This is a genomic window from Tumebacillus flagellatus, from assembly GCF_000714935.1.
In the GTDB taxonomy this organism is placed as follows: domain Bacteria; phylum Bacillota; class Bacilli; order Tumebacillales; family Tumebacillaceae; genus Tumebacillus; species Tumebacillus flagellatus.
This window is the reverse complement of record NZ_JMIR01000004.1, coordinates 1-113,518: the sequence shown is the minus strand read 5'-3', so window position 1 is coordinate 113,518 and position 113,518 is coordinate 1. Positions and strand designations below refer to the sequence as shown.

Below are 113,518 nucleotides of genomic sequence, written 5' to 3'. Positions count from 1 at the left end.
GCTTTCTCTCCCGCGGATTTTCGGTCGTGAATTTGTACGACTCCCGCACCCCGTCTTCGCACTTGCCGGTCCCCCTGCATGCCGGCGAATACCTGATGATTTTCCAGAAAAAACAGAAAGCGCCGAAGCGCACGCGCTGAAGACATCTCAGGAGGTCTTCGTTTTGGCGGAGCTTCGACGCTTTCGCTGCAGCGTGTAGAGGAAGATTACTTGGAAGCGCTCGTAGACGCTTTTGTTGTTGCTTTTGTTGTTGCTTTTGTTGTTGCTTTCGTGGTGGTTTTCTTCGTACCTTTGGCGGCGGCCTTTGCGTTTTTTTGATACTCGCTGCAAATGTCTTGCAGCGGGCACAGTTCGCACTTCGGGCTGCGCGCGGCACAGACGCGGCGTCCGTGCAGGATCAAAGCATGGTGCGTGAACGTCCAGTGTTCCTTGGGAAGTTTGCGCATCAGGTCTTTTTCCGTATCGAGCACGTTCGTCGCTTTGGTCAAGCCGAGTCGGTGCGAGAGGCGGTCGACATGCGTGTCGACGGCGATCGCCGGCACGCCAAACGCCGTGCTCAACACCACGTTGGCCGTTTTGCGGCCGACGCCTGGCAGACTGACGAGGTAGTCGTAGTCGTTAGGCACTTCCCCTCCCTGCTCCTCCACCAATCTCCTGCATGTCTCCAAGATGTTCTTCGCTTTGTTTCGGAACAATCCAATTCGACGGATCGCCTCTTCCATTTCCTCTTGCGTAAGTCCGGCCATGACTTCCGGGGTCGGGTATTTTTCAAAAAGTCCCGGTGTCACTTCGTTGACGAGCTTATCCGTGCATTGCGCGGAGAGAACGACCGCAATCAAGAGTTCAAACGGATTGCGGTGAATCAGTTCGCACGTGGCATCGGGATAGAGTTGCTGCAAGTGTTCAATCAACATGGGAACTTCTGCTTTTTTCATTCCGTACGTTACTCCTGTCTTCTGACTGTTTCAACATGACGAGCAGAGCGCCGAGCAACACCGCCGTGCCGCCGACGCATTGGGCGGGGGTCAAGCGATCTCCGATCAACAGCGCCGATGCCGTGATCGTGACCAAAGGTTCGATCATGCTGAGGATGGACGCTTTCGTCGAGCCGATGATTCGCAGGCCGTAGAAGAACGCCACCATCGCGATGATCGTCGGGAACAGGATGATCCCGCCGATGGCGAGCCACGCCTGTGTGTGAAAGTGCAGTTGCAATTGATTCGTGCTAAGCGATACCGTTGCAAGCGAGAGCGCGGTGAACAGCGTTACGCTGGCGCTGGTGACGACGCTGGGCACGCTCTTGACGACGCGGTTGCTCAAGACGATATAGATCGAATAGAGAACGGCCGACACGACACCGAGGATCACGCCGATTGGAGAGACGTCGGCAAACGAAGTGCCAAGCACCAACACAAGCCCTGCCATCGCGAGCACCAAGGAGAGCACGATGCGGCGGGTCAGTCGTTCCTTGTCCACAACGGCGGACAGCACGGCAACGAAGACCGGATAGCTGTAGAGCAGGAGAGCCGCCAGCGACGGTGAGATGTACTGCACCGCCGTGAAGAACGTAAACGACATCGCCGCATACAGCACGCCTCCTAGAATGAACATAGCCAACAGTTGCCGAAGCGTGAGGGAAATTTTCGTGCGGCTGACTACGAGGAAGAGCCAGAACAACAGCGCCGCCAATGCAAAGCGGATGGTCAACAGGCCGAGGACGGACGCCCCGTCTCGGTAGGCATACACAGCCAAGATCGACATGATGCCGTAACAGGCGGCCGAGATCAGGACGAGGGCAACGCCCAAGATGGAACGGTTCAAGAGTCTAACCCCTTCGCTTCGGTAGAGTGGATTGTTTTCGGTTGAGTATCTTCATTGTAGTACAACCATTCGAAAAAAGGCAGACCCCATCCGTTGGATGAAGTCTGCCTGGTACTGGCGTTTGTTTGCTCGCGGTTACTCGGTTGCGATGTCTTGGTTGGTTTGCAGAGCGCCGGGCTTCACCATGACGAAGTTTTGTGCGGCATGGATCAACAATTCTTCGATGATCTCCGCTTCCTCGGGTTGACCGGAACGGACGAGTTCCGATTTGTAGGTCGTCAGGAGTTCTTCGATGTCGCGCAATCCGTTGCGATCGAGCGGGAGCAGCGATACTTTCGCGCCCTTGGCGATGCGGCGGCGCAGCGCTTGTTGCGTCAAGCCCATCTCCGGCTGCAAGCGCAGGTACACGGTGCCGCCGGACATCCCCGAGCAGATCCACGGACCCGGATCGCCCAGCACCAGCGCACGGCCGTTGGTCATGTACTCAAACGCAAAGCCCTTGATTTGCGAGCGCGCCCCCAGCATGCCGTACTCGTCTTGCAACGGCTCCGTCAAGCGCTGGCCGAAGATCATGTCGGCTCCGGACAAGCGGATGCCCGCACGGGAGTCTGCCACGCCTTGGACGATGAACAGACCGCGCTGCGCGCCGTAGCCGAGCCCTTTGCCTGCAGAACCGTTGATGCGGACGCCTTTTTGGTTCACGCCCTTGAGCACGATAATCTTGCCGCCGTAAGAGGTTTTGCCGAGGCCGTCTTGCGCCCCGCCCTGTACGCGGAAATGCACGCCCGTCGTGTTGTACGCCGCGAACCCGTTGCCCGCAATCGTGCCGTCATCGAGTCGCACCGATGCTTTTTGGAACTGCTCGCCTTTGAAACGGCGGCGGGTCAAGTTGCCGGAGAGATGGCTGCCGAGCACGCGGTCAGAAGCCACCGCCCCTGTGACGTTCTGCGTTGCGGCTCCACCGCCTGCCGCCATTTCCACGACCGCTTCCATCGACAGTCGTTCCGTCAGCGAGTTGACGCCGACGCTGGAGAGACGCACCGCCGGAACGGCCACAGCCGTTTCCACGACGACCGGCGTCAACAGCGCCCCCAAGTCAATGCGGGTGTTCAGAGAGACTTGCTCCAGCAGGTCTGCGCGGCCGACGAGATCTTGCGTGCGGGTCGCGCCGAGTTTCGCCGTCCATTGGCGAAGTTCTTCGCCCATGCCTGAGAAGAAGCGCTGCAAGCGTTCAATCGACAGGTCCAGTTCGCGGGGAACGAACATCTTGAGACCTTTTTCCTTCGCTTCTTCGATGGAATCCATCTGCGTTGCAATCCCGACGTGGCAGGTGTCTTTGTGACAGCCGCGGCAAGCGGTGCAACCGACTGCGACCATCGCCAGCGTCCCGAAGCCGATGCGGTTGGCGCCGAGCAAGATCATCTTCATGGCGTCGAGTCCGTTTTTGATCCCGCCGTCCGCCCACAGTTCGACGAGGTGGCGGAGACCGGAGTTCACCAGTTCTTCGTGCGCGATTTTGACGCCGATCTCAGTCGGCAGTCCGACGTGGCGCAACGCATGCGCGCGGGCAGCCCCCGTGCCGCCGTCATACCCGGAGACGGTGATGATGTCCGCCCCGGCTTTTGCAACGCCGACTGCAATCGTGCCGATGCCCGGAACGACCGGAATCTTGACGGAGACGCGCGCGTGCGGGTTGGCGATCTTGAACTCGTCGATGACTTGCGCGAGGTCTTCGATGGAGTAGATGTCGTGGTTGTTCGACGGCGAGATCAAGTCGGTGCCCGGCTGCGCGTTCCGGGCTGCCGCGACCTTGGTCGTAACTTTCGTGCCCGGCAAGTGACCGCCCTCTCCCGGTTTTGCCCCCTGCCCGATCTTCAGTTCGATCAAGTTCGCGGAGTTCAACAGTTCGATGTTCACCCCGAAGCGACCCGAGGCGACTTGGATGCCGCGATGGTTCGGATATTTGCCGATCATGTCCTTGATTTCCCCGCCCTCGCCGTTGAGCGAGATCATGTCGAGGCGGTACGCCGCTTCCGCATAAGCCCGGAACGCCGTTTCGTTTTGCGAACCGAACGACATCGAGGAGATCAAGAACGGCAAGGAGTGCTGACCGACGGAGATGTCGACTTTTTCTACAGCCGGACGTTGCGCTTCCTCGACGACTTTCGGAGCCAGCAAGTGACGCAGCGAAATCGGGGTCTTCGCTTCCAGCTCTTGCACTTTCTCCGTGTACTCGTCATACGGCTTGGAGCCGGTCGCCACGTCGTTCACGAGCTTCCAGAGGCGCGGGAAGACGTGATAGCCGCGCGCGATGCGGGCTTTCTCCGGAGATTGGAACAGGGCTTCCCGCTCCGTCGCGTCCTTCTCCAAGTCTTGGAACGATACACCTGCGCGTTGCGAGCCGAAGAAGTTCGGCGTGCCGAACAACTCCGCCAGTTCCGGCTGGAAGCCGATCGAAGAGAACAAGCGGTCATAACCGCGCAGTTCGTGGATGCCAAGCGTCGAGATGACTTTCTCCAACCCTTTTTGCAGAGCTTCGTAGAGGTTTTTGATCATCGCCAGCGGCTCGGTGTGCGACGCCAGTTCCCACATTAGATACGGGTTGACGGTGTCCGCGCCCAACCCGATGGCGATCACGATGTCGTGCAGATTGCGAAGCCCCGCCGAACGGAGCACCAGCGAGACGCGGCGGCGGAGATTCTCTGCTTTCTTCGCGACCGGGTAGCTTTTCAGCGCGAGGTGGACAGCCGACGTGATCAGATGCGGATCGAGATAGCCCGCCCCGTGGCGGAACGTGAAGCGGTCGTCCAAGACGAGCACATGTGCGCCGGCCACGACCGCTTCCACCGCTTCTTGGGTCAGACGAGCAATCGCGTCTTGCACGCTTTCACCGATTTCGCGGTTGATGTTCAGCACTTCGACGGCGTGTTGGACATCTTCAAACTCGCGCAGCAAGTCTTCAAACAGATAGCTGCCCAATTTGTGCGCCAGCGGACGGTACAAGTCGCGGGAAAGCGGTGCCGTGCGGCGGTGTCCGCCCAAAAGCAGCGGTGTTTGCAGCTCCAAACGGCGGTACACGATGCCTTGGTGGCCTTGCAGCGACGGTCGCGGGCCGATGACGACGCGGGTGGAGAAATGTTCAATCTCTCGTTCACGGTCGATCGCCGGGTTGGTTACAACGGCGACACTCTCTTTGAAATAGTCCGACAAATTTTGACGCTCTTGGCTCATCACGGCGAGAGGGCCGTCGTAACCAAGCGATCGAATCGGTTCAGTGCCGGTGCTTGCCTGATGGTCGATCAAGTCGAGGTGCTCCGCTTCCCATCCGAAAGCAGCCAGCAAGCGTTCACGCTCTTCAGGCGTCTCTTGCTTCGCCGCTTCGACGGTCAACTCGCCGTTCATGAATTCCGCGCGCGGAGCCCCGAAGGAAATCGAGCGGCGGAAGTTGGAGAACGAATAGCGCTTGCTTGCGCGCTCCAGCACCACTTGTTGCAATTCATGGTACGGAAGTTCGACCGTGCCGTTCTCGGTGAGTTGGAGGCCGATTTTCTCCCCCGGTGCCAGCGGACGCGGTTCCGCGATCATCTCCGTGAGCGGCACGACGCCCTGCTCCGACGAGAACCAGATCGTCGTCTCCGTCTGCATGCGCCACAGAGGACGCAAGCCGAGAGCATCGACTGCAAACAGGCACTCGCGGCCGTAGCGCGAGACGATACCCGCCGGGCCTTGCGCAAACGGACCCCAAGCGGAACGATAGAACATGTAGAGGTCTTGCAAGTCGCTCTTGAAGTTTTTGATCTCGTTGACGATCGGCGGGAAGATCATCTCCATCGCCTCGTACAGCGAGAACCCGTACTCCGAGATCAGCCCTTCGATGGTGCGGTTCATATCTTGAGAGTCGGAACCGCCCTCGACGAGTTGGATGCCGAGCATCTCCGCTTCTTCGCGCAGACGCTTGATCGTGTTGATCTCGCCGTTGTGGCCGAGCAGGGAGAACGGCTGCACCCGTTCAAACACGGTGGAGGTGTTGGTGGAATAGCGGTTATGTCCAACGGTGGCCGCCGAACGAAGTTCCGGATTCTGCAGATCCGGGTAGTAGTTCAACAGGCATTCTGCCGAACCGCGCACTTTGTAGACGACGCTGTAGCGGCTCAAGGAGCAGACATGCACCGGAGTTTTGGCCTCAATTTCACAGGTCAGCCGGAACAACAGCGCATCATACTCGCTGCCGGACGGCAACTCTTCCGACTCTGCGGTGAACGCAAGCTGCCAAAACAGCGGTTCTTCTTGGCGGCCCTGCGGTCCCAGCGCTTTCGAGTTCACAGCTTCCGCCTGCTCCAGCAAGAGGCTCAGGCCGCTGTCGGCAAACCGGCGGCGGATGTCTTCCATCCAGCCCTTCATTTTATATTCATCGGTCTTCGGGACAAACAGATGCGCCACGCCGAAATGCTCTTGATCCGCCCACGCGCCCGGCAGACCTTGCTTCATCAGTTTCTTGATCCAAAGTTTGCGCGGAACATCGATTAATATCCCCGTACCGTCCCCTTCGCCGTCAATGAATCCTGCACGATGGTTCATTTGGATGAGTGCTTCCAGGATGCGTTGTACGTTGTCATGGGTCGGATGGCCGCTCGTCTCGACTGCAGCAACAATCCCACAAGAATCGTGCTCTTCAACCGTTCGCTTGCGCTGATTGTAGTTGGCCATAGTTTTCTCCACCTCCAGTAGTTTGCTTCTGATATTTCAGATTATAAACAATATCGGATATAAATACAAAGGTCTTCAGGCATCTGACACAACTTTTTCTAAGCCAAAATCATTCATTTTTTCGATGAAAGCCCTTTCATATCGATATTGTGCAAAACGGAACAATTTATTGGACTTTTTTATCATAGTCCATGAAGGAGATAATCAGAACATAATTCACGATATATGTATAAACTCTTCCTCTGGTGACAAAAAAGACCGTGCCGCCCAGGCACGATCTCCTCTTCTCCGCATTCATGGGTATTCCTCATTTACGGAAGAACTGCGGCATGCAGCAGACGTCTTCCAAACCCATGCAAGCATCTATGTAGTATTCCAGATGCGGCGTCGGAATTCGACCGTCCGCTTTCGTGCGAAACTTCGCGACGGTCTCGTCCGCGTTGACTTCCAGCGCCATGAGAAACATCTTCATCCCCGGCTTGTCCGACGTGCGCTCCAAAGCCCCGAGCCACTCCTGCGGCACTTTCGTGCGCAAAGCCATCGTTTCGCTCCACTCTTCGCGCGCCAGTGACGCCCCGACCACGATCTCTTGAGCCAATGTGCCGCGTGCAAACCCCGCTTCCGGAACTTCCAACATCCCGGACGCGCGGCCGAGCGTCAGTCCCAACAGCACTTCCCAACCGTCATCGTCCAGTTCGTACGCATGAGCGACTCCCATCAGCGCGCCCATCAGTTCAGCTTGCGGATGATCGCCGAGACGAAACGCCGTCTCCAGCCCTGCGACCAGAGCTGCCAGCAGTTCCTGTCCGCCCTTGTTCTGCTCTTCAACCGCCGCCAAGACGGTCGGGTACACCAACGGGGCTTGCGGATTCAATACCGCGTTGCCAAACGCCGCCAGCGGAGCAGGCAGCATGCGGGACGATGCAAACAGAGTGGCCTGTTCCTCCCCGCCGTATGCTTCCAGATGTTCCGCGAGCCTCTCCGCTTCCTCCGCTCCGCTGCGGGCGAAACTTTCTCCGAGATAGCGCAAGAACAAAAGTTTCGCTTTGATCGTCTCTTCATAGTCCCAATCTTGCCAGCGGCAAGCTCTTGCTCGTTCGATCCACTGTTGCATAAAAGCCCTCCTTCTACTGTTTCAACACGCCGAGGATCAACGCCATCATCCCGGCTGCGATCAGCGGACCGACCGGCACACCTTTGAACAGGGCGACGCCGATGATGGTGCCGATCATCAGTCCGGTGACGATCAAGGGATTTGCCGCCATCAGCGGTACCCCGCGACCGCCCAAGTAAGATACGAAAATCCCCACGGCGATGGCGAGAATCGCTTTCCAATTCAGGAACACCTTGATCATTTCTTCATATCCGATCTTGCCGCCGGCCACCGGAGCGAGCACTCCGATCGTCAAGATGATGATGCCGACTTGCAATCCATAGTTCTCCAGATAAGGCATCACGCGGTCGAGATGCAACAGACGAACGAGCAACAGCACGGCCACGGCAATTGAGACCGAAGTGTTGTTGCCGATGATCCCGACGGCTAACAACAACAGCAATAACAGATTGGTAATTTCCATGACGTTCAACTTCCCTTCCTTCCTCTTCCTCATGATAAGTCAAGAGCGGAAACAGGGCAAATCTGTGATAGAATAATTCAGGTTACGAAATGTTCAGGAGGGCTCTTACGTGCGCCAGTATCCCAAGATTCTCTGGTTGCTTGCAGCCGGTTGTTTTCTCAACATCGGCGGTCTTTCGTTCCTTTGGCCGCTCAATTCGATCTACATCCACGAACACCTGGGACGACCGCTGGCTGTGGCCGGACTGGTGTTGCTTTTGCACTCGGCGGGCGCCTCGCTCGGGCAGTTGACCGGCGGCATGCTGTTTGACCGCTTCGGTGCGCGTCCGGTCCTCTTGACCGGGTTGTTCTGTTCGGCGGCGTTGATTTCCATCCCTGGATTTGTGGAGATCTGGCCCCTCTACGTCACGGTCATGTTTTTGTTCGGCTTCACCGCTTCGCTCGTCTCGCCCGCCATGTTTGCGCTGGCTGCCCGCGCGTGGCCGGAAGGAGGCCGTCGCGCGTTTAACTTCCTCTACGTCGCCAACAATTTAGGCGTTGCCGCCGGGTCTGCCGTCGGCGGGATCGTCGCGGCTCATTCGTTCAACCTCGCGTTTCTCTCCGCGTCCGGGACGATGCTGATCTTCCTCTGCTTCGTGTTCTTCTTCATCCGCGACCGGAAGCAGCCGTCGGCTCCTGTTGCGGAAACGATGCGGGAACAAGCCGCCGCCGGCGAGATCGTTCGCGCAGAGCCCGCCATCCCTTGGCTGCCGATTCTTGCGCTCTTCACCGGGTGTTTGACACTCTGGATCGTCTACGTCCAGTGGCAAAGCGCCATCGCGGTGTTTATGCAACAGGATTACTCGCTGGCACAATACAGCCGCTTGTGGACGCTGAACGGGCTGGTGATCTTCCTCGGACAGCCGTTGATCGCCTTGCTTGCCCGCAAGTTCAAGTCGTTCACATCTCAGATGTTCCTCGGCGTCTCGCTGTTTGTCCTCTCGTTCCTGTTGGTGCTCACCCACCATGACCACTACAGCGTCTTCGTTGCCGGGATGGTGCTGCTTACGCTTGGTGAGATGTTGCTCTGGCCGGTCATCCCGGCGGCTGTGGCGCAACTTTCTCCACCGTCGCGCACCGGTTTTTTGCAAGGGTTTATCGGCATGGCTTCCACCGCCGGACGCATGCTGGGCCCGCTCTTGGGCGGCTTGTTGTTCGACCACACGTCATTCTCCATCCTCTTGACCGTTATGACCTCGCTTCTCCTCGTTCCCGTCCTCTGCTTCCTGCTCTACAACATGAAAAAAAGGAACGTGCAGCTCTAAGCTGCCCGTTCCTCTCTTCCACACACTCTTACTTCCCGGCAATCGCCAGTGATTTAATCTTGATCGACGGAGCACCGACTGCGCCGCGTCCATAGCCGTCGAATTTCAAGTCGTTGCCGATGGCTTCGACGTTGTTCAGCAGTTCCAAGATGTTGCCCGACACCGTAATCTGGTTCACCGGACGCACGATCTTGCCGTTTTCGATCAAATGCCCGATACAAGCGAGCGAGAAATCGCCGGAAACCGCGTTCGTCCCGGCATGCACGCCTTGCAATTCCACCAGCATCAACCCGCGTTCCGTGCCTGCGATCAACTCATCCAGCGAGCGGTCGCCCGGTTCGAGGACCAGGTTGTTCGGCTGAACCGATACCGATCCCCGGTACGACGCTTTATACGCGTTGCCGGTCGACTCCACGCCAAAGTGCTTGGCGGTCTTGAGGTTGTGCAGGAAGGTGACCAACTCGCCGTTTCGCACCACGTCATGGCGCGCAGTCGCCATGCCTTCCGAGTCAAACGGGGTCGAGCCCGGCGCGTCGGTGCGATGCGGGTCGTCGATGATCGTTACGTTTTCGCCCGCCACTTTTTGTCCGACACGGTCTTGCAGAAGCGTCAGACCCTTGCTCGCCGATTCGCCGCTGAACACCGAGACGAACGCTTTCAACAGCGTCGACGCGGTTTCATTGCGCAAGATGACCGGATATTGGCCCGATTCGATCGTCTGCGCCCCGAGTTTGCCGACCGCTTCGCTGGCGGCGGTTTGAGCCAACTCTGCAGCGTTCACTTCTTCGATGTTGCGGAGGGAGTACTCGCCCTTGGCAGCCGAAGAGACGACGCCGTCCTCTTTGGCAAGCGCGGAAATATAGCCGATGACCAGATTGTCTTTGGTATGGCAGTTCAAGCCTTTGGTGTTCATGATCGTCAATTCCGTCTCGCTGTTGACGGTCATGCAGGAGTTGACCATCTCTACGCGCGGGTCGTGCGCCAAAGCAGCCGCTTCCATCGCCTTCGCCGTGTCAATCAACACGTCCGGCGTCAGTTCACGCAGCTGCTGGGATTGGTCGCGCAATTCGACGTAACGCTCCGAGCCTGCAAAAATCTCTTCCGATTCCGACTGCTCCAGAATCGCGGCGTTCTCCCGCGCTTCTTGCAAGAGCAGGTCGACCGAGTCGGCGTCGATTTTTTCCGTGTAGGAATAACCCATCTTGCCGCCGATGACGCCCCGGAACGACAGACCTGCCTTCTCCGCGATGTTGTACGCGTCGATTTCGCCGCGGAACACGCGCACCGTCGTCTCACGCTCCGCTTGGTAGTAGATCTCCATGTCGGTGAACCCGACTTCACGCCCTTTTTCGAACAACAGTTCTTTGAATTGCACCATTTCCATGCCTGCCACCTCCTAACGACCGCCGACGGTCAGTTCCGACACGCGGATCATCGGTTGACCGACATCGGCCGGGATACTGCCTGAAATCGAACCGCACATGCCTTGACCGAACGCCAAGTTGTTGCCGACCATATCGATCTTCTGCAACACTTCGATGCCCTTGCCGATCAAAGTTGCGCCGCGCACCGGCTTTTCGATTTTGCCGTTGCGCACGATATAGCCTTCGCGCACCGCAAAGTTAAAGTCGCCCGTCGCCGTGTTGACCGAGCCGCCGCCCATGTATTTGGCATACAGCCCGTATTCGGTGTTCGCGATGATCTCTTCCGGCGTGGAGTTCCCGCCGGCGATGAACGTGTTGTTCATGCGCGAAGTGGGCGCGAACTGGTAGTTTTGACGGCGCGCCGAACCGGTCGACGCCATGCCCATCTTGCGACTGCCGAGCTTGTCGATCAGGTAGCCTTTGAGCACGCCGTTTTCAATCAGCACGTTGCGCTGCGTCGGCGACCCTTCGTCGTCGATGTTCAGCGAGCCCCATGCGTTTTTGATCGTGCCGTCGTCAATCGCCGTCACCAGCGGAGACGCAACCAGTTCGCCGAGTTTGCCCGCGAACACAGAGGCGCCCTTGGCAACGGAAGTCGCTTCCAACCCGTGACCGCACGCTTCGTGGAAGATGACACCGCCGAACTCGTTGTCGATGATGACCGGAATCTTGCCGCTCGGAGCGAATTCCGCGTGGATCATCGTCTTGGCGGTGCGTGCCGCTTCCCGCGCGTACCATTCAATGTCTAAGTTATCCAAAAACTCCAAGCCGCTGTGTGCCCCCGGCCCGTATTGCCCGGATTGTTTTTCCGACCCGTTCGAAGCGATCGCTTCGATTTGGAGGCGGTTGTGGGCACGGCGGTCCTCGACGAACAGACCTTCGGAGTTGGCGATCAGGACTTTCTGATCGTCATCGAGGTAGATCACGCGCGTCTGCGAGATCACCGGATCGTACTCGCTCGCGGCGATGTGCGCGCGGCGCATGTACTCGATCTTGCGCGCTTTGCTGACGTCGGACGGCAGCAGTTTGAGCTCATGATGCGGGGTGACCAACGACTTGCGCAGGTCGATGCGGATGTCCTGCTTCTGTCCGCGAATCGCTTGCGCTGCGTTGCGCGCCACCTTGATCAAATTCTCGCGGGAAAAATCGTTGGTGTACGCATACACGGCAAACACGCCGTTTAAGATCCGAATGCCCACGCCGAAGTCTCTTCCGGACATCGCCGTATCGACGGTGCCGCCCAACATCTGAATCGACGAACTCGTCTTATCTTCCACGAAGATTTCTGCAAAATCTCCTCCGGTTTCCAGAGCCGCATACAGGATATCTTCAACTAACGCTTGATTCAGCATGAATTCAACCCCCCCTAAAAAAACCCTTATCACTCTATCTATTCGAGATTCGAACAAAAAGACCTCCTCGTTGAGCAGATCGTTATCCAGAAATAGGAATTTGAATCAAAAAACGCGTGCCGCGGCCTTTTTCACTCTGCACGCGAATCTTGCCGCGCATGACTTCCACATAGCGGTACGCGACCATCAGACCCAGTCCCGTTCCTTTGTCTTTGGTGGTGTAAAACGGATTTCCGAGCCTTGCGACTTCATCAAGCGTCATGCCGACGCCGGTGTCTTCGATTTGAATCTCGGCATACTGCCGCACCTTCGTCACCGACACATGCAGCCGACCGCCCTGCGGCATCGCTTCCATACCGTTTCGGATCACATGCAGCAGCACTTGATCGAGCATGCCTGCATCCACTGTCACCCACAGACCCGCTTGCAACGTATGCACAATCTCGATCTTTTGCAAGTTGGCAAGCGACGACAACCCATTCAGCACATGCCGGGTGCGCTCCGCCGCCTGCACACGCTCCGGTTTCTGAATTTCCGGATTCGCAAACGCGAGGTATTCTGCGATGATCTCTTCGCCGCGTTTCATCTCTTGAAGGGCGATGTCGATGTAGTGACGCTTGTCGGCGGGGTTTTTCTCCTCTCGGAGCAGTTGCAAGAACCCGCCCGCCACCGTCATCGGGTGACGGACTTCATGCGCGATGGCAGCGGCGAGGTCGCCGAGCACACGAAGTTTTTCCATGCGCTGCATCTCCAGACGCATCGCCCGGTTCTCGCGCAACGTTTCAATCAACAATGTGCACATGAAAGCGGTCATGAGATACAGCAGCGCATAGACGGCGAGAAACCACGTCATCTGCGCCGTGAGCATGTCCTGCGCCCAAACGACAGCACACGATCCCAACGCCGCGATTCCGGGCAACGCGCTGGCGACCACCAAGCGATCGAGCTTTTCGAACATCTGGTAGCGGCGTTTACAAGCAAACGCGGTAAGGATTGCGGGAACAGTTGCGTACAACTGCATCACACTGCCGCCTCCCAAATAGAGGCGATACGCCACCATCAACGCCATCAGCACGAGAGACACCCACGCCCGCCCGTACAAGATCGCAACCAAGACCGGGATCATCCCCAAACCGAATCGATATCCGCTTATGTTCGAGACCGGAAACGTCAAACACAGCAACAACGAGGCGCTCGCCAACCCCAAGATCAACAAGGGACGATGCTTTTCGCGAACTCGAACCGAGAAATAGATCGTCACAAAAAACAAATTGACAAACAGGTTCAACAACAAGTTGTTCAACACAATCAAGTTCCATTCACCTCACGCAGTTGTCGAACAGCGTTTGCGAAACCTCTCTTTGAACGTTTCTTTGAGGAGATCTTACCTACAAGATGTTAATTATACAGCAACCTTACCATTCCTTCTGTTCAGAAAAAAAAACGCCCGCCTGCTTCTCAGAGGCGGACGGTTCCTTCGACCGTCGAGGATTCGTCTGGTTCAATGACTTCCACCGTAATTTCGTCCACCCGGCACGTGAAGATGTGGTCGAACTCCTGCGTGGCGGCCAAAGAGCTTTCAAACGTCTCCACGTTGGTGAGATGCCCGACGGTCAAGTGCGGAACGAATGTGACTTTGCGATACAAAAACGGTTGCAACAAGCCGCTGTAGAGGCGGTCATGCAAGGCGATGATCTCGTCATTGCCCCGTTTGACATTGAGGAACAGATGCCAGTCCGGCGTGCCGGTGATCCCGCGCAACGTCAAATCGAACGGTTGGAACCCCTGCAACACGTCTTGGCAATGCGCCTGAACCTGTTCTGCGCTCCAATCGCTTTCAAACGGATAGACCAGCGTGAGATGAGGCGGAATCAAGTTCGCCAACGGATCGAACTTCTGACGCAAACAGTGGATTTCCTCCGCATTGTCAAAGCGGGGAAAGATATGTATCGCGCGTTTTATCACGTCTTCAACTCCTCCCAAGCAATGGCTCTTTGCTACCTCCACTAGTGTACACCAAGAGACCCGCTGTCAATCCAAGGAAACTTCCTTCCAACAGCCTGCCCACACAAAAAAACACCCTGCCAACACAAGCAAGGTGTTTTCTCCCGAGGCAACTTATTGTACTTGTACACCGGCCACAGGGGGCTCCTCCACTGCCTCTGCTCTCTCATCATGGAGATACCATTCCGCTTGCGAACGGAACAACTTGGCGTACTCGCCGTTTTCCCGCAACAGCTCGATGTGGTGCCCCGCTTCCACCAACTCCCCTTGCTGCAGGACGAAAATCCGATCCGCCAACGTCGCCGATCCTAAGCGATGCGAGACCAACAGAGCCGTTTTCCCTTCAGCCAGATCAGAAAACTGACGGTAGACTTCCACTTCCGCCATCGGGTCAAGAGAAGCTGTCGGCTCATCCATCAACAACAGCGCCGCTTGACGCAGATACGCGCGCGCCATGGCGGTTTTTTGCCACTGGCCGCCGGAGAGATCCACTCCGCCGGCAAACGCCGCCCCCAACTGCTGGTCATACCGCCGCGGAAGCCGTTCGATAAAATCTGCGGCGCCGCTCTGCACCGCTGCTTGTTCCAGCAAGTGCGGGAGGTGCAACGCGTGAAGGTCGCCAAACCCGATGTTCTCGCGCACGGTGCGGCAGTACTGGGCAAAGTCTTGGAACGCTACCGTCACAAGCTCCCGGTAGTGCCCCCAGGAACAGTCTTCCAACGGCACTTCGTTCAGGTAGATGCGGCCGGACGTCGGGCGGCTCAACCCGAGCAACAGGCGGATCAGCGTGGATTTGCCGGAGCCGTTTGCGCCGACGAGCGCGATGCGTTCGCCGTGCGTAATCGTAAACGAGACGTTCTGCAAGGCAAAGTTTTCCGCCCCCGGATAGCGGTACGAGACGTTTTCAAAGCGGATGTCGAAGGGAACTGTCACGCGATGCAAATCCGGCGAGGGCTCTTGTTCCGCTGCCGTGTCTTCCAAAAATCCGCGGGTGGTCTCCACCAGCAAAATTTGATGTTGCGCTTGCCCGAAGTTGTAGAGCAGCGAGCCGATCGACCCCACGATGTAGTTCAGCGCAAAGATCGCCGACGTCAGCGCCCCGACCGAGGTCTGCCCGCCCATCACCCACTTCACCATGAAAAACATCGAAGCCGAAATCGCCGTGAGAAAAATCAAATGCCCTGCGCCGAAGTACGACTGCCGCTTGCGGTCAAACGCCAAATCCTTGCGATCATACGCGTCCTTTTGCGAACGCCATTTGCCATAGAGAAACGACTCGGCGGCAGACGTGCGAATTTCCTTGACGTACTCCCGCTTGGTCAACACGTCGGCAAAGTACGAAGCACGGCGTTCCACCGCCGATTGATCGAGGTGGAGCTTGTGTTGCAGTTTTGCAAAGCGCATCCGCATCCACAACTCCGGCAGAACGGACGCAAACACAACCAGCGGAATTCCCCAATAAAACGAAGTCAGCACAGCCGCCACCCCGACCAAGCGCACCAGCGAGATCACAATCTCCTGCACGCACTGCCAGTAGTTGATCATCACGCTGCTGTCCGCTTTGGTCACGGCGGACACCACGTCTTGAAACTGCGCATCTTCCAAGGAATCCATGCCGATGCTTGCCGACATCTGCATCAGCTTGCGGGTCAGAATTTGCTGGGAGCGGCGCAACACCGCTTCTCGAAACAGCTGGTTGAGGATGTTAAACGCGTTCGGCAACACCAGCGCGCACAGCAGGTATCCCACCGAAAGCCACACCAGCGCGAGTCCCGACAGACTTCGTCCGTCCACGAGCTGCTGGAGGAACAACAGCGCCGACGCTGCCAACCCGGCCTGGAGCAACCCGAACAGCGACATCAGCACAAACGGAAGGGAAGACGAAGCAAAAAAGAACTTCAGCACCCACACCATCGTCCTTGCTTTCAACTCATTCACCTTCCTTATACCACTGAGCTTGCAGATCGAAGAGCCGCCGGTACTCGCCCCCGCGCTCGATCAGTTCCTCATGGCGTCCGACCTCCACGATCTTGCCTTGCTGCAAGACGACGATTTTGTCCACGCCCTTGATCGAACCGAGGCGGTGCGAGATGATCACCGTGGTTTTTTGCGCGGACAGTTGCCGGAACAAGTGGAAGATTCGCGACTCGTTCTCCGGATCGAGCGCCGACGTCGGCTCATCGAGGATGTACACATCGGGGTTTTGCAGAACGCAACGGGCGATCGCCATCCGCTGCCACTCTCCGCCCGAGAGGTCGACGTTGCCAAACGAGCGGCCCAGCACCGTCTCGTAGCCTTCGGGCATTTTTTGCAAAAGTTCTTGCATCTGAAACTCTTCCACGACACGCTCGACGACACCCGGCTCCACCGTGGCGGCGAGTTCGAGGTTTTCGCGGAACGACAGCTCATAGCGGATCGGTTTCTGGTGCACGACGCCGATCTGCTTCGTCCGCGCTTCCGGTGTCAGCTCCTGCATCGGCAGGCCGTTCAGCAGCACCTCGCCCTCCGCAGGGGTGAACAGCCCCGCCAACAAGCAAGCCAGCGTGGTTTTTCCCGCGCCGTTCTCGCCGACGATGCCGACCGTCTCGCCGGGGCGAATCTCCAAGTTGATACCGTCCAGCGTCAAGCGGTCTGTGCCGGGGTAGCGAAACGAAACGTTGCGAAGCTGCAAGGAACTTTGCGCGCCCGTTGTCGGGGCCTCAAGTTCTCCGACCGACGCTTCCTCCGCCTGCAAAAACTCCAAGATGTTGCGCACCTTGAGGCGCGTCAAGTTGAAATCGCGGGTTTGTTGCCCGACGTTTGATATCATATAGCCCAGTTGTCCGATGAACGACACGAGACCCGCAAACGCAGCCGTGGACGTCTTTCCCGCTCCCACCGACAGCGCCACGAGGACGAAAAACACCGTGATGACCGCAAACCCGGCGGTGGTCAACAGCAGATTCTGCAGATGATGCCGTTGCTTTACGCGCAACACCTGCCGCGTCAACCGGTCGGACAGCTCTTGCCAGCGGTCGAGCACATAGCCCGCCAGTCCGAAGACGCGAACTTCCTTGCCGTAACTCTTGCGGGTCGCGACCTCCGCCAGATAGTTCAATTCCCGCTCGTGCGCCGTCTGCTCCTCGTACACGCGATGCTCCACTTTGCTCTGGAAGTACATCTGCACAGCGTACAGCACCATGCCGAGCGCAAACACCACCGACAGCCACGAATTCAGCGATTGCACATAAATCAAGAACGAGACCAAGGAGATGAAAATCGACACGATCGCATGAAAGGAGCGAATCTGATCAAACGGAGCCTCGCGGTTGGAGTACGCCCGATGGAGGCGGTCGTGCACTTCATCCACATCGAAGGACACCGCCGCCAAGCGGGACACTTTGCGCAAGATCACGTCGGTGGCTTGCGTGTTCATGCGGTTTTTGGTGTATTGAAACGCGAGGTTGTTACCCAGCGAACAGAGCATCTGCACGACACTGACCACCGTGATCCCGATAAACGCCGGCGGTACGCCGCCCCACGAGTCGGGATGCTCCGCCGTCAGTTGTTCCATCAGCGACGTGAGCATCCACGCTTGGATGCCCGGCATGAAACCGATCAAGATCGTGCAGAGAATCAAGCCCGTCGCCGCCAGCGGTGCCGCTCGGAAGAACACCCCGTAGGAAAAAAACAACGGAGACCGCACGGTTTTCATGAACTCACCTGCTGAATCGAGCTCGATGAATCTGGCTTCTGCGTACGCAACAACCGCATCATCTTGATCCCGATGTGGCCGATGTCGATGCCGATGCTGGCGTCGGGCCGTCCGGTGGAGACGCGAAAGCCCTCTTGCTCCGGCCCGACGAACACGTGGTAGCCGTCTTCTTGCAACTGCTGCACGTTGCGCTGCATCGCCGGTTTGCGCCACATCTGCATGTTCATCGACGGCGCGAACACAACCGGGCAGTTCGCCGCCAGAATCGCGCTGGTCAGCAAGTCATCGGCGATTCCGTGCGCCGCTTTGGAGATCACGTTGCCGGACGCGGGCAAAATCAGAAACAGATCGGCCCACTCCGGAAGCGACACGTGCGCCGCCGGAAAGTTCGGGTCGCCCAGTTCCGACGTTTGCGCGGGATGCCCGGTGAAGGACGAAATGATCTCCGGATTGACGAACTCCGCCGCCGTGTCGGTGAGAATCACCCGAATGTCGTGCACGAGATTTTTTTTCAAATAGGCGATCCACTGATGCAGGTTCAAAACGGAAATCGCGCCGCTGGCTCCGATCAACAACTTGATCTCCCGCTTGGCTTCCGATGATGCGTTCATGCTCGTCCCCTCCCTCTATGAATCAAACCCTACGAATAAAACTCCAACACGCGCTGGTAGAGCGACTCCAACTCTTCCTCGTCGTTCATCACAAACGCCGAAAGCCCCAACTCCGCATGCAGTGTCTCTTTGAACGCGAGCAAGTCGGAGGACTGGCCGGGGTTCATCTTCACCCCCGCCCACGGAATGAACTGCTTGCGAAGCGGAAACACACCGAGCCCGATCACTTTGCCTGTGCCGAGATTCTCCAACACCTGCACCGACCGGCGGATGTAGCCGAGGTCGTCCTCGACGTTCACGCAGAGGATGTACGCATCCGGCTGCGTGCCGAGCAGGAAGTTGATGGCGGGATATGTAAACCGCCGCAGATTGCCGGTGTCATACGGCACCGTGCCCGATTGGGAGCCCACGAGGATGATGTCAGGATCGCCGTCTTCGATGCGCCACATCATTTCGTTGAGCACCGTGACCGCTTGGTACGCCATCACGTCGACGGTGGAGTTGTAGCCCATCGGGTAGACCTCGTCAAATCCATAGAGCAGCGCGGACGGCTCCGTTCCCAACTGCCCCACCGCATACCCGTCGCGCAAGAAGCGGCGGCGCAAGTTCAACTGCAGCGTGAATTTCCCCTGTTGTGAAGACGTGCCGAAGATCCCGAGCACCGGCTTGCCGATTTTTCGCAACTTCCCAAAGCGATTGGGCGGCACTTCCTCCGCGCTCACCTCCGGGTAAAAAACGGACAAGCCCCGTGCCCTTGCTTCCTGCACGAGCTCTTCATACCGCCCGAGCCCGTCGTAGCAGTAGAGGTTTTTGCGGTGCTCGATGCACAGCTGCAACAGCGTTTCGATGTAATCCACGCCGACTTTATCCGAAAGCAGTTCGACGTGTCCAAGAATCAAAGCGTCCCAAGAATCGTGCCAGTTCAGTTGATCAAGGTTCTGAATCACGTGATCGTCAGGCACCGGCTGTCGCAGCACTTTCGAGATGGGTTGCCCCACTTGACCGGAATATTTCGTGTCATACACACCGCGCAACGTAAACCCCAAGAGATCTTGAAAGCGCGCCACGCTGTGCATTTCCTTGTTGAAAGGAAAAATCACCGCTTCCCGCACCGGAAACTTGCCCGAGGTCTCCCGCACCGTGCGTGCGGGGAAGACCTTGACGGCTTCCTGTTGCAACTCCGCGAGAATCTCTTCGCGTTCGGTGAGACCCCCTTGCCGCAGTTTCGCCACGGCGGCCGTTGCGTACGCCGCCGCAAAACTCGCGCCCGCTCGGAAGATATAGGTCGGCTGCACCCACGCCAACCGTTGACTCGTTCCCTTCGCCTTCAAGTTGACCAACGAGCCTTCCACAAACTCGAACTCGTGGTCTCCCTTGCAGGTCTGACTGGCATCCACGCCGATCACTTCAGAAAACGCCGCCGGATACGAGACCGCCCCGTCGTTGTCAAACGCCGACACGATCAACACGCCCTTGGCCGTCAACGACTCGCACAGACTGCGCAGCCGCTTGATTTCGCTGTCTTGAACAACGCCCAAACTCAGATGCAAGATGTGACAGTCGATGTTGTGGAGCACATATTCCATCGCGTACAACAAGCGCTCCAAGGAAGTAGACAACTCCTCGTGAAACACTTTCACCGCGAAAATATCCGCTTCCGGCACCAAACGCTTGAGAATTCCCGTCACGGCCGTCCCGTGCCCCAGTGTATCGGCAAAGCCCTCCGTCACGCGAAACCCGTCCCTGTCTTCCACCACAGAGATCCCCTCAAACGTGTGCGCCGCCAGATCGGGATGCTCAACATTCACCCCGCTGTCCAACACGACGATGGAAATCCCTGCTCCACGATTTTCTTTCCACATGTTCCTCACCCCTAGCTAGGAAAAAGGAGCCGCAAATGGTTGCGGCTCCCCCCTTCCAAAACTCTTAGCACCAGCAGTTGTTGCAGCCTTCGTTGTCATACGCTTGCACGTTTGCGACAACCACAGCTTGCGGTTTTTTCAGCGCTTTTTTCATGAGGTTCACCTCCTGCCGGTATGTATTTCTGCGTGACAGCTCATGGAAGATATATAGATCAGCGAAAGATCGCTGTACGCATACGCGTAAGGGAGATCAAGTCTGCTCCAGGAGCAGTTGGTTGATGATCTCGGCGGTGTGATCAAGAGAAGCGAAGATCTGCATGTTAAGCAGTTCATCCGGGATGCTGATCCCAAACTCCCGCTCCAAATCCAGAACCGCATTGATAAACGTCACAGACTCGAATTGCTCCGCGAGATCCAGTTCGTTCTCCAGATCGGTTTCAATGCCCAAGTCTTGCAGCACCGTCACGATCCTCTCCCGTACGGAAACCGCGACCGACTTCTCGGCTTGTGTCATGAAGGAACACCATCCTCAACCAAATTCAATTCTTCCACACCGTTGCGTGGCGACGCGGCGATCAACTGCATGTAATCTTTGAAGTACACCTTCATCGGCGGACACGGCGCCTGACCGTGCTTGATCTTCATCAACGGGCAGGACGCTCCTTGGCAACTCGGGCGGAAGAAGCATTTCTGACAACCGCTGTCGGTGCTTTCATGCCCGGTCACCCAGAGAGCCAGTTTGTCCTCGTCGATGTGCATCGTGCCTTTTTCCGTGATCATGCCGACATGGTTGATCTCGTCGTCGAACGCGATCGTGCACTTGTAGATGATCCCGTCGGAGCCGATGATGAAGTGGTTGCGCTGCCCGGCATAGCAGACCGACTCTTTGGACGACATCAGCCTGCGGTAGAAGGAGAAATCAATGCCCTTCTCCGCTGCCGCCAGCATATGTCCGATCATGTCGGTGTGCTCGCACAGCTTTTCCGACGAGATCACTTCACCGCCCCAGTTCCCAACCGGTTGCCAGTGCGTCATGAAACGGGAGTCCTGCGAGAACTCTTCGGCGAGGAAGTCGGTGTACGGACCGATGACTTTCAAGACTTCTTGGTTGATGTTGCCGCGCACGATGATTTTGAACGTGCGGTTGGGGATCTGATCCCGAATGTTGCGCAAGTTGGTGACGATGCGCTGGAACGTGCTCGCCCCGTCGAGACGCTTGCGGGTGCAGTTGTGCGTCTCTTCGATGCCGTCGAGGGTGATTTGGAAGTTCAGCACGTTGTAGGAGAGCAGTTTCTTCATGACGTTGAGGGTCAAATTGTACCCGTTCGTCGTCATGCTCGACCAGTACATGACTTTGTGCTTCTTGCACAGTTCCATGATCTTCTCCGACAACCGCTCGATGATCGGCATCGCCGTCAGCGGTTCCCCGCCGAACCACGCGATGTGGAGTGTCTTGTACTTATGTAGATTCTTCTCCAAGTAGCGGATCACGCCGTCTTGCACCCAGTCCTTCATGAAGTTCTTGGCGAACGACTCGTAGCAGTAGGTGCAGCGGAAGTTGCAGTCTTCGTTCGGGAGCAGGATCAGCGAAAGTTCATCAGCGGACGCGATCGTCTCGTGGTGAAGCATTTCGGCGCGCCGGAATTCGTCCACCGATTTCTGGACGAGAAAGCCTCGTGAGACCAGCTCATGAAACGCTTGATGGTCTTGCAACGCTTCGTCCGGTTTGCGCAGCACGTCGGCCACGATGTCTTTTTGATCCTTGGGGACCCGGATGAATTTGTTGGAGTAGGTGTTCAGCAACAGCATGTCGCCGTTTTTGTCACTGGTACGGATGTTGAAGCGCGAAGCTTTGTATCCGCTTTCAACGACGGGATTTTCAAACTTGCTTACGTCTAGTTTCAAAGGTTCCGGCATTGCGTTCCCCTCTTTCTCGTGTCTGTTTCTGTTGGTTTAAGATTCTGAATCGCCGTTTCATTGCGTCGTCTTGTGCCTAATCAGAATATACAACCACGTCATTATCATTGTCAACAGATAGTAAAAACATTTTCCACTTAGGAACATATATCAAATTGATACAGTTATAAATATACAATAAAAAAATCACCCCGATTCGCCATGAACTTCCTCTACGCGAGGAATTTCGATAGCGAAACGCGGCGATTGCTGTACGTTCGGGGACTAACTATGCACGATGCTGCTCCGGCGCATCGAAGCGACCAACTTTGTAAGCAACTCCCGTTCCTTGTCTGCAAATGCATCGAGGCTGTCGTGGACATTGTTCAGCCGGGTCATGTTCTCCACCATCCCGGCTCTCAGCATGGCGTTTCGAAACGACATCGCCTGTTGTTCCAACTCGCGAACGGCCGCCAAATACCCCAACGCCGGGTCGAGATGCCCCTGCTCTTCGAGGTAGCCCACGAGCGCGAGCAGGCATTTTTTATGTTCCCACAGGATGTGCAGGTACTTGATGTCGTACCAGATGTCGCCTGCAATCAGGGTTTGCAAGTAGCGTTTCAGATGCGGGTAGAGGTCCATCCCGTAGGCGCGGTCATACACTTCGCCGAACATGTAGACGCGCTCGGACGTGTTGCGGCCGGTGAGGTATTCCTCCAGATGATCGGCGACCAAGTTCACGTTGAACTCGAACTTGCCGTCGGGGTTGAACTTGTAGAGGACGATCTCTTCGCTCCAATTCTTGATGTGGTCCAAACTGAGATACGCCGCTTCAAACTCCTCGAACGAAACTTGCGAGGGCGCAAACGCCAAGTCGTCGCGGAAGCCCAACACGTCGAACATCCGCGTCTCCTCGTCGTAGCCGTACACGAGGATGTCGTGCGCAAAGTGCGTGTTGCCGTAGTGCTCGCGACGAGGGATGTGATACTGGTCGATGTTCAGGTGGAGGTACCAGCCGCGGTCGATCGACTCCCGGATGAACTCCAAAATCGAAGTCTTGAAGGTCTTCAGCGTCTCCCGTTGAATCCGCTGTACCGACAAGTACGGGTTGACCGCATAGTCATACAGATACGGCGCGATCGGGACGACAAACCCTTCCTCGAAGTCTCGGTAAAAACACAGCTGCAAAAAATTGCTGTGCAGCCAAGGTCTCGCTTCTTCATGTACAGCCAAGATCGACAGCGGATACGCGTAGAACTGGAACCCGTGGATGATCGGTTTGCCGAGCGGCAACTGCTTCGATTTCATTCTGTCATCACCTTTCACATGTTAAATCAAACCCTTCTCTAGAAGAATTCTAACTGCAACGTAAAAAACCTGCCACAGTCAGCGGACAGGTTTTTTTACGAGGAGGTTGCTCTCAAGTTTTCTTGCTTTTTTTGGCTGACCCCATCAGAGCAGCCAGTTGTTTTTTTAACACTTGGGAGGGAATCGCGAACCCGATCCCTTGTGACGATGCGCTGACCGCCGTGTTCATCCCGATCACTTGGCCGCGCATGTTGATCAGCGGGCCGCCGGAGTTGCCGCGGTTAATCGCGGCGTCGGTCTGGATCAGATGCGGGTATTGCCGGTCCCCGATCACCACCGGACGTTCGGTGGCGGAGACGATGCCGACGGTGACCGAGTGGTCGAGCCCCAGCGGACAGCCGATCGCCACCACCCATTCCCCCACACGCAAGTTGTCGGAAGAGCCAAACGGCAGGACGCGAATGTTTTTGGGCGGTTTGACTTTGAGAACCGCCAGATCCATCTCAAAATTGCTTCCGACCACCTGCGCCGGAACCCCTTCGTCGGTGTCGTAGAAACGGACAAAGATCTCGTCGGCTCCGTGAATGACATGTTCATTGGTGAAGATGTACCCCCGTGCGTCAAAGAAGAAGCCTGTTCCGATGTTCATCGTGTTTTTGCTGCTGCTTTCGCGGTCCGAGTCTTGGAAGAAATTCCACGGGTCGCGGCGGCGCGGTGCGGCTTTTTCCCGCTTCACCACTTCGATGTTCACAACAGCGTTCCGGTAGCGTTCGAAGATGTCTGCGATGTTACCGGCGGCGAGATCCGGTGTGCGGCGCGTTTTGGCCGCCGTGTACTTGACGGTCTTCGTCGTCGTTGCGCGTGCTTGCGGTTTGGCTTTTTTCTTCACGGCCCTCACCTCGTACCATCATCCTATGTGTACGCCCTCTCGACCCGTGAGCCTATTGTCAACAGAAAGTGGCAAAAAGGGCGGTCGTCCCGCATAGACATGTCATGACAAGCAGTGTCACTTTTCGGAGGTGAACCCGTTGAACGTACTTCTCAGCATCCCGGCGGCCATCGGTCTTGGCGCGTTGCATTTTCTGGAGCCGGGGCACGGCAAGGGCGTGATGACCGCCTACCTCGTCTCTTCCCGCGCCCGTCCGCGCGATGCCGTTTTGCTTGGCGTCACCAACGCGCTGGCGCATACGGTCTCGATTCTGTTTCTCGCGCTGGTGGCGACCACCGCTTTGCAAGTCCTTCTCCCGCAACAGATTGAAGCGTGGCTGGGGCTGCTTTCCGGCGCGGTGATCACGCTCATCGGCGGGCGGATGGTGCTCAACCTGCTGTTCCCGCCGGTCGTCTCGCTCGGGCGGCTCAACGAGCGCGGGCGGTCGTATGTCTGTTCGCACGGGCATGTGCATTACGTGGATGCACAGGGACGTGATCATTCGCACGGGCATCATCATGATCATCATCACGGAGATTCTCACGTTCCTCACTACGCCGACGAGTTGCACGTGCTCGACAGTTCTTCCGCCGTCGCCGCTCCGGTCCGCAGCAACACGTCCCTGCGGCGTCTGTTCAGCATCGGCGTGTTGACCGGGTTGATCCCTTGCCCCACTTCGCTCGTCATGCTCTTGACGGCGATCTCTGCCGGGCACGTGTCGCTTGGGGTCGGAATGGTGCTGGCGTTTTCGTTCGGCGGGGCGTTGTCGCTGTCTCTGCTCGGGCTGTTGCTGCTCAAAGCGGAAAGCAAAGCCCGCTTGCTGGAACGCCGCGGCATCTCCAACCTCATGGCGCAAGTTTCGTCGCTCGTCATCGTCGTGCTGGGCATCCTCGTCACGTATGAATCGATGTTCAAACTGGGTTTCTTTCAAGATTGACCTCTTCAAGACGTAAAAAAACCCCGGACACGGATGGGTCTCCCATGTGTCCGGGGCTCTTTTTTGCTAAAACATGCAGTTCTTACTGCTCCTGCGATTCTTGGAGGAACGCCAATTCCACCAGCGTGCGCACGCCGAAGCCGGTCGCGCCGCGCGGGTTCAACTCTTGGTTGCCCTCGATGTCGCGCGCCACCCCTGCGATGTCGAGGTGCACCCACGGGGTTTCTTCCACAAATTCGCGGAGGATCATCGCGGCGATGATCGAGCCGCCGTCGCGGCCTGCGGAGTTTTTCATGTCGGCGACGTTGGATTTGTACGCGTTGCTGTAGTCCTCCACGATCGGCAACTCCCACGCGCGCTCGCCGGAGCGGTGGAACGCTTCTTTGACCACGGAAGCAAAGTCGGTGTCGTTTGTGAAGAGACCCGCGACTTGACGACCGAGGGCGACGGAAATCGCGCCCGTGAGCGTCGCGACGTCGACGAGTTTCGTCGCGCCGTTGCGCAGCGCGTAGGTGATCGCGTCAGCCAGCACGACGCGGCCCTCTGCGTCGGTGTTGACGATCTCCATCGATTTGCCGTTCATCGTCACGATCACGTCGCCCGGTTTGATCGCCGTGCCGGAGACCATGTTCTCCGCTGCCGGAATGACCGCCATGATGTTCGCTTTCGGCTTGAGCTGAGCAATCGCCTGCATCGCGCCCAGCACCGCGCCCGCGCCGCCCATGTCGGTTTTCATGTTCTCCATGCCGGCCGCCGGTTTCAGGGTGTAGCCGCCCGTGTCAAACGTGATGCCTTTGCCGACGAGAGCGAGCGTTTCTTCGGAGTCCGGGTTGCCGTGGTAGTTCAACACGATCAGACGGGACTCTTCTGGAGAACCTTGGCCGATGGCGAGGATGGCGTTTGCGCCGATATCTTTGAGCTCTTGGTCGCCGAGGATGTTCAGGCCGAGACCGAAACGATTGGCGACGTCTTGAGCGGCGTCGGCGAGGTTGGTCGGGGTGAGCAGGTTGGCCGGACGGTTGATCAATTCGCGGGCATAGTTCGTCGCGTCTGCGATGACACGGCCGCGCTCGATACCGTCGTGGATCGCTTGGTATTTCTCTGCGTCCGCTTCGACGACGATCAGATCGGTGAGGGTGGACGGAGTTTGGTGTTTTTTGAGCGTGGTCACTTGGTAGAGACCGAGCAGCGTGCCTTCCGTGAGCGCTTGAGCGGCGAGTGCGGTGTCGAGATGGCCCTCTCCCGCCCCGTGGACGACGGTCGCAACGGTGACCGCTTTGTGATCGCGTGCTGCGCGCGCGGCAACCGCTGCCGCTTGGCGGGCGCGGGGATGCGTGAATTCAGCCGCTTCGCCGAGACCGACGAGGAAGATCCGCTTGGCTTTCAGTTTGCCAAACGGGTAGAGCACTTTGAGCTCCTTGAATTTGCCGGTGAAGTCGCCGGTTTCGATCAGGGCGCTGATTTGGCCGCCCAACGCTTGGTCCAGGGCGCCGGTTGCGCCGGTCGGTTGGGTGGTGCCTTCAAACAAGTTGACGATCAAAACGTCGGCTTCTACGTCGGTGATGGATTGGAGTTCGATTCGAATGGTAGCAGTCATGTGATGTAGACCTCCTTAAATGTTAGAAGACATTCCCTGCATGATTCCACAGGGCCCATTTTAACAAAAGACCGACCCGGCAAGGGTCGGTGATGTTTCAAAGTCACACAAAAATCAGTCCAACTTCGGCATTTCATCCGCCTTGGTCTCCGGCGCGGCCTCAGCCTTCGGAGCTTCTTCGGCCTTCGGAGCAGCCTCAGCCTTCGGAGCTTCTTCGGCCTTCGGAGCAGCCTCAGCCTTCGGTGCTGCTTCCGCTTTCGGAGCTGCCTCCGCTTTCGGTGCCGCTTCCGCAGCCGGTTTTGCCGCTGCGGCAGCCGGTTTCGGAGCCGCTTCTTTCGGCGGCGCCGGAGGAGCCGGCGGGATGTCGACGAGCTGCTTGCCGGTCAAGAACTGCATGCCGCTGTCGATCTTGAAGTACAGATCCTTCGCGTCTTTCGCATTCACGATCGCACCGTTGCGCAACACAAACGGAACGTCCGCGCACAGAGAGCAGAGGTCTTTGGACGGGCAGTCTTTGATATCGACTTTTTCTTCCGGATATTTCGACACCAGGGCGTCGTATACTTTTTGCGTATGTAACTCAAGGTTTCGCTTGCAGAATACCCACTTGATAGACGAAGGCACGGTCGTACAACTCCTTTTTGTAATCAATACCACCTATTCTACATCTTCCCGCCCAAAAATTCCATATCATCAGACAATCCTCAGATCGTCTCACTCTGTGCGATCAGATAAGCCTCGTCTCCGCACGCGGCGCAAAACAGCAAATGCGTGCACCGCCCGGCATTCTCCTGCTTGACCTGCGGCGTCCATTCATACGGCGAATAGGGCCCGACATAATCGGAGAGCATTCCCCCGTCCTCCATCGGCCCACCGCAAGACTTGCAGGCAGCCTGCACGCCCCGCAATCCGTTGCACAGCGGACACACCAGTTCCATACGCGCACTCTCCTCCGACAGGATTTTCTCCCTTTAGAATGCCCTGCCGCTGAAGGAAAAAACGCCCGCCCTTCAAAAAAGGCAGACGTTCCCCGCGCGTCTTACGAAACCAAGTCGTACCACGCCATCTGAATTTCTTCCAACACTTTCTCGTTGGAATCTTCCGCAGCGCCCTCAAAGCCTTCCAACGCCAAAATCCACTTGCGCAGCGTCGTAAACTTCATCGACAACACATCGGTATCCGGGTGCGCTTCGTTCAGCGCTTCCGCAATGTCCAGTGCATCTTCCCAAGTCATCGTTCCACCTCCCGCTCTCAGCAATCGTCGCTCGTTGTGCCGAACGCCGTCTTGTAATATGTACACGCCACTTTCCCTGTCTCGCTGCTGCGCCACAGTCCGAACACCCACTCGTCCTTGAAGAACGCGAACGTCCGGGTATATTTCGACCCGCAAGACGAGCAGGCGGCGCTTTGGTTGCCGCGTTCGCCCTCCAGCGGATCGGGATGAACTTCATGGCCGCAAGAGGGGCAGTCAAACGTCTGCAAGGCTTCCTCCATGACGACGGGCACCTCTTTTCCTTGAACTACCCCTCATTCTACCAGAAACGGCGCACTTCATTCATGATCCAGCTCACAGATTTGTTCCCAGAGCAGTTGCCGCACCCGCTCATGTCCGCCGAGCGGCCGACCCATCCGAAATTCCACGCCCGGATGCTCACGGCGAGCCGCTTCGACAAACGCCGGCAGATCGTCCGACACGTGACCGCCCGGCAACAGGAAAAAAGGGATCACCGCCACGCGCTTTGCGCCTTGGCGCACGCAGGCCGCGATCCCCTCCGGAATGCTCGGGCTCGTCCCTTCCAAAAAAGCCGGCTCGACGATCCAGCCGTCTCGCTGCTCCCGCACCCTGCGCACCATCTCGTGCAAATCGCGATTGGCGGCAGGCACGCGGCTTCCATGAGCGATGAGAAGGAGAGCTTCCTTCATGGCTTACCCGCGCAGATGTTTCGCCAGCGCGACGACGTCGGTGCCGATCTTCTCGAAACGCTCTTGCAGTTTCGGGTTCTCGAACGTGCCGTCCGCGTTGAAGTTGTCGGAGTAGGTCACCGAACCGGTTTGCGGGATGACATACCCGTGCAGCGAACGCAGGATCGTCGCCAGTTGCGTGAGCGTGTTGGTGGCAACCGCGCCGCCTGCAGCCGCGACGAGGCCGACCGGCTTGCCGTTGAATTGGTTGTAACCGACGAAATCAAGCGCGTTCTTGAGCGCGCCGGTCGGGCCGTTGTGGTACTCCGGCGAACCGATCAAGAAGCCGTCCGCTTCGTCCATCGCTTTGATGAACGCTGCCACGTTTTCGTTGGGAACTTTGTTTTCCGGATCATAGATCGGGAGCGGACGCTCGCGCAAGTTCCAAACTTCCACTTCCGCGCCTGCTTTGCGTGCCGCTTCTGCCGCGACGTTTTGTGCTTTTGCCGTACGGGAATCAAGACTCAACGAGCCGACCAAGGATACCAATTTCATTTTAATATAGACCTCCTGTTACAAAAACTACCACTCATTATACTACGTAGACTTCCTTTTTTTCCACTCCTTTCTTATTACTTCAACTGGATTCAGGAGTAGGAATCGCTCGGCAAAGCGCGAATATTTTGTACAGGGTTTTACTTCAAAATGAGGTGATCGTTTGAGCAACAACGCCAAAGCTCCAGAGAAAGCTCTGGCCTGGTCTCTTTTATTATTCCCGGCGATCGGTTCGATTTTTTGGACGTTGAACTGGATCGGACTGGACAAGCAAAAACACATCTGGTGGACGTGGGTTTCAGCCCTTGCCGTTGTGATTGGTTTCGTTTTTAGCGGAGAGTGGTTCGGGACTTTCTTCGTCGGCTTCATCCTGTGCATCGGCTGGTCCTTGCTGCACTACATCGTCCAACGGGCGATGGTTTCCCAAAAAGTACGGTCTGTCACAGCCGGAATCATCTCCGTTTTGCTTGTGATTCTGCTGCTCGGAACGGCTTCGATGATTGCTCGTCCCAACGACGGGACGTGGACCCGGCTCGGTGCCAGTGTCATGGTCGGCACTTCGTATGATAAAAATTCGCCGTTCATGCTCCCGGTGAGCGGAGACGATCTGAAGGCGGACAAATCACTGTATGTGCGCGTCTTTTCACCGGCGATGTTTCACTCCGACTATCTGGATCTCGTGATTCAACGTCAAGAGGGGGGCACTTGGAAAAACGTGAGCACGTGGCGCAAACCCATCTCCCCCACGTCGCAAGTTTACGTCACCCCCTACTCCCTGTTCATGACCGGCACGTACAAAATCTCGTGCCAGGTCGGCGAGAAAACGATCGCCGACACCATCGTCCGAGTCCAATGAATCAATACACCCCGGCCTAAGCAGCCGGGGTGTTTTTTTGGACATACTGACCCAGTATACAGGCTCAACGGGAGGTGACACCTCATGCAGAAAAAACGACTTCTCGGCCTCGCCCTGCTCACAGCTTCCACCTTGTTGCTCACCGCTTGCGGAAGCAACCAAGACCCGCAGCGCAATCCGCAAAGCACCGGCTCCGGCGGCGGTGCTTCGGGCGGCGGCGGAACGAACAGCGGCTCCGGCGGCGGACACTAAACGAAACAAAATCCTTGGCAAAGGAATCCAAAGCGCAATGCGCGAATACATCACCTATAAATTCGCGTTTACCAGCAAAGGAGGTTCCTTACCAAGATGTTCACACGAATCAGACAACATTGGCTGCGTCCTATCATGCAAGGCGCATTCGTCGTCCTCGTCGCGTTCCTGTTGAACCTCGTGATCCGCGATCATGTGTTTGCGCTCACGAAGATCGTAGGAACCTCAATGATGCCCACTTTGCATGACAATTCCCGTGTCTATCTCAACCGGCTCGCCTATGAATTCTCCGGCCCGCAGCACGGCGATGTCGTGATCTTCCCCGCTCCGCATGACGATCACGACTATGTGAAGCGCGTGATCGGCCTGCCGGGCGATGTCGTGGAGATTCGCGACGGACGGCTCTACGTCAACGGCTCCGTGCAAACGGAATCGTACGTCGACGCGGCGGCCGCCGACTTCGGCCCGGTCACCGTCTCCCCGAATCACGTGTTCGTGATGGGCGACAACCGTCACCCGCTCGGCTCGCTCGACTCCCGTGACAAACGGGTCGGCATGATCGAAATCTCCACGATCAAGGGACGCGTCGACTACATTCTCTACCAACCTTGAAAACCCGAAAGCCTGAAACCAAACCACGACTAAAAAGCCTACGGGAACGTCCGCAGGCTTTTTTTCATCCACCCCATGCTTTGGGTGAACAGCTCTTGCGACCGGGTCAGCGAAACGCTTGCCCCCTTGTAATCGCCCAACTGCTTCTGGATCGCGGAAAGCAACTGATACGCCGCGACCAACTCCCCCGTGCGTTCGAGACCTGTCAAGACTTGCACCGCTTGCTCGGCGCAGACGCACGCTCTCGTCAGCCGTCCGGCCTTCAGCAGCACAACCGCCAGCCCGCACAAAACCTCGGCGTGGAGCGCGGGGTCTGCCTCCCGTTCGGCGCGGGCGCGGCACTCTTCCAAAATCGAGAGCGCTTCTTGCGACCGGCTCTGTTCGGCCAAGAGCACCCCCCGCTTCATGCGCACGTGAAGCGCTTCCAAGCGAAACCGCCCTGCTTCATACAGCGCTTGCGCCACCGCCAACTGCTCGTCCGCTTCTCGAAACAGATCGAGCCGGACATACGTGGCACCAAGCCCTGCCGCGATCTCCGCTTCCAAGCGTCGCCATTCCACTTGACGGCATGACGAGACGGCGGAGAGCGCCGCCGCCCTCTCGCGCGCTTCCAACCAAAACGACACCGCCCGCTCCAACTGCTCCAGCCCCTCCGCCGCCCGCGCCATCGCCATGCAAAGTTTCGGCTCTTGTTCCGGCGGGGAAAGACCGTGGCCGCGGCGTTCCAATTCCCGGTAGACATACTCCAAGCGGTGCATCGCCACCGACCAGAGTTCGCCTGCAAGCGCCGTTTCGCCGATTTCCACGTGCAACGCCAGCACTTCGTCCTGCCGGTCTTCGGAGATGGCGATCGTCAGCGCGGCTTCCAAGTGCGTCAGCGCGGCTTCATAGGAATTCAACCCTTGGTAACAAGCGGCAATCTGGAGATGCAAGTCGTACGGGGTCCACGCGGGGTTTGAGGCAGGCAGGCAATCCAGAAGCAAGGGGAGCGCTTCTGCATAGTGGTGAAGAGAGAAAAACGTCTGTGCCCGCTTGTAACGGGCCAGACGTTCATGGTCGTCCAGCAAAGCCGGGAGCAATTGATCCGGGTCCGCCCCCAACCGCACGGCGAGTTGGCGCAGCAGCCCGCGGGACGGTTGCGTGCGACCCGATTCAATTTGGGAGATCATGCTCTTGTGCACCAGGCCGTCTGCCAATTCTCGTTGCGAGAGGCCGGCCTGTTGCCGCAGCGCACGCAGTCGGGCTCCCAGTGTCACGATTAGAGGATGATGTGCGGCGTGTGACCCGCGCCGGGCAAATCCATAAATGCAGTCATGATCATGACCGACAGACGCAGCGCGTCTTCACGGCTGGCGAGTTTGAATTTCTCTTGCACCTCTTCTGCCGTCACACCCTGTTGGAACAACGCGGTGCCTTCATACGGCGTGGACAAAACGACGACTTTCGAGCCCATCGCCATGCCGAGCAGATATTGCGGCGGCAACGGCATGACCGCAAACTCGACCGTTCCTTTTTCATCTTGGAACGAAAAATGACTCAATTCCACGTAACCCAATGATTTTTTCTCATGGCTCATCTTCAACAACTCCCTTGATTGCTTGTTCTTCTTCTTGGTACACTAAGGGACAAATCATCCCGAATGGAAGGAGGCAACGAAATGGGCATTGTGATCGTCGAAGTTTGCGACGTCAACCCGGCCTCCGCCCTCGACCTCGAACAGTTGGAAGAGGACAATCCCGGCGTCAGCGCCATCCGCACTCCGTGCCTGAGCAACTGCACGATGTGCGCCTCTACCCCGTATGCGTATGTAAACGGCGAGCTCATCGCCCATGAGGATCGCGAAACCCTCTGGACGATGATCAAAGCCGCTGTCGAGCAGGAATTGCAAGCTTGGAACTCGGAACTCTAAGCGAACCTCTGCGATCGACTCCCTAAGACAAAGCCCGGCTGCGAGAAGCGGCACGGGCTTTTTTGGTGCGCGGTTTTACGCGGTTTGTTCAACCGGCGCCTGCGTGGTGACTTCGATCTTGTAGCCGGTGTGTTTTTTGATGTTCAACACGCCGCAGTCGAAGATCAAATACTGACCCTTGATCCCGATCAGTTTGCCCTCGATGACGGGTTCCTTATCAAACGACATCGACTTGATTTTCTCCAAGTTTTCCAAGATCGGGTACGTGAACTCAAACAGCTGATCCACGTCGAACAGGTATTGTTGGAATTCTTCCGGCACGATCGCTTTGATCTGTTCGCGGACTTCGAAGAGATCGACTTCCTCGTAGACGCCCTTGAGCATTTTGCGCCAGTCGGTTTTGTCGGCGATGTGTTCGGCGATCGCCATCTCCAACTCGCCCGCCAGTTTGCGGGTCGGCAGCTCGGCAATCGGAATCGCGCGCACCGCTCCTTGGTCGACCCAGCGGGTCAGTTCGCGGTTTTTGCGGGTGAGGCCGACTTTGACGTTCGAGGAGAGCGCGAGGTAGACGTAGTGCGGAATCATGCAGTGCGACTTCGCAAACTCTTCGTCGCGGCAGGTGCCTTTGTCAAAGTGACACTCGTGCGGCTTCATGATGCACAGGTCGCACTCGGCTAGCGTCGTCACGCACGGGTAGCAGTAGCCGCCGCCGTAGAGTTTGCCTTTGACTTTGCGCCCGCAGGCGCAGCACGCTTTCTCCTCCAAAAACGAGAGGCGCAGCGTCGTGCCGATCAACTCGTTGAGCCCGACGCTCTCGTCGCCCACCGATAAGAAATATTGTACGGTCGTTTCCGGCCGGTGTTTCAATTCACTCAAGAAACCTTGATAGACAGTCATCCTCAACACCCTTTCTCGCAACCCTTTTCTGCTAGACTGATTGTACCAAAAAGTCAGGGGGAGGTGTACTGTCGCTTCATGTTATATACAGTAAACTTCTCAATAGGCTGGAAGCCGGCTCGCTGGTAGATGCGCTCCGCCGGCGTGTTGCCTTCTGTCACCGTCAGCGAGACCAGCGCGCGCGGCCCCTTGGCTTTGCGGACGCGGCGCAACCCTTCGCGCAAGATGTCGAAGCCGTAGCCGAGCCCGCGCGCGTTCGGCAAAACCGCCATATACAGCAGCACGGTCGTCCGCCCGTAGCGCCCGCCCTCAAAGTGCTGGAACAGCGCAAACCCGACGTCTTGGCCGTCGCGGTCGGTCGCGAGCACCCACAAGTTCGGGTCGAACACGCCGAAGCGTTCGCGAAACATCGCAAAACTCTGCTCGGGATGCGCCGCGTCCCATTCCATCATCGGGTCGAGCGTGCCGGAGAACGACGTGCGAAACGCTGCAAAGAAGCGGTCGTGCGTTTTTTTCGAGTACGGGTGGAACGCAAGGTCGCGGGTCTCCGGCTTCACATCGGCGGTCAACCGCAAACTCATGTCCAAGCGGTCGATCAACTTCCGAAACCCGTGTTGCAAAAAAAGATGACCCAGCGTCCGCCCCTGCTGATCCGGGTAGTCCACGTAGACCGCTTTGCCGTTCTCGTTCTCGATCAACTCCCAGAACGATTGCAAAAAAGCCCCGGTAACTTCCGCTTCATCAAACGCCGGATCGACGTCCGGACGCGTCAAGTGCACGTCTCCTTCGAATTCGCCGTAGCGCATCACGCCGACCATGCGCGCGCCGACGTGCGCGATCAACGCGTCCGATTCGATCAGCTCCACGATGTCGTGATCGTGAAACCGCTTCAGGTCCGCTTCGACCTGCTTGTCCAATTCAGGGCCGTGAAACCCGCGCGCCGCCAACACCGTGCGCGTGATGCCGAATAGATCGCCGGGGCGCACCGGCCGTATCTGTATGTCCATGCTGCAACCTCCATTTGACTTCCTCATCCCTCTATCATACATGATAACAGCCGGTTCTTCCCTCCTGATTTGTGCCGAGTTCTCGTGTGCATCACCCAAAAGAAAAACCATCACCCCTTCTGAATCGAATGGGTGATGGTTCGTTGTGCAGATGTACACTGCAAGGCAGTCGAATTCAGCTTCAGGCTTACGCGCAGTCGTAATGGGTCGGGCAAGACATCGTTTCCAAAATGGTCCAAGAGATCGCAGCCTGGTCGCTGGAGACCTTACTCGACGTCACTTGAACGTCGAGCTGGAACATGTTTTCCATTAGATTCATCCTCCTTCATATTGAATTTAGCAGGATGTAGGTCTAAGGAGCGGTGTGAGCCTCACAGGTAAAATATATCATATTAAATTTAAATGATCAACGTAATTTTTATATTATCGCGTTTTATTAAATTGAATAAAAAGTGATGCTCGAACGGGGATTGCCCGCTGCCGATTCTGTCTGTTCCTTCCGTAACTTCCATTTGACTTCCACAGCCCTCTGTCATACATTAAAGTCGCCGAAAGGAAAGGAGCTGCCTCACATGCCTCTTTTTACATACACGATGACTCCTCAAGCCCCCTATCGATTTGACTACTTCCGTGAGAGAATCGCCACGTCGAGCAACTCGTATCTCTACGACATCGGCGAGCACCATCTCGGACGGGCGCACGACATCGGCGGACGCACCGTGCTCGTGCGCGTGAACTGCCCGGAACCCGCTTCCGACGCGCCGGACATTCAACTGACGGTGGAGCGCGCTCCAGACGAAGCGACAGCGCTCGAAGCGGTGAAGATCTGGCGGCACATGCTGTCCGTCGACCGCCCGCTGCAACCTTTTTATCAAAAAGTACGCACAGACCCCGTGCTTGCCGCCGTCACCGAACGACTGTCCGGTTTGAACTTGCTGCTGGAAAGCGGCCCGTTTGAATCGATGATCCTCTCGATCATCGGCCAGCAAGTCAACTTGACGTTCGCCGAGAACTTGAAGCGGGCGTTGGTGGAACTTTGCGGCGATCAGGTGGAGTTGGGCGGGCGTCCGTTCTACGCGTTCCCCACCGCCGAGCAGATCGCCCGCTTGAACTACGAAGACTTGCGCCCGCTGAAATATTCGCAGCGCAAAGCGGAGTACATCATCGACTTCTCGCGCGGCGTGGCGGGCGGTGAGATCGACTTGCAGGCGCTTGAGACGATGAGCAACGAAGAAGCGATCCAATCTTTGGTCAAACTGCGCGGCATCGGGCGCTGGACGGCAGAGTGCGTCCTCTTGTTCGGCCTCGGCCGACCGGACTTGCTCCCCGCCGCCGACATCGGACTTCGCAACGCCATCCAGCATTTCTACCAACTGGATCACCAGCCGACCGAAGCGGAAGTCCGCGAGATGGCGGGAAATTGGGCGGGTTATGAATCCTATGTCACCTACTACCTGTGGACGGCGCTCGGATTGGCGCGCGCCGAGTCGAAAACCCAAAAACTTTGAACCCTACCCCCACAGAAACTAGCGCTCCTCCCGTACCTGTATGACAAGTGAAAATTGGCAAATAGATACATTCAAAGGAGATGGTTGGGTATGAAAAAACGACTTTCCGCATGGCTCGCTTTGACTTTGCTCTCCTCGCTTGGCGCTTCCTCGGCGTTCGCGACGATGCCGGCGAAAAACGATCAGCCGGACTTCCTGAGCAAAGGTCATTTCCAATACGCGATGAAATTCCAAGACGTCACCAACGACGACTGGGCGATCCGCTTCATCACCGAGATGAACGCCAAGGGCGTCATCAACGGCTACGGCGACGGCCGCTTCCTGCCGAGCCACAACGTCACGCACGAAGAAGCGATCGTCATGACCGTCCGCGCGATGGGCCTTGGCGACCAAGCAGAAGCGCTCGCGATAGACCTCCCCCTCGACTTGACCGATTCGGCGCAAGTGTCCGACTGGGCGAAACCCTACATCTCCCTCGCGCTGCAACACGGCTTCCTCGATGCCAAGACCGCGCTGAATCCGCAAGGTTTTGCAGACCGCGAGTGGACCACCGAACTGGTCGTCCGTGCGATGGGGCTGGGCGTTGAAGCGCAAGCGCATCTGCACGACACCTTGAGCTTCACCGACGCTTCCACGATCGACGCCGACGCTGTCGGCTATGTCTCCGTCGCGTCCGAGAACAAAATCATCACCGGCTACAACGACCGCACCTTCCAACCGAACAAACCGGTGGCGCGCAACGAACTGGCGGTGATTCTCTGCAACGCGGAGCATCTGTTTGATTACGATACACAGCGTCAACAACAAACCCAAGGCCAACTGCAAGGTTCGTTGAAAACCGTCTCCACCGGCAGCCTCACGCTGACCACGCGCACGCACGGCGATGTCACGTACAAAGTCGCGGCGCAATCCTACTTCTTCCTCGACAACAAACTCGCGGCGTGGAGCGACTTCCAACCGGGCATGAACGTCCGCGTGCTGCTCAACGCAAGCGGCGAAATCGTGTTTGCACAAGCGAAGAAACAAACACCGACCTTGGAGGAGATCGAGAACTTCTCCAAGGGCCGAGTCGCCGCGTTCACCGCTCCGACCTCCTCGGCTGACGGTTCGATCACGATCACCAAGAACAGCGGCCGCTCCGACCAATCCCTCACCTTAAGCATAGCGAAGGACGCTGTCGTGCCGACCCTGAAAACCAACCAATACGTCCGTCTCATCATCCTCGACAACACCGTCATCCAGATCGACGTCCTGCAAGCCACCGACGGCGACGACCACTTCTCTCCGGAGAAACCGATTGTCGAGTAGTCCGTTGAACCGCAGTTTGAGAAAAAAATCCCCTTCCCGCCTCTCCTGTGCGGTGATGGGGATTTTTTTCGGGCAAACGGGTTTTGCGAGACGGATTCCTGGAGGCTAGAGGCACACGCCCCGCTCGAAGAGGACGCCGCGGTTTTGTTGGCGGGCTTGGAGCAACAGGCGGGACGCTTTGCGGTAGTTTTCTTCCTCGGCGTAGACGCCCGCGAGATCGGAAACGGCTTCTTCCCACTCGAACAGGCGGCGGTGGTCGTAGAAGTGATCCGCCACCTCTTGGAGCAGGCGCTTGCCCTGACGGAAACGGCGGTTTTTTCCGTCGAGGCGGCCTTGCAGGGCTTGGAGTTGGCGGCGGGCCGGATGAGCCGCGGGAATCCAGCGCTCCGCTTGCGCACGGGCCGCTTCCGCCGCCGGCACGTCGTCCGCCTGCAAGTGCAGCCTCGCCAGTTGCAGCGCCGCCAGCCCGGCTTCTTCGAGATTGCCCAATTTGTGCAACCGCCGCACCGTCTCTTGCAACAGGTTGCGGGCTTCCTCCGACGACGAGCGGTTGCGGGCGAACCACAGGGCTCGTCCCATGCGGCACCGCTCTCCCTCCACGCGTTGGCGGACGACGTCCGACAAGTGGCGGGCGCGTTCTGCAAACAAGATGGCTTGGCGGTGCTGGGCGTGTTCCGAAGCGGACTTCGCGAGTTGGAGGCAGGTGTGCGCCTGATCGGAAATCTTGCGGGCATGTTTAAAGTACGCTGTCGAACGGGCGCTGAGTGCCAACGCTTCCTCCGTGCGGCCCAGTTTTGCTTGCGCCTCTGCCAGTTGGAACAGCAGGCGGGCGTGGACGTGCGGGTCCGGTTTCTCAACATGAGCGAGCGTATCGAGCGCGCGTTGGATTTCAAGAGCGGCTTTGCGAAAGTCGCGGGCTTGTGCGTGCAGAGTGCCTCGATGTTGATGCATCCGCGCAAGCATTGCGTACTCGTCGTTCTGTTTGGCTTCTCGCTCCAGCATCTCGATCAGCCGGACTGCGAGGTCGCGCTTGCCGAGCTCCAGGTAGCAGACGAGGAGGTCGAGGAGCAACGGGACGGCGTCTTGTTGGCTTTTTTGCGAGTTGAGCAAGAGTTGGATCAACTCGGCGGCTTGCGTGTAGTTGCGGCCGGCGACCGCCATCTTGGCGGCGCGGCACGCCGTCGTGTACTCTTGGTTCGGCTTGGAGTCCTCGACGAAGTATTCCATCGAAACCTGCAAGCGGTCTGCGATCTCCGACAGCATCTGATACGACGGCCTCGCTTTGCCTGACTCGATCTGCGAAATCATGCTCGACGTGCACAGCCCCTCTGATAACTCCACTTGCGTCATGTTTCGCGCGATGCGCAACTCCTTGATGCGTTCACCGATGATGGCCATTTCCAATAGGTACGCCTCCTTTTCTATATGAACCAAACCTCATTTGCAAACGAAAAGTGTTTACAATTGTGATTTTATAGGAAAGAGCGTTTCTAAAGTATAGCCGTGGAAAATTTAGAATTTTGAACCCCCATTGGAAAGAATCCGGACAGAAAAAACCTCCCACGACAGCCGTGAGAGGTTTTTTCATACGTATTAGCCTTGCAGTTTGACAGAGAACGGGTCAGCCGGGTCGATGACCGCGACTTGCACCTTGCCAAACGGATCGGCCGGGTCGATGACGGCCGCGCGCACCTTGCCGAACGGGTCGGCGGGGTCGATGACGGCCGCGCGCACGGTGTGTGCGTTGACGGCGACCAGTGCAGCTGCCAGAACAGCAGCGGAGAGCAAACCAGCAACAAACTTTTTCAATGTACGTTCCTCCCTTCTTGCAAACAAACTACCTCTTGTGAACGCTGGAGGGATTCGTTGGCTTTCATCAACATGTTGAAAGCTTTGTTGAGATTTCCTTGCGCGCGGTACGCCAAGACACAAATTTGCAAGGTGTCTGCCGAATCCCTTTGCAATCCCATGCGTTCATACTGTTCAGAGGCTTGCAGAGAATACTCGATGGCTTGCGCATAGTCTTTGGTTTGGTACGAGTACTTTGCAAACACCTGAAACGCGTATACATACCGAGGGTCTGCTTGCATCGAAGTTTCTTCAATGCGGTCAAAAGCCAAAATCAAGTAGTGATTTGCCTCTTTCAACCGATTCAGGTCGATATATAAGGAAGCGATTTTTGCACAGGAGTGAACGACTCGTGCATGATCACCCGCCTGCTCGAATTCCTTCAGACACTCCTGCAGTTCCCGCACAGCCCGCTCCGGGTCTGTCTCCGCGAGAAAAAAGGACGCGTACTGTTGCCGCACTCGATACGCCATCTCGACGACACGCTGCGACCGATAGAGATGCAAGGACTGTTGCAGAAATGCTTCCGCCTGCCCGTACTCTCCCATTTGTTTGTGCAAAAGCCCCATTTGAAACAGAGCGGCTGCCAGACGATGCGGGTCGGACATTTCATCAAAGTACTCATGAGCTTCCGAAATATAAGCCATCGCATCGGAGTAAAAACCCAGCCACATGCAAGCGGTTCCCAAGTTGAATTTGAATTCTGCCTGTCGCATCTCGGTTCCCGGAACCTGCCCGCAGGCTTCCAACGCCTGCATATAATGCGTGTGCGCATAGATCATGTTCGAAGCGTAGTAGTAGGCGTTGCCCAGTTTGTTGTAAAACTCCGCCATGAACAGGTCGTCCATATCCCGCACGGCTTCCAACCTGTGTTTCAACCGGACGAGCATTTCGATCGCCGTCTTGGCTTGCCGCGTGCGCATGAGGCACTCCGCACGCAAGAGCGTCAGTTGGATTTGTTGGCTCTCCGTGACGTCTGCGCGAGCGTCCAGTTCACAGACCAACTGCAGCGCCAGATCGTACTCCCCTTGCTCCACGTAAATTTTCGCAATCTCCGTCTGCAATTTGACATCCAGTTCGCTCTCACGATTGCGTACAATCTCGTGCAAAGGCATGAGCAGTTTCTCCGCTAGTTTGCGCAGAATGTCAGCGGAAGGCGTGTGCTTGTCCGTCTCCAACAAGCTGACCGTCTGATGCGAACAAATCCCCTCCGCCAACTCTGCTTGCGACATTCCCCGCTCGGCCCGCCGCCGCTTCACGCGCTGCCCGATTGTTAACAACGGTTCCGACAATGTTTTACACCTCCTTCATAAGTAAGCACAAATGTATCGTAACAGAAAATTCTCCTATTGTATATATCAATTCTCCATCAGGAGAACAAAAAATTGAAAAAACCGCTTCTGCTTCGTCCGCACTTCCACTATTCTATAAGCATCTGGGTAGCGAGGGTGATTTTTCCAATGCAAGGTTTGATCCAGATCGACACGACAAAGAAAGCATGGCGTGAAGTGTCCAAAGGAGTGGAGCTGTTGGTGTTGCGGGTACAGCCCGGCGAGGTCCGCGCCGTGTTGCGCTTTGCACCCGGTTGCGGCTATGCTCCGCACCGGCACCCGGAAGGCGAAGAAGTGAATGTGTTGGAAGGCATTTTGAGGACGAAGGCGTCGAGTACGGGCCGGGCTCGTGCATCTACTCCCCGCCGGGCTCTTCACACGCGCCGACCAGCAAAACCGGCTGCACCTTCCTCTCGATGTCTCCGGTGGTGCCGGAGAACTTGTAGAAGAACAAAAAACTCCCAGCCGCAACGGGCTTGGGAGTTTTTTCTAGATTCCGAGTTTTTGCAGGGTTGAAGCCATCTCTTTCGGGGCTTCAACCAATACCGTTCCGTCCTTTTGAACCCAAAGCCGAACGAATTCAAGTCGGTCAAGTGATTTGTCGATCTTGGCAACCTGATGTCTGATACGTGGAATATCAGGATTCCCCATAAACAACAGTGTGCCGCTTTGTGCCTGACTATGTTGCATCAGGTCACCCACTTGTTCCACTACGTGCATATAGAGTTGAGAACTGTCAAAGACCTTATCATCCTGATGAGTTGCAGATCGAGTCCCTCTTGATTCCACAGCAATATGATAATTGTGTTTACTTCCTTTCACATCCACGACTCCCGACACGGATGCTACTTTAACATCTTGAAACCCTTTCTCTCTTAAGAATTTCGCAATATGCTCATTCACCTAGTCTTTATTCATCATGAACGGGTCAGGATTGACCATATTGCTTACATATACGGGCATCAAGTACCTCTCCTTTTATTATCCTTTCCAAAACGCCTCGCAGCCTTGAGCTCAGTTCTCCGATCCGCAACCCGATCACCCCTACCCCACCGCCAAGTCCTGACTCATAAAATCTGCCCCACGTGTAACGCCGTGCTGGATAGAGCGCGATGGACGAGTTAGAGTTTTGAATCGCGTCTTTGTAGACGTGCATGCGTTCAAGATCGCCGCGCAGCACTAAATCTCTCTGTGCATATCCGTCTTTGAACTTGGCGTCAAAGTGATGCCATTTACCTCCCCACAGAAGACTGATATCCGGGCGAACCTGCAACGTATAGGAGGAACCCTTTTTGCGAGAAAACGACTTGTTAAAGTAAACGATTAGTTCTTTCTCACCGATCTGATAGGAGACTTCCACACCATTCCCCAAGTGCGCACCCTCATCTTCGCTGTTGGTAAGCTTGACTTTCGGACGACGAACTCCGCTCACTGCTTCGATCGTTTGTAAAACCTGAAAGAAACACCAATACTCAAAAATCTTTGCAACGTCTCTCGTTTCCACCAAAACCTGCATTTCCTCAGGTTCAAACGGATAGCGAATCCCCTGCAACCATTCTTGGTAAAAAGCAAACCATTGCCGATACCCTACCTTGCGTTGCAACACGGTGCTGTTCCCGCAATCGCCTTGGTATCTGCCCACTTCCGCCAGCCATGGTACAGACAGCATTCCTTGAAGCGTGCACTTCATCTGATGATTCTGTTTCATCAACTCGTCGATGCGGTATACGTTTTTCTTGTCCTTCAGGAGAAAGCGCTCTTTCCATTCCACGAGTTGAAGCATCTCGTCCAACATGTATTTCAAAAATCGATTTTCCCGCGTATCAAACATGATACGCTTCTTCGTCTCTTCCATCTTGTTTGGAAAAAAGGATTGGCCCCTCTCGTTGCTCATCAGACGAGCGATGGCCGTTTGACGCAACGGGTGACCTTGTCCCAACACAGTAACATCGGATGATTCAATCGCTCGATACCAAGAACGTTCATCGAACGCTCCCACTTCCCATGAATCACTTTGCAAGCGCTCTACACCGATGATCGTGTGCGGCTCTCTGGCGATCAATTCCCAAGCTGACGTGAGCTCCTTGCGGTGCAGAAGCTGATCCCGCAAGAACACCCATTGCTGGTACTTCCAAATCTCCCGTTCCCTCACGGAACGTTGAGCCGCCTGTTTGACAGGAGATCGATAAGAAAAAAGCAAAGCCGCCGCTTGCTCGCTGACCTCCAGCCACATTTGGTTCACTTGCTCCTTCGTCCACTTGCGCGAGACCACTTCAAACGTCTTGCCAAGGAACGAAACGTGTCCCACCAAGTTTCGAAAGACCAATTTGTAGTTTCTGTAAAAAGGAGTGAGCACACTACTATAATTCTTTTCTAAATGCTCTCGTGCTTTCTTCGTCAAATCCTCTGACTTAAACACCACTTCATATTCGACATTCTCTTGAAGTTCGTTACCCTTATGTTCCTTCCCGCTTGGAAGATGAAGTGTAAAATCAATCTCCACATTTGCCACCTCACCTTACTGTATGAAACTGCAATAACCGGCCCGCTCCAACTGTCGGTACATCGAGTGGAGTTTCTCAGCCGATTTCGGGAAACGGAACCCCGTCAAGAAGTCCCCCTTGAAATCGGCGTGAATGGCATTTTCGGTTGCGCGAGCTTTTTCCTTCTTCTTTTTGTTTTCCCCCTGTGCTTCTTCCTCGTCTTCTTCTACTTCCTCATGCTTCGAATCGAACAGACAGAAGTTAAACAAACTGCTCAACACTTGCTCCATTTGCGCTCGGTTCCCATGAAATTTCGGAAAGACTTTTTGCAACATCATGAGATCAAACGCCGACTCTGGCTTCATCTCCAGTTCCAGCAGATTGTCAATGAACGTCATTCCTTCATCAAAAACCCGATACCCAAACGAATACCCCTCAGCCAACAATTTCTCCTTGAGGGAATCCACCAGTTCAAACACACTCTGCAAACGGATCGGATCGTCGGAACGCAAGAACTCTTTGGCATAGAGTTTTTTATGGAAATTGCCATTGGCTGTGAAGTCTGCCACCAACTCATCATAGTTCCAACTCGGGTTGTAGCCTTGATTCGAACTGCCCATGACGTTCTTGCGGTAAGCTTCAAAATCAACGTCATTGAATTCAATCACATGGGCTCGGTCCAACACTTTCGGACTGAACATATACGTGGTTTCGTCCACATTGACTGTCCCGATGAAATAGAGGTTTTGGGGAATCTCAATTGACGGGGGAATTTGATAGACCGTACCATCATCATCGACAAACGAGAGCCCCTGTGCCGTATCTGCATCTGCTTGGTGCAACTGGATCGCTTCCTGTACCAACTTCCCATCCTTCATCCGACGGCTTTCCAAACAAGAAAGAAAATCGGAGAAGTAATACTCGACTTTCGCCAAATTCATTTCATCCAACACAACAAAAAAAGGATGCTCCGGCGCACTCTGCGCTCGCAACAAAACTTTGAGCATTTCAGTAACTTGATACTTCTCAGTCATCGGATTGTATCCTCCGAGCAACCCGCGGTGATCCAACCAGTCCGGACGCACAGAGAGGAATGCTGTCTGAGGCGGCATAGATGTCTTTAACTCTGCTACATCCCCAAACTCCCAGAGTTTCCCGTCGTTTGAAACTCGAAACCTCAAAATTTTTCCAACATCGAAATGATCATGCAACCATGCCGTTAGCCCCTTTCGAAATCCAAATCTCACACCGTTTCCTTGTTCTTTGATGAACTGATGCTCAATGAATTCCCCGAAAAAGGCAGTCACGGTTTCTCCCCTAGCAAAATCCCGGTCAACCTGCTTAACAACTTCTTCTGATAAAATCATTCTACTGTGGTCGAACATGTATGGCTGTAATACGACTTCGAAGCTTTTACTATTTTTTTCAGATAGCCTCGAAGTTTGGCTCCTCGGCTGTGACATGAACTCCGCAAACAATTGCGCAATCTTGGTTTTCCCTGTGCCTGAAATCCCGGATAAAATCAGAAACGGTTTGCTTCTTAGAGACGTCACAAACCGCTCAATGATGCTCTTCTCAAAATAATAATGGCGGCTTTGCGCGAATTCGAGGAATTCGTCGCAAAAATCAACCCATTGCTCATGGGTACTGCTACTAGAGTTTTGTTCGCCTACACTATTTGTCAAACCTAGAGTCGACCACATCGATTCTGCATTCGGTATTTTTTTCAAAACCCCTTGTTGAATCGCCGCTACCCGATCTTCTGATACTTCAGACAACGTCTTGTTCGGAAACAATTTCTTCGACAACGTAACCTCTTGCTGAAGCGCCCAATCGACTTTGCGAACATTCGGATAGTCCGGGTTCAAATCAGGTCGGTATTCATAGTCTCCCGTGACTTTCCCGATCCCGACGATCGCCCTCCCGCCCTTATTGGCAATAATAACATCGCCCTCCTGAATTAGGTTCGTGAAGGCCCAGAGGGTAAAACTGTTGTTGATCGGATTATAATCCACGTCATACACGTCCTGATACTTTTCTACAAGATCCTCACGTGTCTTGTATTGACGAAGATCGCCCATTTCGTCCCAACCAATAAAGATAATCCCTTTCTCTTTCGCTTCCTTCCAATTCGCAGCATACCGCCCTGGGGCAATCTTCCACACTTTCATTATTGACCCTCCTCGAAAACTCTTACAAACTATTACTTAGTATAGTATATTTTTACAAAAAATAGCGAAAAAACTCCCAGCCGCAACGGGCTTGGGAGTTTTTTTCGCCTCTTTAATTCCTTCCGTTACTTCCCTAACTTCCACCACAGCGTATCCAACACGTCCGCCACTTCGGCGCGGTTCGCTTGTTCCAGCGGTTTGAACGCTTTCTCGCCGAACGAATCAACGATCAGCCCTTGTTGGATCGCGACGTGCACTTGCTTGTCCGCCCAGTCGCTCGGCGGATCGGACAGCCAGCGGTCTGCTTTCGTGGCGGGCACGCCGTACTTGGCGCCCACGCGCGAGAGGATCACGACGACTTCCTGTTGCGTCAGCGGGTCGCCGGAGCCGAAGTCGGTGGAGCTGTAGCCGCTCATGAACCCGGCTTCGCTTACCGCTTGCACATACGGCTCCATCCACGAACCTTGCGCATCTGTGAAATTGGTTTTAGCCGCTCTCGGTTTCAAATCCAACGCCTTCGACAGCAATGTCGCAAACTCCCCGCGGGTGATCGTGTCCTCCGGGTGGAACACTTGCTGCCCGTTGATCACTTCGCCGTTAATCACACCCTTGGCGTGCAAGTTCGTGATCGAGTTGTTCGCCCAGTACGAATTCGCCACATCGACAAATCCACTCGTGGTGTACACCGGCCCGTTGCGAAGCGAGACGACCAGCGCGTTCGGCACGTTGCGTCCAGGCGTGGTCAAGTAGCTTCCGTTCGCGTACAGCCCTGCCGTCGCCCCGGAATCCATGCCGACCGCATGCACCAACCCCAGCTCTTTCACAACATCTGCAAGCTCATAGACCGACACGTTCGGCACCGTCCCGAGCACGAGGCGGTTGTCCGCATTGACCCCTACAAACGTCCGCGTGGAACGAACATTGCCCGTCTGTTTCGGGTCGGTGAATTTCTCGGCGATCGGGTCGACCACGACCGCGCCGTTAAAGACCAACATCGGCCCGCCGCCCATCATATTGAAGACATGCTCCCAATGAACGGGGTTGCCTGCCGCATCTGCGTACGTGATTTTGTACGACGCGCGCTCGCCGACTTTGAACACGTCTGCAGACGAAGCCACGCCCGGCCCGAAGTGGACGATGTAGCCGTCGCTCGGAATGTTCGCGTCGCCGTCGACCACCGCCGTGACGATGTTGTTTTCCACAACCGCCGTGCGGCCGCCGCTCAGCGCCCGCTTCGTCACTTCCGGCGTCAAGATCGTGATCGCGTTCGGATCGTCATAGTAATGGTTGATCCCCCAAGCCGACCAGTTGTTCGGCCACACCCAGGAATCCTTGGTGCTGCCTTGGATCGTCGGGTAGATGCGTCCGAAGTACGTGCGGTTCAACTCGTCAATCCCGAACACCGCGCCAAACGACCCGTTGTGCTCAAACTTGCCGTCCGTCCGCACGACCGTCAACGGCTGGTTGTCGCTGTAGGCGTTGAAATACCCGCCGTTCAACGCCGCCAACGCGCCGTGGCTCGCAGCGAGCGACGCCAAACTCTCTGTCGCGCCGACGCGGTTTTGCGCGGAGACCGCTTTGACTTCGATGTTGCTGTCGTTCAAGTTGGCGTAGACCAATTGCACCGTGCGGCCCATGACCGTCTTGGAAGTCGACGCCACCCCTGCATACCCAAACGCGGCCGTCGGCGCAAACAGCATCGTCAACGCCAACGTGGTGCCGAGGAGTTTTTTCGTGACTTTTTTCATTCCAGCTTTCACCTCAGTTCCAAGATTCTACATTTCCCGACACTTTCCTGCCTAGAAAAAAAGCCCTCCTCCGCCACTTTGACGGACGAGAGCCATTTGTTTTCTCCCATACAAAACCTCACACGCTCACCCCTGTGGCGCTCCCCAAACAGCCTCGTGCCTCTTCGACCGCTTCTTGCCAGAGCTCCCACTGCCGCGACCGCTCATCCTCATCCCAGCCGCAGAGGTCGGCGAACGCATGCAGCAACGCGGGTGCCGCTTCCAGCGCTTCTTCGGCGGCGAACAGCAGGTCGCCCGTGCGGCGAAGCAGGAAATCGGTCAGCGAGAGCGTCATCTCGTGCTCGATCGAATACCGCAACTCCGCACGCAAGATCGGCAACCTCCCGCCGACCCGGTCGGCCAGCGCGTTATCCTCTTCGAGATAGCGCAAGATCGTGCGGACGTTGGAGCCGTAGCGCACCAGCAGAGAATCCAGCACGTCCGCTCCCAACAGGTACTCCTCTTGGCCCACGATCTGCATCGCGTCATAGAACGGCTCAAATCCCTGCCCGCCGGTTGCGCCGCCGGAGAGCGGGGTGATGTCGGTGGAACACGGTTTAAACCGCCGTCCCTCCGCTTGCTCCAAGTCCTGCGTCACGCGGTCGACGATCTTCTGCGCCATCTTGCGAAAGCCGGTCAACTTGCCGCCCGCAATCGAGTACAGCCCCGACGCGTTGCGGAAAATTTCTTCCTTGCGCGACAACTCCGAAGGCGATTTGCCCTCTTCGTGCAGCAGCGGACGGAGGCCGGCCCACGAACTTTTCACCTGTTGGCGCGTCAAGTTCGCGTGCGGGAAGTTCCCGTTGACGGCACGCAAGAGGTACTCCATGTCCTCTTCCGTGCAAACCGGCTTCGCGATGTCGCCCGTGTAGTTCGTATCGGTCGTCCCGATGTACACCCGCGTCCCTCTCGGCACCAAAAAAATCATCCGTCCGTCATCCGTTCCTGTATACACCGCATGGCGCAACGGCAAATCGGTCTGGTCGACGGTGAGATGCACCCCTTTGGTCAAATGCAGCCGCTTGCCCGTCAACGCGCCGTCAAATCGGCGCACTTCATCGACCCACGGGCCCGCCGCGTTGACGACCGCTTTGGCGGGAATGTCGAGCGTGCGCTGCGCCAACTCATCGCGCATCCGCACGCCGCACACCTGTCCGTCCTGATAGAGCAATTCCGTCACTTTCGCGTAGCTGGCAAGCAGGGCTCCGGATGCGTTCGCCGTCTTCAACACTTCCATCGTCAAGCGGCTGTCATCCGTCCGGTATTCCACATAGAGACCGCCGCCGCGCAACCCGTTCGTGTTCAGCCCCGGCTCCAACATCAGCGTCTGCTCCTTGGAGAGCATCTTGCGGCGTTCCGAACGCTTGACGCCCGCGAGACGGTCGTACAGCCAGAGGCCGACCGAAGCGGCGATGCGCGAATATTCTCCGCCTCGGTAGATCGGGAGAAGCAGCTTCATCGGGTGGACGGTGTGCGGCGCGAGACGGTGCAAGATGGCGCGTTCACGCCCGACTTCGCGCACCAGCGCGAGTTCGCCTTGGGCGAGATAACGCAACCCGCCGTGTATCAACTTGGTGGAACGCGACGAAGTGCCGCACGCCCAATCCCGCTGCTCCAAAACCCCGACTCGAAGCCCGCGTTGCGCCGCATCCCAGGCGATGCCGGCCCCGGTGATCCCGCCGCCGATCACCAACAGATCCACGCCGTTTGCCGCCATCTCCTGCAGGTCCTGCTCTCTCGTCTGTTTGGAAAAGCCAACTTTCATGAGCTAGCGACCCCTTTCGCACGATTTTGGGTGAAGAAAGATATGCAAAAAAGAACCCCTTCAGTACACATGCAAAGTACTTGAAGAGGTTCTTGGTTGTCAACGCATGTCGTACCCGCTCTGCCCGAACGGTTTCGGTGCCACCTGAATGCCTTCAAACACCAGCATCCATCCGTTCTCGGCGCGGTACATTCGAATGTCGGCCTTCTCATCCATCATCAACAGATGAAACAGGCTCATGTCCGAGCGCATGTACGGACTTAAATGCTCGTCATGCAAACGGAGGTTGATCACGCGGTGCTTGTCTTGGTTCTGCACTTGAATCCCGTCCGCAATCGGGAAGTCCGCCACGACGGTTCCCGGCAAAAACGGTTGCTTGGTGTGCGTCTTGAGGTATTCATAGAGCGAGCGCGTCGCTTTCGCTTTGCGGCTCTGCTCCAAGATGTACGCGTAGTTCATCGATCGTCCTCCTCTTGGTTCTCCCATTGGCGCAACTTCTCCCGGTAGCGGATCTGGCGCTTCATGTGCTCTTCCTGCGACCAGAGGCTGCGGTCGACATTCCCCCATGAGAGGATGAACGGGAGGACGAGCACGAGCCCGCCCACCCCGACTCCAAGTCCCGAGAGCAACGCTTTCCACCAGATCACGCCGCTCCCGTAGAGGATGAGAAACGTCAGCGGGCAGAACACGACACAAGTCCGCCACCAAAATCGAAAGTACGGTGAAAGTCGTTTGGACATGTGCGCGTGGCTCCCGGTTTAGCGGAGAACCCAGTCCGCGAGCAGGCGTGCGCCGAAACCGGTCGCGCCTTCGTTGCTGTAGGAATGCGTTCTCGCACCGTCCATCGGGCCGGCCATGTCGATGTGCGCCCACTTCTGGTTCTCGCCGACGAAACGGCGCAGGAACAGAGCGGCGGTCAACGCGCCCGGGCCTTCGGTGATGTTGCGGATGTCGCCGATCGGGGAGTACAGCAGTTCTTCGTAGTCATCCCACAGCGGCAGTTCCCAAACGTTCTCGCCCGTGACTTTTGCAGATGCTTTGATCCCGGAAACGACCGACTCTTCGCCGAACAGACCTGCGAGCTTGCTGCCAAGCGCCGCAGCGCATGCACCGGTCAGCGTCGCGATGTCGACAACGCGCTCTGCGCCGAGTTCTTGCGAGTAGATCAGCGCGTCCGCCAGTACGAGACGGCCTTCTGCGTCGGTGTTGCCGACATGCACGGAAACGCCGTTCGGGTATTCAATCACGTCGCCCGGCAGGAACGCCGCAGCGTCCGGCATGCTTTCCGCGGTCGCGACGAGCATGACGACGTTGACCGGAGCTTGCAGGCGGGTCAAGATGTACATCGCGCCGATGACAGCAGCGGAACCGCCCATGTCCATGCGCATGTTGGAGAGGTCTCGCACGCCGACTTTCAGCGAGATGCCGCCGGTGTCAAAGGTCAGACCTTTGCCGACCAGTGCGGTCAGCGGCTTGGAAGCGTCGCCGGTGTAGGTGACTTTGATCATCGCCGGCGGGTTGACGGAGCCCTTGCCGACGTTGATCAGGCCGACGAATTTTTTGTCTTCCAGCGCGTCGCCTTTGAACACTTCCACGGAGGTGTTCGCGGAGTCCTTGAACAGGTCTTGCACGAAGTCCACGAGGCCGAACGGCTTCAATTTGTTGGACGGTTCGTTCTTGAGGTTGCGGGCGATGACCGTGCCTTCCGCGTAGATCTGACCGGTCTTGATCGCTTCTTCATAACCGCTCAGAGCGCCGTCAGCGCCTGCCAGGGTGACGGTTTCCACGGTGAGCGGTTCTTTCGCGCTCTTGTATTTGTCAAAACGGTATTCGCCGATGATGTACGCTTCAACCGAAGTATGTACGAGTTGTTCGGTGGTGAAGCCCTCGACGGTCGGAACGATCACGGTCACTTCGGTCGCGCCTTCCTTGACGGCTGCGCGCGCGCCGAATGCCACGGCGTCACGGAGTTTGTTCAGATGGAATTTCTTCTGCTCGCCGAGACCTGCCACGACGAAACGGGTGCCGTCTTGGTCAAACCAAACCACATGGTCTTTCTTCTTGCCATGATAATCGGTCAGGTTCAGACCGAATTGCTCGCCGGTTTGTCCGACGAACAACGGCAGAATGGTGATACGACCCGGTGCAAATGCGCCCAACTGGAATTTCATGCTGTCTCCTCCTTATGTATCCTGAACAAAAGATCTGCTCAGCCTCTGGTATTTTTTGATTGCTTACGTAGCCATTATAACGCTTCGCCGCACGAAAAACCAATCTGTTTTTCTAGATCAGCTTTCCTGAAGCCAACCCCGCGAGAGGTGAGCGGCTCGTTTCCATCCTTGATAGAGTTCCTCGCGCTGCGACTCCTCCATCTGCGGCGCAAACACGGTGGCGGCCGTGCCGATCAACTTCGTCAAGTGCTCCAAATTCGGCCAAAAGCCCACCGACAACCCCGCCAAGAACGCAGCCCCCCTCGCGGTGCTCTCAAACTGCTCGGGGCGCACGACCGGAATCCCCAACACCCCCGCTTGAAACTCCAGCAGAAATTTGTTTTGCACCGCACCGCCGTCGACGAGCAATCGCTGCAACGCCATGCCGGAGTCGATCTCCATCGCGTCAAGCACGTCGCGCGTCTGGTAGGCGATCGCCTCCAGGCTCGCCCGCGCGATGTGCGCCCGATTTGCGCCGCGCGTCAACCCCCAGATCGTGCCCCGCGCATACGGGTCCCAATACGGAGCTCCCAGTCCCGTAAACGCCGGAACGAGATAGACTCCGTTTGCATCCGGCACCGAATACGCCAGCGTCTCGGTCTCGGCGGCGTCTTGAATCAAACCCAACTCGTCGCGCAACCATTGCACGCCCGCCCCCGCGATAAAAACGGAACCTTCCAACGCATACGTCACTTCATCGCCGATCTGCCAGCCCACCGTCGTCAACAGACCGTGCGTGGAGGCAATCGGTCTGTCCCCCGTGTTCATCAAGAGGAAACAGCCGGTGCCGTATGTGTTTTTCGCCATGCCCGGCTGGAAACAGCCTTGGCCGAACAGCGCGGCTTGCTGGTCGCCCGCAATCCCGGCGAGCGGCACTCTTGCGCCAAACACCGCCGCGTCCGTCTCGCCGTACAGGGCACTGGACGGACGCACGTCAGGCAACATCGCGCGCGGAATGCCGAACAGCTCCAGCAATTCGTCATCCCAATCCAACGTGTGGATGTTGAAGAGCATCGTGCGCGAGGCGTTCGTGACATCCGTTACGTGTAAGCGCTTACCGGAAAGTTGAAACAGCAACCAGGAATCGACGGTGCCAAACAGCAACTCGCCCTGCGCCGCCCGTTCACGCAACTCCGGGCTCCGGTTGAGCATCCACTCCGCTTTGGTGGCGGAAAAGTACGCATCGACGACGAGTCCGGTCTTGTCGCGGATCTTCTCCGCCCAGCCGTCTTGCACCAATTCGTCGCAACGCGCCGCCGTGCGGCGGCATTGCCAAACGATGGCGGGCGCAATCGGCTTGCCGGTATCGCGCTCCCAAATCACCGTGGTCTCGCGCTGGTTCGTGATGCCGATGGCCTCGATTTGATCCGGGCGGACGCCGGCGCTTTGCAGACATTGCCGCATCGCCTCCCGCTGCGTCTCCCAAATTTCCATCGCGTCGTGCTCCACATACCCAGGCTTTGGGTAGCGCTGTTCAAACGGCAATTGCGCGAGGCCGACCGCTTGGGCGGCCTCGTCAAACAGGATGGCCCGCGAAGACGTCGTGCCTTGGTCGAGCGCTAAGATGTAGCGTTTCCCGGAAACGTTCTCGGACACGCCCTTCCCCTCCCTCTGAAAAAAACTGCCGCAGACCGCTTCGGCTGCGACAGTCGTACCGTATGAGAATAAACGTGACGGATCAGTGCGTCGCGTGCTTATTCCTCGGAAGAAGCATCGTCAGCCAAGTTCTCCACGATGGTGTGGAAGGAAGCTTTGGCTTGACGCATCGCCGCAACAGACGATTCCACCGATTTGGTTTCTTCGTCCACCGATTGGAACAAGTCGCTGGTCAGACCTTGGACAGCCTGAATGACATTCTTAATAGAAGTGGTCGCTTCGGCCGATTGCTCGGACAATTTTCGAACCTCGCTGGCGACGACAGAGAAGCCGCGACCGTGTTCGCCGGCGCGCGCTGCTTCGATCCCTGCGTTGAGCGCGAGCATCTTGGTCATCGTCGCGATGCGGTTGATCGAGACGGTGATCGCGTCGATCTCCTTGATCTTCTCGTTGAGGAATTCTGCCAACTCCTTGGTACGCATCGAGGATTCTTCCGTGCGTTGGATCTCCGCGACCGCAGAGTCGATCGCTTTGATGCCGCTGTGCAGGTCGGTCACCAGTTCTTTGTGGCTTGCCGCAATTGTCATGATTCTCCCTCGTTCCCTCGGATTATTCGTGGTTGTTTATACAATTCGACAAGACCTCGCAAACTCCTACTTTCCCGCCAAAAAAAGATCACACTCCAAAAATATGGCGACTCTGTGAAAGAAGTTGCATAGCGCTGAAAAATAGTGGTATTATGACAAATGACAGAGTTTGACTTCAGACCGCGAGGGGGGATTCCCGTGTATCGTTATTATATGGGCATTGCAATCATGGCACTTATCTTCGCTTCTTTTGGCATCCTGCTCTCGGAGCACGCCGCTGCTTATGCGACCATCTTGCTCGGTTTTGCCGGCGCATTCATGGCTATCGCGTTCATCACCTCGGGTCCGGAATCCCGCTGGTAGATGGTTTACCTCACACATAACGCTGTACAGAAAAGTCCCTGTTTCCGCCTAACGCGCGGCACAGGGACTTTTTTGTTGGAGGCTTTTTGGTTACCCAAACAGCAGCGGCAGCACGTCTTCCGCCCCGCGGTTGCAGCGAATCACCGGCACGCCCCGTTGTTCGGCGATCTCCGGCAGCCGCCGCACCGGGTCCATCTCCAAATTCGTCCCGACGACGAGCAGCAGGTCGCACGACCCGACCCAGTCGACGGCGACGGCGATGTGGCGGACTTCTTCGCCGACCAGCACGATGTTGGGCTTGAGCAGATGGTTGCACGTCGGGCAATGCGGCAGAGGATTCTTCTCCGCCACGTGCGCCGGGTAGAGCTCCTCGCAGTGCAGGCAGATCAACTCGCGCAGATTGCCGTGAATCTCCAACACGTCGCGCGAACCCGCCTCTTGGTGCAGACCGTCAAAGTTCTGCGTGATAATCCGCACACGTCCGTGCGCAAGCGCCAGATGCGCCGGATTGGGCCGCGCGTCCCGCCAGTCCAGCATCATCTCGCGGTAGCATTGATAGAACCGCGCCGGGTCGTCCTCAAACATCTCCCACGTAAAAACGTCCTTCAGCGCCACACCGCGCCATTCGCGGTTGATCGTCGGCAGCCCGCTCGCCACGCTGATGCCCGCTCCGGTGACGGCGACGGGCGTTTGGGATTCTTCGACCCAAGCTTTCCATTGCGCCAATTCCTCCATGCGCGGCACCCCCTCCTTTTTTCTACAGTATGGCAAGAAGCCCAACCATCACATACTACAAGCAACCATTTCTGCAACAGGAGGAGGCGCCCTATGGCGGAAGGATTGCTGTCCCCGGAATACTGGACGATCATCGGAACCGGATTTGTGGTCGGCACGGTGACGCGGATGCTCACGATCAAGGAAGACACGCGCCAGTATCCGTCGTATCCGAACGGTAAATTTATCAACATGATCACCGGCGGCGTGGCGGCGACGATCGGAGCGGTGTTTCCTATCGCATTGCTCACCAAAAATTTCGTCGGAGCTTCGTTTTTGATGCTCGCCGTCCAGCAGTTTCGCGATGTGCGCAAAACCGAGCGCGAGTCGCTCCAAGACTTGGACAAAACCGAATTCATCCCCCGCGGGGCCGCTTACATCGACGGCATTTCCAAAACGTTTGAATCCCGCAACTATCTCTCGTTGGTCGCATCGTTGCTCGCGGTCCTCACGATGCTCTTGATCCCCGGCCGTCGCTATGCGCTGGAGATCCCCATCGCGGCGGTGCTCGCGTTTCTGGTCGTGTGGCTGTTGCGGCGATTTACCAAAGGCAAGAACATCGGCGATTTCGCAGATGTGAAACTGGGGAAGATCTCGTTTCAAGGCTCCACCCTCTGCGTGGACGACGTGCAGGTGGCGGACGTGGACAAGCAGGAAGGGATCGACCTGCTCCAACAGGAAGGTCTGGCGGTGATGGTCACGCCGAAAACGCCCGGTGCCGCCATCGCCCTCGCGCACTACGGACAGCGGCAGACGGTCGTGCACGAAGCGGCGCGCACGTTCGGGTTGAAGCGCTATCTCTACATGCGCCGCGACGTTCACCAAAATCGTTTCTGCTTCGCGTTCGTCCCGATCCGCCGCGATGAAGGCGCGTTGCTCGAACTGGTCGCCGAAGTCCCGCTGCTCGAATCCACGCGCAAAAGCGAGCGCCTCAGCAACCCGAACCTCTTGCCGAAGGAAGAAGAATTATAATGAAAGCCTTTTCATCATAAATCATGATGAAATCATAAGCTAAAATTCCTTGACGCCCTTAAAAACGTCATGCTAAGATACAGATAATTTCAACGACATGTTCACACGACAAACGCGATGAAGGAACCGTCCCTGATCGCGGCGTTGCAGAGAGCCGGTGGTGGCTGCGAACCGGTACGCCGTTTTAGAGGACTCAGCAGTCCTGAGCGTCTCCTTGAACGTCCTGTTCAGTTTTTCGCTGAGCCGTTCGCTAGAGGCAGTCGGTTGACCTCGTTATCGGTCCTTGAGGCAACTCTCCGTTCTTCTGGAACGAGCGTTGCGAAGTAGGGTGGCACCACGAAGGAGCTTTGAATCCTCTCGTCCCTTTCCGTTCAGAATCGAATTCTGCGCGGAAAGGGACGAGAGGATTTTTTGTTGCACCAATGTCCGAATCTTCACCAAATCCAATTCCCCAAAGGAGTGTTACCAGATGTTCAAAGAGCAGACGATCCTCCGAATTCCCGGCCCGACCCCCGTTCCCCCGCAAGTGGAGCGCGCAATGGCGCGTCCGATGGTCGGACACCGCAGCGGCGAGTTCTCCGCCCTGTTTGCCAAAACCGCCGAGCGCTTGAAGTATGTGTTCCAAACGGAGCAAGACGTGTTTATCCTCGCAGGTTCCGGCACGGCGGGTCTTGAATTGGCCGTCGCCAACACCGTGCAACAGGGCGATAAAGTTATCGTTTGCACGGCCGGCAATTTCGGCGACCGCTTTACGAAGATCTGCAAAAGCTACGGCGCCAACGTCGTGGAAGTAACCGCTCCGTGGGGCGAAGGCATCGACCCGCTGCAAGTCGCGGTCGCCCTCGCCGAAAATCCGGACGCCAAAGTTGTGTTCGCCACCCATTGCGAAACGTCGACCGGCGTTCTGCACGACATCCAAGGCATCGCCGAACAAGTCGGCAAAACGGACGCCATCCTCGTCGTCGACGCCGTCTCCTCGCTGGGCGCGGCGGAACTCCCGATGGACGCGTGGGGCCTTGACATCGTCGTGACCGGCTCGCAAAAAGCGCTGATGCTCCCGCCGGGCCTCTGCTTCCTCGCTGCCTCCCCGAAAGCTTGGAACCTCATTGAAAAAAATGAAGCGCCGCGCTTCTACTTCGATCTGCGCGCCTACCGCAAACAGCTCGCCGCCAACACCACGCCGTACACGCCGAGCGTTTCGCTGATCTACGGCCTCGCCGAAGTGCTCTCGCTGATCGAAGAAGCGGGCCTGCCTTCGATCTTCGCCCGCCACAAACAAATGCAAGAGATGACCCGCGCCGCGATCAAAGCGCTCGGCCTGCCGTTGTTCACCTCCGATGACGTCGCGTCCCCGACCGTCACGTCGATCGGCTCGAACGGCTACGACGTCGAAGTCGTCCGCAAACACCTCAAGAACGATTTCAACATCATCGTCGCCGGCGGCCAAGCACATCTCAAAGGCCAGATCTTCCGCATCGGCCACATGGGATACGCCACTCCGGTCGACATGCTGCAAGTGTTGTCGGCGCTGGAGATCGCGCTGGTCAAAGCGGGCGCGAACATCGAACTCGGCCGCGGCGTCCGCGCGGCACAAGAAGTCTATCTGCAGAAACAAGAGGTGACCGCCCATGTCTAAATTCCGCGTGCTCGTCAGCGACCCGATTTCGGAACAAGGCTTGCAAGCGCTGATCGACTCCCCGCTCGTCGATCTCGATCTGAAAACCGACCTCACCCCGGCTGAGCTGCGCGAGATCATCGGCGACTACGATGCGCTGCTTGTGCGCAGCCAAACGAAAGTCACCGCCGAACTTCTTGAAGCGGGCAAAAACCTCCGCGCCATCGGACGCGCGGGGGTGGGCGTCGACAACATCGACGTTCCGGCTGCCACCCGTCACGGCGTCGTCGTCATCAACGCGCCGGACGGCAACACGATCTCGACCTGCGAGCACACGTTCGCGATGATGATGGCGATGGCGCGCAAGATACCGCAAGCGCACATGAAGTTGAAAAACGGCACGTGGGACCGCAAGTCGTTTGTCGGCGTGGAACTGAATCACAAGACACTTGGCGTGCTGGGCTTTGGCCGTATCGGCTCGGAAGTGGCCAAACGCGCCAAAGCGTTCGGCATGGACGTGCTTGCGTACGACCCGTTCCTCACTCGCGAGCGCGCCGAAAGCCTCGGCGTGCGCATGTCGACCGTCGATGAGATCGTGGAAGGCTCCGACTTCATCACCGTGCACACCCCGCTGACCAAAGACACCAAGCACCTCTTGAGCCGTGACCAGTTCGCCCGCATGCGCGACGGCGTACGCATCCTCAACTGCGCGCGCGGCGGCATCATCGACGAAAAAGCGCTTGCCGAAGCGCTGGAGAACGGCAAAGTGGCGGCTGCGGCCCTTGACGTGTTTGAAGAAGAGCCGCCGGTCGGCAACCCGTTGATCGAGATGGACACCGTCGTCGTCACGCCGCACTTGGGCGCTTCGACGGAAGAAGCGCAAATCAACGTTGCCATCGACGTGGCGAAGGAACTCTTGAACATCTTGCAAGGACTGCCCTTCCGCAACGCCGTCAACTTGCCGTCGCTCTCCAACGACACCCTGCGCACGTTGGAGCCGTACCTCACCTTGGCGGAAAAACTCGGCACGCTCGCGGCGAACTTGGCGGTCGACAGCGTGCGCAAGATCGAGATCGGAATCTACGGCTCGCTTTCCGAACAGCAGACCGAGCCGCTGACCCGCTCCTTCCTCAAAGGCATGCTCTCGTACTACCACGGCGACGAAGTCAACTACGTCAACGCGCCGTTCTTGGCGGAGCAAAGCCAGATTCAACTGAAAGAAACGAAGGCGTCCCGCCATGACACGTACACCGAACTGCTCAAAGTCACCGTCGTCACCGAGAACACCACGATCACCGTCGCGGGCACGCACAAAGCGTCGCTTGGCTCCCGCATCGTGCAAATCGGCGAGTTCAAAGTCGACCTCGAACCGCAAGGCACGCTGCTGCTCGCCGAAAACCGCGACCAGCCGGGCATGATCGGCAAAGTCGGCACGATCCTCGGCGTCAACGGCGTGAACATCGACTCGATGAAAGTCGGGAAGCTGGAAAACGGCATCGCCCTCATGGTGCTCGCCGTCGACCGCGCCCCGGATGAAGAAACCCGCCGCAGCATCGAAGCGCTCGAAGGCATTTTCAGCGTGCGCGACGTGACGCTGTAGAGATCCTTATATTATAGAAGAGACTGTTTCCTCCCCCCTTCAAGTTGAGAGACATTCTCGACATACCGCTTCAAAAAAAGGACCTCTCCCGCACCCAACCGATGCGTGAGAGGTCTTTTTTTCTAAAAACGGATCATGCCGCCGCCGCCCTGCAGCAGATCGGTCAGGTCGTTCACCGCCCAGTTGTTTTTGCGCTCATGGCCGATCGTCGTCTCCGGGCCGTGACCGCAGAACACCACCGTCTCTTCCGGCAGCGTGTACAGCTGTTCGCGGATGCTCTTCACCAGCGCCGCCGTATCCCCGCCCGGCATATCGGTGCGCCCGATGCCGTTGTTGAACAGCGTGTCCCCCGCAAACACCATGCCGTCTGTCACATACACGACATGCCCCGGCGTATGGCCCGGCGTGAAGCGCACTTCAAACTCCGTGTCGCCGAGTTTCAACCGATCTCCCGCCGCGACAAACGCGTCGGCCGCCGGCCCCGTGATCGGCTCAAAATACTCCGGATACCGCCCCGACCCGTTTAACATCGGATCGGTCATCCAGTCCTTCTCGATCTCATGCACCAACACCGGCGCGCCCGTCGCCGCTTTCAACTCCCCGACGCCCGCGATGTGGTCCAAGTGCGCGTGCGTCAACCAGATGCCGATCACCTTGAGCCCTTGCTCCTCAATGGCGGACAGCAACGCGTCCGGGTCTTGGCCCGGGTCGATGACGACCGCTTCCTTGCTGGCTTCCTCCACCAGCAAGTAGCCGTTCGTCTGGAACATTCCCAACGCAAAAATTTGAACTTGCATGTACTGTACACTCCCTTTTTCAAACACTGTGTCAGCCCTACACTCATGATAACACAAATGGAAAAAGACACCGCCCCTGATGCAGTGCCTTCGCCCATTTTATCCCTTTTTCAATGCGATTCACGTGATTAGTAGCTCCAGACCCCGTACAAGTCGGCGACCGGCACTCCCAATGCCTGTGCAATACAATCGAGTTTCGTAGCATTCGCCCCACGCGTGCCCGACTCGATGGCATAGATGTAAGATTGCGAAACCCCAGCGCGGTCCGCCAATTCCTTGACCGACAGCCCCGTTTGTTTGCGCAGTTTCTTCAACTGCATCCCAATGGTTAAATCACTCATTGCGTACCCTCCTACCCCAGTAGAAAAGATCGATAAGCTATTTGATCTATACTTATTTTATAACATATTGTGTAGCGGCTTTGTGACATTTACTTTAATTAAAGTATCGTCGACATTTTTCGACAAATTTCTACTTTATTGATTTCAATACCTAGGATTGGATCGAAAATTCTGTTACAATATTTGTATCAAGCCATTTTTTCTGGGGGTAGCATTGTGCAAGCATGGAAACAACGTCAAGCCGTTCAAATTGGACGCAACATCCGAGACCGTCGCAAGGAGCTCGGGTTGACGCAGGGTGATCTGGCGAAGGAGCTGTTCTCCGTTCAATCGATTTCGCTGATCGAGCGCGGCAAATTGAAAGTATCGCCGGAAATCCTCTCGCGCTTGGCGGAGCGCTTGCAGTGCAGCGTGGACGATCTGTTGGTCATGCACGATCTTCAGGAAGATTGGCTGGATGAACTCCTCGAACTCGTCCTCCGCAGGAAATCGAACAACCAAATCCCGGAAGCCACCGAAGCTGCCCACACCCTCTATACGGAAGCGCTCGCTCGAAACGCCCACCGCTACCTCCTGGAAAGCACCTACCACCTCTGTCTGCTCTACAACGCAGGAGGCAAGTTCAACGTCTCCACCGAGTGGGGCCGCGAAACGCTGCGTCTGCACGCCGAAGACCCCGCGCATCTGCAACCGGACAGGGTCCTCGACGTCTACACCGCGATGGGCAACAACCACTACCGGCTCGGCCACGTCTGGGATTCGTACGATCTGCTGCGGGAAGCCGAACGGTTGATTGACGCGCAGCAGGACACCTCCGTACAAGCCGGACAATTGTATTACCACCTCGCCATCCTCAACCAATTGCTGCGCAAATGGGAGGGTTGCATCTGGTATTGCGAACGTTCGCTACCGATCTTTGAACTGCACGACATGGTGATCAACATCGGCCGGACGCAGATGATGCTCGGCAATGCCTACATGAACCAAGCCCGCTACGACAAAGCGCACTGGCACTTGGAGCGTTCGATTCGCATCTTGAGTCAGACGTCCGATGTCGGGTCACTGGGCCGCTGCTATCACAACTTGGGTGAACTGGAGGTTCGGATGGAGCAGTATGACAAAGCCCGCAAGTGCTATGTCCGCTCGATCAAACTCAAGCGCCAAGTCAAAGACCATGACGGTGTGCAAAACTCGATGCGGGCGTTGGCCAAAGTGCTGTTGCACGAAGGGAAGTTGGAGGAAGCGCGACACTACTTAGACGAAGCCCTGAAAGCGGCGCTAGAGAAGGACAATTCCTTGAATCTGGCACATACCTGGAGGCAGTTGGGCGACCTCGCGTTGGTAGAAGCCCGCACAGAGGAGTTTCTTTTCTACTACAACAAAGCCATCGAGCTGTATGAACGGTTGGGATGTTCCACGGAATTGGCGGAAACTGCGGAGAAGTTAGGAGAGTTTTATCTGGAAAAAGGCAGGGGGCCGTCTGCGATTCCCTACCTGCAAAAAGCGCTTCGCAATTATCGGAAGCTCTTACACCATTCTTGAGGAGGAATTTCCCAATGAAGAAAAAGTTCTGGGTCCTCGCGCTGATTGGGCTTTTCGTGACCGCCGCGGCTCCCTCCGCGGCGCCTGCCGACAACGAACCGCCGTACTGGACTCCATGCCCGACCTCGACTACGACTCCCACGACTCCCACGACGATCGATCCGACTGCGACCGACACCAACACCACCACGACGAACACAATGACAACGCCCACGGGCATCAAATGCCCGGAAATCCCACCCGCGACGACTATACATTAAGACCCATTCAAAAAAAAGGAGACGTCCGCGCGTGCGGATGTCTCCTTGATTTTTACGTAAGCGTCACGAAAGTGCGTTGGTGTTGAGAGAACGTGACGATCTGGTTGTAGCCGACACCTTGGATGTACTCGACGGCGCGGTCGTAATCCGCTCCGACATCTTCGGGGCGATGCGCGTCCGAGTTCAAGACGATCGGCACGCGCTCGGCGTAGCAAGCGCGCAGGAAGTTCGGCGCCGGATAGACTTTGTTCACCGGCTTCCGATAGCCGGCAGTCGAAACCTCGACCACCTGATCGTTCGCGGCAAACGACTTCGCCAGCCGCTCGTACCAATTTTGCAAAAACACCGCATCGTCCGGCTCGTGACCGTAGACTTTGATCACATCGGCATGACCGACAAAATCAAACATCTTGGATTCGGACAGCTGCAACAAGATCTCAAAGTACTGCTGGTACGCGTCCTTGACATCCCAGTTGTCCCACTCGGCAAGATACTGTGGAGTGTCAAAGCCGAAATCTCCAATCCAATGGATCGAGCCGATCACGTAGTCGAAGGGATAGCTCTTGATAAAATCCCGCATCTCCGCATCGCGGCCGGGGATGTAATCGAGCTCGAGACCGAACTTGACGTGAAGACCCGCCTTCTTGGCATCTTTGAACATCTGCATATAGTCGTCCAAATCTTCCGTCCGGCGCTCGTCGGTCCACGCGTTATGAAACAGCGAACGAGTTTGAGCAAATCGGTACCCGTGTTCCGAAATCCCCAGCTCGTCAACGCCCCGTTCTCGTGCAGTGCGGACGAAGTTCTCCAACCATTCCACCGTATACGGACCGCGTTCCGTATGAACGTGGTAATCAGTCCTCATCTCTCCCACTCACCTTTCCTCAGCCCACTCGGTTGCAATTCTCTCTGTATAGAACTACTCGATCATCATCTCCATCGGAGACGAAGCGTTCGCATAGCGTTTCTTGGCGATGCGACCCGCCAAGAAGCCCTTGCGGCCGGCTTCGATCGCCAACTTCATCGCTTCTGCCATCAGCACCGGGTTCTTCGCGCCCGCCACTGCGGTGTTCAACAGCACGGCGTCGGCGCCCAATTCCATCGCGGCCGCCACGTCCGCCGGAGAGCCGACGCCCGCGTCGACGATGACCGGCACTTGGGCTTCTTCAATGATAAACGACAGGTAGTGCGGGTTGAGCAACCCCAGCCCCGAACCGATCGGAGACGCGCCCGGCATGATCGCCGCCGCACCCGCTTCCACCAAGTGACGCGCCAAAATCGGGTCGTCCGAGGTGTACGGCAGCACGGTGAAACCTTCCTTGACGAGCATCTCAGTCGCTTTCAGCGTGCCGATCGGGTCCGGCAGCAGCGTGCGCATATCGCCGATGACTTCGACTTTGATCATGTCACACAAACCCGAAGCTTTGGCAAGGCGGGCGATGCGCACCGCTTCTTCGGCGGTTTGCGCGCCGGCGGTGTTCGGGAGCAGCGTGAATTTCTTCAGGTCGAGGCGCTCCAAGAAGTTCGGGTTGTCCGGGTTGTCGATGTTGAGACGTCGAATCGCAAACGTCAGAACTTCCGTTTCCGAAACGTCGACCGCTTGCTGTTGGATGTCGAGATCCGGGAATTTGCCGGTGCCAAGCAACAGACGGGATTTGAACGTATACGAGCCGATTTTGAGTTGATCTTCTGCCATGTGAGTCGACACTCCTTCTATGTACGGTAAAAAAGTGTGTTGCCCAAATGTATTTAACAGCCGCCTCCGACGAAATGGACGATTTCGATCTTGTCCCCTTCGGAGACAGCCGTTTCCGCATACATGTCGCGGGGGACGATGTTCAAGTTATGCTCAATGACGATGATGCGCTCGTTGAGACCGAAGTGCGACACCACGTCTGCGAGCGTGGCGGCGTTCTCCACGTCGCGCTCTTGACCGTTGATGATCAGCTTCACGCACGATTCCCCCTCTCTCTGTCCACGATCCCGCGGATTTCGCGGGCCGCTGCTTCCACGTCAGTTGCTCCGACCACCGCGGAAATCACCGCGACGGCGTTCGCCCCGTTGCGGATGATCTCCGCCGTATCGGCCGCCGTGATCCCGCCGATGGCGACGATCGGCACCTGCACCGCTTGGCGCACTGCCAGCACGCCGGACGGTCCGACAACCGGTTCTGTGTCGAGCTTGGTCTTCGTCGGCTTCATCGGGCCGAGTCCGATATAATCGGCTCCCGCGCGCTCGGCGGCAAGAGCTTCCTCGACGTTATGCGTGGAGATCCCGACGATCTTGCCGGGTCCAAGCATCTCACGCGCGACTTCGATCGGGAGGTCGTCTTGTCCGAGATGCACGCCGTCGGCGTCCACCGCGCGGGCGACATCGATGCGGTCGTTGATGATCAACCGCGCGCCCGCTTCCCGCGTCAAACGGCGCAACAGATGCCCCGCTTCCAACAACTCGCGCCCGCTGAAGTCCTTCTCGCGCAGTTGGATGCAATCCGCCCCGCCGCGAAGCGCTGCGGAGATGACTTCTTCCAACCCGCGTCCCTTGGAAAACGCGTGACCTGTAATCACATAGAGCCTTGAATCCATTGTACCCCAAGCCTCGCTTTTTGTCCGTCATGTCGCATACAAAAAACCGTCTCCGCAAGCCGGGAGACGGGTTTCTCTTCTCTTTCATCCTACCATAGCTCCCCAAACTCTGACAAGAATCAGTGCAGGGTGGGAAGCTCCTCCACCGTGAACCCGATCACTTGGTCGGCGAACAGGGTCAACTGCGGCAGGCGGAGGGGAGATTGTCCCACTTGGGCCACTTCCACGTCCTTAAGCGACAGAATCGGGGCGGTGTCGACGATCTCCAACTGCTTCTCTTCTTCTTCAAATCTGCGCAGCATCTCGCTGCGCAGGTGCGTGACCATCGAGGCGAGATCCGGTCTGTACGTCCCGTTCTCCTGCTTCTCAAACGACTCGGCATACGACGATTGAATCTCTTGCAGTTCGCCTGTGATGCGGCCGTACGCCGTCAAAACCGTCACGCGGGCCTGCCCGCCTTGCGCCTTCATGCGGGAGACGGCGGCGTCGAGCGCCTGCATCGTCACCCATTTCAGCGAGACGCGTTTCTCCATCGCTTTGGGCAAGGTGGAAGGGGGTTTCTTCGTCTTGCTCTCGTCTTGGCTTTGCTCTTGCTGTTGATTCGACATCGGGCGCAGCTCCTCTCACAAAAAAACGAACTGAACTTTGCCCTTAGTATGTCCCGATTATCGAGAGACAGCCGCCGCGACAGCGCTGTCCACTGGAATTTTCTTCGCAACAGCTCCGATGTAAACCAGTCCCAGCACACCGAATACACACAAAAACAACGCAATTTGTTTTTTCAAAAGCCAAAACACCTCCCCCGTTCATTGTACAGGGTTCTATCCGTTTGTAAAGGGTGCGTGCCGAGGTGTTTTTTGCCGCCGGCTTAGATTTTTTCTTTGCCGAGCAAGCGGGAGTGCTCGATCTTCAAGCACTTGTCCATCACGACGGTCATCCCCGCTTCTTGCGCTCGTTTCGCCGCCGCTTCGTCGACGATGTCCAGTTGCGCCCAGAGCACTTTGGCGTTGATTTTGATCGCTTGTTCCACGATCGCGGGCAGTTCATGGCTTCTGCGGAACACGTTGACGATGTCGACGTTGCCCGCTAAGTCGAGCAGGCTGTCGTGCGACTTGCGGCCGAGCACCGTGTCGACGTTCGGGTTGACCGGGATGATTTCATAGCCTTGCGATTGCAGGTACTCCGCCACTTCGTGCGACGGTTTGGTCACTTCTCCGGAAAGACCGACCACCGCGATGTCTTTGCTGCGCTTGAGGACGTTGACCAGTTCTTCGTCGGTCGGATTTTGGAAGTTTGACATCGAAAAAGCCTCCTTGGTTCGACAAATTTATATAATATTTAGAATTGTTTCACGTGAAAACACAATTTATTGGAGGTTTTTCACGCCGTACCGGCCTTTGTTGGTCTTGTAAATGCCGACAAAGGACGGACTTTGGTACCCGTTGCTCCACCAATCCTGCCGAAAGCGGTCGGCAAGGCAACCCGCTTGAAACTTCGTGTCGAATAATTTCCCATAGTACACCCAACTCATCTTGCGTCTGATCTCCTTTCACTTTGCTTCTACAGTCAAGAATTACCCGATATCGTTTCTTTCATGCTGGGTACACTACGGACAAGGAGGGATGCCGCCTATGAAAATCTCTCGTGTTCTCCCTGCAGCTCTGTCTCTCGCTCTCGCGTTGGGTCTGACAGGTTGCTCGCAAAAACTGATTCCGCAAGCTCTGCAAAAGGACACGCAAAACCAGCGCACGTCGGAAGGCGTGCAAGACTCGACCGCCTCCCGCACGACGCCGGCGGAGCAGAATCCGAACAAAGCGCAAGTTGCGGAGACCCGCAAGCCGGACTATTCTCTGCGCGGGCCCAAGATCGCCAACTACAACACGATGCAGAACCAGACGCTCACGCAGCAAGCCAATGAGATTTCCAATGTCGTCACGCGCATTCCCGGCGTGGAACGCGCGGCGGTGCTGTTGACGGGCAAAACCGCCCTGGTCGGCATCGACCTCGCCGACAACATCACGGGTTCAAAGATCGACACGATCAAGTACTCCGTCAAGGAAGCGGCCGAGCGCACCGGCCCCGGTTACCGGGCGATCGTCTCGTCCGACATCGACACGATCACGCGCACTCGTCAGCTGATCAACAGCGCCCGGGCAGGCAAACCGATCACGGGAGTCACCGATGAGATCGCCGACATCGTCTCGCGCTTGCTTCCGGAAATGTAAAAAAAGCGGTGTCCCCATATCGGGACACCGCTTTTTTCTGCTCGCGGCATCTCCGTCGGGACACCGCTTGTTGGGTGCGGCATGTCCGGCGAGGGGTTCCGCTGGTTTTCTATCTAGGCGTTGTAGCGCGGCAGCAGCACGTTGAACGTGGTGCCGACGCCGACTTCGCTTTCCACGACGATGTCGCCGTGGTGGCTTTTGACGATGTTGTGCGTGATCGCAAGGCCGAGACCCGTCCCGCCCTTGCTGCGGGTGCGGGCTTTGTCGACTTTGTAGAAGCGCTCGAAGATAAACGGCACATCCTCCGGCGGGATGCCCTCCCCCGTGTCGCGCACGGCGACGCGGATCAAGCTGTCGTCCGCCGTCAGCTCAAGCGTCAGTTGCCCTCCCGCCGGCGTGTGGCGGAACGCGTTGTCCACGAGGTTCGTGAACACCTGCTCCAACCGATCCGGGTCGCCGTACACTTCCATCGGCAGTTTCGATTCGTCGATGTGCAACGAAAGCTTCACGCCGCGCTCGTGCGAGACGGTGGCGAACTTGCGGCCGACGCGGCGGATCAAGTTCGCCATGTCCAACTCCTCGCCCGACATCTGGAACTGCCCGGACTCCAACTGCGCCAGATCGAGCAAGTCGTTGACGAGACGGCGCATGCGGTGCGTCTCGTCGAGGATGATCTGCGTAAGCTCTTGCCGCTGCTCCGGATCATCGCCGAATTCGTCGAGCAACGCTTCCGAGTACCCCTGCATCATCGCCAGCGGCGTGCGCAGTTCATGTGAAACGTTGGCGATAAAGTCCTTGCGCATTTTGTCGATCGTGCGCTCCTCCGTGACGTCGCGCAAGACGGCGACGACGCCGCGCAGGGTGTCGCCGTCCCGTTCGTAGAGCGGCGCCATCGTGACGAGCAGCACGCGGCCTTGCCAGTGCAGTTCGTCCAGCAAGACTTGGCGGTTTTTCATGACCGACTTTTCAAAATCGTACAAGTCCTGCGGCAAGGACTTGCCGGAGGGGTCGCCCGTCTCGACCAGCCACTGCGTGCGGATCATCCGGCGGGCTTGCGGATTGGCCAGCGTAATCACGCCGTTCAGATCCGCCGAGATGACGCCGTCGCTCATCGACGTGATGATCGACGCGAGCTGTTCTTTCTCCCGTTCGAGGTCGTCGATGTTCTCTTCCAGCTTGTACGCCAGCGTGTTCAGCGACTGCCCGAGCAAACCGACCTCGTCTTGCGTGACGACTTGAACTTTGCCCCGGAAGTCGCCCTCCATCATCTGCTTGGCGACTTTGTTCATCTGAAGCAGCGGGTTGGAGAGGTTCTTGGAGACGACAAACGCAAGTCCGGTCGCGAGCACCACGCCAAGCCCCGCCGAGAAGAACAGCAGTTCACGCAGTTTTCCGACCGCTTGCGCCGCATGGATCGGCTGGACGACGAACAGCAGGCCGACGATTTGCTTGTTGACCAGCATCGGCTGCAACACCCAGAACGAGTCCTCCGATTTGTTGAGCTTCGGCTCCCAGGTCGGTGATTTGCCGCGTTGGATCACCGCCTCGCCGGAGACGAGCATTTTCAGCTCCTCCGGCTTCAGGCGGGCGATGACGTTGTCGCTCGACGGCGGGTCGATCTCCAGCGGTTGTTCGGCGTTCTCTTCCACCGCCAACTCGTTGATGATCAGCCGCGCTTCCGTGCGCGAGTAGCCGGGGTTGGTGAGGACTTCCGCCATGTGCGCCATGCGTCCGTCCAAGCGGGACTCTTCCGTTTTTAGAAAATAGTTGTCGAACAGCTGCTCCAAAAACACGGAGAGCAAGAGGATCACCACGATAAAAAGCGAGATGATCGTCAGCCACAGCTTGGCGACGACGCTGTTGCGAATCACTCCGACACCTCGAATTTATAGCCGACGCCCCAGACGGTGACGATCATCGAAGCGGCGCGCTCCGACGCTTTGCCAAGCTTCTCGCGCAGGCGCTTGATGTGCGTGTCGACCGTGCGCTGGTCGCCGTAGAACTGGTAGTTCCAGACGTCGCGCAGCAATTCTTCGCGGGAGAACACTTTCTCCGGACGCTGTGCCAAGTAGCAGAGCAGCTCGTATTCCTTCGGGGTAAGCGACACTTCTTCGCCTTCGCAGACGACGCGGCGCGAGTCCATGTTGATCGTGAGGCCGCGGAACGTCAGCACGCTGGACATCGAGGACGGCGTTTCTTTTTCCCCGACTTGGGTTGCCATCGAGCGCTTGAGCAACGCTTTGACGCGCATGACGAGTTCGCGCGGAGAGAACGGTTTGACCACATAGTCGTCCGCGCCCAACTCAAACCCGTGGATGCGGTTCATCTCGTCGCCCGATGCGGTCAGCATGATGATCGGCACATCCTTGCCCTGTTGGCGAAGTTGCGCGCAGATGTCGCGTCCGTCGAGGCTTGGCAGCATGAGGTCGAGGATGATCAGGTCGTAGTGGTTCTCAAGCGCCAAGTCGAGCGCGACTTGCCCGTCCTCCGCTTCTTCCACGTCGAGCGCGTTGCGCTCCAAGTACATCCGCACGAGGCGGCGGATGCGGTCTTCGTCGTCCACGATCAAGATCTTCGGATTTTGTTCCATACAGTCACACGCTCCTCATATACAACACAAGCCACCGCGTGCGGTGACTTGTGTTTGGATTAGGTTTACGCTTTTGCGTAGGAATGCAAGCCGGAGATGACCAAGTTGACACCGACCAGCAAGAACAGGATGACAACGAACCCGAGGACAGCCATCCATGCGGTCTTCTTGCCTTCCCAACCGCGTTGCAGACGGAAGTGCAGGTACGCGGTGTAGTATAACCACGTGATCAGCGCCCAAGTTTCCTTGGGGTCCCAAGACCAGTAGGAACCCCATGCTTCTTGCGCCCAGATCATCGCGAACACGAGAGCTCCCAGCGTGAACACCGGATAACCGATGGCGATGGCGCGGTAAGACAATTCGTCCAGCATGTCCGAATCCAAGCCGCTGACCCACTTCTGGATAACCATCGAAAGCGGTTTGCGCGCGATCAAGCGGAGAATCGCGTACAGAACCAGCGAAGCGATGATCGTGATCAAGATCGTGTTGAACTGCATGCCCGCGTCGGCCGCGTGCATCCAGCCCGGTGCGTCAAACAGCGGCAGCGGCACGCCGAGGAAGTGAGCGGCGGTGCCCAGTTCCGCCCCCGTCGGGCCGATGAACGGCGGCAGGTGGTACAGTTGATCGCCCATCGTGCCGGAGACGATTTGAGCGTAGCCCGCAGCGCGGAAGCCAAGCGACGTCAGCACGAACGAGAGCAACGCGAAGAACAGATACACCGTGAACTCCAAGAATTTTGCGGTGCGCGAGTTCTTGGTGAGATCGGTGGTCACCAGCAGGTACATAAGACCCGCGGCAAACGAGATGGTCAGAATCCCCTCCCCCAGCGCGGCGGTGGTGACGTGAATGTTCAACCAGTACGATTGCAAAGCCGGAATCAGCGGTTTGGAGTCGCGCGGGAAGACCGACGCATACGCGAGGATGACCAACCCGATCGGAGCGACGAACGCGCCGAGTACCGGCACTTTGTAAAATGCGTTGATGATGACGAAGGCGAGCATGATCGTGAACGCCCAGAAACTCATGTACTCAAACATGTTCGAGACCGGCGTGTACCCGCCGTAGATGCCTCGGGTGGCGATCGCCAGCGCTTGCGTAATGACGCCGATGATGACGACGATATACCCCCACTTGGTCCAGAACGTAGCCAAAGCGGCCGACTGGGCTTTCATCTTGCGTCCGGTCAAGCCGACAACGTATAGGATGGTCGCAGCCAAGTAAGAGAAAAAGGCCGTTCCGAAAAAGACACTCGATAATTGCATCATGACTGTTGAGGCTCCTCCTTTCTCTTCTGAGACACCGGTTCGATGCCGAGCGGCACCAGAACTTTGTTCAGTTCTCCGGTGATGCCGATCCAATGCTTGTTGGTGTTTGCTCCAATGTGCAAAACACCCTCTTCCAGTCTAGCCCAAACTCGGCGATGTTGGAAGTAGAAAGCGAGGACAAGTCCGCACAGCGCAATGACCAGACCTGGGAACACGATCGGCCACCAGCCGAGGTCGCGCTCGATTTTCAGCCCCGTCATGTGGAACAGGTCGACGTCTTTGAATTGCAAATCGAAACGGTAGTCCTTGCCGAGCATTTGCTTCACGAAGGGACCTGCCAACGGAATCATCCATTGGCGGGCGGGCTCCATTTGATCGGGGCCGGTGATGTCAAACTGGATGCCGGGGTTGTACGGGTCGCGCGAATTGGTGAACACGCCCTTGTCCGGGTCGACTTTGACATCCGGGAAGTAGTTCGCCATCGTGACCGTGTAGTCGCCGACTTTGTACTCACGCTGCGGGTTGTTGAAGTCGATGACGAACGTGCCGAGCGATTTGTTGTTGTTCCGGGTGTCGAGCAGTTCAATCGTCCCGGTTTTAAACATCGGTTGCGGATCGTACGAGTTCTGATAAATGTTCGTATGTTTGTACGTCAGATAATCGTTGACGGCGAGGTGTTTCTTCGCGGTCGCTTGCCCGTTCTCGTAGATGACGGCGTCCGTTTCGAATTTCTTGGCGCGCGTCTGTGCCTGGTCGTAAAACTCCAAGGTGAAGCCGTTGTTTTGAACGGAGAAGCCGAGGTTGCCGACCGGTTTGGTCTCGCCTTCCTTGAGCCAGATCATGTCGGTGTAATACCAACCGGGAATCAGGCGGGAGAAGACGCCGAGAATCGTGATGATCAGTCCCAAGTGGATCACATAGGCGCCAAAGCGTGCGAGGCGGCCTTTTTCCGCCAAGAGCGCGCCGTCTTCGCGGCGGACTTTGTAGCGGCGTTTCTTCAGTTGTTGAGCAAGCGCTTCCAGTTTCGCCTCGGCGTCTCCCCCTTCCGCCTTGGTGTAGAGGCGGTCGGCTTGGATTGCGATCAGTTTGCGGGCGACCGGTTGGCGCTTGAGCGATTTGTACAGCGGCACGCCGCGGTCGATCGAGACGATGATCAGCGAGATGAAGAGCATCAAGACGAGAGTTAAGTACCACCACGAGTTGAACGTATCGGCAAGACCCATTCGGTAATACAGGTCGCCGAGCTTGCCGTATGTGTCATTGTAGTAAAAGTCCGGGTTGGGGCTTGGGATCGCGTTGGTCTGCGGGTAGATCGTGCCCAGAATCGAGCCGATCGCCAGCAGGACGATGATCGTAATCCCCACTTTGACGGAAGCAAAAAACTCCCAGATCGCGTCAAAGAAAGTCTTCTTCCTGTTGTTCACCGCGTTATCTCTCCGTTCCCGCAAGGAGCGGTTTGACGTTGTCCTCAATGAAGGAAAGCGTCATCGGCTGCTCGGCTTTCACACGCAGAATGCCGTCCTTGTCAATGTAGAACGAGGTCGGGATCGGCTTGACTTTGTAGGTTTGAACGGCGAGTTTCCCATCCTTGTCCATGAGGATCGGGAAGGTCAGTCCCATCGTGTCCGTAAAGCCTTGGATCGAGACGTTGTTCTCTTGCAGGTTGGCGCCCAGCACCACCAGTCCTTGATCTTTGTAAGTTTCGTACGCTTTCTCAATGTCCGGCATCTCTTGGCGGCACGGCTCGCACCAAGAAGCCCAGAAATTGAGAAGAACCACTTTGCCGCGGTAATCGGAAAGTTTGACGGTTTTTCCGTCCAACGTTTCCAATTGGAAATCGGGGGCGGCTTGTCCGACTTCAAGCACGGTGGGGTCCTTTTTGGTGAACGTAAACACCGAGTACATGATCCCGATGGCCGCAAGCAACAACACGAGGATCGTGATGTTTCGCGAGAGATTGCTTCGTGTGGACATGTTTGGTTGACACCTCTTACTTCTCTATATATACCCGATCTTATTATACAGGATGGGTTGCAGTCCTTGAGCGACAGGAAGTGACAATTTCATGAATTGCGAATCGAAATCCGTGCATGAAAGAAGCCTCTCCCTGTCACGGGATCGGCTTCGAAAGTTCTTCCTGAATTATCGCGGGTTGTTCGGGAACGTTTGGGCGACAAACGCAGAGAATTGATCTTGGAAAGCGTCAAGCGGACGGGCTTTTTCCAGGGCGTCTGTATAGCTGCTCAGGTATTGCACCGCGCGCGGCTCTGCCGTCAGACGGCAGCTTTTGATCGTCGGGTCGAGCGTGAACACTTTGCGGCGCACCAATTGCTCGTCGAACGCCGTCAAAGCTTGGCCCTGCGCGGGCGTGATTCCGACATACGCATCGGGACCGACGACGAGCACTGCCGCGCCCTTCACCGCCGGAATCGACTCCAATTCATACGCCAACCCGTGCGCCGAACGGGTCGTGGTGCCCGATTGCGACAGACGGGTGTCGGTGACGACTTGGCGATGAGCGGCGGGCGCTTGGTAGGCACCGTAGGCGTTCATGCCTTTGTCCGAACGGGTTTCGTTGGTTTCGCGCGGTCCGGCACTCGGGCTCGGAGCGCAGCCGGCCGCAAGCGTCGCCGTTATGCCGAGGCAGAGCACCGCATTCAGAAATGGTTTCATCGGGTGAGCCCTCCTGCTGGGTACTGTGATTGTCCCATAGGATGCCCGCTTCGTTATTTTTGAATCGGTTACTTTTGAATCCCGGCGACAGCGTAGAGGCGCTCCACTTCCGGCGGCGTCAGTTCCCGGTATTCACCGTATCGCATGCGGCCCAGTTTCAAAAACGCCAACTGCGTGCGCATCAGCGATTTCACCGGATGCCCGACCGCCTCACACATGCGGCGCACTTGGCGGTTGCGGCCTTCGTGGATGATGATCTCCAGCAGCGACTCGTCTTCGCCCTTCTCCAAGAGGCGGACTTTTGCCGGAGCGGTCAAGCCGTCTTCGAGTTCCACGCCGTTGGTCAGCGCTTTCAGAGAGTCCGATTTGACGTTGCCGCGCACCCAGGCGCGGTAGGTTTTGTCGATCTCGCGGCTCGGGTGCATCAGACCGTTCGCCAACGTTCCGTCGTTGGTCAAAATCAACAACCCCGCCGTGTCGAGGTCGAGACGGCCGACCGGATAGATGCGCTCTTGCACATCGATCAAGTCGATGACCGTCTTGCGGCCTTGCGGGTCGAACGCGGTGGTGACGACGCCCTTCGGTTTGTTGAGCAGGATGTAGACTTTGTTTTCAAACGAGATCGGCTGCCCGTCGACTTCGATGCGGTCGCGCTCCGGGTCCACTTTGGTGCCGAGCTCGGTGATGACTGTTCCGTTGACTTTCACCTGACCCGCCGTGATGATCTCTTCGCACTTGCGGCGCGACGCGACACCGGCTTGGGCCAATACTTTCTGCAAACGTTCTTCCATCGGGACACCCCCATGCTGAATCTTCGAAAGTTCATTATGAAGGAATTGGCATGGAAAAGCAAATAACCCCTCACCAACTAGTGAGGGGGACGCCCGACGCGAACTTTAAGGTCAATCCAAGGAAACTCTTCACCCGGACACGTGTCGCCGTGGGCGATCATCGCTTGCGGATCAAACTCGAACAGCGAGGCGAGACGCAAGGCGAGCTTCACCAAGGAAAACATCTGCTCCCGCACTTGGGGATATTCCCAAGACGGGATCGGATGGGAGAAATCCCCCTCCACGCAGACGTGCAGGTGATCGTCGTCGGTGAAGTCGTTTGACGGCGTCACGAGTCCGTCGCGACCTACGAAGAAGTCATAGCCGGACTTTCTGACAGTCGGACAATTGGAATCATGCAACACGATGCCCGAGAACTTCATTCTGCTCCCGCCCCCTTGCGTATCCCCATCCTATTCAGGCGGGCGGGTTTTTGTGACCGCAACGAGCAGAGGACGCACAGCGAATCAGCCGAATATCCAATGCGTCACGAGCAGCGCCGCAATCACGGACGCGAGGTCGGCAAGCAGACCGACTTTGACGGCGTAGCGGGCTTTCTTGATGCCGACCGAGCCGAAGTAGACGGTCAACACGTACAAGGTGGTGTCGGACGCGCCCTGCATCGTGGACGCGAGGCGGCCGAGGAACGAATCCGGGCCGTGCGCTTGGAAGATGTCGGTCATCACCGCCATGCTGCCGGAGCCGGAAATCGAGCGCAACAGCGCCATCGGCAAAAACTCCGGCGGCACGCCGAGCGGTTGCAGCAACGGGTTCAGCGCTTTGATCAACAACTCCATCGCCCCCGACTCGCGAAACACCGTGACGGCGACCAGCATCCCGACGAGATGCGGCAACAGTTTTAACACCGTGCCGAACCCGCCCTTTGCGCCGTCGATGAACGTATCGTAGACAGGGACTTTTTTGATGAGAAACGCGTAGGTCGGGATGAACGCGATGATCAGCGGCAGCGACCAAGACGCAAACCATTGCACGATGCTCATTCCTGCCACCCGCCCTTGCGCCGCTCACGGGCCCGGAAGTAGCGGTCGAGTATCACGGCGGTCGTCGTCGCGAGGAACGTCGCCAAAAGCGTCGTGATCACGATCTCCGTCGGACGTGCCGACCCGTACTGCAAACGCAAGCCGATAACGGTCGCCGGAATGATCGTCAGCCCCGACGTGTTGATCGCAAGCAGCGTGCACATCGCGTCGGAGGCGCGGTCTTTGTGCGGGTTGAGCTCTTGCAACTGTTGCATCGCTTTCAGCCCCAGCGGTGTCGCCGCCGACCCGAGGCCGAGCATGTTCGCGCTCATGTTGGCGACGATCGAGCCCATCGCCGGGTGGTTTTTCGGCACGGACGGGTACAAAAAGCGGGCCAGCGGGTAGATCAGTTTGGCGAGCGATTGCACGAGGCCCGCTTCTTCGGCGACTTTCATCAGCCCCATCCAAAACACCACGATGCTGAGCAGCCCGGCGCAGACGATCACGCCCTGTTTCGCCCCGTTCAGCACCGCTTCCGTTACGACATCAATCCTGCCGTTGATCGCGGCGACGACGATGCCCGTCACCAGCAAGATCAGCCAGATCACATTGATCATGCAACACGTCCTCCTCCCTCATCGCCCGGAGGTGATCAACCCGCTGAAGAACGACTTGAAGCGTTCCCAGAAGGATTTCTCGCGCACGTCTTTGGCGACGACGAGCGGCACGGTGCCGAGCAATTTGTCTTCGTAGTAAACTTTCATCTCGCCGACTTTCTGCCCGGCCTTCACCGGCGCTTCCAAGTGATCGTCCAGTTTCGTCTCGGTGCGGAGTTTGTCTTGTTCGTTTTTGCGCACGGGGTAGTTGAACTCATCGCCTGCCTGCACGTCCACTTGCGATTCCACCCCGTCTTCGATCGGCAAGGTTTTCACCACTTGATTTTCTTTGGCGACGGGGAAATTTTGGTACGTTTCAAAGCCGTAGTCCAGCAGATGTTCATGGTCGACCCAATCGCTTGGCGCATCGAGCGTGACGACCGCCACTTGGCGTCCGTCGACGGTGGCGCTGGAGACGAGGCAGCGTCCGGCCGCTTTGGTGTAGCCGGTCTTCACGCCGTCCGCCCCTTGGTAGCGGGTGAGCATCTTGTTTTTGTTGTACAGTTTGCGGTTGTAGTTCTCGCCGGGATAGGGGATCGTCTTGACTTGCGTGGAGACGATCTGGGCAAACGTCGGGTTGCGCAGGGCATACGCAGTGAGCACCGCCATGTCGTGCGCCGTGGAGAAATGGTCTTTGGCGTCGAGGCCGTGCGGGTTGGCAAAGTGCGTGCCGGTCAACCCCAAGTCTTGGACTTTGGCGTTCATCATCTCCACGAATTTCGCTTCCGATCCGCCGCCGCACGCTTCCGCCACGGCGGTCGCCGCGTCGTTGCCGGAGCGCAGCATCACGGCGTAGAGCAGGTCGCGAATCGTCTGTTTCTCGCCCACTTTCAAATAGATGGACGAGCCCTCTTTGCCGGCGGCGCGGTTGGAGACGGTGGTCTGTGAATCGAGGTCGACGCCCGATTCGATGGCGACGATGCAGGTGATAATCTTGGTGAGCGACGCGATCAGCATCTTGTCATCGCCGTTTTTTTCATACAAGAGCCGTCCGGTCTGCACGTCGATCACCGCAGCGGAACGAGCGCTGACAGAGACGTCCTCGGCATAGACGTTGTTGGTGGCGGGCGCGACATCCTGCAGGGTCATGACGGCCGGATTTTGGGAGGCCGCTGTGGCGGGCAACGGCGTCAGCGTCACCCCGATTGCGACTGTGAGCGTGGCCGCGAGCAAGTTTGGTTTCATCTGGTCCTCCTACTCTCTCCTCAGATTTGTCCTTGTCCTATCTCTATGTACAGGCATCCAAAAAAAGACGCCCCGTCGGGACGCCTTCTTGGTTTGCTTGCCGTATGGACTTGGCTTACATTTCGTATTGCTGGCTTTCCGACTTGCGCATGCCGTTCGAGCCGCCTGAGCCGTTGGAACCCTGCTGTTGCTTGTCGTTTTGCTTGTTGTTTTTCTTCACCATCTGCGCGATCTTGTCGACCATTTGCGGGGCGAGTTCGATCAGTTTTTCGTACATTTGGTTCGGGCCTTCGGTGGACAGCATCTTCACCTGTCCGTTGCCCACGACGAGGAAGCCGATCGGGGTGATCGAGACGCCGCCGCCGGCACCGCCGCCAAACGGCAGCTCCACGTCGGCTTTGTCTTTCTTGCCTTCCGCTTCCGGGTCAAATTCCGAGCCGCCCGCCGCGAAACCAAAGCCGACTTTCGAAACGGGGAGAATCACACTGCCATCCGGGGTTTCCACCGGATCGCCGACGATGGTGTTAACATCGACCATTTCCTTCAAATTCTCCATGGCCGTGGACATCAGTCCTTGAATCGGATGCTCCGACATTTGATCCCCTCCATCCACCATAAAATCACCAATGTAAGTCCTGCCATCATAGTTTTACCGAGTGAAAAACGGATTATGCAAGTCAGCTCCGTGCGAAAGCCCTTGGCTTGAAAGTGCGGTTGCACCTGATAGACCGGGCGACTTTCCACGCGAAAATACCGATAGAGCTGACCGTTGACGATGCCCTTAAACGCCCAGCCAAGCCCGGTGATCCACCCGGTTTGCGCCGCGTCGCCCGTGCCGAACTTCGTGCGCCAATCGAGTTGTTCCAAGTGAAACGTCTTGGTCAGGCGGCGAATCGCTTTTTCATATTTGCCGATCTTTTTACGGATGTCGTTGAGCTTGCGGATTCCCTTCTCGATTTGTTCGATGGTGAGGGTCACCCAGCCTTTTTGACTTTTCGGCATCTGCTTGGCCGGGTCTTTTTTGACGGCGATCTTGCCCTTGCGCGCCATGAGGGAGAGGATCGGGATGTCTAAACCAAGCCGCACGATCCCGAACATTGCGCGCACGCCCAGGTGCAGCCGGTCATCCACGCCTTCGCGCTTGTAATGCAATTCCACACGCACCGGCACCACCAACAGGAGCACGAGCACCGCCAAGAGTCCCAGCAGGAGTCCCCAACCCCAGGTCATGGCCGCACTCCTCCAGACATTCAGATTCCGTCTTAGTCTGAACCAAGAACTTCCACTATATACAAATTCCGCCGGACACAAAAAAGCCCGAGGCCGGCGGCGGCTTCGGGCTTTCTCAAGCTTGCGGGGTGGAGGTTACTCGTCTCGAAACAAATCGGGCGTCTGAAACAGCATGTGCTCTTCCTCTTCCAGATCTTCCGCGGGCACAAACGCGGGCGGCGGCGGCAATTCGCTCAAATCGCCCAGCCCGAAGTATTCGAGAAACTCCTTGGTCGTGCCAAACAAAATCGGACGCCCCGGACCTTCCGCCCGGCCGACGCCCTTGATCAGTTGCTTGGAGATCAGCGTGTTGATCGCGCGCTCCGATTTCACACCGCGCACTTCCTCGATCCCGGCGCGGGTGATCGGCTGCTTGTACGCCACGATCGCCAGCGTCTCCAGAGCGGCTTGCGAGAGCGTGGAGTTCTGCGGCTCGTACGCGTACCGCTCGTAGAACGGAACATGCTCCGGACGCGTCGTCAGCTGAAACGCGCCCGCCACTTCGACGATCTGCAGCCCGCGCTGCTCGCGGTTGAAATCGGTCTGAAGGTCGTACAGCAAGTCGATCGCGTCCTCGACCGGAATGTCGAGGATGGCGGCGATAAGCTTTGCTTCCAGACCTTCACTGCCGCTGACGAACAGCAACCCCTCGATCACGGCTTTGCTCTCTCTGGCATCCATGTTTCTTCCACCTTACCTATCTTACCTATTCAAAACTTACGGCTCAAACAGACTGCTTTCCACAGCTTCAATCATGATGTCGTCAAACAGGCGATCTTGAAGACAGACGATCTTCTTGCCCTTCATCAACTCCAGCAACGCAAGGAACGTCACGACGATGTCCGAACGGCGGTAGTAGCTGCCGAGCAAGTCGGAAAACCGCACGCGTCCGCCGGAGAACGCCATGATGTCCAGCACTTCCCGCATCCGGTTCTCCACGGAGATTTCATCGCGCGCAATTCCGGCGACGTACTCATCCGGCTGCGCTTTGGCGAGCGCTTTGCGAAACGCGTCGAGCAAGTCAAACAGCGTGACGCCCTCCACCGGGTTTGGTTCCACTTCCGGAATCAAGTGCGTCAAGTTCTCCGGCGGGCGCGTCAGCACGCGGCTGCGCTTCTCTTCGCGGTCGCGCAAATCTTCGGCGAGCTGCTTGAATTTCTTATACTCGATCAAGCGCTCCATCAAGGCTTGGCGCGGGTCGTAGTCGCTGTCTTCCTCATAATCGATCAACGGAATGTCCATTTCGATGGGGCGCGGCAAGAGCAACCCTGACTTCATCGCCAACAACTGCGACGCCATGACGAGAAATTCAGAGGCGATCTCCAAGTTCAGCTCCTGCATCGTGCGCAGATACGACATATACTGGTCGGTGATCTGCGAGATCGGAATGTCGGTGATCTCGATCTCCGACTTGTCGATCAGATGCAAGAGCAAATCCAGCGGCCCCTCGAAGGAATCCAATCGCAGGCTCAGTGCGTCCATGAAATCAGATCCAGTACAGCAGGCTCCCGATCCCGTTGGCGATAGCGCCGACGATCGGAGACACCACGTAGCCGAAGAACGGGGTCAAGATGAGCAGCAAGAGGATGAACGAACCGTACTTCTCAAACGGCGTCAGATCATACGCCACTTTGCGCGGCAGCAGGTCTCGCAAAATCCAATAGCCGTCCAGCGGCGGAATCGGGATCAAGTTGAACACGAACAAGTACAGGTTCAACGAGAACGTCGTCAAGAAGAAATTGTGGAAGAAGCTCAGCCACGCATCATCGGTCACCCAGTTGTGTCTGAACATCCCGAGATACAGCGCCAAAAACACAATCGACACGATCAAGTTCGCCACCGGTCCGGCAAGCGTCGTCAGAATCGTGCCGACCCGCTTGTTGCCCCTGAAGTTATACGGGTTAAACTGCACCGGGCGCGCCCAGCCGATCGGCGCGAACAACAGCATCAACGTCCCGATCAATTCAAAGTGTGCGATCGGGTTGAGCGTGAGACGGCCTTGCGCCTTGGGCGTCGGGTCTCCGAGCTTATACGCGACAATCGCATGCGCATATTCGTGCAGCGTGATCGCAATCAAAAACGCCAATGCACGAAACAGAAATTCATTGACATCAAATCCACCAAAAAACATACATGCCCTCCTTTGGCAATTCCAGCAACTCTACTCCACTTGGGCAGATAAGTTCTAGGCTATCATACCATAGGGAGGAATTGTCCGACAATCGACTCCGTGCGCCGCTTGTGAAAAAACGCCCCATTCCAGAGCGGAATCGGGCGTTTGGGTGTGCTTTTAATGGCACGGCGGAAGATCGACATCTGTGGCCACGTGAACCGTCGTGTGGGTGATCAACGAGTAGCTGGTCCCTCCTGCAACCGTCAGGACTAAAGCCAAGGCAAGTTTCCATTTCGTGTGTTTGTTCATGTGGTTTTCTCTCCCCTGTCGCTTTCGTTAACTTTTTATCTCTCTGTCTCTATCTTATAGAATTCCCAGATTCTATGCGTTCGGCGTCTGGGAGGACCTGACAGAATCACTTATCTCTTTATAATTTTTTTATGGTATACTATGAACGGATATTCATTTCCGAATATATCAGTGAGGTGTGCATGGAGCAATTTGTTATCGGAAAGATCATCAAGGATTTGCGCGTGAATCTACAGATGACGCAAAAAGAACTGGCCGCTTCGATCTGCACGCAAGGGCAGCTCAGCAAGATCGAAAAAGGCGAAGTGATCCCCAACGCCAACACGTTGTACGAACTGGCGAGACGTCTGGACGTGACGATTGACTACTTGTACAGCATGGCGGCAAACCCTCGCTATGATTATGTGAAACAGACGTTTGAACTGATGAGGGAAGCGGTGCGGGAGCGGAACTACCGACTTCTCGCCGATCTCTTGGAGAACGAGCGTGACAATCTGCCGTTTCAAGAGCCGTTGGCGCGCCAGTTCATCCTCTGGCATCGCGGTATCGCGGCGTACTACATCGACCGCGACTTACCGACGGCCGTGGAATTCCTGACGGAAGCCGCTGAGATCGGCAAAGGCACGAAGTTCGTAACCAAACGGACGGTGGAAATTTTAAACTCGCTCGCCATCCTCTATATGGAGGAAGACTCCTACCCGAAAGCGTGCGAAGTGTTCCGCGAATGCATATCCGCGATCCAAAACATGCCGATTCTCGAAGACCAGAAAATCAAAATCCGCGTGTTGTACAACTATGCCAAAGCGCTGTACAACCGGGGTAAATACGCTGAGTCCATGAAGCTCACGCAGCAGGGCATCTTGATTTGTTTGCGGCATGACACGATGTACCTGCTGGGCGAGTTGTATTTCCAACGCGGCATCGCCCTCGAACAGCTCGGCCGGGACCGCAACCGCATCATGGCGATGTTTGAGAAGTCGCAGTCGGTATTTGCTTTGCAAGAGAACTCCGCGTTCTCAAAGATCGTGGAAGAGAAACTGAAAGCGTACTCCGACGATCCCGCCCCCCATTCCTAAAAAAATCCCCTTGGCGCGTGCAGGGTTGCGCCTCAGGGGATTTTTTGCATCCAAATAAGGTTTGCTTGCAGGGTTTACTTGTCGAGCAGCGCCAGTGCGCCTGCCGGATAGCGCACGCCGGAAGCCGCGCCCTGCGGGGCGACGTCGTTGATGCGCGCATCGTCGGACTCGGTCAGCAACACAGACAGAGCGCCGACATTTTCTTCGAGGTAGGAGCGCCGCTTGGTGCCGGGGATCGGGATCATCCCTTGGTCTTGGCCGAGCAGCCACGCCAGCGCGAGTTGCGACGGCGTGCAGTTTTTCTCGGCTGCCATACTGCGAATGCGCGCGACGAGTTCGAGGTTTTTGTCGAAGTTGTCGCCTTGAAAACGCGGCGACGTCCGGCGGTAATCGTCCGGCGCGAGGTCTTCAAACCGCTGGATCGCACCGGTCAAAAACCCGCGGCCCAGCGGCGAGTACGGAATGAACGCGATGCCCAGTTCACGGACGGTCGGCAACACTTCGTCTTCCACATCGCGGCTCCACAGTGAATACTCCGACTGCAACGCCGCAATCGGATGCACGGCGTGCGCCCGGCGAATCGTCGACGGCGACGCTTCCGAGAGCCCGATGGCGCGGACTTTGCCCTCTTGCACCAGTTGAGACATCGCTCCGATCGTCTCTTCAATCGGAGTTTTCGGGTCGACGCGGTGCAGGTAGTACAAGTCGATCACATCGGTGCCCAGCCGGCGCAGCGAGTTTTCGCAGGCTTGCTTCACATACTCCGGTCGTCCGTTGATTTCGATCAAGTTGCCCTGCGCGTCGCGCACGAACCCGAACTTGGTCGCGAGGACGACGTCGCGGCGGTGCGGGCGCAACGCTTTGCCGACCAGTTCTTCGTTGTGGCCCAAGCCGTATTGGTCGGCGGTGTCAAAAAACGTGATGCCAAGCTCCAGCGCCCGGTCGATCGTCAGCCGCGATTCGGATTCGTCACGGCCGCTGTAGTATTCGGACATGCCCATACAGCCCAGACCCATCGCGCTGACTTGCAGGCCGGATGCTCCGAGGGTGCGTTTTTGCATGAGGGCCAGCTCCTTTCAGGATATGTTTTTAGGAAATGTCTTCGAGGATCGTGACGGTGACGCGCTCATACCCTTTTTCCCGAAGCGGAATGATCTCCAGATAGCGCGGGTCGTTCAGCCAGCCGCGCACATGGTCTGCAGACGGGAAGCGCAAGAGGCGGATCGACTCTTCCGCAAGAGCGCCTACGAGGCGTTCGCCGACGTTCATGCGCAAGACGAGTTCAGCCCCGTATCCGTCGCGAATGGCGGTGGCGCGGCGTTTGTATTCCGCCAGCGCCTCCGGTTCGTTCGGGTTGTCTTTCATCGTGACGAGAACATGCACCACTGATGTTCCTCCTCTCTATTTGCCTTTGGCCGCGACGCCTGCTTCCGCAACCTGCGCTTTGGGCTTGAATTTGATCAGACCGGACGAGAACACCACGCCGGAGATGACAAGCAGACCGCCGACGATTTGCGCCAACGTGACGGAAGAACCCGAGATGACGGTAATCACCATCGTGAAGACCGGCACGAGGTTGAAGAAGATCGACGTGTTGCCCGCGCCGATTTTCGCGATGCCTTGGTTCCACCAGAGATACGCGAGGACAGAGCCGAGCAGCGCCATAAACAGGATCGCGCCCCAGACGGAGCCTGATTGGTCAAGCAGCGGCATCTTTTGCGTTTCCGCCAGCGCAAACGGAATCATGACGATCGCGCCGATCACCATCGTGACCGTGGTGGTCAACAGCGGCGTGCTGTTTTTGACGATCTTGCGGCCGAGCACGCCGTAGAGCGCCCAGCAGATGTTGCCCCCGAGAATAATCAAGTCGCCGACGGAGAAGTTCAGCGAGGTCAGGACGGTCAGCGAGCCTTTGCAGATGACGGCCACGACGCCGATCAGGGAGAGCGCGAAACCGACGGCGCGTTGCGCGGTGAATTTGTCCTTGAGAATCAAGATCGCAAACAAAACCGTGACGAGCGGGTTGGTCGCCATGATCAGCGAGCCGTTGACCGCCGACGTGTATTTGAGGCCGACGAAGAACAGAACGTTGAAGCCGAACACGCCGATCAAGCCGAGCAGCACGAACGACCGGAAGTTTTGCTTCAGGGCTTCTCTGTTGACTTTCTCCTTGGCAAACAAGATCAAGAGCATGACGATGGACGCCAAGCCGAAGCGCAGAGCGGCGGCGGTGAACGGCGGCAAGTTCTCGACGGCGAGCTTCCCGGCGTTAAAATTGCCGCCCCAGAAGACCGTGGAGAACACCAACAACACGTAAATCAGCCAATTGTTCATTTCTTTATCACTCCCGAGAATAGGCAGAGAGGCTTTGAAGTTCAAAGCCTCGTCCGGCTGACTATTTTACTTCCAGAGATACGCATCCAAGTGAATGGACGCCGGCAGACTGCGCGGCGAGGACGAAAGAGCATACAAGACGCTGTCCGCCACATCCTCGGCGGTGATCATGCGGGCTTTTTGTTCCTCTGAGAAGTTGACGAACGCCGTCATGTTGTCGCGGAACTGGGTGTCCACTTTGTCGAGCACGATGGACGTCACTTTGATGCCGTGCGGCTTGACTTCTTCGATCAAGCTTTGGGTGAAGCCTTCGATGGCGAATTTCGAAGTGGAGTACGCCACCATCGTCGCGGAGCCTTTTTTGCCCCAAATCGAAGACATGTTGATGATGTGTCCGCCCTGTTTCTCGATCAAGGTCGGGAGGACGGCTTTGGTCAGCAGGAAATAGCCTTTGACGTTGATGTTCAGCGTGTCGTCCCATTCGGTTTCCGTGCACTGTTGCACGCCGCCGAAGTAGGTGACGCCGGCGTTGTTGATCACGAAGTCGATCGTGCCGAACGCTTCCAACGTTTGTTTCACGAGGTCTTCCACTTGAACCGGATTGCGAACGTCGAGGGGGACGTCCACGACGTTTGCGCCTGCCGCGCGGAGTTCGTCTGCCGCCGCGCGAAGTTCGTCCGCTTTGTTCGAGCCAAGGCCGAGCGAGACGCCTTCTGCTGCGAGCGATTTCGCGACGGCGAGGCCGATGCCTTGGTTTGCGCCGGTGATGATCGCGACTTTGCCTTTCAATGCTTCCATGTCTCTCCGATCTCCTTTGTCTGTCGAATTAGTGCGAGCTTTGCAGCGCGAGCGGTGCCACGGCGAGTTGGTATTCCACGGTGTTCAGGCCGCCCTTGATGTGGTCGTGACCCGCTTCTTTGATGATCACTTGGTATTCCGGGGTCAAGAACGAGTTGCGGTACTCGACCGGATCATGGGAGAACTCGACGACGAACAGGACGCCCGGCGTGGTGGAGACGACGCTGTGGAACGCGAGGAAAGAGCCGACGAGGTCGTTTTTCTTGACGTATTCAAAGATGCGGCGGCGGCGCCAGTCGAGGTACGGCTCGATGCCGGAGAGCGGAACTTCGATGTGGCGCAGTTGCATAAACGGCGTGGTCGGAGCCAGCGTCTCGCGGTCGCGTACCGCTTCGACGAGACCTGCGATCTCTTGGTGGAAGTCGGACGCGAGGTACGGGGTCAACTCTTGCACGAACTCGCGGTACGCCGCCGATTCCAGCTTCGCTTGCCATTCGGCAAAGTCGGCCACTTCGTAGAGCAGCACGTATCGGTTGTCGGAGAGACCCTTGTAGAGCACGGCGTGTTTCAGGGATTTGCGCGCTTCGCTTGCGGTGAACAGCGCCTCGACGGATGCCTGCGAGTTCTCGGTGATTTCAAAATGATTGACGACGAGCAGTTGTTTGGTGTCGATGTTCAACATGGATTTCTTCCCCTTTTCTAAGTAAGTTACATTTTTACAGAAAAATCAACATGCAAACGGCGGGAATCTGCCAAAAACTTTGCCGAGGCGCCTGTGACGCCGGTTTGGCCCCAGTTGCCGGGCGCCATGTCGCGAACCAAGATCAGCGTGCTGTCGGCCGGCGTCCCGAACGTTTCGCCGCACAGCAGGGTCAACTCGCGCACCCATGCGTCTTTTTGCTCTTGGGTGTAGACGTTCCAGACGTCGATGGTGATGATCGTCATGTTCTCGATCGGCGACGATCCGTCGTCGTACGAGGTGTTCCAATCGGTCAGGCGGGTTTTGGCGGCGAAGTCGGCGTCGGTGACGTGCGCCCCCGCTTTCGACCAGTTCTCCGGAGCGGACTCGCGGATGAGCACTTGGATTTTATCCGGCGGGATGTTCAGCAGCTCAGACGTGCGGCGGGTGGCTGCGTAGAGAAATTGTTTTTTGACTTCGACGGAAGGCACGCTCCAGGTGTCAACGGAAAGAAACGGCATCGGAATTCTCCTCTCGGGTTGGGGTGCCGTCCGCCAGTTCCTGCAGGCGGGACACGGCAGCTTGGAGGCTCGCGTCGTCTTCGACGTGCAGAGTTTCGGCGTCCGGCAAGATGCGGCGAATCAGGCGGGACAGCACTTGTTTCGGGCCGACTTCCAGAAACAGGGTCACTCCCTGTTCGGCGAGCGCGCGAATCGACGGTTCAAACAGCACCGGGGAGACCATCTGCTTGGCGAGCAGTTCCGGCCAGAGGCGTTTGTCCACCGTCGGCTCTGCCGTGACGTTGGAGACCACCGGAATCTGGGCGTGCTCGAACGTCGCGCGGGACAGGGTTTTGGCGAACTCGTCGGCGGCGGGCTGCATCAGCGGCGAGTGGAACGCGCCGGAGACGGAGAGCGGCACGACTTCGATGTCGCGCTCCAAGCAGTGCATCACCGCTTCTTCAATCGAATCGCTGTCGCCGGAGATGACGATTTGATTCGGTGAATTCACGTTGGCGGTGACGAGCGCTCCGCCCGGCACCACCGCTTGTTCGCAGATTTCGCTGGCAGTTTGAAGCGAGACGTTTTTGAGCGCCGCCATCCCGCCGTCCTCCATGTTCCCCATCAGTTCGCCGCGCTTTTGGATCAAACGCACGGCGTCCGGGAACGAGAGCGCGCCGGCTGCGACCAGCGCGGCAAATTCGCCGGCGCTGTGGCCGAGGGCGAACGCGGGGCGCACGGGCGCTTTTTCCAGCAACGCTTCATAACAGGCAAGCGACGAAACCAGCAGGCAGGGCTGCGTGTTGGCGGTCTCTTGCAAGAGGGCTTCCGGACCTTCGGCGCAGAGCGTTCGAATCGGCAGGCCGCTGATCATCTCGGCGGCTTCAAACATACGGTGGGCTTTGGGGGATCGGGCCGCGATCTCTTGGCCCATGCCGACGTATTGGGAACCTTGGCCGGGAAACAGGACGGCATAGCGGATCGTCGTCATGCCCGCCCCCGCTTCATCAACGCTTCCAACGCGACCGCGACGCCGTCTTGGTCATGAGCAAGCGTGATCAGGCGCGCCGCTTGTTTAAGTTCAGGCACTGCGTTGCCCATCGCGATGCCAAGCCCGGTCTCGGAGATCAACTCCATGTCGTTGTAGGAGTCGCCAAACGAGATGATCTCTTGCGGGGCGATTCCGAGTTTCTCCGCGACGCGCAGGACGCCGTGTCCCTTGGAGGTGTGCGGCGGCAAGAGCTGGAACTGCCAGCGCTCTTCGTTCCACGGGATCAACACGTAGTCGAACGCTTCGCCGCACGCCACGTGCAGATCGGCGAGCAGGTCTTCGCAGACCTCCTTTTTGTCCATGAAGAGGATCGACGTCGGAAGGTCCTCCCGATGGCGCAAGGACGGGACATAGGTTAACGCCACTCCGAGGTCGCGGGCGAAATCGTCGCTGTGTCGGTTCTTGTGCACGAGCAGGATATCTTCGTCGTAGTTGAAGTGCAGCGCTTGCACCTCCACTTTTTCCACCAGTTCGAGGACGCGGTTGACCACCGACGGTGCGATCGTCTGGTTGTGCCAGATCTCGCCCGTGTGCAAATCCTTGACGACCGCCCCGTTGTGCGAGACGACGAGACCCGGCGTTTGCAAGCGGTCCAAGTGGGTGCGAACGGCGCTCGCCATGCGTCCTGTCGCCAGCAAGACGTGCAGGCCGTGTTCCGCCGCTGCCTGCACAGCGGCGACGGTGCGCGGCGAAAGCGCGTGCTCGGCGTTCAGCAGCGTGCCGTCCATGTCGAACGCGACCAGCTTGTAAGCTTGCTCCGGCAAAGCGCGAATCGCGTCCAGGACGAGGGACTCATCGGCTGTGAGCGTCCGGCTCATGCAAAAGCTCCCTCCAGCAGTTGGAATGCGTCTTGCACGGTTTTGATTTTGCCGGCGGCGGTGGTCGGAACTTTGACGCCGAATTTTTGACGGATCAGCATGACGACTTTGACGATGTCGACAGAAGAGACGCCGACGTCGCGCACCCAGAATGCGTCCGGTTGGATTTTTTCCGCGTCGAGGTTCAAGCGCTCGGCGACTGCCGATGCAAACGATTCAAAGTTCGGGGTCAAAACGTGGGTTTGCGTCATGAGTTATCGCTCCATTCCTGCGGGGATTTTTTCCTGAACGAAGTCCAGAGTGAGTTGGAACAGCTCTTGCTGGTGGTACGGGAAGGAATGATGGCCGCCCTCGATCACTTCCAAGCGCTTCAGTCCGGGTTTGCGGCCGACTTGCTCCAAGAGGTCCACCACTTGCGAAAGCGGCACGGTGGCATCTTCAGTACCGTGGATGAGCAGCAGCGGATGGCTGATCTTCGAAACTTCCTGCACCATGTCGAGGTCGAGCGCGTAGTCCAAAATCTTGGGGCCTGCGGTGAACAGCTGTTCTTGGTAGAGGAAATCCGCTTCGTCTCCGTCTTCCAACACGCTCATCGCATCTTCGCCGATCAAGCGGCGCATCGTGTCGGACAAATCGGTGAACGGCGCCCACGCGATCGTGCGCCAGATCGACGGGTTGCGGGAGGCGGCGCGCAGGGCGGTGACCGCTCCCATGCAGTGCCCGACAACTCCGATGCGCTCCGGGTCGACGCCGGGGACAGCGGCAACGGCGCGAATCGCCGCTTGCAGATCGTCAAGCTCGTTGTCGAGCGTCAAGTCGACCAGTTCGCCCTCGCTGTCACCCGAACCGGCAAAGTCAAACCGGAAGATCGAGACGTTGCGCGCGGCGGCATAGCGGCCGAACTCGACGAACCGGCGGCTGCCTCCGATCTTGGTTCCGGCAAAGCCGTGGCAGACGATCAAGCACGGGTGCGGGCCTTCGCCCTGCCCGTGGTGCATGACGCCGACGAGCTCTTGGCCGCGGCTGTTTTCAAAGACGATCCCTTGTAATCTCGGCATGTCCAGACTCCTCTCTCGTTACGGGGCGGCGACGGCAACAGCCACCGCGTAGTCCCGGTGATGCGATATCGACAGTTCCAATTGGTTCAGAGCGTGTCGGTGAAAACTTTCCAGCGCCCGCCCGCTGAGGGTGACGCAAGGTTTGCCGCTCGGAGCTTTCAAGATCTCGATTTCCACCAACTCGATTTCACCCAACCCGCATTCGAGGACTTTCAACACCGCTTCTTTGGCGGCGAACCGTCCCGCTTTGCAGGCCAAATGGTTCGGATGCTCGTCGACTTCAGTCCATTCACGCGGGGAAAACACGACGCCGACCGCCGATTCGTCAAAGTGGGTGAAGTCTTCGAGGTGGGTGATGTCGATGCCGATCTTCACGCGACAAACGCAGGCGACCAGCGAATCAGCGAAGCCGCGCAGGTCAACCCGGCTCCAAACCCGACCATCAAGACCAGATCGCCCGGCTGCAAGCGGTTTTGCTCATGGGCGTCGATCAGCGCCAGCGGCACGGAAGCGGCGGACGTGTTGCCGTACTTCTCGATGTTGATCATGAACTTCTCCATCGGAATGCCGAGGGCATCGGAGACCGCTTCGATGATGTGGACGTTCGCTTGATGCGGCACGATCAGCGCGACTTCGCTCAAGTCGACGCCCGCTTTGTCCGCGGTGTCAAGCAGAGCGTCACAGACCATCGGCACGACTTGTTGGAACAGCTCCAGACCTTTCATTTTCAAAAAGTGCTGGCGGTTTTCGACCGTTTCAGCCGTTGCCGGAACGGCGGTGCCGCCCGCCGGCATGTGGAGCAGCGACTCGCCCGAACCGTCGGAGCGGAGCACGCAGCCGAGGAAGTGGTCGACGTTGTCCGCTTCGAGGAACGCGGCAGCCGCTCCGTCACCGAACAGCACGCAGGTAGCGCGGTCTTCCCAATCGAGAAAGCGCGAGTACACTTCCGAGCCGATGACGAGTGCGTTTTTCATCGTGCCGGCTTTGATGTACTGCGCGGCGGTTTCCAAGGTGTAGACGAAGCCGGAGCACGCGGCGGCGACATCAAACGCGGCGGCGTTTACAGCGCCGACGGCGTGCTGGACTTTGCAAGCGGTCGACGGAAACGGGCTGTCGGCCATCATCGTGGCGACCACGATCAAGTCGATCTCCGCCGGATCGATGCCCCGCTTGCGGATCGTTTCTTGAGCGGCTTTGATCGCCAACACCGAGGTGCTTTCTTCCGGCGCGGCGATGCGGCGCTCGTGAATGCCGGTGCGGGTGCGAATCCATTCATCGGACGTGTCGACGATCGTTTCGAGCTCTTTGTTGGTCATGATTTTTTCGGGAAGGTAGCGGCCAAGGGCGGTTAGAATGACTCCCATGTTGATTCACCTCTTTTGTTGTCATGTTTTTGTGTTGAGTTCAATATAACACCGTTTAAAAGAAGGCGATTTTTGAATGAGCGAGCATCTTGTCAAAGGAAGGCGGAAAACGTTGGGCATCTGTAGGGGGATGTCGGGAGATGTATTCATTTCGGAATATGGGCATGTTTTTGGCGGCAATGAAAAAAAGGACCCTGCCCGGAGGCAAAGTCCCTTCTGTTCCTTCTATTAACTACGCAAATGATACCGCTTTCAGCTTCCTTCCCCCGCCACAACTTGTTTCCGTGGGAAGGCGAGCGTCACCGCAAAACCGAGGATGCCGAACGCGGCGATCAGCAAGAACGTGTCGTGCAAGCCGGCGCCAAACGCATTGGAGAGCGTCGCAAGCAAATCGGCGGGCAGATGCGGACGGCGCGTTTCGTCAAGCAGCGCGTTCGTCGCATCCAGCGGGTTGGCGATGCCCTTTTGCGTGAGGTCGCTGAGAATTTTGGCGTTCATCAGCGCGCCCATGATCGCCACGCCGACCGCCGAGCCCAGCGAGCGCACAAATTGCAGCGAAGCGGTCGCGATCCCGCGCTGGTTCCACGTGACGGCCGTCTGCACCGCGACGGTGAACGAGAGCGTCGAGAGGCCCATGCCGAAGCCGATCACGAACAGCACGATCATCGGATACCAGAGGCCGATCGAGGTCGACGTGAACGTGATCAGCACCGTCCCGACGGCGATAAACGCAAGACCGGCAATCGAAGTGTTGCGGAAACTCCACTTGGTCAGTTGGCGTCCGCCGATAAACGACGCGAGCGGCCAGCCGATCGAGAGCGGCATCAGCACCATCCCCGCCATCGTGGGAGAATCGCCGACCACGCCCTGGATGTAGGACGGAATGTACGAGTTCAGGCCCATCAGCACCGCGCCGCTCAAGAAGTTCGCGGTGGAAGACACGGAAATCGTGGGGTTTTTGAACAATTCAAACGGAATCATCGGTTCCGCCGCTCGGCGTTCGTTGATGAAAAACCAAATGAACACCACCACCGCCAACACGAACAAGCCGATGATCTGGATCGACCCCCACGCGTACTGCGAACCGCCGGAAAGCAGCGCCAAAAGCAGCGACGTCATGGAGACGGCGAGCGTAAACGAGCCGATGTAGTCGATTTTGTGCTTTTTGCGCTCGATGTTTTCGTGCAGCGAGACAAACAGCACCAGCATCGCGATGATGCCGACCGGGACGTTGATGTAGAACACCCACTCCCAGGAGAGGAATTTGATCATCAAACCGCCGAGCAGCGGGCCGATGACAGCGGAGATGCCCCAGACGCTGGCGAGCAGTCCTTGAAACTTGCCCCGCTCTTCCACGGTGAAGATATCGCCGATGATCGTCGTCGCGACCGCCATGATCCCGCCGGCGCCGAGACCTTGGACCACGCGGAAGATGATCAACTGCTCCATCGAACCGGACATCGCGCAGAGAATCGAGCCGAGGATGATGAAGATCGCGCCGAGCATGAAGATGACTTTGCGCCCGAAGAGGTCGGACAGTTTGCCGTAGATCGGCACCGTGACGGTGGAGGCAAGCAAGAACGCCGAGAACACCCACGACATGATCGGCAAGCCCCCGAGCGTGCCGATAATCGTCGGCATCGCCGTGCCGACGATCGACACGTCGATGGCGGAGAGGAAGTTCGCAAGCATTACGGCGATCAACACCGCTTTGCGATTGGTTTCTTTTGACATGCCTGAGTGGTTCCCCTTTCTGTTCAATCAGCACCCACTAGAATGCCCTGTTGGGTGCTCTACCATTAGTATACAGATCAGTTACCCTATTTACCATACAAAATTGTTACAAAAGTACGCAAAAAAACGCGCCGCCCCTTTGGAGCCACGCGTTTTTTCGAAACTCGGTTCTGAAATTCTTAGGCGAACAGCTTGCCGAGATTTGCCATCTCGATGGCGGTTACAGCCGCTTCCCAGCCTTTGTTGCCCGCTTTGGTGCCGGCGCGCTCGATCGCTTGTTCGATCGTGTCGACCGTCAGCACGCCGAAGATCGTCGGGACGCCGGTGTCGAGACCGACTTTGGCAACGCCCTTTGCCGCTTCGTTGCACACGTAATCAAAGTGCGGAGTGGACCCGCGGATGACCGCGCCGAGGGTGATGACCGCGTCGTACTTGCCGGAAGCCGCCATTTTCTGCGCGATCAACGGGATTTCAAACGCGCCCGGAACCCAAGCGACGTCCACCGCGTCTTCTTCGAGCCCGTGACGTTTGAACGCATCGAGTGCGCCGCCGAGCAGTTTGGAACCGATGAATTCGTTAAAACGGCCGACGACGACGCCTACGCGCAGGCCGGTGCCAATCAGATTGCCTTCGAGGAAATTAGCCATGATCAGGATTCTCCCTTCCTATGTACCCAATTTAGAGTTGAATCGGCTTCTTGAGCGGCACCGTCTCGACGATTTCCAGACCGTACGCCAAGAGGCCGCCGAACTTGCGCGGGTTGTTGCTGAGCAAACGCATCTTGCTCACGCCCAAGTCGCGCAGAATCTGCGCGCCGATGCCGTAATCGTGCACATCCGGCGTGTCTTGCCCCAGCACAATCGCTGCGAGCGAACGCTCTTGCGGGGTGTTGCGGATGTGCAGGAGCACGCCGCTGCCGTTCTCCGCGATCGCCTGCAGCGCGGCTTGCAACTGACTGCCGCAAAAGCAGGCGTGCGAACCGAAGATGTCGCCCATCGGGCACTCCTTGCGCACGCGCACCAGCGTGGGCGATGCGCGGTCGATCTCGCCCTTGACGAGCGCCAGGTGCTCCTGCCCGTCCAGCAAATTGGTGTAGACGTGCAGGTCGAACACGCCGAAATCGGTTTGAATCTCTGTGCTCGCCGTGCGCTCGACCAATTTCTCGCGGTCCTTGCGGTACTCGATCAGACTCGCGATGGTGATCAACTTCAAGTCAAACTCCTGCGCGATCAGCTGCAAGTCCGGAACGCGCGCCATCGTGCCGTCGGCTTTCAACACTTCACAGATCACGCCGGCAGGACGACTGCCCGCAAGCCGCGCCAGATCGACCGCCGCTTCAGTGTGACCGGGACGGCGGAGCACCCCGCCGTTTTTGGCGACGAGCGGGAAGATGTGGCCGGGCTTCTTGAACGACTTGCCGGAAACGACTCCTTCGTCGATCAGCGCTTGCACGGTCAGGAACCGCTCATGCGCCGAAATGCCGGTGGTCGTGCCCTTGGCATCGACGGAAACGGTGAACGCCGTACCGTGCTGGTCGGTGTTCACTTGCACCATCGGGCGCAAGTCGAGCTCTGCGGCCCGCTCTTCGGTGATCGGCACGCAGACCAACCCGCGACCGTGCGTGATCATGAAATTGATCGTCTGCGCCGTGGTGCGGTCGGCCAAGGCGATGAAGTCGCCCTCGTTCTCGCGGTCTTCGTCATCGACGACGATGATCACTTTGCCCGCCTTCAGATCTTCAATCGCTTCTTCGATGGTGTGGAACATGGAAATTCCCCTCTCATGCGAATCCGTTGTTGCGCAGGAAGTCGAGACTCAAGCGGGACGAGGAACTTTCGCTCTGCGAACCGGCTCCCGGCAGATGCGGCCCCAACAGCCGCTCGACATACTTGCCGATGATGTCCGCTTCTACATTGACGGTGGAGCCGACCCGGCGATGGCGCAGCACGGTGACTTGCCACGTATGCGGAATCACCGAGATGCGAAACGACTCGGCGTCCACGTCCATGACGGTCAGTGAAACGCCGTCAATCGTGATCGAGCCCTTCTCCACGATGTAGCGCAAAACGGCGGGAGGTGCGGAGAAACGCACCACTTTGGCGATGTCGTCGTCGTGAATCGAGACGATGCGGCCGACACCGTCGATATGCCCCGACACGATGTGCCCGCCAAAGCGCCCGCCCATCTGCATCGCCCGCTCCAAATTGACGGGCGAGCCTGCCGACAGTTCGTGCAGCGTGGTGCGGCGCATCGTCTCCGGCACGACATCGACGGTAAAAGACGACCGGTCAAACGCCGTCACCGTCAAGCAGATGCCGTTCACCGCGATCGAGTCGCCGAGCGCCACGCCGTCCACCACTTTGGAAGACTTGATTTTCAAGTGAATCGCCTGGCCGGACGGGCGGATTTCCGCCACCGCGCCGACCTCTTCAACGAGTCCGGTAAACATCTACTGCTCCCCTCCATACACCGGGTAGCCGGTGATGCAGATGTCGTCACCGTAAGTCGTGACGCTGATGTCACGAAGCTGTACCGCTTGCGACATGGTGTCAAAGCCGCTTCCTCCGTAGGGCGTCGGAGCCCCTTCCCCGCCGATCAACTTCGGAGCGACAAACGCCATCACTTTGTCGATCAACCCCGCCTGCAAGAAAGCGCCGTTGACCGTCGCCCCGCCCTCGACGAGCAGATGGGTGATTCCCAAACTGTACAGCTTGTCCAGCACGGCGGCGAGGTCGCGCTGTGCAAACTCCAGAATCTGCACGCCGCGCTCGCGCAGACGGGCGGCTTTCTCCCCGTCGGCCCCTTGCGCGGTGACGATCCACGTCGGGGCCACGCTCGTGTCCAGCACTTTCGCGCTCTCGTCAATCCGCAGGCACGTGTCGAGGAGGATGCGCACGGGATGTTTGCCCCCGCCCTCCGGCAGCCTCGCGGTCAATTCCGGGTCGTCGGCGAGCACCGTGCCGATGCCGACGAGGATGCCGTCGACTTCGTTTCGCAGTCGATGCACGGCCGCGCGCGCGTCCGGCCCGGTGATCCAGCGCGAATCGCCCGTGTGCGCCGCGATCTTGCCGTCGAGCGTCATCGCCGTTTTGACGACGACAAACGGCCGCTTCGTGCGCATGTTGTGCAGAAAGCGCTCGTTGAGCGCAATCGCTTCCGCTTCCAGCAACCCGACTTCGACTTCAATGCCGTGCTCGCGAATCCGGTTGATGCCGTTTCCGGCGACCAACGGATTCGGATCGGTCATCGCGACGACGACGCGTTTGACTTTCGACGAAATGACGAGATCGGCGCACGGCGGCGTCTTGCCGTGATGGCTGCACGGCTCCAGCGTCACGTACAGCGTTGCTCCCTCGGCGTGCTCGCCCGCCATGCGAAACGCGTGCACTTCCGCGTGCGGCTCGCCCGCCCGGAGATGGGCGCCAAAGCCGACGATCCGCCCGTCCTTGACGAGCACGGCGCCGACCATCGGGTTGGGGTTGGTCTGCCCCTGCGCCTGCTTGGCGAGGTCCAGCGCCATCTGCATGTAAAAAGCATCAGTCACGTCGAACGTCCACCCTTCTATCATCAAAAAAAAAGTGAATGAAAAAAAGCCCTGAAATCAGCGTCTCACTGACTTCAGGGCTGTGATTGCGTCGCGCACGAACGAACGGGTGCCCCAAAAAAGGGTATACGTTCCCCGTCTGCCGTCCAAACACATTCCTTCTCCCATCCGGACTGTACCGTCGGTTCTGGAATCGCACCAGATCCTGCACCGCAAGCAGAGCTTGCAGGCTCGCGGACTCGTCTCCTCTTGAAAAAAAGGAGCATCACCGCCGGTTGGGAATTGGCCGAAGCCTCACCACACCCTGAAGGAACTACATGGAGTTCACGTACCAGTATAGCCTGACTTTCCCAATGCGTCCACCCCGCATTACCCGACGTAGAGATTTCCTTCCGGGTATTTGAGGTTCGCTTTATCCGGTTGACGGGCGGCGAGCGCCACCGCGAGGGTCAGCGGGCCGAGACGACCGATGTACATCAACAGGATGATCAACACTTTCCCGGTGTCGCTGAGCGTCGGCGTCAAGTTCGTCGAGAGGCCGACCGTCGCAAACGCCGACGTGGTTTCAAACAGCAACCGCAGGAAGTCGACGTTCTCCGTGACGGTGAGGATCATCGTCGAGAACACGATCAACAGCACCGCCATCACCGAGATCACCAACGCCTTGTAAATGGTCTGCCGAGCGATTTGACGACCGAAGATCACCGTGTTGTCGCGGTTTGAGATCACGTTGATGATGTAGAGCATGATCACAAACGACGTGACCGTTTTGATCCCGCCGCCCGTGGAACCTGGGCTTGCCCCGATGAACATCAAGATGATCGTCCAGAGCAGACCGCCTTGCGTCATCGTCTCGTAGTTGATCGACGCATAACCGGCGGTACGCGCCGTCGCGGAATTGAAGTACGAAGCCAACCACTTGGTGCCTTCGGAGAAATTGCCGATGGTGCCGGGGTTGTTTTTTTCAAACAAATACGTCCCGATCGTGCCGACTACCAGCAAGAACGCGGAGGCGATCAGCACCAACTTGGTGTGCAGCAACGTGCGCTCGCCGCGGAACAGCCGCGGGACATCTGCAAACACGGTGAAGCCCAAGCCGCCCAAGATGATCAGCAGGGAGATGCAGATGCTCACCGTCGGGTCGCCGACATAATCGGAAATCGATTTGAAACCGCCAAACAAGTCAAACCCCGCGTTGCAAAACGCCGAGATCGAATGAAACACACCGTAGTAGATCGCCCGCCCGAGCGGCATCTGAAACGAAAAGCGAATCGCCAAGATGATCGCAAAAAACAACTCAATCCCCATCGTGATCAACACGACGTTGCGGGCCAAGCGAATCAGCCCTTCGAGCGTGGAGACGTTAAACGCCTCTTGGAGCAGCAGGCGCTCTTTTAAACCGATCTTGCGCCCGGTCATGATCGTGATAAACGTGGCGAGGGTCATGAACCCGAGGCCGCCGATCTGAATCAGCGAGATGAGGACGATCTGTCCGAAATGGTTGAAGTACGTCCCGGTGTCCACGACGATCAAGCCCGTCACACAAACCGCGGACGTCGCTTCTTCAAGCGCGTCGAGAAAGCGCAAACTCTCGCCCGTTTGCGACGAGATCGGCAGCGAAAGCAAGATCGCCCCGATCAAAATGGTGACGGCAAAGCCGATGGACAACACCCGTGCAGGGGTGAAGAAACGCCATTTTTTTGTTTTTTGCATCGCCCTACCCCTCCTATGTATCGATAACAGGAAGATTCTACATGGGAATCTCGTCGCTCGCAAGCACTTTCCTGCTAATTACTAACTTTGCACAGAATAAATGGATATACTACAATAAGAGTTGGCTCAACAAAGATACAATCCTACTCAACATGAATCTCAACCGGTGGAGTGTGAGCAAATGAAAAAAGTTTGGTCATGGTGCGGCAGAGCCGGACTGGTTTTCAGTTTGGTTTTCAACATCAGTATGCCCCAAGCGTACGCAAGTGATGAAACGCCGACAGGATTGACCGCCAAGGGCGCTGTCGTCATCGACATGAAATCCGGACAAGTGTTGTTCGATGAACATAAAGACATTCAGGCGTATCCCGCCTCGATCACCAAAGTCATGACCTGCATCCTCGCTTTGGAAAAAGGCAATCTGCAGGACAAAGTGACCACCTCGCAACTCGCCCGCGATCAAGAAGGAAACCGCGTCTATCTCGAAGTCGGCGAACAGGAAACGTTGGAGCAGATGCTCTACGGCCTGATGCTGAATTCCGGCAACGACGCGGCGGTCGCCATTGCCGAACACATCGGCGGCTCCGTCCCCAAATTTGCCGACATGATGAACGCCAAAGCGAAGGAACTCGGGGCGGTGCACACGCACTTCGTCACGCCAAACGGCTTGCACGATGACAACCACTACACCACGCCTTACGATATGGCGCTGATTGCGAATTACGCCATGAAAAATCCAAAGTTTCGTGAAATTGTTTCCACCCAGTACTACGACTGGCACGGTCAATCGTGGGACTCGCGCCTCGTCAACATCAACCCGATGCTGTGGAACTACGACGGCGCAACAGGTGTCAAAACCGGCTTCACCGATCAAGCCGGGCAGACGATGATCGCATCCGCCAAGCGCGGCGACCGCGAACTGATGGCCGTTGAAATGGGCGTGCAGATGAAGCAGACGATCCGCTTGGAAACCACGCAACTGCTCGACTACGGCTTTGATCATTTCAACACGAAACTGCTCGCGCATGCGGGCGATACCCTCGGTTCGTTTCAAGTGAACGGCAGGAGCGTTTCCGCTGTCATCCATCAAGACCTCTACGGCACGACCGCCAAGGATTCCACACAAACTTTGCAGCCGTCCGTTGAATTCGCGCCGCCGCAAACGCCGTTTCCCAAAGGTTCGAAGGTAGGCACCGTCACGTACAAGTTGGGCGACCAAGCGGTCGTTTCCGCCGATCTGTTTTCCGCCGCGGATGTCCTCTCTCCGCTCACACCGACCAGTCAGAGCAAAACACGAACAATCGGCTACATGGGTCTCGGAGCCGCAATCCTGGCGGCGCTTGCGTTCCTGTCATGGGCACGACGCCAGCGAAAAACGACAAAATCGACCACAACATACGAAGGAAGCTAAGGAAGCAAAATTTCGTGCCAATCAGGAAGACCCCCGCACCTGCTGCGAGGGTCTTTTTTCGAATAGCCTAAAAGATTCAGAGTTGCCAAAAAGTCGAACATTAATGTAGAATGATAATATATTATTCGTAATTATTTCACATAAGAGCAAAACTAATTGGGAGGCTACCTACATGTTGACAGCCCGTAACCGCCGCATGACCCGCCGATTGATGACCGCACTGTTGTCGGCAGGATTGATCGCAGGACTTCTGCCGACCGCGCACTCACAGGCGGCGTCTGCCAGCTATCCGCTGATCACCGAAGTCTATGCAGATACGAACGAATCGTACGAGCCGGAAGAGTACATCGCGATTACCAATCCGACCTCGAGCTCGATTTCCATCGCCGGCTGGTACTTGAAAGTCGGCACCTCGACCGCAAAATTGGCGTTCCCGACCGGAACAACGCTCGCAGCGGGACAGACGGTCTATGTCACCAAGCAAGCGACGAACTTCAAAACGGAGATGCTCTTCACCGCCGATTTTGAATACGGCGCGGACACGGACCCCGCCGTTCCACAAATGACGGTCACGGGGTCGGCTCCGGCGCTCGCCAACGCCGGAAGCGCCGTCTACCTCTACAACTCCAACGGCTCCAACGTGGACACGATGGCCTACGGCACCGGCACAGCAACGACCGGTTGGTCGGGAGCCAGCATTCCGACCGTGAGCGAAGGTCAAATCTACGTCCGCGAGAAGGACGAAACCACCGGCCTGTACCCGGAAACCGACACGGCGGTCGACTGGAAACACCTGCGCGTCTACGCTGCGGGTCAATCGCGCTACGGATTGCCGACCTATTCGTTTGCGGGCACCGTCCAGCCGTACTCGTCCCCGGACAACGGCTTCAACACGGTCGTCTCGCTTCTGAACTCCGCCACGACATCGATTGACCTCAACGTCTACGAATTTCAAGCGACCCAGCTGATGGACGCGATGATCAACGCGATCAACCGCGGCGTCAAAGTCCGCGTCTTCCTCGAAGGATCGCCGGTCGGCGGCCTCGTCGACCAAGGCAAATATGTGGCGCAACAGATCGTCGCAGCGGGAGGGCAAGTGCGCTTCATCATCAACGACAAAACGATCGGCGCGTTCAAACGCTATAACTTCGACCATGCCAAGTACGCCATCGTCGACGGCAACCGCGTCCTGGTGCAATCGGAAAACTTCGCCGCTTCCTCGCTGCCGTTCAACACCAACTACGGCAACCGCGGCTGGGGCATCATCTTGAACAACCAAAGCATCGCGTCGTTCTACCAAACGACGTTCAACGGCGACTGGAACGTCAACGCCTTGGATTCGTTCCCCTACACCGCGTCGAGCCCGAAGTGGGGCGCGCCGTCCGCGGGCTTCGTGCCGGACACGTCCACCCCGACTTCAAAGTACAGCGGCAACTTCAAAAACAAACCGATCAACGGCGAGTTTACCGTCACTCCGATCTTCGCGCCGGACACCACGTTCCTGCAAAACGGCTCGATCCTCGGCCTCGCGAAATCGGCGACCAAGAGCCTGCTCGTCGAACAGCTCTACGCGCACAAATTCTGGGGCTCTCCGTCGACCGGCTCCACGACGACAACGCCGGACCTCTACTTGGAAGCGTGCATCGACGCAGCCCGCCGCGGCGTCAAAGTCCGCATCTTGCTGGACTCGGCGTTCCTCGACACCACCGACCCGCGCGACAACACGTACACCGTGCAATACGTCAACAACATCGCCGCCACGGAACACCTCGACCTGCAAGCCAAGCTGATCGACCTGAAAACCCTCGGCTTGGAAAAAGTCCACAACAAAGGCGTGCTCGTCGACTCGCAAAAAACGCTCGTCTCTTCGATCAACTGGTCGGAATCGTCGCCGAAGAACAACCGCGAAACCGGCGTGATCATCGACAACACCGAAGTCAACGCCTACTATGAGCAATTGTTCTGGTACGACTGGACGACCGGCGCGCAAACTTGGAACCCGCAGGAATCCAAAGGCACGGCGAACGTCGTGATCTCCGAAGTCGATTACAACACCAACGGCGCTGACGCCACCAAGGAATACGTCGAGCTCTACAACAAAAACAACGTGTCCGTCGACCTCTCGAACTACAAACTGAGCAACAAGTCCGGCTCCTTCACGATCCCGTCGGGCACCGTGATTCCGGCGCACAGCTTCTTGACGGTCGGCAAAGATTCCGCCGCGTTCTCTTCGTTCAAAGGCTTCGGCCTGGATGTGTCCGGCCTCTCCCTCACGCTGACCAACACCGGCGACGATCTCTATCTGAAAAATCCGGCCGGCACCGCTGTCGACGAAGTGGCGTGGATGAACTACGTGGCAGGCTGGAGCCTCTCGACCGGCACGAACCAAGTGCTGTCGCGCATCAATCCGGCTGTCGACACCGACTCCCCGTCCGACTGGTATGTGACCGCGCCGAACCCGAAACAATAAATCGTTCCGACACACCGCAACGCAAAGAAGAGCACCGGAAATCCCGGTGCTCTTTTTGCGTTCATTTCCCGGGTAATACAAAAGTCCTAGTAACGCCGGGACTTTAGCTTTACTGGAAATAAAAAGCCGAGCAGCTTATACAGCTACCCGACGACGACCGAACATCCCCGAGACCACCGGCCAGAATTGACGAAGGTATCCGAAGAACGTAAACATACGCGGCAAGAACATCAACAGCATCCCCATTGCAATCCCTCCTCTCAGGCTATCGTATGCCTGAGCGGGAGGACTTGCTTTCCGCGCCTGTCCCGAACTCTCCGGTTTGAACGCTGCCCTGTACGTTAGGATTGGCTCAACACTCCGTCTAACAAACGCGCCGGAACCACGTCAAGCGACACGACATCGTCAAAGCTTTCGCGCTTGACGACGACGTCCGCTTGCCCGTTTTGGACAAACACGACCGCCGGACGGGCGATGCGGTTGTAGTTCGACGCCATGCTGTAGTTGTACGCGCCGGTGCAGGAGACGGCGAGGACATCGCCCGCTTTGACGCTCGGGAGTTTCACATCCCAGATCAGCATGTCGCCCGATTCACACGCTTTGCCCGCAATCGAGACCACTTCGGTCTCTTCTTCGCGTGCGCGGTTGGCGAGCATCGCTTCGTAGACAGCTTGGTAGAGCGCCGGACGCGGGTTGTCCGACATCCCGCCGTTGACGGAAACATACTTGCGCACGCCCGGAATGTCCTTGATCGAGCCGATCGTGTAGAGCGTCGTGCCCGCGTTGCCGACGATGGAGCGGCCGGGTTCGATCACGATCTCCGGGTACGGGAGCCCGAGGCGGTCAAACGTGGACTTCACCGCCGTGCCGATCGCTTCGATGTATTGGTGCGCCAGGAGCGGCGCGTCTTCTTCCGTATAGCGGATGCCGAACCCGCCGCCGACGTTGAGCACGGAGAGATCGCTTGCGCCCCATTCATGAATCGCCTTGGCGTACAAGTCGCCGACGATTTCCACCGCGTGCTTGAAGCCTTCCGTTTCAAAAATCTGCGAACCGATGTGCGAGTGCAGACCGATCAGGCGAACGCCCTTGGTTTTCAGCGACTCTTGGATGGCGCGTTGCGCCGAACCGTTTTGCAGATCGAAACCGAACTTCGAGTCGATTTGACCGGTCGAGATGTATTCGTGCGTGTGCACTTCCACACCCGGCGACAGGCGGAGCAAGATGTCGGCGACGACGCCCTTCTCCGCGGCGAGAGCGCCGAGGAGTTCCAGTTCATGGAAGTTGTCAACGACAAACGCGCCGATGCCGGCGTTGAGCGCTTGTTCAATTTCATCCGGAGTTTTGTTGTTGCCGTGGAAGTGGATGCGCTCCGGCGGGAAATTGGCTTTCAGCGCCGTGTGCAACTCGCCGCCCGACACGACGTCAAGCGCCAGACCCTCTTCCGCGACGATGCGGCACATCGCCAGCGTGCAGAACGCTTTCGACGCGTACGCCACTTCATGGCGCAGGCCGGTCGCTTCCAGCGCCGACTTATACGCGCGCATCGTCTCGCGCATCAGTTGCTCGTCGAACACGTACAGCGGCGTCCCGAACTTGGCTGCCAATTCCGTGGTGTCCACGCCGCCGATTTCGAGATGGCCCTGTTCGTTGATTCGACTGGTTCCGTGCAAGTACATGTCTGTCGTCTCCTCTCGTTCCTTACCGGGTATCAAATCCAAAAGTTATACAAAAAACGGCCGACGATTCTAAAAAAGTCGTCGACCGTTGCAGGTACTTACTGACGTGGTTCACAGCTACATTTTAAGTTACGTCGATTATACAAAGAATCGTTCAACAATGCAATGCAGGATATGCGACACATAAGAAAAAAGTGCCGGATAAGTCCGGCACTTTAGACTCCTTGCGATCAGTTCGGCATCCGGTCGCGATCCTGCGGGTGCACGATGGACGGGCGCGTTTTTTTGTTGCGCATCGGAGCGCGGACGACGATGTCGAGGAACGCTTTGGGGTTAAACGGAACCAGCGGCCACAGGTACGGACGGTTGATCGATTTGGTGGTGAGCAGCAAGATCGCCCAAAACCCGATCGCCACGACCAATCCGATCCAGTCGAAGAGGCCGACCGCGAGGATGAAGAACATCGCCGAGAGCTTGTTGGCCATCGACAATTCATAGCTGGGCGTGGCGAACGTCCCGACGGCCGACACCGCCAGATAGAGGATGACTTCCGGCGAGAACAGCCCGACTTTCACGGCGATGTCCCCGATCAGCACGGCGGCGACCAAGCCCATCGCGGTGGCAAGCGGTGTCGGCGTATGAATCGCCGCCATCCGCATCAAGTCGATCCCCACTTCGGCGAAGATAAACTGCAAGATGATCGGAATCGCTCCGACCGTCTCCGGCCCCAGAAACTCCAATTGCTGCGGCATCCACTCGCGGTGAATCAGCGTGAACAGAATCCACAGCGGAATCAAAAACATCGACGCCAAAATCCCGGCGAAACGAATCCAGCGCACATACATGCCGACAAACGGGTTCTCACGGAATTCTTCGGCGTGCTGCACATGGTGAAACAGCGTCGTCGGCGTGATCATGACCGACGGCGATGTGTCCACATAAACCAGCACATGACCTTCCAAGAGGTGAATCGCCGCCACGTCCGGGCGTTCCGTATAGCGGACGACCGGGTAGGGGTTGAAGCGGTTGCGTTGAATGATAAATTCCTCCACCGTCTTCTCCGACATCGGAATGCCGTCGACTTCGATGTTTTGCAGCCGCTTCTTGATCTCTTTGACAAGCGAAAGGTCGGCGACGTCTTGAAGATACGCCACGCACACGTCCGTTTTGGAGCGTGCGCCGATTTGCATCGACTCCATCCGCAAGCGCGGGTCGCGGATGCGGCGGCGGGTCAGCACGCAGTTTTGCACCATCGTCTCCACGAATCCGTCGCGCGAGCCGCGCACGACGCGCTCCAGTTCCGGCTCGCTGGGCGAACGGCCCGGATAGCTGCGCGCGTCGATCAAGAAGGCGGCTTCGTACCCGTCGATCAACAGGCAGGATTGACCGGAGAGGATCGACGTGACGATTTTGTTGGTTTTGTCCACTTTTTCCACTTGAATGTGCGGCAGATAGGTCTTGAACAGTTTGTCGTACGTGTCGATCGCCAGTTGTTCGCGCTTGAGCGTCGAGAGGTTGCGCAACAGCTCGTCCAAGATGTCGTCCTTCACAAATCCGTTGACGTAGAGGAGACACATATCGTGTCCCCCGAACGTGACTTCGCGCTTGACCATGTCAAAGCTCTGTCCGATCCCGAGCACCCGTTCGAAGAACTTCAAGTTCTCCGACAAGCGTTTTTCGAGCGGCAACTCTTGATCAGACGGCGGAATTTCCACATCAGTGTGAATCTGCGGCATGCTCATAACCACTCCGTTTCAAGATTTCTAAAAAGGCCGCTTTCGTCACCGGTGCGCCCTTCATAAAATGGTCTTTGCCCTGCATCTTGCCGATGTCGCCGACGCCGACGATGATCGGAATGTCGCACTCGGAGAGCACGTCGACCGTGTCGCCGTAGACGACGCCCTCCCCGTTTTTGACCGGGATTCCGTCTTTGTCCACGCCGTCCTCAATCACCCGCAGGTTCTGGTCGATGGAGAGATCCACATGCACGCCCTCGACAAACGGCGTGTTCGAAGCGACGGCCACAGCTCCCAACACTTCAATTTCCGGGTGTTGGGTCAGGTACTGGATGGCTTGCTCACCGTATCCGAAGTCGCCGTTGCCGTTGTCGTCAAACATCACGACAACCGGATCGTGCTTCGCGTGCTGCACCAGCCGGACGATCTGTTCACCGTCCAAAGGGGTCGGGTTGCCGGAAGAACGCGAGATCACCCGGCAGCCCACTTGCGAAGCTGCCTCTTCCACGGCACGGCGCGCCACTTGGTCGCCGTCTGTCACCACGATTACCTTGCGCTTGCCAGTACCTTGGTTTTGAGCCATGTTATCCATCACTCCTTTGGTCGTTTTGGTAAGATCAACCCTTGGCGCGGAAGATCAGCGCGGCGAAAAACGAGAACACGATCGCCGCCGAGATCCCCGCCGACGTCACTTCAAAAATCCCCGTGATCAAGCCGACGAAGCCGTGCAAACTCGCTTCCGCCATCGCGCCGTGCACGAGCGCGTTGCCAAACGAAGTGATCGGCACCGTCGCGCCCGCTCCGGCAAATTTGATCAACGGTTCATAGAGCCCAAACCCGTCCAGCACCGCACCGGCGCAGACGAGAATCACCATCACGTGCGCGGGGGTGAGTTTGGTCAAGTCCATCAGCAACTGCCCGATCACGCAGATCGCGCCGCCGATGACAAACGCCCAAACAAACGTCATCGAAAGCGTCATCCTTCACTCCCCCTTTCCATCACGACCGCGTGCGCCACGCAGGGAATCGATTCACCCTGTTGCGTGGAGAGCGGCGAAAGCAACGCGCCCGTGGCACAGACGAGGATGCGTTCCAACTCGCCCTGCTGCATCCGGCGCAGCAAGTGCCCGTACGTGACGACGCCGCAGCAAGCGCATCCCGATCCGCCGGAGAACACTTCCGCTTGGTCCGGGTCGAAGATCAGAATCCCGCAGTCTTTGAACTTGTCTCCCAAAAAAATCCCCTGTTCTTCGATCAACTCGGTCGCCAGCGGCAATCCGACGCGCGACAGGTCCCCCGTTACGATCAGATCGTAGTCGTCCGGCGTGCGCCCCGTGTCTCGAAAGTGGCGCACAATCGTGTCGGCGGCAGCGGGCGCCATCGCCGCTCCCATTTCAAACGGCGACTTGATCCCCAAGTCGACCACTTTGCCGATCGTCGCGTGCGTCAGCCGCGGGCCCGGTCCGTTTTTGCCGACGAGAGCGGCGGCACCGCCGGTGACCGTGCATTGTGCGGAGGGCGGTTTTTGCCCGCCGTATTCGGTCGGGTAACGGAATTGACGTTCCGCCGTGGAGTTGTGCGACGCCGTGGCGGCGACGGCGTGGGCGGCAAATCCCGCATCCACGGTCATCGCCGCCAACGCCAAGCCCTCCATCGACGTGGAGCAGGCGCCGAACAGCCCGAGAAACGGCACCGCCATCGTCCGCGCGGCAAAGTTCGCCGAGATGATCTGGTTGAGAAGATCGCCCGCAAACAGCACGTCGACTTGCTCGCGGTTCACGTTCGCTTTGCGCAGCGCGATCTCCACCGCCGATTCGAGGAAGCGGCGCTCGGCTTTTTCCCAAGACTCCTGCCCGAAGTACGGATCTTCGTTGATCTCGTCAAAATCCATCCCCAAAGGTCCCTTGCCCTCCTTGGGCCCGACGATGGTTCCGGTGCCAAGCAAAACTGGTTTGGAATCAAACTGCCAAGTTTGTTGACCAATCAGCGGCATCTCAGCACCTCTCCTCTCTTCCTCTCGCTCATTTTGCAGCCATCTCGAAAATTTGCTTGACCAACCCGACGACGAACGCGGCGACGGTGCCGAACACGATGACGGGACCTGCGATTTTAAACATCTGCCCGCCGATGCCAAGCACGGTGCCTTCGCTGCGGTGTTCGATCGCCGCCGACGCCATCGAGTTCGCAAAACCGGTCACCGGAACGGCCGACCCGGCGCCGGCCCATTGGCCGATGCGGTCATACACGCCCAGCCCCGTCAAGAGCGTTGAAATGAAAATCAAGACGGCAACGGTGGGGTTGCCGGCGTTTTTCTCGTTAAATCCGAAGTAGGCAATGAAAAATTGCTGGATGAACTGCCCGAGTTCGCAAATCAACCCGCCGACCAGAAACGCTCGAATCGCATTGCCGACAACCGGCCGCCTCGGGGTGAGTTCCTTGGCGCGTTTTTGGTATTCCGAACTGATCTGCAAACCTCGTTTCGCTTTGACGCTCACGAGCACCACCCTCTCCTTCACCTTGGATACCTGTAGGTGTAGAATGCCCACTTCCACAAAAAAGACACCGCCCGGCAAAAGTTGCCGGACGGTGTCTCTTTGGTTTTTTCAAGTGGCTGGACCCGGTATGTCAGACGCGCTTGGCGTTGGTGATGCGGTCATACTTGACGGCGACTTGCTCGTACCACCAATAAAACCCGCCGGCACTGCCGGCGAGCAGGCAGAGCGCGACCGTAAGCCAAACGATGCGCGACCTCGCGGGTTTGCGGGTGGAGGGTTCCATACCTGCGTGTCACCTCTCATCAAGGCATTCTACGCGTAGTATGGAACGGATTTGCAGGAGTTAACCCCCCAGTTGGTCGCGAATTTGCTGCATGATCTTCTTCTCCAAGCGCGAGACTTGGACTTGGGAGATGCCGAGCACCTCCGCGACTTCCGCTTGGGTCTTGTCCCGGAAGAAGCGGAGGAAGACGATCAAGCGCTCCCGTTCGGGCAAACGGGCGAGCGCGTCGTGCAGGGCGAGCTTGTCAAACCACTTATTCTGCGCTTCGTCGGAGATCTGGTCCATCAGGTAGATCGGGTCGCCGTCGTTTTCGAACACCGTCTCGTGGATGGAAGCCGGTTGGCGCATCGCTTCTTGCGCAAACACCACTTCCGTCGGCTCCATGCCGAGCGCTTCCGCCACTTCGTTGATGTGCGGCTGGCGGCCGAGCTTCTTGGCGAGCTCGTCCCGCGTGCGGCGCACTTGCCGGGCCGTCTCTTTCAGCGAGCGGGAGATCTTGACGCTGCCATCGTCGCGCAGGAAGCGCTGAATTTCGCCGATGATCATCGGCACGGCGTACGTCGAGAAGCGCACGTCGTAGGAGAGGTCGAATTTGTCGATGGCTTTCATCAACCCGATGCACCCGATCTGAAACAGATCGTCCGGTTCGTAGCCGCGGTTTAAAAAGCGTTGGACGACCGACCAAACCAGACGTTGGTTGCTCAGCACCAGCGATTCACGGGCGGAATCGTCTCCGGCTTGCGATTGGGCGATCAGCTCTTTGACCTGCACATCCGAGAACTTTTGATTTGGAGTCGTTGTTTTCTCCATGAAAGCTCTCCTAGTGCTTGGCCAAGGAGTGATTTTTCAGAGATTTTACCATGCGCACGCGGGTGCCCACCCCGACGCGCGAGATCACTTCAATCTCGTCCATGAAGTTTTCCATGATCGTAAAGCCCATGCCCGAACGCTCCAGTTCCGGCTTGGAGGTGTACAGCGGCTCGCGGGCTTCTTCGACGTCTTCGATGCCGCGGCCTTGGTCTTCAATGATCAACTCGATGTTGCCTTCAATCAAGGAACATTGGATGTAGACCATGCCCTCTTGCTCTTCGTAGCCGTGAATGATGGCGTTGGTGACCGCTTCGGAGACAACGGTCTTGATTTCGGTCAACTCTTCCACCGTCGGGTCGAGTTGCGAAACAAACGCCGCAACGGTGACGCGGGCGAACGATTCGTTTTGCGAACGCGCGGAGAATTTCAGTTCCATCTGGTTGTTCTGCATCACTTACGCCACCCCCGTCTCAGACAATGCCGCCGCTTCTGTGCTGTAGATGCGGAGTATTTTCAGCATCCCGGAAAGTTCGAACAACTTCAAGAGTTGGTCGTTGACGGAGCACAGCGCCATGCGGCCGCCGTTTGCAACCACTCGTTTGTAACGGCCGAGGATCACCCCGAGGCCGGAAGAATCCATAAAGCCGAGACCTTCAAAGTTCATGATCAAGTGCATCGTGCGGTGACGGTCGATCTCGCCCTCCACCTGTTGTCGCACTTGCTCTGCCGTATGGTGATCCAATTCTCCAGACAAACGAACGATCAGCGTATCGCCGCTGACGACCGTCTCGATTTGCAAACTCATTGCGGCTCCCTCCTCAGGAAGTTTTTTCTGTCTTGGTACACAGTTTCTACTTTGTTTTTTGCGGTTCCTCCCCCTCGACAAAACATCTCTCCATTCGAGGAATCTTGCCATTTTCCGCAGAGACAACGGCGAAAAACCCCTCCTGTTCTCACTGAAGTACCAGTGTGACCACAAGGGGTTGCCGATAAACCTGGAGCCTTGAATTTGGTTCGGAATTTGCGTTATTTGAGTTTTTGCAAGTGCTGTTCGAGGAGCTCCTTGGTAAGCGGGCCTTGGATTTTTTCGAGGATCTTGCCGTTCTTGTCGAGGAGAAACGAGGTCGGGATGACCAGAATGCCGTACGCGTCCGCCACCGTGCCCTCCGTGTCCAGCAAATTCGGGTAGGTGACGTGATTTCGCTTCAACAGGTCTTGGGAGACGGTGGCGGCGTCTTGAGACGCGAGGTTGACTCCGACGATTTGCAGGCGGTCGCGCAGCGCCGTAGATGCGGCCGCCAAATCGGGCAGTTCTTGGCGGCACGGGCCGCACCAAGACGCCCAAAAGTTTACGAGCACGGGTTTGCCCCGGTACTCGCTCAAGTCGTGGCGTTTGCCTTCATAATCGAGCAGCGAAAAATTCGGGGAGATCATCCCGGCCACGGCGGTCACCGGTTCGGCTTGGGAGTCCGCGTTCGCTTTCGGAATCAGCACGCCTTGCGAAGCGGTCGTTCCGCATCCGGCCGCCCCGAACGCAAGCAGTGCGGCGAGGGGGAGCGTTGCGAATTTGCGCAGTTTTGGGTGCATCTCAATCCCTCCTATGGGTTCAGCATGCCCCGTTGGAAGAGATTGTACCCAGACCCAATTCTCTACTTTCCTACTATAGAATACTATCTGTTCGTAGAGGGTCTCCCTCGGTCAATCGTCGAGGTGCTCACTCGGTCAGCGCGCGGTGCATGCGCATCTGCACCGGATAAGACACTAACTCGAACCCTCCAACGATAAATCCGTGCCCTTGCGGACTCTCGGCATCTCCCCGCGAGCCCAAGGTGCGCAGGAAATCTTCGACCGGATCGGCGAGGGCGTCGCGCTTGGTCAAGAGCAGCGGCGTGAATTTTCCGCGATAGGAAAGAGCGCTGGCGGCGGCTCCGATCGGCCAAGGCTCCATCGGGACGAGCGTGACGGGAGCTTTGCTTCCCTCCCGTCGTCCCCAGCCGAAACGGGATTTGTGACGGAACTTCGCAAACTTCACCGCCATGTCGTACGGGTCAGCTCCTCCGACCCACGCTTCGAGTTTCGAGCCCAAGTCGCGGATGTCGGAGGACAGTTTGGCGGACAGCCGCGCTTCCGGCGAGGCGACAAACACGCGGGTGCGGGGGCGTTTTTTCAAAAAACGAACGGTGCTCGGGTAAAGCCCCTGTTCCGAAGCGAACAAGATCGGCGCGCCGGTATGAGCCGCGTACCCGCCCGCCACCGTGCCGCCCGCAGACGGATCGGCAGAAACGAGCAACGCGTGGCCGTGGTGTTCGCCCAATTCAAGATCGGCGATTTGCTCAACCGTCTCCCAGAGGTCTTGACCGCTCAGCGGCCACGGCGTGAATCCGAGGTCGGCAAGATCGTGCAGCGTGCGCGCGTGCATCGCGCCGATCACGATCACGTGCCCCGGCAGCCCCTGCCCGCGCGGCGAGAGGCGGATCAACTCACGGGAAACGGAATCTTCCAGGCGATCGTCTTCCGTAAAAAGCAAAGCGGCGTCAAACGGGTGGTGCATCAGCCGCGTGGCGGCGAGCACTTCAGGGTAGTAGTCCGGGCGCGCCAGCAAGACCGCGTTGGGACGGGCTGCCGGATAGACGGTCTGGGTGATCCCGATCGCGCACGAGACCGGGTCCCAGCCTAGAATTCTCGTCGTTGCCGTGGTCGAAGCTTGATACAGGGCCGGGTGGTAACGCTCGGACACATCATCCCCTCCTTTCGTCTCCCGAAAAATTCTCACTCTCTATTCACAATTTATGCGGTCAATTTCCTAGTCTTGACTGGACAGTGAAGAATCCATCTGGTATATTTGTCAGGAAACTCGTATAACCTGTATAATATTTAAAACGTGACTGGCGTTCACGTTTTGATGGGAAACCTATTTCCTTTAGCGGAATGCTGTAGTACAATATAGTCACACGAAAGTTTTACTACCATAACTTACTGGGTGGGAGGGTTACCCAATGACTACATCACTTGGACAGAAAATCAGGGAACTTCGGATTTTGAAGGGTCTCACTCAAAGCGACTTGGGCGCTGGCATGGTTACGCCCAGCATGATCTCGCAAATTGAAGCGGATAAAGCCAATCCTTCTCATAAACTCCTCTGCGCGATCGCGGAAAAGCTGGAGACCTCTGTCGACTACTTCTTGACCGATATGCAAACCAAACTCGAACAGACCAGCACGTACAAGCTGGCCAAAGCGTTTATGGAATCCGGCGAGTACGACCGTGCGATCTCCCTGCTCGAAGAACTGCTGGAGAACCCGGCTCCGCACTTGCAACTGACGAACATCTCGTTTGACCTCGCGAACTGCTACCTGCACGTCGAGCAATTCGAACGCGCGACGGAATTGTTCGAATCGGTGCTCGACGGCTCGATTCGCACTGGCGAACACAACACCGCCGTGCTCGCGCTGAACAAACTCGGCGTCATCCAGTTGCGCAAGGAGAACCTCCTGCTCGCGCAATTCCACTGGAAGAAAGCCTACCAGATCCTCTCCCGCACGGAGAACATCGACGTGTCGACCAAGGCGTTCGTCATCACCAACCTCGGCATGGTCAACTTGAAGCTCGGCGAATACCAAGAAGCGCTCAAGTACTACACGGAGTCGTACCAACTGCTCCAAGGCACGAACTACTTGAAGCTGATCGGCGAAACGTACAACGGCCTCGGCCACGCCAACAAGGAACTGAAAAACTACAAGCGCGCCGTTGAGCACACCCAAGACGCGATTGCGATCTTCAAGTCGCTCAACTATGTCAAAACTTCCTACGACAACAAAGTCAACCTTGCGATCATCAAGGGCGAGGAAGGCAAGACCGAAGAAGCGCTGGCGCTGCTTGACGAGTGCATGGAAGGCTACTCCAAGCACGGGTCTGAAATCGACATCGCCAACGTCCACTCCGAAATCTCCCGCCTCCTGCTCAAAGAAGGTCGCTATGCGGACGCGGAAACGCACGCCAACCAAGCGCTGCAACTGATGGAACCGGGCATGCGCGAGATTGCGTTCATCTACCGCACGCTCGCCGAGATCAAGCTGATGACCGAAGACTTCGACACCGCTGTCGAGGACGCGGAGAAAGCGATCGAGCTGTTCCAAACCAACGACATGATCGGCCAACTCACCAAGACCTACGCCCTGCTCGGCGAGATCTACAAGTCCCGCGGCGACTTCCTCTCCGCAACCGAATCGCTGCAGAAGATGCAGACGATCGTGGAGTCGAACCTGCGCGACCGCATCATGGTGATGTAAGACGAACCTTGTCACAACCTGTTGAAGAAGATCACCCCTGCATTGTATGAGATGCAGGGGTTTTGTTATGCCAATTGACGCGGATGAATCGCGCATTCATTCAAAGCAAGTTCAACTCGCTGACGAGCGGGACATGGTCGGACGCCGGGCTGTTCACCGTGTAAGAGTTCACGGCGGTAAACTGCTTGGACGCCAGCACATAGTCGATCTGCTCGCCGCTGCCGGGGAACGTCTCCAGCGGCGTCTCAGTGGTCGAGGTCAAGAACGCAAGCCAAGGTTTCAACTCCTGCGCCCCCAAAACGGTGTTGAAGTCGCCGAGCACCAGCACGGGGCTCTCCTCCGCTTGCAAGCGCTCCGAGAGCATCGCCACGTCTCGTTTGCGCTCCGGCTGCACGAGGCCGAGGTGCGTGACCAAGACGCGCACCTGCTTGCCTTGCACGTCGAGCGTGGCGAGCGTCGCCGCACGGTCTTCCTTGGCGCTCTTCAACTCGATGCGCTCCGTGCGGAGGATCGGAAAGCGCGAGAGCAGCACGTTGCCGAATTGCGACGGTCCGATGCTGCGCGCCGGTTCGTAGTGCACGTTCATGTGCAGGGCTTTGGCGATCTGCTGCGGCTGGTCTTCAAACCAAGTGCGCGGGCTGTGCCGTTCCACTTCTTGCAGGCCGATGATGTCGGCGTTCGTTTTTTCCAAGGTCTTGATCGTTTCCTCAAGATTCAGATTATTGTCAGCGTCCTTGCCGATGTGGATGTTGTACGTCGCAACGGTGAGGTGTCTCGCCGCTCCCGGTTGGAGCGTGCTGCCTTGGAGATCCTGCTGGGCAAACGACGTCTGTTCCGACGACGGCCAGATCTGGGTCAACAGCAGCGCGGCGAGTGTGCCGAGTGCAAGTGTCAGCGTCTTCTGCTTCATGTGTAACGGTTTCATGGCGGTCACCTCAAAAACTCCCTCTACTTCTGTACAACTAGTATACAATAGATCAACTTTTCTGACAAATGAAGATGTTGACAGTAAAAAGCACGCTGTCGGGTCCGAAGACAGACAGCGTGCTTTTCAAGTAAAAGATTTGGAGCGGAAGACGGGATTCGAACCCGCGACCCTCGCCTTGGCAAGGCGATGCTCTACCCCT

119 protein-coding genes, 1 pseudogene and 1 riboswitch (1 of these 121 cut by a window edge) are annotated in these 113,518 nt (G+C 57.3%); of the genes and pseudogenes, 21 read left to right on the top strand and 99 right to left on the bottom strand.

Going from position 1 to position 113,518, the window contains the following annotated elements:
• Positions 1-140: the 3' portion of a TRM11 family SAM-dependent methyltransferase gene (locus EL26_RS04595; protein ID WP_338010848.1), read on the top strand. Its footprint begins 610 nt before the window's first position; the window shows 140 of its 750 coding nt (coding positions 611-750); its start codon lies off the left edge, out of view; the stop codon is at positions 138-140.
• 66 nt (positions 141-206) lie between these two features.
• Here EL26_RS04595 and nth read toward each other — a convergent pair whose 3' ends face one another.
• The 5 genes from nth to EL26_RS04570 all read right to left on the bottom strand — a co-directional run bounded on the left by nth (position 207) and on the right by EL26_RS04570 (position 8,105).
• Positions 207-935, bottom strand: a complete 729-nt coding sequence (gene nth / locus EL26_RS04590) for an endonuclease III (protein WP_052035993.1) — start codon at positions 933-935, stop codon at positions 207-209.
• Positions 904-1,821 (bottom strand): DMT family transporter, encoded by a 918-nt coding sequence (locus tag EL26_RS04585; RefSeq protein WP_038085020.1) that lies wholly within the window; start codon positions 1,819-1,821, stop codon positions 904-906. The genes nth and EL26_RS04585 overlap by 32 nt, the downstream gene beginning before the upstream one ends.
• Before the next feature lie 135 nt (positions 1,822-1,956).
• Entirely contained in the window at positions 1,957-6,528 is a 4,572-nt protein-coding gene (locus EL26_RS04580; protein WP_038085019.1) for a glutamate synthase-related protein, read from the bottom strand.
• A gap of 307 nt (positions 6,529-6,835) precedes the next feature.
• On the bottom strand, positions 6,836-7,642 hold the full coding sequence (locus EL26_RS04575) for an MmgE/PrpD family protein (protein ID WP_038085016.1): 807 nt from the start codon (positions 7,640-7,642) through the stop codon (positions 6,836-6,838).
• Positions 7,643-7,655: 13 nt separating this feature from the next.
• A complete protein-coding gene (locus EL26_RS04570) occupies positions 7,656-8,105 on the bottom strand; it encodes a DUF441 domain-containing protein (RefSeq protein ID WP_038085168.1) in 450 nt (149 codons plus the stop codon).
• 109 nt (positions 8,106-8,214) lie between these two features.
• On the opposite strand from EL26_RS04570, the gene EL26_RS04565 reads away from it, so the two are divergent.
• Positions 8,215-9,408: an MFS transporter gene (locus EL26_RS04565; RefSeq protein WP_038085014.1), complete on the top strand. Its 1,194-nt coding sequence runs from the start codon at positions 8,215-8,217 to the stop codon at positions 9,406-9,408.
• A 28-nt stretch (positions 9,409-9,436) separates the two neighbouring features.
• Here the strand turns inward: EL26_RS04565 and EL26_RS04560 are convergent, their stop codons facing one another.
• From EL26_RS04560 to EL26_RS04505, 12 genes are all read right to left on the bottom strand, one after another.
• Entirely contained in the window at positions 9,437-10,792 is a 1,356-nt protein-coding gene (locus EL26_RS04560) for a TldD/PmbA family protein (RefSeq protein WP_038085013.1), read from the bottom strand.
• A gap of 12 nt (positions 10,793-10,804) precedes the next feature.
• A complete protein-coding gene (locus EL26_RS04555) occupies positions 10,805-12,184 on the bottom strand; it encodes a TldD/PmbA family protein (protein WP_038085011.1) in 1,380 nt (459 codons plus the stop codon).
• A gap of 82 nt (positions 12,185-12,266) precedes the next feature.
• On the bottom strand, positions 12,267-13,490 hold the full coding sequence (locus EL26_RS04550) for an ATP-binding protein (protein WP_238546052.1): 1,224 nt from the start codon (positions 13,488-13,490) through the stop codon (positions 12,267-12,269).
• A 152-nt stretch (positions 13,491-13,642) separates the two neighbouring features.
• Positions 13,643-14,149 (bottom strand): 2'-5' RNA ligase family protein, encoded by a 507-nt coding sequence (locus EL26_RS04545; protein WP_052035992.1) that lies wholly within the window; start codon positions 14,147-14,149, stop codon positions 13,643-13,645.
• Positions 14,150-14,302: 153 nt separating this feature from the next.
• The gene (locus EL26_RS23445; RefSeq protein ID WP_052035991.1) at positions 14,303-16,117 is read right to left on the bottom strand and encodes an ABC transporter ATP-binding protein; all 1,815 of its coding nucleotides are present in this window, start codon (positions 16,115-16,117) and stop codon (positions 14,303-14,305) included.
• 1 nt (position 16,118) lies between these two features.
• Positions 16,119-17,882 (bottom strand): ABC transporter ATP-binding protein, encoded by a 1,764-nt coding sequence (locus tag EL26_RS04535; protein ID WP_038085007.1) that lies wholly within the window; start codon positions 17,880-17,882, stop codon positions 16,119-16,121.
• Positions 17,879-18,493 (bottom strand): flavoprotein, encoded by a 615-nt coding sequence (locus EL26_RS04530; RefSeq protein ID WP_052035990.1) that lies wholly within the window; start codon positions 18,491-18,493, stop codon positions 17,879-17,881. Before EL26_RS04530 ends, EL26_RS04535 begins: the two co-directional genes overlap by 4 nt.
• A gap of 29 nt (positions 18,494-18,522) precedes the next feature.
• Positions 18,523-20,355 (bottom strand): S8 family serine peptidase, encoded by a 1,833-nt coding sequence (locus tag EL26_RS04525; RefSeq protein WP_038085005.1) that lies wholly within the window; start codon positions 20,353-20,355, stop codon positions 18,523-18,525.
• A 250-nt stretch (positions 20,356-20,605) separates the two neighbouring features.
• The gene (locus EL26_RS04520) at positions 20,606-20,869 is read right to left on the bottom strand and encodes an acyl carrier protein (protein WP_038085003.1); all 264 of its coding nucleotides are present in this window, start codon (positions 20,867-20,869) and stop codon (positions 20,606-20,608) included.
• A complete protein-coding gene (locus EL26_RS04515; protein ID WP_052035989.1) occupies positions 20,866-22,272 on the bottom strand; it encodes a radical SAM/SPASM domain-containing protein in 1,407 nt (468 codons plus the stop codon). Before EL26_RS04515 ends, EL26_RS04520 begins: the two co-directional genes overlap by 4 nt.
• A 264-nt stretch (positions 22,273-22,536) precedes the next feature.
• The gene (locus EL26_RS04510) at positions 22,537-23,559 is read right to left on the bottom strand and encodes a cysteine peptidase family C39 domain-containing protein (RefSeq protein WP_038085001.1); all 1,023 of its coding nucleotides are present in this window, start codon (positions 23,557-23,559) and stop codon (positions 22,537-22,539) included.
• 112 nt (positions 23,560-23,671) lie between these two features.
• Positions 23,672-24,448 carry a S1C family serine protease gene (locus EL26_RS04505; protein WP_081856975.1) on the bottom strand — a complete coding sequence of 259 codons (777 nt, stop codon included), beginning with the start codon at positions 24,446-24,448 and terminating at the stop codon, positions 23,672-23,674.
• A 139-nt stretch (positions 24,449-24,587) separates the two neighbouring features.
• Here EL26_RS04505 and EL26_RS04500 point away from each other — a divergent pair, with 139 nt between their 5' ends.
• Positions 24,588-25,424 (top strand): HoxN/HupN/NixA family nickel/cobalt transporter, encoded by an 837-nt coding sequence (locus tag EL26_RS04500; RefSeq protein ID WP_038084999.1) that lies wholly within the window; start codon positions 24,588-24,590, stop codon positions 25,422-25,424.
• Between the two features lie 82 nt (positions 25,425-25,506).
• Here the strand turns inward: EL26_RS04500 and EL26_RS04495 are convergent, their stop codons facing one another.
• From EL26_RS04495 to EL26_RS04460, 7 genes are all read right to left on the bottom strand, one after another.
• A complete protein-coding gene (locus tag EL26_RS04495; protein ID WP_052035988.1) occupies positions 25,507-27,021 on the bottom strand; it encodes a leucyl aminopeptidase in 1,515 nt (504 codons plus the stop codon).
• A 114-nt stretch (positions 27,022-27,135) separates the two neighbouring features.
• On the bottom strand, positions 27,136-27,645 hold the full coding sequence (locus EL26_RS24420) for a DUF1450 domain-containing protein (RefSeq protein ID WP_161780656.1): 510 nt from the start codon (positions 27,643-27,645) through the stop codon (positions 27,136-27,138).
• 80 nt (positions 27,646-27,725) lie between these two features.
• The gene (locus tag EL26_RS04480) at positions 27,726-27,959 is read right to left on the bottom strand and encodes a hypothetical protein (RefSeq protein ID WP_038084996.1); all 234 of its coding nucleotides are present in this window, start codon (positions 27,957-27,959) and stop codon (positions 27,726-27,728) included.
• Between the two features lie 101 nt (positions 27,960-28,060).
• Positions 28,061-28,255 carry a Fe-S cluster assembly protein IscX gene (gene iscX / locus EL26_RS04475; RefSeq protein WP_038084995.1) on the bottom strand — a complete coding sequence of 65 codons (195 nt, stop codon included), beginning with the start codon at positions 28,253-28,255 and terminating at the stop codon, positions 28,061-28,063.
• A gap of 17 nt (positions 28,256-28,272) precedes the next feature.
• Entirely contained in the window at positions 28,273-28,515 is a 243-nt protein-coding gene (locus EL26_RS04470) for a hypothetical protein (RefSeq protein WP_038084993.1), read from the bottom strand.
• Between the two features lie 57 nt (positions 28,516-28,572).
• Complete coding sequence (locus tag EL26_RS04465; RefSeq protein ID WP_038084991.1) at positions 28,573-28,944, bottom strand: sirohydrochlorin chelatase; 372 nt, start codon at positions 28,942-28,944, stop codon at positions 28,573-28,575.
• A gap of 3 nt (positions 28,945-28,947) precedes the next feature.
• Entirely contained in the window at positions 28,948-29,478 is a 531-nt protein-coding gene (locus EL26_RS04460) for an NADPH-dependent FMN reductase (protein ID WP_038084989.1), read from the bottom strand.
• Between the two features lie 163 nt (positions 29,479-29,641).
• Between EL26_RS04460 and EL26_RS04455 the strand changes: the two genes are divergently transcribed.
• The 3 genes from EL26_RS04455 (at position 29,642) to lepB (ending at position 31,198) form a co-directional block, all read left to right on the top strand.
• Positions 29,642-30,334: a hypothetical protein gene (locus EL26_RS04455; RefSeq protein ID WP_038084988.1), complete on the top strand. Its 693-nt coding sequence runs from the start codon at positions 29,642-29,644 to the stop codon at positions 30,332-30,334.
• Between the two features lie 84 nt (positions 30,335-30,418).
• Entirely contained in the window at positions 30,419-30,586 is a 168-nt protein-coding gene (locus tag EL26_RS25320) for a hypothetical protein (protein WP_161780655.1), read from the top strand.
• A 96-nt stretch (positions 30,587-30,682) separates the two neighbouring features.
• Positions 30,683-31,198: a signal peptidase I gene (gene lepB / locus EL26_RS04450; RefSeq protein WP_081856973.1), complete on the top strand. Its 516-nt coding sequence runs from the start codon at positions 30,683-30,685 to the stop codon at positions 31,196-31,198.
• Between the two features lie 38 nt (positions 31,199-31,236).
• On the opposite strand, the gene EL26_RS04445 is transcribed toward lepB, so the two are convergent.
• Positions 31,237-32,454, bottom strand: coding sequence for a helix-turn-helix domain-containing protein (locus EL26_RS04445; RefSeq protein WP_038084986.1), 1,218 nt, complete (start codon positions 32,452-32,454; stop codon positions 31,237-31,239).
• Positions 32,455-32,456: 2 nt separating this feature from the next.
• Positions 32,457-32,774: a hypothetical protein gene (locus tag EL26_RS04440; protein WP_038084984.1), complete on the bottom strand. Its 318-nt coding sequence runs from the start codon at positions 32,772-32,774 to the stop codon at positions 32,457-32,459.
• An 81-nt stretch (positions 32,775-32,855) separates the two neighbouring features.
• On the opposite strand from EL26_RS04440, the gene EL26_RS04435 reads away from it, so the two are divergent.
• A complete protein-coding gene (locus EL26_RS04435) occupies positions 32,856-33,107 on the top strand; it encodes a YuzB family protein (protein WP_038084983.1) in 252 nt (83 codons plus the stop codon).
• Positions 33,108-33,182: 75 nt separating this feature from the next.
• Here EL26_RS04435 and EL26_RS04430 read toward each other — a convergent pair whose 3' ends face one another.
• The 3 genes from EL26_RS04430 to EL26_RS25870 form a co-directional block, all read right to left on the bottom strand.
• Positions 33,183-34,004 carry a DUF2797 domain-containing protein gene (locus tag EL26_RS04430; protein ID WP_038084982.1) on the bottom strand — a complete coding sequence of 274 codons (822 nt, stop codon included), beginning with the start codon at positions 34,002-34,004 and terminating at the stop codon, positions 33,183-33,185.
• Positions 34,005-34,057: 53 nt separating this feature from the next.
• A complete protein-coding gene (locus tag EL26_RS04425) occupies positions 34,058-35,011 on the bottom strand; it encodes a GNAT family N-acetyltransferase (RefSeq protein WP_038084981.1) in 954 nt (317 codons plus the stop codon).
• Between the two features lie 187 nt (positions 35,012-35,198).
• Positions 35,199-35,321 carry an FDLD family class I lanthipeptide gene (locus EL26_RS25870; protein WP_193789820.1) on the bottom strand — a complete coding sequence of 41 codons (123 nt, stop codon included), beginning with the start codon at positions 35,319-35,321 and terminating at the stop codon, positions 35,199-35,201.
• Positions 35,322-35,583: 262 nt separating this feature from the next.
• Here EL26_RS25870 and EL26_RS04420 point away from each other — a divergent pair, with 262 nt between their 5' ends.
• Together EL26_RS04420 and EL26_RS23440 are read left to right on the top strand one after the other, a co-directional pair.
• Positions 35,584-36,519 carry a DNA-3-methyladenine glycosylase 2 gene (locus tag EL26_RS04420; RefSeq protein WP_038084980.1) on the top strand — a complete coding sequence of 312 codons (936 nt, stop codon included), beginning with the start codon at positions 35,584-35,586 and terminating at the stop codon, positions 36,517-36,519.
• Positions 36,520-36,609: 90 nt separating this feature from the next.
• A complete protein-coding gene (locus EL26_RS23440; protein ID WP_052035985.1) occupies positions 36,610-37,827 on the top strand; it encodes an S-layer homology domain-containing protein in 1,218 nt (405 codons plus the stop codon).
• Positions 37,828-37,932: 105 nt separating this feature from the next.
• On the opposite strand, the gene EL26_RS04410 is transcribed toward EL26_RS23440, so the two are convergent.
• The 3 genes from EL26_RS04410 to EL26_RS04400 form a co-directional block, all read right to left on the bottom strand.
• Positions 37,933-39,225 carry a helix-turn-helix domain-containing protein gene (locus tag EL26_RS04410; protein ID WP_238546051.1) on the bottom strand — a complete coding sequence of 431 codons (1,293 nt, stop codon included), beginning with the start codon at positions 39,223-39,225 and terminating at the stop codon, positions 37,933-37,935.
• A 195-nt stretch (positions 39,226-39,420) separates the two neighbouring features.
• Positions 39,421-39,636, bottom strand: a complete 216-nt coding sequence (locus EL26_RS04405; protein WP_038084978.1) for a hypothetical protein — start codon at positions 39,634-39,636, stop codon at positions 39,421-39,423.
• Complete coding sequence (locus EL26_RS04400) at positions 39,633-40,967, bottom strand: helix-turn-helix domain-containing protein (protein ID WP_038084976.1); 1,335 nt, start codon at positions 40,965-40,967, stop codon at positions 39,633-39,635. The genes EL26_RS04405 and EL26_RS04400 overlap by 4 nt, the downstream gene beginning before the upstream one ends.
• 168 nt (positions 40,968-41,135) lie before the next feature.
• On the opposite strand from EL26_RS04400, the gene EL26_RS26640 reads away from it, so the two are divergent.
• Complete coding sequence (locus EL26_RS26640) at positions 41,136-41,522, top strand: cupin domain-containing protein (protein ID WP_420802053.1); 387 nt, start codon at positions 41,136-41,138, stop codon at positions 41,520-41,522.
• On the opposite strand, the gene EL26_RS04395 is transcribed toward EL26_RS26640, so the two are convergent.
• From EL26_RS04395 to EL26_RS04350, 10 genes and pseudogenes are all read right to left on the bottom strand, one after another.
• Complete coding sequence (locus EL26_RS04395; RefSeq protein WP_161780654.1) at positions 41,496-41,909, bottom strand: hypothetical protein; 414 nt, start codon at positions 41,907-41,909, stop codon at positions 41,496-41,498. The genes EL26_RS26640 and EL26_RS04395 overlap by 27 nt on opposite strands.
• Positions 41,910-41,934: 25 nt before the next feature.
• Positions 41,935-43,509: a DUF2357 domain-containing protein gene (locus EL26_RS04390; RefSeq protein ID WP_038084972.1), complete on the bottom strand. Its 1,575-nt coding sequence runs from the start codon at positions 43,507-43,509 to the stop codon at positions 41,935-41,937.
• A gap of 626 nt (positions 43,510-44,135) precedes the next feature.
• A pseudogene (locus tag EL26_RS25735) lies at positions 44,136-45,660 on the bottom strand (McrB family protein); the annotation flags it as partial.
• Between the two features lie 125 nt (positions 45,661-45,785).
• Entirely contained in the window at positions 45,786-47,408 is a 1,623-nt protein-coding gene (locus EL26_RS23435) for a phosphodiester glycosidase family protein (protein ID WP_052035984.1), read from the bottom strand.
• Positions 47,409-47,526: 118 nt separating this feature from the next.
• Positions 47,527-49,212, bottom strand: a complete 1,686-nt coding sequence (locus EL26_RS04375; RefSeq protein WP_038084967.1) for a glycerol-3-phosphate dehydrogenase/oxidase — start codon at positions 49,210-49,212, stop codon at positions 47,527-47,529.
• Positions 49,213-49,311: 99 nt separating this feature from the next.
• The gene (locus tag EL26_RS04370; RefSeq protein WP_038084965.1) at positions 49,312-49,671 is read right to left on the bottom strand and encodes a hypothetical protein; all 360 of its coding nucleotides are present in this window, start codon (positions 49,669-49,671) and stop codon (positions 49,312-49,314) included.
• On the bottom strand, positions 49,668-49,952 hold the full coding sequence (locus EL26_RS04365; protein ID WP_152559172.1) for a hypothetical protein: 285 nt from the start codon (positions 49,950-49,952) through the stop codon (positions 49,668-49,670). Before EL26_RS04365 ends, EL26_RS04370 begins: the two co-directional genes overlap by 4 nt.
• An 18-nt stretch (positions 49,953-49,970) precedes the next feature.
• The gene (locus tag EL26_RS04360; protein ID WP_052035983.1) at positions 49,971-51,383 is read right to left on the bottom strand and encodes a leucyl aminopeptidase family protein; all 1,413 of its coding nucleotides are present in this window, start codon (positions 51,381-51,383) and stop codon (positions 49,971-49,973) included.
• A 117-nt stretch (positions 51,384-51,500) separates the two neighbouring features.
• Positions 51,501-53,018, bottom strand: a complete 1,518-nt coding sequence (gene glpK / locus EL26_RS04355; RefSeq protein ID WP_038084961.1) for a glycerol kinase GlpK — start codon at positions 53,016-53,018, stop codon at positions 51,501-51,503.
• 98 nt (positions 53,019-53,116) lie between these two features.
• Positions 53,117-53,605, bottom strand: coding sequence for a methyl-accepting chemotaxis protein (locus EL26_RS04350; protein WP_052035982.1), 489 nt, complete (start codon positions 53,603-53,605; stop codon positions 53,117-53,119).
• A 198-nt stretch (positions 53,606-53,803) separates the two neighbouring features.
• Between EL26_RS04350 and EL26_RS25795 the strand changes: the two genes are divergently transcribed.
• Positions 53,804-53,968, top strand: a complete 165-nt coding sequence (locus EL26_RS25795; RefSeq protein ID WP_162835157.1) for a hypothetical protein — start codon at positions 53,804-53,806, stop codon at positions 53,966-53,968.
• Positions 53,969-54,058: 90 nt separating this feature from the next.
• Here the strand turns inward: EL26_RS25795 and EL26_RS04345 are convergent, their stop codons facing one another.
• Positions 54,059-54,703 (bottom strand): SIR2 family NAD-dependent protein deacylase, encoded by a 645-nt coding sequence (locus EL26_RS04345; protein WP_052035981.1) that lies wholly within the window; start codon positions 54,701-54,703, stop codon positions 54,059-54,061.
• Between the two features lie 93 nt (positions 54,704-54,796).
• Between EL26_RS04345 and EL26_RS04340 the strand changes: the two genes are divergently transcribed.
• The 3 genes from EL26_RS04340 (at position 54,797) to serA (ending at position 58,929) form a co-directional block, all read left to right on the top strand.
• Positions 54,797-55,714, top strand: a complete 918-nt coding sequence (locus EL26_RS04340) for a YIEGIA domain-containing protein (protein ID WP_038084959.1) — start codon at positions 54,797-54,799, stop codon at positions 55,712-55,714.
• Positions 55,715-56,183: 469 nt separating this feature from the next.
• Positions 56,184-57,350: a pyridoxal-phosphate-dependent aminotransferase family protein gene (locus EL26_RS04335; protein ID WP_038084957.1), complete on the top strand. Its 1,167-nt coding sequence runs from the start codon at positions 56,184-56,186 to the stop codon at positions 57,348-57,350.
• On the top strand, positions 57,343-58,929 hold the full coding sequence (serA, locus tag EL26_RS04330) for a phosphoglycerate dehydrogenase (RefSeq protein WP_038084955.1): 1,587 nt from the start codon (positions 57,343-57,345) through the stop codon (positions 58,927-58,929). Before EL26_RS04335 ends, serA begins: the two co-directional genes overlap by 8 nt.
• A 122-nt stretch (positions 58,930-59,051) precedes the next feature.
• Here serA and EL26_RS04325 read toward each other — a convergent pair whose 3' ends face one another.
• The gene (locus EL26_RS04325) at positions 59,052-59,726 is read right to left on the bottom strand and encodes an MBL fold metallo-hydrolase (RefSeq protein WP_038084953.1); all 675 of its coding nucleotides are present in this window, start codon (positions 59,724-59,726) and stop codon (positions 59,052-59,054) included.
• A 128-nt stretch (positions 59,727-59,854) separates the two neighbouring features.
• Positions 59,855-60,067: a helix-turn-helix domain-containing protein gene (locus tag EL26_RS04320; protein WP_038084951.1), complete on the bottom strand. Its 213-nt coding sequence runs from the start codon at positions 60,065-60,067 to the stop codon at positions 59,855-59,857.
• 216 nt (positions 60,068-60,283) lie between these two features.
• Here EL26_RS04320 and EL26_RS04315 point away from each other — a divergent pair, with 216 nt between their 5' ends.
• Positions 60,284-61,609 carry a helix-turn-helix transcriptional regulator gene (locus EL26_RS04315; RefSeq protein WP_038084949.1) on the top strand — a complete coding sequence of 442 codons (1,326 nt, stop codon included), beginning with the start codon at positions 60,284-60,286 and terminating at the stop codon, positions 61,607-61,609.
• Between the two features lie 14 nt (positions 61,610-61,623).
• On the top strand, positions 61,624-61,869 hold the full coding sequence (locus tag EL26_RS04310; RefSeq protein ID WP_038084947.1) for a hypothetical protein: 246 nt from the start codon (positions 61,624-61,626) through the stop codon (positions 61,867-61,869).
• Between the two features lie 52 nt (positions 61,870-61,921).
• On the opposite strand, the gene EL26_RS04305 is transcribed toward EL26_RS04310, so the two are convergent.
• The 7 genes from EL26_RS04305 to EL26_RS25790 all read right to left on the bottom strand — a co-directional run bounded on the left by EL26_RS04305 (position 61,922) and on the right by EL26_RS25790 (position 65,985).
• On the bottom strand, positions 61,922-62,734 hold the full coding sequence (locus tag EL26_RS04305; RefSeq protein ID WP_038084945.1) for a histidinol-phosphatase HisJ family protein: 813 nt from the start codon (positions 62,732-62,734) through the stop codon (positions 61,922-61,924).
• A 54-nt stretch (positions 62,735-62,788) separates the two neighbouring features.
• Positions 62,789-63,565, bottom strand: coding sequence for a thiazole synthase (locus EL26_RS04300; protein WP_038084943.1), 777 nt, complete (start codon positions 63,563-63,565; stop codon positions 62,789-62,791).
• 53 nt (positions 63,566-63,618) lie between these two features.
• A complete protein-coding gene (gene thiS / locus EL26_RS04295) occupies positions 63,619-63,822 on the bottom strand; it encodes a sulfur carrier protein ThiS (RefSeq protein ID WP_038084941.1) in 204 nt (67 codons plus the stop codon).
• Entirely contained in the window at positions 63,819-64,454 is a 636-nt protein-coding gene (gene thiE, locus EL26_RS04290) for a thiamine phosphate synthase (protein WP_038084939.1), read from the bottom strand. The genes thiS and thiE overlap by 4 nt, the downstream gene beginning before the upstream one ends.
• Before the next feature lie 119 nt (positions 64,455-64,573).
• Entirely contained in the window at positions 64,574-65,062 is a 489-nt protein-coding gene (locus EL26_RS04285; protein WP_038084936.1) for a hypothetical protein, read from the bottom strand.
• Positions 65,063-65,322: 260 nt separating this feature from the next.
• Complete coding sequence (locus tag EL26_RS04280; RefSeq protein WP_038084934.1) at positions 65,323-65,754, bottom strand: CoA-binding protein; 432 nt, start codon at positions 65,752-65,754, stop codon at positions 65,323-65,325.
• A 66-nt stretch (positions 65,755-65,820) separates the two neighbouring features.
• Positions 65,821-65,985 carry a hypothetical protein gene (locus tag EL26_RS25790; protein WP_162835156.1) on the bottom strand — a complete coding sequence of 55 codons (165 nt, stop codon included), beginning with the start codon at positions 65,983-65,985 and terminating at the stop codon, positions 65,821-65,823.
• A gap of 100 nt (positions 65,986-66,085) precedes the next feature.
• Here EL26_RS25790 and EL26_RS23430 point away from each other — a divergent pair, with 100 nt between their 5' ends.
• The gene (locus EL26_RS23430) at positions 66,086-66,679 is read left to right on the top strand and encodes a YhcN/YlaJ family sporulation lipoprotein (RefSeq protein ID WP_052035980.1); all 594 of its coding nucleotides are present in this window, start codon (positions 66,086-66,088) and stop codon (positions 66,677-66,679) included.
• A 113-nt stretch (positions 66,680-66,792) separates the two neighbouring features.
• On the opposite strand, the gene EL26_RS04270 is transcribed toward EL26_RS23430, so the two are convergent.
• From EL26_RS04270 to EL26_RS04195, 16 genes are all read right to left on the bottom strand, one after another.
• Entirely contained in the window at positions 66,793-68,550 is a 1,758-nt protein-coding gene (locus tag EL26_RS04270) for an ATP-binding protein (protein WP_038084933.1), read from the bottom strand.
• Positions 68,547-69,269: a response regulator transcription factor gene (locus tag EL26_RS04265; RefSeq protein ID WP_038084931.1), complete on the bottom strand. Its 723-nt coding sequence runs from the start codon at positions 69,267-69,269 to the stop codon at positions 68,547-68,549. Before EL26_RS04265 ends, EL26_RS04270 begins: the two co-directional genes overlap by 4 nt.
• A 65-nt stretch (positions 69,270-69,334) precedes the next feature.
• On the bottom strand, positions 69,335-70,534 hold the full coding sequence (gene ccsB, locus EL26_RS04260; RefSeq protein WP_038084928.1) for a c-type cytochrome biogenesis protein CcsB: 1,200 nt from the start codon (positions 70,532-70,534) through the stop codon (positions 69,335-69,337).
• Positions 70,531-71,958: a cytochrome c biogenesis protein ResB gene (resB, locus tag EL26_RS04255; protein ID WP_038084926.1), complete on the bottom strand. Its 1,428-nt coding sequence runs from the start codon at positions 71,956-71,958 to the stop codon at positions 70,531-70,533. The genes ccsB and resB overlap by 4 nt, the downstream gene beginning before the upstream one ends.
• A 4-nt stretch (positions 71,959-71,962) precedes the next feature.
• Positions 71,963-72,508 carry a redoxin domain-containing protein gene (locus EL26_RS04250; protein ID WP_038084924.1) on the bottom strand — a complete coding sequence of 182 codons (546 nt, stop codon included), beginning with the start codon at positions 72,506-72,508 and terminating at the stop codon, positions 71,963-71,965.
• A gap of 168 nt (positions 72,509-72,676) precedes the next feature.
• The gene (locus EL26_RS04245) at positions 72,677-73,207 is read right to left on the bottom strand and encodes a YhcN/YlaJ family sporulation lipoprotein (protein ID WP_038084922.1); all 531 of its coding nucleotides are present in this window, start codon (positions 73,205-73,207) and stop codon (positions 72,677-72,679) included.
• A gap of 68 nt (positions 73,208-73,275) precedes the next feature.
• Complete coding sequence (locus EL26_RS04240) at positions 73,276-73,998, bottom strand: pseudouridine synthase (protein ID WP_038084920.1); 723 nt, start codon at positions 73,996-73,998, stop codon at positions 73,276-73,278.
• A 77-nt stretch (positions 73,999-74,075) separates the two neighbouring features.
• Positions 74,076-74,420: a peptidoglycan recognition protein family protein gene (locus EL26_RS04235; RefSeq protein ID WP_038084919.1), complete on the bottom strand. Its 345-nt coding sequence runs from the start codon at positions 74,418-74,420 to the stop codon at positions 74,076-74,078.
• A gap of 84 nt (positions 74,421-74,504) precedes the next feature.
• A complete protein-coding gene (locus tag EL26_RS04230) occupies positions 74,505-75,032 on the bottom strand; it encodes a spore maturation protein (RefSeq protein ID WP_420802052.1) in 528 nt (175 codons plus the stop codon).
• A gap of 2 nt (positions 75,033-75,034) precedes the next feature.
• Positions 75,035-75,634 carry a nucleoside recognition domain-containing protein gene (locus EL26_RS04225; protein WP_038084913.1) on the bottom strand — a complete coding sequence of 200 codons (600 nt, stop codon included), beginning with the start codon at positions 75,632-75,634 and terminating at the stop codon, positions 75,035-75,037.
• An 18-nt stretch (positions 75,635-75,652) separates the two neighbouring features.
• Positions 75,653-76,858, bottom strand: coding sequence for a D-alanyl-D-alanine carboxypeptidase family protein (locus EL26_RS04220; protein ID WP_052035979.1), 1,206 nt, complete (start codon positions 76,856-76,858; stop codon positions 75,653-75,655).
• Positions 76,859-76,973: 115 nt separating this feature from the next.
• The gene (gene ytfJ, locus EL26_RS04215) at positions 76,974-77,453 is read right to left on the bottom strand and encodes a GerW family sporulation protein (protein ID WP_038084910.1); all 480 of its coding nucleotides are present in this window, start codon (positions 77,451-77,453) and stop codon (positions 76,974-76,976) included.
• Complete coding sequence (locus EL26_RS04210) at positions 77,426-78,088, bottom strand: DUF2953 domain-containing protein (protein ID WP_038084908.1); 663 nt, start codon at positions 78,086-78,088, stop codon at positions 77,426-77,428. Before EL26_RS04210 ends, ytfJ begins: the two co-directional genes overlap by 28 nt.
• A 135-nt stretch (positions 78,089-78,223) precedes the next feature.
• A complete protein-coding gene (gene scpB / locus EL26_RS04205) occupies positions 78,224-78,808 on the bottom strand; it encodes an SMC-Scp complex subunit ScpB (protein ID WP_038084905.1) in 585 nt (194 codons plus the stop codon).
• A 36-nt stretch (positions 78,809-78,844) separates the two neighbouring features.
• Complete coding sequence (locus EL26_RS04200) at positions 78,845-79,609, bottom strand: segregation and condensation protein A (RefSeq protein WP_038084903.1); 765 nt, start codon at positions 79,607-79,609, stop codon at positions 78,845-78,847.
• Positions 79,610-79,613: 4 nt separating this feature from the next.
• A complete protein-coding gene (locus tag EL26_RS04195) occupies positions 79,614-80,258 on the bottom strand; it encodes a site-2 protease family protein (protein ID WP_052035978.1) in 645 nt (214 codons plus the stop codon).
• 473 nt (positions 80,259-80,731) lie between these two features.
• On the opposite strand from EL26_RS04195, the gene EL26_RS04190 reads away from it, so the two are divergent.
• Positions 80,732-81,625 carry a helix-turn-helix domain-containing protein gene (locus EL26_RS04190; protein ID WP_038084899.1) on the top strand — a complete coding sequence of 298 codons (894 nt, stop codon included), beginning with the start codon at positions 80,732-80,734 and terminating at the stop codon, positions 81,623-81,625.
• Between the two features lie 74 nt (positions 81,626-81,699).
• Here the strand turns inward: EL26_RS04190 and EL26_RS04185 are convergent, their stop codons facing one another.
• The 18 genes from EL26_RS04185 to EL26_RS04100 form a co-directional block, all read right to left on the bottom strand.
• Positions 81,700-82,686: an aldo/keto reductase gene (locus EL26_RS04185; protein ID WP_038084896.1), complete on the bottom strand. Its 987-nt coding sequence runs from the start codon at positions 82,684-82,686 to the stop codon at positions 81,700-81,702.
• A gap of 28 nt (positions 82,687-82,714) precedes the next feature.
• Positions 82,715-83,011: a DUF1330 domain-containing protein gene (locus EL26_RS04180; RefSeq protein WP_038084894.1), complete on the bottom strand. Its 297-nt coding sequence runs from the start codon at positions 83,009-83,011 to the stop codon at positions 82,715-82,717.
• 15 nt (positions 83,012-83,026) lie between these two features.
• Positions 83,027-83,959 (bottom strand): DMT family transporter, encoded by a 933-nt coding sequence (locus EL26_RS04175; RefSeq protein ID WP_038084889.1) that lies wholly within the window; start codon positions 83,957-83,959, stop codon positions 83,027-83,029.
• A gap of 66 nt (positions 83,960-84,025) precedes the next feature.
• Positions 84,026-84,757: an SDR family NAD(P)-dependent oxidoreductase gene (locus tag EL26_RS04170; protein ID WP_038084886.1), complete on the bottom strand. Its 732-nt coding sequence runs from the start codon at positions 84,755-84,757 to the stop codon at positions 84,026-84,028.
• A gap of 28 nt (positions 84,758-84,785) precedes the next feature.
• On the bottom strand, positions 84,786-85,439 hold the full coding sequence (locus EL26_RS23425) for a hypothetical protein (protein ID WP_052035977.1): 654 nt from the start codon (positions 85,437-85,439) through the stop codon (positions 84,786-84,788).
• A gap of 26 nt (positions 85,440-85,465) precedes the next feature.
• The gene (locus EL26_RS04160) at positions 85,466-85,957 is read right to left on the bottom strand and encodes a tautomerase family protein (protein WP_038084882.1); all 492 of its coding nucleotides are present in this window, start codon (positions 85,955-85,957) and stop codon (positions 85,466-85,468) included.
• Positions 85,938-86,927 (bottom strand): ACP S-malonyltransferase, encoded by a 990-nt coding sequence (gene fabD / locus EL26_RS04155; protein WP_052035976.1) that lies wholly within the window; start codon positions 86,925-86,927, stop codon positions 85,938-85,940. The genes EL26_RS04160 and fabD overlap by 20 nt, the downstream gene beginning before the upstream one ends.
• Positions 86,924-87,805 (bottom strand): Cof-type HAD-IIB family hydrolase, encoded by an 882-nt coding sequence (locus EL26_RS04150; RefSeq protein WP_038084879.1) that lies wholly within the window; start codon positions 87,803-87,805, stop codon positions 86,924-86,926. Before EL26_RS04150 ends, fabD begins: the two co-directional genes overlap by 4 nt.
• Positions 87,802-88,056: an acyl carrier protein gene (locus tag EL26_RS04145; RefSeq protein WP_038084876.1), complete on the bottom strand. Its 255-nt coding sequence runs from the start codon at positions 88,054-88,056 to the stop codon at positions 87,802-87,804. Before EL26_RS04145 ends, EL26_RS04150 begins: the two co-directional genes overlap by 4 nt.
• Before the next feature lie 3 nt (positions 88,057-88,059).
• Positions 88,060-88,863, bottom strand: coding sequence for an alpha/beta hydrolase (locus EL26_RS23420; RefSeq protein ID WP_052035975.1), 804 nt, complete (start codon positions 88,861-88,863; stop codon positions 88,060-88,062).
• An 18-nt stretch (positions 88,864-88,881) separates the two neighbouring features.
• Positions 88,882-89,238, bottom strand: a complete 357-nt coding sequence (locus EL26_RS04135; RefSeq protein WP_052035974.1) for a holo-ACP synthase — start codon at positions 89,236-89,238, stop codon at positions 88,882-88,884.
• Positions 89,235-90,227 carry a beta-ketoacyl-ACP synthase III gene (locus tag EL26_RS04130; protein WP_038084874.1) on the bottom strand — a complete coding sequence of 331 codons (993 nt, stop codon included), beginning with the start codon at positions 90,225-90,227 and terminating at the stop codon, positions 89,235-89,237. The genes EL26_RS04135 and EL26_RS04130 overlap by 4 nt, the downstream gene beginning before the upstream one ends.
• 252 nt (positions 90,228-90,479) lie before the next feature.
• Positions 90,480-91,961, bottom strand: coding sequence for an MDR family MFS transporter (locus tag EL26_RS04125; protein WP_038084871.1), 1,482 nt, complete (start codon positions 91,959-91,961; stop codon positions 90,480-90,482).
• 179 nt (positions 91,962-92,140) lie between these two features.
• The gene (gene ribH, locus EL26_RS04120; RefSeq protein WP_038084868.1) at positions 92,141-92,608 is read right to left on the bottom strand and encodes a 6,7-dimethyl-8-ribityllumazine synthase; all 468 of its coding nucleotides are present in this window, start codon (positions 92,606-92,608) and stop codon (positions 92,141-92,143) included.
• Positions 92,609-92,639: 31 nt separating this feature from the next.
• Positions 92,640-93,728 carry a 3,4-dihydroxy-2-butanone-4-phosphate synthase gene (gene ribB / locus EL26_RS04115; protein ID WP_052035973.1) on the bottom strand — a complete coding sequence of 363 codons (1,089 nt, stop codon included), beginning with the start codon at positions 93,726-93,728 and terminating at the stop codon, positions 92,640-92,642.
• Between the two features lie 13 nt (positions 93,729-93,741).
• The gene (locus EL26_RS04110) at positions 93,742-94,410 is read right to left on the bottom strand and encodes a riboflavin synthase (RefSeq protein ID WP_038084865.1); all 669 of its coding nucleotides are present in this window, start codon (positions 94,408-94,410) and stop codon (positions 93,742-93,744) included.
• On the bottom strand, positions 94,411-95,529 hold the full coding sequence (gene ribD, locus EL26_RS04105) for a bifunctional diaminohydroxyphosphoribosylaminopyrimidine deaminase/5-amino-6-(5-phosphoribosylamino)uracil reductase RibD (RefSeq protein ID WP_052035972.1): 1,119 nt from the start codon (positions 95,527-95,529) through the stop codon (positions 94,411-94,413).
• A gap of 128 nt (positions 95,530-95,657) precedes the next feature.
• Positions 95,658-95,821: riboswitch (FMN riboswitch) on the bottom strand.
• Positions 95,822-95,874: 53 nt separating this feature from the next.
• The gene (locus tag EL26_RS04100) at positions 95,875-97,218 is read right to left on the bottom strand and encodes a TrkH family potassium uptake protein (protein WP_038084860.1); all 1,344 of its coding nucleotides are present in this window, start codon (positions 97,216-97,218) and stop codon (positions 95,875-95,877) included.
• A gap of 181 nt (positions 97,219-97,399) precedes the next feature.
• Between EL26_RS04100 and EL26_RS04095 the strand changes: the two genes are divergently transcribed.
• Positions 97,400-98,629, top strand: a complete 1,230-nt coding sequence (locus tag EL26_RS04095) for a D-alanyl-D-alanine carboxypeptidase family protein (RefSeq protein WP_052035971.1) — start codon at positions 97,400-97,402, stop codon at positions 98,627-98,629.
• Between the two features lie 172 nt (positions 98,630-98,801).
• Entirely contained in the window at positions 98,802-101,099 is a 2,298-nt protein-coding gene (locus EL26_RS04090) for a lamin tail domain-containing protein (RefSeq protein WP_038084857.1), read from the top strand.
• A gap of 341 nt (positions 101,100-101,440) precedes the next feature.
• On the opposite strand, the gene lysA is transcribed toward EL26_RS04090, so the two are convergent.
• The 12 genes from lysA to EL26_RS04035 form a co-directional block, all read right to left on the bottom strand.
• Positions 101,441-102,778, bottom strand: a complete 1,338-nt coding sequence (gene lysA / locus EL26_RS04085) for a diaminopimelate decarboxylase (RefSeq protein WP_038084853.1) — start codon at positions 102,776-102,778, stop codon at positions 101,441-101,443.
• A gap of 230 nt (positions 102,779-103,008) precedes the next feature.
• Positions 103,009-104,514, bottom strand: a complete 1,506-nt coding sequence (locus tag EL26_RS04080; protein WP_052035970.1) for a spore germination protein — start codon at positions 104,512-104,514, stop codon at positions 103,009-103,011.
• Complete coding sequence (spoVAEA, locus tag EL26_RS04075; protein ID WP_038084851.1) at positions 104,495-105,097, bottom strand: stage V sporulation protein SpoVABEA; 603 nt, start codon at positions 105,095-105,097, stop codon at positions 104,495-104,497. Before spoVAEA ends, EL26_RS04080 begins: the two co-directional genes overlap by 20 nt.
• 34 nt (positions 105,098-105,131) lie before the next feature.
• Positions 105,132-105,482 carry a stage V sporulation protein AE gene (gene spoVAE, locus EL26_RS04070; RefSeq protein ID WP_038085112.1) on the bottom strand — a complete coding sequence of 117 codons (351 nt, stop codon included), beginning with the start codon at positions 105,480-105,482 and terminating at the stop codon, positions 105,132-105,134.
• A gap of 8 nt (positions 105,483-105,490) precedes the next feature.
• Positions 105,491-106,507: a stage V sporulation protein AD gene (gene spoVAD, locus EL26_RS04065; RefSeq protein WP_038084848.1), complete on the bottom strand. Its 1,017-nt coding sequence runs from the start codon at positions 106,505-106,507 to the stop codon at positions 105,491-105,493.
• Positions 106,508-106,535: 28 nt separating this feature from the next.
• The gene (spoVAC, locus tag EL26_RS04060; protein WP_420802051.1) at positions 106,536-106,979 is read right to left on the bottom strand and encodes a stage V sporulation protein AC; all 444 of its coding nucleotides are present in this window, start codon (positions 106,977-106,979) and stop codon (positions 106,536-106,538) included.
• 160 nt (positions 106,980-107,139) lie between these two features.
• Positions 107,140-107,292, bottom strand: a complete 153-nt coding sequence (locus EL26_RS25315) for a hypothetical protein (RefSeq protein ID WP_161780653.1) — start codon at positions 107,290-107,292, stop codon at positions 107,140-107,142.
• 60 nt (positions 107,293-107,352) lie between these two features.
• Positions 107,353-108,102, bottom strand: a complete 750-nt coding sequence (gene sigF / locus EL26_RS04055) for an RNA polymerase sporulation sigma factor SigF (protein ID WP_038084845.1) — start codon at positions 108,100-108,102, stop codon at positions 107,353-107,355.
• 10 nt (positions 108,103-108,112) lie between these two features.
• Positions 108,113-108,553 carry an anti-sigma F factor gene (gene spoIIAB / locus EL26_RS04050; protein ID WP_038085108.1) on the bottom strand — a complete coding sequence of 147 codons (441 nt, stop codon included), beginning with the start codon at positions 108,551-108,553 and terminating at the stop codon, positions 108,113-108,115.
• 3 nt (positions 108,554-108,556) lie between these two features.
• Positions 108,557-108,907 carry an anti-sigma F factor antagonist gene (spoIIAA, locus tag EL26_RS04045; protein WP_038084842.1) on the bottom strand — a complete coding sequence of 117 codons (351 nt, stop codon included), beginning with the start codon at positions 108,905-108,907 and terminating at the stop codon, positions 108,557-108,559.
• A gap of 221 nt (positions 108,908-109,128) precedes the next feature.
• The gene (locus EL26_RS04040; protein ID WP_052035969.1) at positions 109,129-109,689 is read right to left on the bottom strand and encodes a TlpA family protein disulfide reductase; all 561 of its coding nucleotides are present in this window, start codon (positions 109,687-109,689) and stop codon (positions 109,129-109,131) included.
• Between the two features lie 127 nt (positions 109,690-109,816).
• The gene (locus EL26_RS04035; RefSeq protein ID WP_038084839.1) at positions 109,817-110,839 is read right to left on the bottom strand and encodes a hypothetical protein; all 1,023 of its coding nucleotides are present in this window, start codon (positions 110,837-110,839) and stop codon (positions 109,817-109,819) included.
• Positions 110,840-111,098: 259 nt separating this feature from the next.
• Here EL26_RS04035 and EL26_RS04030 point away from each other — a divergent pair, with 259 nt between their 5' ends.
• The gene (locus tag EL26_RS04030; protein WP_081856962.1) at positions 111,099-112,391 is read left to right on the top strand and encodes a tetratricopeptide repeat protein; all 1,293 of its coding nucleotides are present in this window, start codon (positions 111,099-111,101) and stop codon (positions 112,389-112,391) included.
• 100 nt (positions 112,392-112,491) lie between these two features.
• On the opposite strand, the gene EL26_RS04025 is transcribed toward EL26_RS04030, so the two are convergent.
• Positions 112,492-113,316, bottom strand: a complete 825-nt coding sequence (locus EL26_RS04025) for an endonuclease/exonuclease/phosphatase family protein (RefSeq protein ID WP_152559171.1) — start codon at positions 113,314-113,316, stop codon at positions 112,492-112,494.
• Positions 113,317-113,518 lie beyond the last annotated feature (202 nt).

Coding starts and splice junctions, on each gene's coding strand:
- nth (WP_052035993.1), bottom strand. CDS start 935: ATGAAAAAAGCAGAAGTTCCCATGTTGATTGAACACTTGCAGCAACTC.
- EL26_RS04580 (WP_038085019.1), bottom strand. CDS start 6,528: ATGGCCAACTACAATCAGCGCAAGCGAACGGTTGAAGAGCACGATTCT.
- EL26_RS04575 (WP_038085016.1), bottom strand. CDS start 7,642: ATGCAACAGTGGATCGAACGAGCAAGAGCTTGCCGCTGGCAAGATTGG.
- EL26_RS04570 (WP_038085168.1), bottom strand. CDS start 8,105: ATGGAAATTACCAATCTGTTATTGCTGTTGTTGTTAGCCGTCGGGATC.
- EL26_RS04560 (WP_038085013.1), bottom strand. CDS start 10,792: ATGGAAATGGTGCAATTCAAAGAACTGTTGTTCGAAAAAGGGCGTGAA.
- EL26_RS04555 (WP_038085011.1), bottom strand. CDS start 12,184: ATGCTGAATCAAGCGTTAGTTGAAGATATCCTGTATGCGGCTCTGGAA.
- EL26_RS04535 (WP_038085007.1), bottom strand. CDS start 17,882: ATGAAAACCGTGCGGTCTCCGTTGTTTTTTTCCTACGGGGTGTTCTTC.
- EL26_RS04530 (WP_052035990.1), bottom strand. CDS start 18,493: ATGAACGCATCATCGGAAGCCAAGCGGGAGATCAAGTTGTTGATCGGA.
- EL26_RS04525 (WP_038085005.1), bottom strand. CDS start 20,355: ATGTGGAAAGAAAATCGTGGAGCAGGGATTTCCATCGTCGTGTTGGAC.
- EL26_RS04520 (WP_038085003.1), bottom strand. CDS start 20,869: ATGACACAAGCCGAGAAGTCGGTCGCGGTTTCCGTACGGGAGAGGATC.
- EL26_RS04515 (WP_052035989.1), bottom strand. CDS start 22,272: ATGCCGGAACCTTTGAAACTAGACGTAAGCAAGTTTGAAAATCCCGTC.
- EL26_RS04510 (WP_038085001.1), bottom strand. CDS start 23,559: ATGAAATCGAAGCAGTTGCCGCTCGGCAAACCGATCATCCACGGGTTC.
- EL26_RS04495 (WP_052035988.1), bottom strand. CDS start 27,021: ATGACTGCTACCATTCGAATCGAACTCCAATCCATCACCGACGTAGAA.
- EL26_RS04480 (WP_038084996.1), bottom strand. CDS start 27,959: ATGGAACTGGTGTGTCCGCTGTGCAACGGATTGCGGGGCGTGCAGGCT.
- iscX (WP_038084995.1), bottom strand. CDS start 28,255: ATGACTTGGGAAGATGCACTGGACATTGCGGAAGCGCTGAACGAAGCG.
- EL26_RS04470 (WP_038084993.1), bottom strand. CDS start 28,515: ATGGAGGAAGCCTTGCAGACGTTTGACTGCCCCTCTTGCGGCCATGAA.
- EL26_RS04465 (WP_038084991.1), bottom strand. CDS start 28,944: ATGAAGGAAGCTCTCCTTCTCATCGCTCATGGAAGCCGCGTGCCTGCC.
- EL26_RS04460 (WP_038084989.1), bottom strand. CDS start 29,478: ATGAAATTGGTATCCTTGGTCGGCTCGTTGAGTCTTGATTCCCGTACG.
- EL26_RS25320 (WP_161780655.1), top strand. CDS start 30,419: ATGCAGAAAAAACGACTTCTCGGCCTCGCCCTGCTCACAGCTTCCACC.
- lepB (WP_081856973.1), top strand. CDS start 30,683: ATGTTCACACGAATCAGACAACATTGGCTGCGTCCTATCATGCAAGGC.
- EL26_RS04440 (WP_038084984.1), bottom strand. CDS start 32,774: ATGAGCCATGAGAAAAAATCATTGGGTTACGTGGAATTGAGTCATTTT.
- EL26_RS04435 (WP_038084983.1), top strand. CDS start 32,856: ATGGGCATTGTGATCGTCGAAGTTTGCGACGTCAACCCGGCCTCCGCC.
- EL26_RS04430 (WP_038084982.1), bottom strand. CDS start 34,004: ATGACTGTCTATCAAGGTTTCTTGAGTGAATTGAAACACCGGCCGGAA.
- EL26_RS04425 (WP_038084981.1), bottom strand. CDS start 35,011: ATGGACATACAGATACGGCCGGTGCGCCCCGGCGATCTATTCGGCATC.
- EL26_RS25870 (WP_193789820.1), bottom strand. CDS start 35,321: ATGGAAAACATGTTCCAGCTCGACGTTCAAGTGACGTCGAGTAAGGTC.
- EL26_RS04420 (WP_038084980.1), top strand. CDS start 35,584: ATGCCTCTTTTTACATACACGATGACTCCTCAAGCCCCCTATCGATTT.
- EL26_RS23440 (WP_052035985.1), top strand. CDS start 36,610: ATGAAAAAACGACTTTCCGCATGGCTCGCTTTGACTTTGCTCTCCTCG.
- EL26_RS04410 (WP_238546051.1), bottom strand. CDS start 39,225: ATGGCCATCATCGGTGAACGCATCAAGGAGTTGCGCATCGCGCGAAAC.
- EL26_RS26640 (WP_420802053.1), top strand. CDS start 41,136: ATGCAAGGTTTGATCCAGATCGACACGACAAAGAAAGCATGGCGTGAA.
- EL26_RS23435 (WP_052035984.1), bottom strand. CDS start 47,408: ATGAAAAAAGTCACGAAAAAACTCCTCGGCACCACGTTGGCGTTGACG.
- EL26_RS04375 (WP_038084967.1), bottom strand. CDS start 49,212: ATGAAAGTTGGCTTTTCCAAACAGACGAGAGAGCAGGACCTGCAGGAG.
- EL26_RS04370 (WP_038084965.1), bottom strand. CDS start 49,671: ATGAACTACGCGTACATCTTGGAGCAGAGCCGCAAAGCGAAAGCGACG.
- EL26_RS04365 (WP_152559172.1), bottom strand. CDS start 49,952: ATGTCCAAACGACTTTCACCGTACTTTCGATTTTGGTGGCGGACTTGT.
- EL26_RS04360 (WP_052035983.1), bottom strand. CDS start 51,383: ATGAAATTCCAGTTGGGCGCATTTGCACCGGGTCGTATCACCATTCTG.
- EL26_RS04350 (WP_052035982.1), bottom strand. CDS start 53,605: ATGACAATTGCGGCAAGCCACAAAGAACTGGTGACCGACCTGCACAGC.
- EL26_RS04345 (WP_052035981.1), bottom strand. CDS start 54,703: ATGGAGGAATTGGCGCAATGGAAAGCTTGGGTCGAAGAATCCCAAACG.
- EL26_RS04340 (WP_038084959.1), top strand. CDS start 54,797: ATGGCGGAAGGATTGCTGTCCCCGGAATACTGGACGATCATCGGAACC.
- EL26_RS04335 (WP_038084957.1), top strand. CDS start 56,184: ATGTTCAAAGAGCAGACGATCCTCCGAATTCCCGGCCCGACCCCCGTT.
- serA (WP_038084955.1), top strand. CDS start 57,343: ATGTCTAAATTCCGCGTGCTCGTCAGCGACCCGATTTCGGAACAAGGC.
- EL26_RS04325 (WP_038084953.1), bottom strand. CDS start 59,726: ATGCAAGTTCAAATTTTTGCGTTGGGAATGTTCCAGACGAACGGCTAC.
- EL26_RS04320 (WP_038084951.1), bottom strand. CDS start 60,067: ATGAGTGATTTAACCATTGGGATGCAGTTGAAGAAACTGCGCAAACAA.
- EL26_RS04310 (WP_038084947.1), top strand. CDS start 61,624: ATGAAGAAAAAGTTCTGGGTCCTCGCGCTGATTGGGCTTTTCGTGACC.
- EL26_RS04305 (WP_038084945.1), bottom strand. CDS start 62,734: ATGAGGACTGATTACCACGTTCATACGGAACGCGGTCCGTATACGGTG.
- EL26_RS04300 (WP_038084943.1), bottom strand. CDS start 63,565: ATGGCAGAAGATCAACTCAAAATCGGCTCGTATACGTTCAAATCCCGT.
- thiE (WP_038084939.1), bottom strand. CDS start 64,454: ATGGATTCAAGGCTCTATGTGATTACAGGTCACGCGTTTTCCAAGGGA.
- EL26_RS04285 (WP_038084936.1), bottom strand. CDS start 65,062: ATGTCGAATCAACAGCAAGAGCAAAGCCAAGACGAGAGCAAGACGAAG.
- EL26_RS04280 (WP_038084934.1), bottom strand. CDS start 65,754: ATGTCAAACTTCCAAAATCCGACCGACGAAGAACTGGTCAACGTCCTC.
- EL26_RS25790 (WP_162835156.1), bottom strand. CDS start 65,985: ATGAGTTGGGTGTACTATGGGAAATTATTCGACACGAAGTTTCAAGCG.
- EL26_RS23430 (WP_052035980.1), top strand. CDS start 66,086: ATGAAAATCTCTCGTGTTCTCCCTGCAGCTCTGTCTCTCGCTCTCGCG.
- EL26_RS04265 (WP_038084931.1), bottom strand. CDS start 69,269: ATGGAACAAAATCCGAAGATCTTGATCGTGGACGACGAAGACCGCATC.
- ccsB (WP_038084928.1), bottom strand. CDS start 70,534: ATGATGCAATTATCGAGTGTCTTTTTCGGAACGGCCTTTTTCTCTTAC.
- EL26_RS04250 (WP_038084924.1), bottom strand. CDS start 72,508: ATGTCCACACGAAGCAATCTCTCGCGAAACATCACGATCCTCGTGTTG.
- EL26_RS04245 (WP_038084922.1), bottom strand. CDS start 73,207: ATGAAACCATTTCTGAATGCGGTGCTCTGCCTCGGCATAACGGCGACG.
- EL26_RS04240 (WP_038084920.1), bottom strand. CDS start 73,998: ATGGAAGAACGTTTGCAGAAAGTATTGGCCCAAGCCGGTGTCGCGTCG.
- EL26_RS04235 (WP_038084919.1), bottom strand. CDS start 74,420: ATGAAGTTCTCGGGCATCGTGTTGCATGATTCCAATTGTCCGACTGTC.
- EL26_RS04225 (WP_038084913.1), bottom strand. CDS start 75,634: ATGATCAATGTGATCTGGCTGATCTTGCTGGTGACGGGCATCGTCGTC.
- EL26_RS04220 (WP_052035979.1), bottom strand. CDS start 76,858: ATGAAACCAAACTTGCTCGCGGCCACGCTCACAGTCGCAATCGGGGTG.
- ytfJ (WP_038084910.1), bottom strand. CDS start 77,453: ATGTCGGAGCATCCGATTCAAGGACTGATGTCCACGGCCATGGAGAAT.
- EL26_RS04210 (WP_038084908.1), bottom strand. CDS start 78,088: ATGACCTGGGGTTGGGGACTCCTGCTGGGACTCTTGGCGGTGCTCGTG.
- scpB (WP_038084905.1), bottom strand. CDS start 78,808: ATGGATGCCAGAGAGAGCAAAGCCGTGATCGAGGGGTTGCTGTTCGTC.
- EL26_RS04200 (WP_038084903.1), bottom strand. CDS start 79,609: ATGGACGCACTGAGCCTGCGATTGGATTCCTTCGAGGGGCCGCTGGAT.
- EL26_RS04195 (WP_052035978.1), bottom strand. CDS start 80,258: ATGTTTTTTGGTGGATTTGATGTCAATGAATTTCTGTTTCGTGCATTG.
- EL26_RS04190 (WP_038084899.1), top strand. CDS start 80,732: ATGGAGCAATTTGTTATCGGAAAGATCATCAAGGATTTGCGCGTGAAT.
- EL26_RS04185 (WP_038084896.1), bottom strand. CDS start 82,686: ATGCAAAAACGCACCCTCGGAGCATCCGGCCTGCAAGTCAGCGCGATG.
- EL26_RS04175 (WP_038084889.1), bottom strand. CDS start 83,959: ATGAACAATTGGCTGATTTACGTGTTGTTGGTGTTCTCCACGGTCTTC.
- EL26_RS04170 (WP_038084886.1), bottom strand. CDS start 84,757: ATGGAAGCATTGAAAGGCAAAGTCGCGATCATCACCGGCGCAAACCAA.
- EL26_RS23425 (WP_052035977.1), bottom strand. CDS start 85,439: ATGTTGAACATCGACACCAAACAACTGCTCGTCGTCAATCATTTTGAA.
- EL26_RS04160 (WP_038084882.1), bottom strand. CDS start 85,957: ATGCCGTTTCTTTCCGTTGACACCTGGAGCGTGCCTTCCGTCGAAGTC.
- fabD (WP_052035976.1), bottom strand. CDS start 86,927: ATGACGACGATCCGCTATGCCGTCCTGTTTCCCGGCCAAGGTTCCCAA.
- EL26_RS04150 (WP_038084879.1), bottom strand. CDS start 87,805: ATGAGCCGGACGCTCACAGCCGATGAGTCCCTCGTCCTGGACGCGATT.
- EL26_RS04145 (WP_038084876.1), bottom strand. CDS start 88,056: ATGACGCAAACCCACGTTTTGACCCCGAACTTTGAATCGTTTGCATCG.
- EL26_RS23420 (WP_052035975.1), bottom strand. CDS start 88,863: ATGCCGAGATTACAAGGGATCGTCTTTGAAAACAGCCGCGGCCAAGAG.
- EL26_RS04130 (WP_038084874.1), bottom strand. CDS start 90,227: ATGGGAGTCATTCTAACCGCCCTTGGCCGCTACCTTCCCGAAAAAATC.
- EL26_RS04125 (WP_038084871.1), bottom strand. CDS start 91,961: ATGTCAAAAGAAACCAATCGCAAAGCGGTGTTGATCGCCGTAATGCTT.
- ribH (WP_038084868.1), bottom strand. CDS start 92,608: ATGGCTAATTTCCTCGAAGGCAATCTGATTGGCACCGGCCTGCGCGTA.
- ribB (WP_052035973.1), bottom strand. CDS start 93,728: ATGTTCCACACCATCGAAGAAGCGATTGAAGATCTGAAGGCGGGCAAA.
- EL26_RS04110 (WP_038084865.1), bottom strand. CDS start 94,410: ATGTTTACCGGACTCGTTGAAGAGGTCGGCGCGGTGGCGGAAATCCGC.
- ribD (WP_052035972.1), bottom strand. CDS start 95,529: ATGATAGAAGGGTGGACGTTCGACGTGACTGATGCTTTTTACATGCAG.
- EL26_RS04100 (WP_038084860.1), bottom strand. CDS start 97,218: ATGCAAAAAACAAAAAAATGGCGTTTCTTCACCCCTGCACGGGTGTTG.
- EL26_RS04095 (WP_052035971.1), top strand. CDS start 97,400: ATGAAAAAAGTTTGGTCATGGTGCGGCAGAGCCGGACTGGTTTTCAGT.
- EL26_RS04090 (WP_038084857.1), top strand. CDS start 98,802: ATGTTGACAGCCCGTAACCGCCGCATGACCCGCCGATTGATGACCGCA.
- lysA (WP_038084853.1), bottom strand. CDS start 102,778: ATGTACTTGCACGGAACCAGTCGAATCAACGAACAGGGCCATCTCGAA.
- EL26_RS04080 (WP_052035970.1), bottom strand. CDS start 104,514: ATGCCGCAGATTCACACTGATGTGGAAATTCCGCCGTCTGATCAAGAG.
- spoVAEA (WP_038084851.1), bottom strand. CDS start 105,097: ATGGCTCAAAACCAAGGTACTGGCAAGCGCAAGGTAATCGTGGTGACA.
- spoVAE (WP_038085112.1), bottom strand. CDS start 105,482: ATGACGTTTGTTTGGGCGTTTGTCATCGGCGGCGCGATCTGCGTGATC.
- spoVAD (WP_038084848.1), bottom strand. CDS start 106,507: ATGCCGCTGATTGGTCAACAAACTTGGCAGTTTGATTCCAAACCAGTT.
- EL26_RS25315 (WP_161780653.1), bottom strand. CDS start 107,292: ATGGAACCCTCCACCCGCAAACCCGCGAGGTCGCGCATCGTTTGGCTT.
- sigF (WP_038084845.1), bottom strand. CDS start 108,102: ATGGAGAAAACAACGACTCCAAATCAAAAGTTCTCGGATGTGCAGGTC.
- spoIIAB (WP_038085108.1), bottom strand. CDS start 108,553: ATGCAGAACAACCAGATGGAACTGAAATTCTCCGCGCGTTCGCAAAAC.
- spoIIAA (WP_038084842.1), bottom strand. CDS start 108,907: ATGAGTTTGCAAATCGAGACGGTCGTCAGCGGCGATACGCTGATCGTT.
- EL26_RS04040 (WP_052035969.1), bottom strand. CDS start 109,689: ATGCACCCAAAACTGCGCAAATTCGCAACGCTCCCCCTCGCCGCACTG.
- EL26_RS04030 (WP_081856962.1), top strand. CDS start 111,099: ATGACTACATCACTTGGACAGAAAATCAGGGAACTTCGGATTTTGAAG.
- EL26_RS04025 (WP_152559171.1), bottom strand. CDS start 113,316: ATGAAACCGTTACACATGAAGCAGAAGACGCTGACACTTGCACTCGGC.